Origin of the sequence: Bacillus sp. 007/AIA-02/001, from assembly GCF_004634455.1 — a bacterium.
In the GTDB taxonomy this organism is placed as follows: Bacteria; Bacillota; Bacilli; order Bacillales; family Bacillaceae_G; genus Bacillus_A; species Bacillus_A cereus.
Map to the genome: position 1 here is coordinate 1 of NZ_SEIY01000016.1, position 85,536 is coordinate 85,536.

Genomic DNA, 85,536 nt, shown 5'->3' on the forward strand with positions numbered 1-85,536 from the left:
AATGCTTAGTCATTCAAGAATCCCATCCATTACACCGTAAGGTGTAGGACTTGCGGCTTTAGCCGTGGGAGTGTCAAATGTTGGCATGCAGTATTATAAGTTAAAAGGCGATTCCGAATTCTGGTAATGAAAAATCGATCAGAAGCTTTCTTATATAATGTTCCAAAGTCCATTTCAATTGAAATGGACTTTATTATCTAAAGAAGTTTATTTGAATTCGGTTCTATTTGGTTAATAAAAACATTTTTATTGAACAAAAAACTCAACTAAAGATTGAATTTTCTTAATAATAAGTCTATATTTTATAAAAATGTTATATAATCCCATGGAATAAAATGTATGATACATTTGAATTGTAATATATAAAATTAAGAGGAGGAATTATAATGGATAAATTCAGAAAAATAATGGGTGTTGCGTTAGTAAGTGGGATGGTAATTAGTGGATTGGGAGGGATTGGTACAACTCAAGCCAATGCCGATGAAATGAGAGCGCATTCATATGTGAAGGCGCTTCAAGCGGAACCGATTAAAAAAGGAATTGGTGGCCGTTCAATCTTAAATAGTACAGGCTCAGTTTTAACTACAAAAGTAACATTACCAGAAATCAAAAATAATAATGGAACACTTAAAGCGAAAGGTGGTGAACTTTATATTTATTCTGGTTTTTCTGGTCCGGTGGAATCAGATATTGGATTTTTGTATAGTGAAACATATAATGTTTGGAAACCTTATATGAAAGTAGGCGGCAATAAAGAACCCATTTATATTGAGGGGAAAGATGAGTTTACGAACTTGAATGGCTTTAAACCAGGAACTGAAGTTCAACTTACAATTTATAAGAACTTAAATGGCAACACTAGGGCAACCTACTGGGGAACAAACGGAAAAGGCTATACAGGAAGAATAATTTCTGAAATCAAGAATACTAATATTAGTAAAGTTAATAATTGGAAAGCATTATCTACAATTGCAGTAAAAGATGACAGTCAAACGAAAAATATTAAAGTAAATACCCAATATAGAGCTACGTTTAGTGATATTCTAATAGATAATAAGCCTATTAATCCTATTAGTAATGCTACTGAATTTGCAAAGATCTATACAAATAATAATAAAGTATCAATTGATATTATTGAGAAAAAGTAGTTATTAAATTATTAATTAGACATTTATCTACTATATGTTGAATTTAATCTATTCATACAAATTACACAGTAGTAAGGGCAAAACGTACTATGTCACTGCTATTCAAGCATATGTATATGTGAGATAAGTACAATAAAAGCAGAATCCTCGCAAGGTTCTGCTTTTATTGATTGTAATTAAATCCTATTACCTCGTATAAACCCTCATATGATTTTTTCTTCAATTAATTCCAACATCTATTTAATTTATTTTCATATGAAATTCTCTACAAAATGATACAACCATTGATAATGCATTCCTAAATCGAGGGTTATTTATTCTAATTATGCAAAATAATATATTCTGAATAATCATTTTTTATTTAGGGATGTCAGAATGGAAGGCGTTTGAAATATATTTATGTACAATTTCATATCATTTTAGAACTATTGGGAAACCGCCTTATAGACATCAAGCAAACCATTACCATAAAAACTTTTATTAATAGGGTTATCATTTCTAACACCATTTTTATAAAGATATTTCACGGCCTTACCCGGATTGTTTTTAAAATTATTTTTATCAATAATTAATGCTAAAGCACCGGATACTTTTGGAGCGGCAAGTGAAACACCTACAGAGAGAGCATAACCACCACCAGGGGCGGTAGTTAATATTAGTTCTTTTAACATTAACTTATTTTTTACCCACTCTTCTAAACCATATTGCTGAAATAATCTATTATCTCCTCCAGGTGCGGCGATATCTATAAAACTTTCACCATAATTTGAAAATAAGGAGAGTAATTTAGATGGGCCAACAGATGAAACTGTTACTATATTAGGAAACTCAGCAGGAACATCTAATACTTCTCCAGTAAATGTTACCCCAGTATTTTTATTTTTTTTTCTGAAAAAATCATTCATTTCCTGCTTGTTAGTAACATCAAGAGCATCATTACCAGCCGCAGCAACTATAACACTTCCCTTTGATTTAGCATATTTAATGGCTTTTTTATAAGCTTTAATTTCGGATAATTCCTCACTAGATTCACCGTCTGAAGAAGATACTATACCATTGATGAGGTATTCGCCTAAACTTAAATTGATAACATCAACATTATCTTTTGCAGCTTCAACAATGGCTTTAATAACCCAAATAGCCTCACCTGCTCCATTACCAAACACTCTATACATTTTAATTCCAATACCAGGAGCAACTCCTTTCATAAAACCATTAGCTGCAACCTGTCCAGCAATAAAACTTCCATGCCCTCTTAGATCTATTAGACGATTTAATTCACCAGTTTCTTGAGATTCTTGCTCTCTAAACCCACCTTTAGGCACTAAATTTTTTGATCCAGGTGAAATGTTATCTTTTAAATCAGGATGATTTATATCAATGCCTGAATCAATGATACCAACGGTTACATTTTTAGTTCCTGGATATAGTCTATAGCTATCACCATTATGGGTTACTTGTTGCATATCCCATTGATTCTCCCATATTTCATTTAAGGGTAGGGGGGACGAGACATTGGTTGCTACTTCTCTTGAATTAAAAGATTGTAATGACTTATTATATGAATCTATATTAGAATCCGAATGAACAAGATTCATTGCTTTTTCGGTAGCTTTCACTTGTATAACACCAATCTCTGGTACACTATAGACTATTTGTATATCATATTTTTGAAACTTACTAGCTAGTTTTTGGGGATTTTGATAATTCTTCAACAGTATCGTGTAATACTGTGATTTATCTTCAGCATGAACTGTAATAATAGGTATGAAAGTTCCGAAAATCAAGTTAATTAACAAAAGGAATTTAATTATTTTTTTCATAAAATCACCCTCTTGATATATTATGTATAATCCTTAGTTTACTAAATCGTTAATGAAAAGAGATGTTAAGAGAATTAGTGATTTGAAAACTTTATTCACTTTGATATCGATATAATGTATTTTAGGAATAGATTCATTAGAGAAGAGAATTAAATAAAAGGGAATGAGTAATTAAATATATAAAGTATTTAATTACTCATTCCTATAATTTTAAATTTAAATTATAAATCTTTTTTGGCATATACTTTCAGAGATATTATCATTGATATAAAACCAATAATAATTGATATGAAACAAGGCATCCATGTTAGGACAGTTGGTGAGAATGGGAAAATACTTTTGAAATCAATATTATTTGATTGTAGTCCTTTTATAAGAGTAGGAGCAACAAAAGGTATTAAAAAAGCAGTTAAAAGTGATATGATTTTTGTTTTGTCATAACCAAATTTAAATTGAACAGGAAGTAGTACACCAAATAAAATACTTAGAGTTAAAAACGTTATTCCAAGAGCGCTAGCGCTCAGGCTTTCTATACCCGACGGTGCGACAACTGAAATAATTATACGGATAATAGCTGCACAAATAAAAATTACAAAAAGAAAAAGGTACTTCGCTTTTACAAATGCGCTTCGTGTGTACGGGGTAGCACAAAGTAAAGCCGCTCCCTTGTACTGATCCTCAAATTTTGATACCGTTCCGAACAAAATATATTCCATCAAAATAACGGTTAAAAGAAAGCTAACAAGACCGCCATCGTTTAATTGTAATTGTGAAGAAAGATAAATAGGAGCTATAGCAGCAAAAACGAGTAAGATTAGAAAATATTTTTTGACTAACAAAAAGTCTTTCATCACTAGGTTAATTAACATGGATGTTCCCCCCAATATATGAAAGCATAATCTCCTCGATAGTTGGTCTTTCTATTAATACATCAGGCATGAGTCGACGTACATCATCTTTTTTATTAGTAATCCCTTCAAATCCATAGTGAGTTTGATGTAAATTTAAAAAAAGAGGTCTTGTTTGTTCATTAATTAAGCGGTTGTCGCCCTTTACCAATGCATGTGTTTCTATTAAAACATCTTTTTCATCATTCACTAAAACTTTTCCATCATCAATTAAAATAATCATATCAGCAATTTTATCTAAATCAGATGTAATATGAGTGGAAAAAAATACGCTTTTCCCCGGCTCTTTCATGAAATCAAGGAGAATATCCATTAATTCACTCCGTACTAATGGATCCAAGCCACTTGTTGGTTCATCCATTATTAATAAATCTGCATGATGGGATAGGGCTAATGCAACTGCAAATTTCATTCGCATTCCTTTGGATAGAGTAGAGATTTTTTGTTCTAGATTTAAGTTAAAATTTTTAATGTAATTTTGGAAAACGGGTTCATCCCATTCAGTGTAGGATGGTGCAATAACATTTTTCATTTCCTTTACTGTTAATTCATCATAAAAATAGCCCTCGTCTAGCACGATACCAATTTTGTTTTTAGACTTTCTTTCATGCTTATCCATATCTTTTCCTAGAAAATTAATTTGCCCAGAATCTTTTAAAATGAGACCCAAAATCGCTTTAATTGTAGTGGTCTTTCCAGAACCATTTGTACCGATAAATCCTGTTATACAGTCTGTGTTAAGTGAAAAGGTAACATCTTTTAACGAAAAATTTCCGTAAGATTTATTTAAATTATTTACTTCTAACACAACATTCATTTTTCATTCTCCTCCTCTAAAATTAAATCTAAAATTGAATGGAGATCATCTGCATGAATACCTATACTACGAGCCATTTGACAAACTTCAGTAAGTTTAACTTCTACCATCCGGCGTTTTGACTCCATTAACAACTCTAAATTTGTAGGAGCTACATAGGTCCCTTTTCCAACCTTTGTAATAATAAAGCCTTCTGTTTCTAATTCTGCATAAACTCTTTTTGTAGTAAGTACACTTACATGCAAGTCGTTAGCAAGTGAGCGGATTGATGGTAATTGTTCACCCTCTTTTAATTCATTGTTAAATATAGATTCTTTAATTTGCTCCTTTATCTGTTGATATAAAGGCAGACTTGATACATTACTTAAGACTATTTTCATTAAACAACCTCTCTATCGATAAGTGTTATGGTATGTCATGCACACCATACACACCATACACAGTTAATATTATAAATTATAAAAAGCGGATTAACAAGATATACTGCGATTAAATCACTTGAAAGTTAACTTAAATAACTTTTCAGAAATAAAATTTTTAGTATCAGTTAATAAAGATATTTGTTATTTTAAATAAACCAAAAAGAAAGTTTTGTAAATATATGTCACAAAATGTTAAAGAAACACACACAAAATGTTAAAAATTTTTTGATTGTTTTTAGAAAACATAGGGAGTTATACTTTAGTCGCACCACACAATACAGAAAAGGAGGTAGGTCAAATGGAAACACCAGTAGTACAACCAAGGGATTGGACTTGTTGGAGTTGTTTAGTATGTGCAGCATGTTCTGTGGAATTATTAAATCTAGTTACTGCGGCAACAGGGGCTAGTACTGCAAGCTAATATCCTTTCATAAGTTTTTTGGTTAAAAGCACTAAGGGAATGAGCACTTTTGGTCAAATTAGATTTTCTAGAAGAAAAATAAATAACCAAAAAGGAGATGTTCTAAATGGAAACACCAGTAGTACAACCAAGGGATTGGACTTGTTGGAGTTGTTTAGTATGTGCAGCATGTTCTGTAGAGTTATTAAATCTAGTTACTGCGGCAACCGGAGCTAGTACAGCAAGTTAATATCCTTTCAGAAGTTACTTTGGTTAAAAACACTAAGGGATTCAGCGCTTTTGGTCAAATTAGATTTTCTAGAAAAGAAATAAATAACCAAAAAGGAGATGTTCTAAATGGAAACACCAGTAGTACAACCAAGGGATTGGACTTGTTGGAGTTGCTTAGTATGTGCAGCATGTTCTGTAGAGTTATTAAATCTAGTTACTGCGGCAACCGGAGCTAGTACTGCAAGTTAAAATTTTAAAATGTGAGAGTGTTTATGTTGAAATTAAATTAGGACTTATTCTATAGACAAACAGTTATGTTAAGAATAAGTCCTATAAGTTTATCGAAAATGAGTATGGGATTTTTGTAATACATAAACTAAATGCTACTTAAAATTTTATAGGAGATGATTAAAGTGAATGGTTATTTATTTTGGAAAGAGAAGCTAGAAATAAGAAAATTCACATCAAATTATGAATCTATGTTGGTAGTTCATAAAAATCCAAACGAAAGCGCTCCCACACTCAAAAACGAAAATACATTTACAATAAATAAAACCGCCACTGAAATTATTGAGTTAATTGATGGTACTAAAACATATGGACAAGTTGTATCTTTCTTATCTTTAAAATACAGTGAAGATCCAATAAGTATTGAAAAGAAATTAAATGCATTTTTGAATAATGTATCCAAAGTTTACAATATGAACATTGGTACGCAAGAAGAACCTATAAATGTACCAGTTAATTTAATTGAAGAACAGACTATATATCCAAAAGTGGCTTCAATTGAAATCACAAACAGATGTAATGTAAGATGTCGTCATTGCTATGGAGATTTTGGAGCAGTAAAGCCAAAAGTAATGAGCTTAGATCAAATAAAATCATTATTAGATGACTTAAATAATATAGGAGTGAAATTAATTGAACTTACGGGCGGTGATATAACAGTACATCCAAATTTAAAAGAGATATTGTTATATGCACTTAACTTGGATTTTTCTCAAATAACACTGTTGACCAATGGTATAGCTCTTTCTGATAAAGTCATGGACATAATAATAAAAAATAAGTCAAAAACATTTGTGCAGATTGATATGCATAGTTTAGATGATAATTATTTGACTTGGTTCTTTAAAGTTCCTAATACACTTCATAAAATTAAAAATAACATAATGAAATTAGCCGAAAATGATGTTCGTTTGCGGATCGCCACAATAGTTACACATTTGAATGTGCACGAGGTAGAAGATATAGCTGAATGGGTACATAATTTAGGAATTGATAGTATTGGGGTATCTCCAGTAATACCAATGGGAAGAGCCTTAGGATGTAGCGATCTTTATTTAAATGAAGAGGATGTTAAAACATATGGTGAAGCATTGTTGAAAATAAATAAAAAATATCCTAAATTTGTTTCATTATATGAAGGTGCGCGCGCTGAGATTAGGAATTGTGGTGCAATAACATCACATATTGTGATTGCACCTGATGGTGAAATTAAAATGTGTACTATGCATAGTTTAGATGATTTGAAAAATAGTATAGGTAATGTTTTTGAACAGAATATTAAAGATATTTATGATGAAAAATTCAAATACATTAATGCATTTTTTAACTTACAAGCACCTCAAATGGACTCTGAGGAATGTAAAGAGTGTGAAAACAAACGTTTTTGTAGTACATGCTTCTTAAGAAGCTTTATAAAAGCACAAGAAATTGGCGATAAATGTAAATGGTTTAAAAATCATGTTCCTGAAATAATTAAGGAGCCATTAATGGTAGGGCAAAATTAGTATGATTGGATGAGATGAATATTGTTAAGTTTCTGAGGATAAACCAATATAATTCCATAGATGATGCGTCTGGATAAGATCTCAAGAAATCTATGGAATTATATTAACCTCATTATATTGATTCGTAAATTAATATAATAAATAGACAAAGGAGGAGAAAGAGGGTGAATAAGAATATAAATAAACAAGATGAAATTCAAATTTCTTATAAAGAGTTATTATTTTTATATCCGTATTTGAAAAATACAAAATCTTTGTTAGCTTTTGGTTTACTTGGAATGGTTATAGCTTCTTTGATTATCGCGCCGATACCATATATTATTGGTTACATTATTGATAAAGTTATACTATTAAATAAAAGCTACGATCAATTATTAAAAACAACTCTTATACTCTTATTAATTTATTGTATTAACTATTTAATATCAATAGGTTATGAGTATTTATTTACTCGTGTACAACAAAATGTAGTTAATGAGATTCGATTATCTATGATAAGTAATATTATAGATGCGCCTCTTTCTTATATTAATCAGAAGGAGAAAGGTTACATTCTTAGCAGAATTGCTGAATCTGGTAATGTAAGTGCATTATTTTCTCCAAATTTATTAAGGGTTTTTTCAGGTATATTCGATTTTTTCTTTGCTTTATTTATAATGTTTAATTTAAGTGTTAAACTTACAGGCATCATAGTAATTATTATTCCGATATATTTTGTAATATCCAAGTATTCTTCTAAAATGATATCAAAAAGTACCACAAACGTATATGAGTCATCGGCAGTATTAAACGCAGAAATGTATGAAACCTTAAATGGAATAGAGGATATAAAATTATTAAACGGTAAAAATATACAAACTAATAAGATTAAGGCTAAATTAAATGATGTAATTAAAAGTGCTCTAAAACAAAGTTTACATTTTATTTTCTTTATGCAAAATTTAATAGTAACAAATAACTTTGTTACAGTAATAGTATTACTGGTATCAGGTATTTTAATTTTACAAAATCAGCTTACTATAGGGGTATATACTTCGTTTTCAATTTATATGGCTAAACTCCTTGCGACTACTCAAGCTTTAGGCAGCTTAGATATAACCCTAAAACCCGTGTGTATTAGTATTAAGAGAATTAAAGAGTTCTTCAATTTAGATGTTGAAAATACACTAGGTACAAATATAATAAAAGAACCAATTAATTCAATAGAATTTAAAGATGTTTGTTTTAAATATAATGAAAATAGTGATTTAATATTTGATCATTTCAACGTTCAAATTGAAAAAGGTGACAAGTTATTAATTGATGGTATAAATGGATCAGGAAAATCTACCTTTATAAAATTATTAACAGGCTTATATCAACCTAAAAGTGGAAAGATATTGATAAATAATATCGACTATAACTTAATACATAAAGAAAGTATTAGAGCTAGAATAGGTATAGTATCACAAAATATATTTTTGTTTAAAGGAACAATATTAGATAACATATTATATGGACAAACAAATAAAACGAAAGAAGATGTAGTTAAGTTAATAAAAAGATATCATTTAACATCACATCTCAACAGATTTGAGAATGGATTAGATACTATAATTGTACAAGATGGTTCCAGTGTTTCAGGAGGTCAAGCGCAATTTATAGCCTTTTTAAGGGCTATTCTCACACAAAGGGATATAATAATATTAGATGAAGCAGCTTCTAATTTACATATTGATACAAGAAATCTTATGTATGAGATACTTCAAAATTACAATCTTTGTAATATATTAATTATGATTTCACATCAGCAAGATGGCTTGTATTTTCTCAATAAAACATTAGAACTTACACATGGTAATAAAAGAAATGCTGTGAATGGTAGTATACTTTAATCATAGTGCTTTCATAGAAGGGAGCATCCTAATTATGCCAAAAATGAAACTTATTAATTTTGATACATATAGAAATTCAATAGTTTTATTTGAGAACACTGGCGAGATTATATCAGTGTCAGCTCATTTTCAATTTTTTGAAGGAAGTGAAAGCTATATTCAAGGTTTTATTGATAATGAACAAGTTATTCACTTTAAATCTAATAATCCTGGTCCAACTATTTCTATATATCAATTTACGCCTAAGAATATTACCAAATTAATTATATCAAGTGAAAATAGAACACATGGAATGGTCACATTGTATACTTCAGAAACATAGCTAACATCTAAATTTTATCATTTTAGCCAAGAAGACTCCTTCCTCAAGGAGCGTGAAGGGCCACAGCCCAGTGAGTAGATGGGAAAGGAGGTATCATCTAATATATGTTGGATGATACTTTTTTGATTTATGAACAAAAAGGCTATTGAAAGGGTCCTGATATAAATATCAAACCCTTTTCAATATGTATAATTATTTCACTGCCTCTTTTAATTCTTTTCCAGCTTTAAAAGCAGGTGCTTTTGAAGCTGCGATTTGCATTTCTTCACCTGTTTGTGGGTTACGTCCTGTACGTGCAGATCTTTCACGTACTTCAAATGTACCAAAACCAAGAATCTGTACTTTCTCTCCATTTGCTAGTGCATTTGTTATTGTATCTAATAAAGCTTGTGTTGCTGCTACAGCATCTTTTTGTGTAAGTTCAGCTTTTTCTGCTACTACTTTTGTTAATTCTGTTTTATTCATTTTCTGCACCTCATTTTATGTAATTAGGTGACTATTATAACGTGTGTGTATTCATGACGCAATTATACTGTACTTAGAAAAAGCCATAGCAAGAGCAAGAGGATAATGTTTGTGTAAAAGGCATAAGAAGGATATTAATTATCGCTTTAAACTCTGTTCATATTTCTTTACATCTTCCATGGTTTTAAATATTAACACATCAAAAATTCCTTTTTCATCCCCACATACGACAACAAAACCATCTGTTGCTTCCAGAACTCTACCGACGCCACCATCTGTAAGTGAAATATTGGTGAGATGTTTTACGTTCAGTTTTTCTTCTTTTTGGATGTAAGTAGTTATGGGTGTTCCTACAGGAAATGCGTCTGTGGTCTCTTTTGTTGTATATGTGCCATCATCTATTGATTGAGTTTTAGCTGTAATAGAATCAGTTTGAGTGGCACATCCTGTTGAACATATTAAAAGAATTCCAGTAATAATACTTACACAAGCTGTTTTTACCATTCACAAAATCCTCCTATAACTGTTCGTATTTTCAACCCATTTAGGGTAACAAATTATATATACGAAGTTTGTTGGTTTATATGAGTCGTAAATTAACAAAGATACAGGTATTTTGGCAGAATGTGTTTCAAACAAAAAAAAGACACCTAAAGGTGCCTTCCTGCGACTGGAACCATCGTAATATGGTATTGGGTGCCAACCTGATTATTTTTTACCACATTAAGTAATTTTGGTTGTTGAGAAATATAATTCAAATCTATATTTTGTTTATTTTTGCTTCGTTAGATTTTTTGTAGTGGATTCTTCAATCTGTTCAGATTTAATTTTAATTTAAGGGGTTATTTCTATCTTGCTACCCGAGTACACACAATAACAGTATTTGTTGCACCAGAACCAACATAATTAATTAAATGTAAAAAATAGTTAAATTCGAAACGTATATTATTATTATATTAAGAATTATAAATTAAAGGTGGCATCTGGAAGGGAATAGTTAAAAATGAAAACAATAAAGGGGAAGTTATCTTTTAGCATTGATATTATAGGTTGTATCCTTTGCATTATAATGCTTATTATAAGTCTTGGTAATTTTAGAACATGGGTGCACCCTTTTTTATTTCTTGTCTGCGGACTAATTTTCTTCAATAATATAGTAAATACCCGTAAGGGAAAAGGGCGTAATTCAAATTAAAATAAAATTGTATCTGTATAACCCAAAAACGCTATTCTTTTTGTAGAAATATACAGAGAGGATGGCATTTTTTATGAATTTTTTGTTCCAAGATAAACTTCAATGATTTGCTAAGGGATTATATCAATATTTTCCTCCTTCACTTTTAGAACAGCTTGCTAGAGGGGGAGATTTTGTTTAAAGAAAGGGAGATTTTGCGATGTTACCTGATTATATAAAGATAGCTTATGAGATAGCCAAAAAAGCCCATGCTGGGCAAGTAGATAAAGCAGGTATGGATTATATCAAACACCCTGAGGCAGTTGCTAGCTTTTTAAATACGACCGAAGAGAAGGCTACTGCTTATTTGCATGATGTTCTTGAAGATACTGAGATATCAGCTGCTGATTTATTAAATGCTGGTATACCTCATAACGTAGTTGAGGCAGTGCAGGTACTGACAAAAGAGAAATACACACCTTATTTTGAGTATCTGAGCAGAGTGAAAGAAAATTCTCTTGCCCGTACAGTTAAACTTGCAGACTTAAAACATAATTCTGATCGCTCAAGACTTGCTAGGATAACAGAGAGAGACCTAAAACGATTGGAGAAGTACCGCAAAGCGATTAAGTTTTTAGGGGAATAAAAGAAACAGCAACTTCTTTAGTTGCAATTTCCTAGAATATTAGTTGTTTGAAGAGACAACTTCTTGCGAATATTCAATGTTCCTCATATGGTATTTTTAATAAAATGTAAAAAATAGTACACAATATGTTAAAGATTATATGCAAAATGTTAAAAATAGGATAAAATGTTTATAGGAGGTGGAGGTAGTTGTTAAACAACCGGATAGTTGTTTGTCGTGCCGAAAAAGGTTGGACACAGCAAGATTTAGGAGAGAGAGTAGGTGCTAGTAGACAGACTATCGCTTCTATGGAAAGGAATAAATATAATCCCTCTTTAATTCTTGCATTTAAAATAGCCCAAGCTTTTGGAAAACCATTAGAGGAAGTTTTTGAATTTAAGGAGGAATAAACAAATGGAATTTATAAAGTATGCTGTAATTATTATTATAGTTTTATCATGCTTAAGTGAATTATATATGTTTAAATTTCAAAAAAGCCCAGAGGCAAGAGATGAGAGAGGTTTAGAAATTCAGTATAAAACTACTAATTTTTTATATAATACTCTTTATCTGGGAATAGTTATATTATTTCTCCTTAACATACTTCAATATATTACAGCAGGACAATTTGTGAATATCCTCTTATATTTCTTTATTTCTTTAGGGATAATAAAAGTTGCTTATTTATATTGGAGAAGGAGCTATTAAATATAAAAAGAAATACTAAAAATAAGGTTCATATTATTAATATACTTGCTCCTAAATTAATAATAGATTATTTTCTGCGGAGGTATTAATACTTAATATTAAGAGAAATTAGCCGCAGCTTACTAAATATAATTATAGATACACCTATGTACTTATAGAATAAATGCAGAGCCTTTATAAGCATGGAAAAATTGCAGTTTCAATTGAAACTGCAATTTTTAATTCATCCTTGCCATTATAGGGGAGGGGATTTGAAGTGTGCTAAGATAAAGTCATTTTAGTAAATTTGCTTCATTTTAAAATAAGTTTGAATGAAGGAGACAATTTGCTAAATACACTATGTTGTTCATTTCCTTCTTGGTTCATACCTGCTTGATAAGAAGAAAACCCTTTATACATTTTTCTTTTCCATTGCCATAAGCCATTAGTTTGATCGAATTCACCATAGTAATGATTGTAATCCAGTTTGTTCCCAGTGTTTTTATTAAAATTATTGCTAATAAAAATACGGCTATTACTTGCATAGATTTGGTTATTGGTAATTATATTGTTCCGAGTATCGTAATTTAATTCGATTTGGCCACTCTCTTGATCTTTTGTATCATTTTTATAAATTACATTGTTCGTAATTGTGTTGTTTTCAGCATATCCTTGCTGACTGTCATACCCACCAATTGCAATACCACTCATAATATTATTTGATATTGTATTGTCTCTAACAGTAATTTGGCTTGCGCTTTTTCCAGCATGTTCGCTAGCTACTTCAATACCGAGATCATTTTCATAGCTTTGATTTTGCTCAATGACAATTTCCTTCCCACCATCCACGTAAATACCATCAGCTGAATATTCATTATAACTAGTATTATTGATGGATGAATTGTGATGGACAATGTTATTACGAACAACCCCATTTCGTGCCTGATCTAAAGCAGCTACTGGAGATACGCCTTCATGTCCAATAAGAACAATTCCAATGTTGTTGTTATCATGTACTTTGTTATTGATAACTTCAAAGGAATCTACATTTCCATTCACAGCAATTGCTTCACTCAGTCCTAACTTCAAATTTGCTACTTCGTTATTATCGATGACAATATGATTTAAATTATTTTGAGCACTAGATGAAGTACCGTATACAGCAATACCGTGTGCATTTCCATCCTTAACATTTGCTTCAATGTGGTGAATATAATTATTTCTAATATCAATGTAACTTCCTGTTCCAGTGATATAAATACCAATAGGGGTTTCGTTAACTTTCGTTGACTTTAAGTTACAAAATTCTAATCCTTTTACTTGAATATAGTTTTTGTCTTCTATTGTAAATAACCCATCATCTTCTAACTTGACTTTAGAACCATCAAGAATGACTTTTTCATCTTGGTAATTTTGAAAAGTAATGGGTGCTCCTGAGGTACCAGAATGAGCGACACGAACTTTTTGGTTATAAACTCCGCCTCTTATGTAGATTTTACTTCCTTCTTTTGCGACATTAGCAGCTTTTTGAATGGTAGCGAAAGGTTGATCTAATGTACCAGGATTGAGGTCATTTCCTGTTAGAGATACATAGTAATTTGTAACAGGGTTTGCATTGCTATTGGATTGTGCAAAGGTAGAGGCAGGGAGTGTGAAAATTAACGTACTGAAAGAAAGGATAAAGATAAAAAGCGATTTTTTTAATGAGAGAAATATTGTTTGATATTTCATCATGATCCTCCTTCTTTATTAAGCATTCCTTCTCAACTATATAATTCAAACTGACGATTTATATCTTGTACTAATAAAAAAAGACCCAGTAATGTATTCTGGATTAAGAAACACCAACTCCTATGGTCTACGTATTCTATCTGAAACTAAATTTTTAATAATTCATGGTTTTTCGTATAAAATCAAATCAAATATACGTGCACTTAAAGAAATATGGATATTAAAATCGGTAGACAAGGGAATGAGGGATACTGATACTAATTTTAAGGAAAGTTATTCGAAATATATTTTCTATTCAATTAAAGCTTCCCTGTGTATCATGTTAACTGTTGTACTAATTAGATTGATAAGATTAACAGATAATTATTTAAAGTGGGGTATTTTCGAGGTAGATGGATTTCATATGTCATCAGTTTTTATTAAATCTGAAATTAACATTGTTTAATATAAGTATTCAAAAAAAGTTTATCAAGTTTTAATATTCAAAAAATCATTTATATAAACAAGTATGTTATGGTAACATTTAACAAAAGGGGGTAGCGTATATGAATGTTGAAATTATTTCTAAAGAAGAAATCACAAAATTATTAAACGACTGGTATCAAGCTATAATTTCACAACGTGTATTACAGTCTAATAAAATAAAAGAAGAGATTGCAGATAAAATCAATAATATTAAGGAAGACCAAACAATATTAGTCTATTATGCATTATTGAATGCACGGTATAATCTGCTAATTCGTGATATGGATAGTTCAAAAGATATTTTGGATAAAATTGAGCCATTACAAGAGCCTACAGAAACATTTTTAGAGTACTATCATCATTTATTTAAAGCAATTTATGCTACTAATACAGCAAACCATAGTGAAGCAAGAATGCAATTTGAAGAAGCTGAAAAGTATTTAGAGTACATGCATGATGAAATCGAAAAAGCTGAATTTAATTATTGGCTTGCAGTTCATTACTATCACATATTGAAACCAATCCTAGCAGTTCAATTTGCTACGAAGGCAAATGAAGTATTTTCAATTAGTCCAGGGTATGAATTAAAAACTGCTGCTTGTTTGAATACTTTAGGGATGGCACACACTCGCTTAAGTGATTTCGAAAGTGCAGAAGAATATTTACTTTCAGCATTGGGTACTTTCCAAAAATCTCATGACGAAAGTCTTACTAAACGTGTAAAGCACAATTTAGGACTTTTATATGCAAGTCAAAACATGTCAGAGTTAGCAATTAAGCATTTAGAGGAATCACTAGAAAACAACGCTAAAACGATGTTTCTTTTAGCAAGAGAACATTTTAAGTTAGGTCATAATCATAATGCTAATGAATATATTGAGAATGGCTATAAGATTAGTGACTTATGTTATCGTCATCATTTTCAAATTTTAAAAGCAGTACATAACTATGCATCACAAGAAGAATTAGAAAATGTGGTCATGGAAGGTATTTCGTATTTTGAAAAAGAAGAATTATATGATTGGGTAAAAGAATATGCTTATCTTTTAGGTAATATATTCTATGGTTCAGAAAATCACGAAAAAGCCAGCAAGTATTTACACATCGCTTTAGATGCAGACAAAAAGAGTATAGAAAGAAGGGCGCTAAAATGAAAAAAGCAATCTTATTAATGATGATGTTATCCGCTGTTTTTACTTTTGGTCTGACTAATGTAAAAGACGTATCACAAAATGAAACTATTGAAGTGTTTATGGATCATGGAGAGCATATTTAATCATCTAAAAAAAGAGGGAGCTGCGAGCACCCTCTTTTTTAATTATGACCATATTAATTTAGAAATAACATAAGTAGCAGTAGGAATGAAAAATATAAGAGATAATGTTCCATATTAGATGTCATAAAAAAACGCCTCCTATGTCGTTATTGAAAACAAGACAAAAGACGTATATGTAGCTTTATAAAAAAGATTGATAATTTGTAATTAAATTTGATGAAATTTTCGTTTAAGAACATGATATGAAGGAATTTTCATGCCAACTTCTCTTTTTATCCTATATAATAAAAGCAAGAATATTAAGATGTTCGCATAGTTAAGAAAAGTGTAGTTTTTAATGTTGTTGTAATAATTGAATATAGATTTGAAAGGATGTACATCATGATTTTAGTTAGTTCTTGCTTAGCTGGAAAACCAGTAAGATATAATGGTACTGCATGTTTAAATGATACAATTCAAAAACTAATTGATGAAAAGAAAGCGATACCTGTTTGCCCGGAGTTATTAGGTGGTTTTGTTACACCGAGAGAACCAGCTGAAATCTTGGGCGGAGATGGATATGATGTTTTAGAGGGCAAAGCAAAAGTAATGGAACGTTCCGGTAATGATGTGACGGAATTATATATAAATGGTGCTATGAAGACTTTAAATTTAGCACAAGAAATGCAAGCTAGCCATGTAGTTTTAAAAGAATATAGCCCTTCTTGTGGCAGTAAAGAAATTTATAGTGGTGAGTTTGTTGGAAAAAAGGTAACAGGAGTCGGCGTAACGACAGCTCTATTAGAAAGTAAGGGCATTAAAGTTATATCTGAATTAGAATTAGATAAATTAATTAATAAAATATAATATTAGAGGGGAAATTTTAACAATTCGCTTACCGAAATTATCAAACTTTATTATAAAAATAAATAGCTTGTAAAATTTCAACTCACGCATTTTAATCAAATTTTTTCAAAATGTGGGAGATTTTTTTGTGATGAAATCAATGGTTTCGCTTAAATTTTAATCAAACTTAATTTCAAACCAACAACAAGGATTTATACTTCTTGTATTATATATATTTAATATTAGGAAATGAGGTTTTATGAATGCAAAATAGTTTATTAATAGATACATTTGATATTATCAAAATGGGCAGAGAAGAGGCGAATCATTTTGATACTGAGCAGTTCATAGAAGGATTAGTTTTTTACGATAAAGTAATATTTTCAGTTAACCACATGACAATTGGAACTGTGGTTAAGCAATTAGTAAACATGATTGGAGTTGAAATATATTCTAAACTTCTTGATAAAAAAGTTATAGATTTTGTAATTGATGATATAGGTTATGGTTTAGGAGACAAGGGGAGTTCGGATAATATGCAAATAGGGCGTTTTGAAATGCGGCCTTTAAAAGAAGAAGAACGGGATATTGAAAAGAATATTAGAGAGAGAGTTAATAGTAGGAATATTACAAGACCCACTTTACAATATTTAAAAAAAGAAGGGCAACAAATTAGTTTACAACATATAAAGGGTCCTGCATACCAAGGTAATATAGCAGCAACATTACAAAATGTAGATCTTGTGAAAAATATTAATCAAGGTTATTTCCCTTTTAGCCAATTACTTTATCCAGATGATATTTTTCAAGACTATAAAATCAATTTTGAAGATGGTTTACTTAAAGTTGATACATATTTAGAAGAGGAATATAGAAGATATTTATTTGTATCTCTAGCTAATGTAGGATTTGGTGCATTAAGGGCTGAAACTTTTAAGTTTGTTGCTAATAATTCTAAATGTAACAATTTATCAGGTAGCTTAGCTACTTCAGAGGTGTTATCTAATCAATTTATTGAATTTAATAAAACTCATTCAAAGGTTATGGATATTTTTGAGATGGAAAATATACCGAATTTACATAGTTTGAATCTTCCTTTTGAAAAAATATTAAAAATTAGAAACGAAACTAAGCACATTCGTAATTTGCTTTCAAATTTTCATGAATTTGATAAAGAAAAGTTTAAAGCAGAATATCATAATTATTTCGAAAAGAAACATATATATTTAGATGGTAAGATTAGTAAGGTTTTGCGTTTTATTATTCCTACAGCTATAGGTATAGTAAATACTCCCGCAGGAATAGCTGTAGCAGCTTCAGAAAATATATTGTCAAGTATTTTAGAACAAAAAAAGTCTGCTAAACTTAGAACTATTTTCAAGAGAAATGATTTAATATAGTAATGTGATATATTAAAAAATTCTTTATAAACTCAGGTGCAGATGAGTTGTTGTATTCAGCTATTGCACTTTGCTACTTTTATAGTGAGAATCTTGATTGTAATGATACGTTGGAAGAATTACGTGGCAGTGTAGAGTAGTAACCATCTTTTTGTCTTAATAGAGCAATTAGGTTTGCATTGTTCTGTTGAAACCCTATTACTGAATCACAAAATCTATCCATATTATACTTTGTTCTAATAGAAGTAGCACTAGCAAGGAATTTTAAAAGATGTGCAATGTGATGGTCAGACTCTTTATACAAGTATACAAGGTTAGGAATTGAAGCTGGAAGCATTTATTGTAAAGGTTGTTTATATTGTTGTGCGGGTGTGCACAAATAGATACCAATAAATACAGGGAGCCTAACAGAGCATTATCGATATTAATCTGCTTTCTAAAAAATATCAAAATGAAAATATTAAAAAATATTAAGTGGATTAATTGAGAGTCATGGAACATAGGGAAAGAGCAGCTATATTTTAACAAAATAAATTTTTAAATCTTGAGACAGGGAAAGAAAAAACTAATCAAAGGCTAAGCCTTTAGTTAAAAAGTTAATTTAATGTATTTAGAAGAGGTGATAAAAAATGAGCATTAAAGATGTTGATAAATTTTTTAAAGATAAATTAACAATGTATCCTCATTTAAAAGTAATTAGAGATAATTTATGGTCTAAAGATGGTAAAAGTCGTGTTTCAGTAATGGTTGGCGCAGGATTTAGTTTGAATGCAACTAAAATAGAGGACAATTTTTCTGGTATGGCTTTATGGAATGATTTAAAGTACATGCTAACAAAAAATTTGAATCATCACCTAGATATAGAATACAAAGATGTTTTAGAAATTGGACAGTTATATGAAGAAGAATATGGAAGAGCAAGTTTAGATGAAATATTAAAAGAAGCTATACCGGATGAAAATTATGAATCTGATTTATTGCATCATAAATTATTAAATCTTCCTTGGGCGGATATATATACTACCAATTATGATACATTATTGGAACGAACTAAAAGAAATATATATGAACGTAATTATCAAGTCATTTACGATATCAATGATATACCTAATTCAACATCGCCTAGAATTATAAAATTACATGGTAGTTTCCCATCTAATAGACCATTTATATTTACTCAAAATGATTATGATAGATATCCAGAAAAGTTTAGTCCATTTGTCAATATGGTTCAACAATCTATTATGGAAACTACCTTTGTTTTATTAGGTTTCTCAGGAGATGATCCGAATTTTGAAAGGTGGACTACTTGGGTTAAAGAAAATTTAGGTGAACAGATGCCTAAGATATATATGATTGGTTATGGTCAAAAAAACAGACTAGGATATTTGAAATCTAAAGGGATTACATTAATTGATTTTGAAGAAATATATTCATCTAAAGAAAGACCTTATCAAGAAATGTTTACAGATCTATTTGAATTTCTTTCTTATAAAGATAGAGAAGAAAAGACGAAATGGCCTTTTAAAAAATATAAAAAATGGAATTTGAGCGTAGAAGATTTAAAGGATAATAGAGAAAGCTTTCCTGGTTGGATAATAATGCCTAATGATATAAGGCGTTCTAATGCTGAAAGTATTAGATTCTTTTTTAATAGAAAAATAAGTGATATTAAATCTTTAAAAAATAAAACTGATCTTGAATTCATAAATGAGATGTTATGGTGTTACGAACATTTTTACATTCCTTTAGATGTCCAAACGTATGTAAGGCTAAAAGCATTATTCGATGAAATAAGTGGTGATTTTAATAAAAATGCCAATGATATTTTGTTATTTTTATTAAAAGAAGCACGGTTAGATTGTAATAAAGAGGAATTCTATAAATATAAGGCTTTGCTAGAAAAAACAGATTTAAACAGAACACAATATCATAAAATAATTTTTGAAGAAGTAATGTTTGATCTAGCTTTTAATAATATTGACAAAGTTAAAAGTAAATTACATAAATGGCAGGTTGGAGAAAAGGAAATCGAATGGGGTATAAAAAAAGCTGCTATACTTATAAAAATAATAAGCAAAACAGAAGCAAAAGAAATTCTTAAAGGGTACTTGCAAACTATTAGAAGTTTATTAGCGATACAGAGTGATGAATATAGATTGCTTTCTTTAGAAAGTATCGCATTAAATCTTTTGCGAAAAATTAATAATGAGAGAGACTATGGGTATGATAGACTTAGAAATCTAAATTTGAAAAATTGTAACGCCAATAAAGAATTCGAAAATACGCTAATATCAGTAAAAAAATATGAATATGAATTGGGCACTAAAGAAAATCCTGGTTTTGACCCAGGAGAAGGTAAGGTTTCTTCGAAAATGGGAGATTATTTTAAGCAAGAACTCTTAGATTCATTTGCAGTTTTACAAATTGAAGAGTTATTTAATCTTACTATGAATGATAAATCACAATATGAGTTATCATTGAAAAATTTAGAAATTCAATATCCGTTATATTCTCAAATTAAGCGAATTCACTATTTATCTGTTAAAGAAATTGATGAGTTCTTTTCAAGAGAATTTGTGTATAAGTTAGATGATAACAATTTAGAAATTTTATTGGAAATGTTAAGCGACACTATGGAAAAAGAATCAATATCAATTATTAGCAGAGATGTAGCGATAGAAATAATCTCACGTATTTATTTTGCTTTACCTCAAGGAGTAAAACTAGAACTAGATTCAAAAATTATTTCTTTTATGAACAACATAGATAGTCTTAAAAATGATATAAAAAAAGTTTTAATAAATTTAATTAAAAGAATTGTATTTGATAAAAACAGGGATGAAAAAAGGGGATTTTGCGAAAAATTAATCGAATTAAATGTTTTTAGTCAATGGAAACAAGATGAAACTCTGTACAGACATGAATTTTTTGAGCCAATTCTAGTTGTTTTTTCTGAAATGGAGGATGTTGGTGTTTTGTCAGTTTCTGAAGATAAAATTTCAGAGATGTTTAGTTATTTAAAAGAAGATAGCGATCAAAGTTTAAAGGAATCTGCATTGATAAGATTGACTTTTCTTGCCCAAAAAAATAGCCTTTCTAAAGTAAATAAGGAGGAATTTATTAAGGCTCTAAAAAGGTTAGAAGGAACAAGAGAACAAGGGATAAGTGATTTTATATTTAGCGGTGTGTTTGATAAAATAATTAATTCAAGCCAGGAAATTAGCGGCGAAGGAATAGAACTATATTTAGGTAAGGATATTCCGGTATTTTACAAATATGATGAAATGCTTAAAAGTATGGCGTATTCTGATAATAGGGCAGTGTTTGATTATTTTAATGAAATGTACGGGATATTTCCTGATTATATTGGAAAGAAAACAAGAAAGTTACCTGGAAATGATTGTTATAAAACATGGCTCAACAAATTTTATAAGTGGTGGGATCATCAGGAAGACGGTTTATTACGTGATATCAAAGAGGAAAAGGGACTTTTACCATTGCCAGATTATTTACAATATGTTGTTGTTTGTTTAAAAAATAACATATTGTCAGTTGCTCCCTTAGAGGTTTTTGATGATAAGGATATTGAAAAGTTAAAGTTGATTTTTGAGAAGATAGATGATAAAAGACCAGATTTATCTTTATACTTAGTTCCAAGTTTTACACGTTTAAAAATATCTAATAAATACTCGTTTAGAACTATACTAGATAAATTAAAATCAAAAGAACATTCTAAAGTAACTATGGCACTTCATTGTATATATGACTATTTAGCTCTAATAGACGATAAAGAAATAGAACTAGATAGTAAGCTTTTGAAGCAAGAATTATTTAATATGTTATATTACTGTACGGATGACATTTTTAAAGGTACTGTGGATACTCTGAAATATTGTATGAAAAATGTTCCTAATATTTTTTATGAAGATGACCATACCTCTTTATTAGAATTCCTTATTGAATTTTTAAAACTTATTAATGATAAAATAATTAATATCTCATCGTTAAAAGATTTTGAACTGTTATCAGCTATTTCAGGATTAGTTGCTTATTTATATCAGAATGCAGAGCTGAAAATAAAGAGGGACTTAAGAGGGTGGGCTGATTATATTAAGGGGCATCGCTTACCAGAAGTGAGAAAATACAGTGATTTAATGAGATGAAATAAATTGGTTTTGTTCCAACTTTTTAATATACACCAGATAATAAAGATAAATTAACTAACGCATTTTTATCAAACTTTATGGTAAAGCTCTAGCTGAACAAATAGAAAAAGAAATTCGTTCAAATAGTAATATCAAATTAGAAATGGAACAAGAGTTGAAATATTTAAATGTATAATGCATCTAAGCCTCAGAAATATCAGTTTCTGAGGCTTTTTATTTTAAGAATCATTTTTTGAGAATTTCGGGTGTTGAACAGATAGTGAACTAATAATTGTGTAGTATGTTGTAGATTTGAAATAAAGTTGTACTGTTTATAAAAAAGTCGTATCGTTTTGATGAAAGTTTAACCGTTTATAAAAAAGAAAAACCGGAATTTCCTACCTCTATAAAGAGGGGATTTCGGTCTTTCTTTTGGGATAATAAAGTTATTCTATTAATGTAGCTTTGAAATAAATTTTGATAAAATGGAGTTTTTACCTTTGCTGTTAAATAAGGATTAAATAGTATTTTTTAATCCAACTTTATTCTAAATCAACATCAGCGGCATTGTCCATCGGTTGACATAAGGTCCTGTTCGCCTTCGTGAGGACGACAATCTTCCCCCCCACCGCTCATACCGCCTTCGCCAGGATTCTCCCCACCACTCATGCCGCCTTCGCCGGGATCCTCTTCACCGGATCCTGGATTATATTTATTACTTGGATCTACACTCATGCCACCTTGAGAGCCAGACATGCCGCCTTCGCCGGGATCCTCTTCACCGGATCCTGGATTATATTTATTACTTGGATCTACACTCATGCCACCTTGAGAGCCAGACATGCCGCCTTCGCCGGGATCCTCTTCACCGGATCCTGGATTATATTTATTACTTGGATCTACACTCATGCCACCTTGAGAGCCAGACATGCCGCCTTCGCCGGGATCCTCTTCACCGGATCCTGGATTATATTTATTACTTGGATCTACACTCATGCCACCTTGAGAGCCAGACATGCCACCTTCGCCGGGATCCTCTTCACTGGATCCTGGATTATATTTATTACTTGGATCTACACTCATGCCACCTTGAGAGCCAGACATCCCGCCTTCGCCGGGATCCCCCTCACCAGAGCCAGGATCGAGCTTATCTTGCTGGTCTAAATATTCAATTTCTATCTCTGCGAAATCGACGACTACCCCGACAGTCTTTCCGAAGGTTTCACCCAACGTACCGATAACCGTTTCTCCAGCCCATTGTAGTGCCTTCCCCTCGTCTTTAGTGATAAATTTTCCGACTTCCTGTCCGAGGGCCTTGCCGATTTCGGCATATTCACTCTCTCTATTACTTGGCATTTGCAAACACCTCTCCTTACTATAATAAAAGTTCAACATAAATATTACCTTGACTTGTCCGTAAAAAGTTTCGAATCTGACGCCATTATGGCTGTTCTGTGTTTGTGGGGCTTATTTACTTCAATCATGTCGAAGTTCCGTGCTTTCGTTGTTTTAATTGCCCATTAGCGTTTTTTATACTCTACGGGATGGAAACAAGGGTGAAAATTAATTAGGGGAGTGCAGAATAATTCTGCACTCCCCTTTTTTTGTTTCGAAAAGTATAAATTTACAGACGTACCATGGGTTCTCTATATCATTAAATGCCGAAAATCAAAACAGTTCGATGTTGATTTAAAATAAAATTTGATTATTTATCATAAAGATTGATAATTTGTAAAAAGATTGATATAAAGATCTATTTTGTAGAGTATTTCTTTATTCAAAAATCGAGCGCTTTAATTGAGCAAGGGTCACAAAAATTATCAAACTTTTTTATAAAAGGATGATTCAATTGAATATAGAAAAAGCGTGTCTTGATCAATCTTTTTTTCAAAACACGCTTTTTCTATTTGTTCTTTTATCAAGGTTTATTAAGTTAATTTAATCAAACTTTATTCAAAAGCTATAGTATAACTGCCCGTTGTAGCTGACCGCCACCCTGTGTCAAGTCACCGTTAAGTCAACGGAAAATAAAAACCCGCATCAAACGTTAATTTGACACGGTTTCTATCAGTATGACCCCGGAGAGGCTCGAACTCACGACCTCCACCCTGTCAAGGTGAAGGCCTTTTAGCTAATTTAGTCTTCCTTTTGTATTAAAAACTTCCAAAACTTCTTTAATTCCTCCTGCTTTTGAGGAGAGGCACTTTTAATAGCTTTAAACCACTGTTCTAATTCTGTATCAGTTACCTCAATATTATCTCTTGTAATGAATCCTATTTCTTCTAATAAGGATTTTGTGCTTATATTCATGGCATTTGATATCTTTTCTATTACTAAAAGTGTGGGTTCTACAGGTTTTCCAGTTCTTGAATCTACACCTTTTTCAAGTTTGTCTATATAAGTATGACTAACATCACATTTTTGAGCAAACTCGCGTAAGGATAGTTTATTTGTTAAACGATAATTTTTTATAATTTCACCAAGAGTTTTCTTCATATGTAATCCTCCTATTACAATTGTAAACAATAATTTACAAAAAGAAACTAAAATAGAGAAAAAATATGTAAAACATTGTTGATGATTAAGTAAACTATGGTTTACGATCGTTTTGTAATCATATAAATACATAAGCGGAGAGGAGTAGAGCAGTGAATAAGATAGCTGAATTAAGGAAAGAAAAACTAATATCACAAAAAAAATTAGCGGAACAAGTTGGTTTATCGCGCACTTATATTTCTGAGATAGAGAATAATAAAAAACAACCAAACGTTAAGTTAGCTATAAAAATAGCAAAGGTTTTAGGAACAAGCGTGGAATCTATTTTTGGCCCTTATTGTAAACTATAGTTTACAATAAGGGGGATAGAGAATTTGATTACCATATATAGCAGTTCCATCATAATTCAGATAGTCCAATTAATAGCAAAAAATAGAATAGAGGAAGTGTTCAATATGAATATGAAAACATTTGAAATGCGTGAAAAACGATTAGCAGAACTACTAGGTGCAAAAGTACTATGGGAATTTATCAGTGCCGTCACAGAGGAAATTGAAAAGCAGGAATTAGGGTCTACACCAGGTTTGTTAGAAGATCTATTCATACATGTGAAAGAAACCATCCAAATTCAAAATATGAATCAACACATAACAAAAGCCCCTGTAAAAACAGAGGCTGGTAGTATAGATAAAGAGACATTATATATAGAAGCATATGTAGAATTAATTAATCATAAGTTTGTTATTTCTGAATTAGCTGTAGAGCTTTCATCTGTTCTAAAAGAATTAAATTGTTTTGTTCAATCATCTTTGCCACAGCTTCAAAGTGAGCTTGATTCTCAAGAACCTCAATCTGCTTCTCTTTAGGGAGTGATTGAAGTATTTCTTTTATTTCTTTACACTCGTATATGTTATTCTCCGAGTCTTCGATTAATTTATTGCGACGATTGGTGTATTCAAGTGCGCCTAAAGTCGCTAATGCGCGAGGATCTAATCCTAGAATTTCCATGTATTCCTCTCCTTTCCTCTACAATAATTCGATAGAGGGAAGGAGATTCCTTTAATAATTTGGTAGAGTTTTTATAGTTATATAACATATTTTTTATTAGTGAGAATTTTATTTAGCAGGAATACAATAGAATTAGACTTAAAATGTTTACCTTCGTCTAAATACAAGTTATACACACATATATTGATCTTATAAAGGTATATATTACACATAATATTATGTTAAAGGTGGCGAATTGTATCATGAAAGATTTTGTTCTCGAAAAAGAAAACATTATTCGTAAATATGGTGAATGGACCGCTTATGATATTAAATTAACGGATACTCTATATACAAGAGATATTCGACAACCAAATCCTGCGTTAAAAAAAATTGTGACAATGATTCAAGATATCACACAATGTGATTTTAAAAATCTTCGAATCTTAGATTTAGCTTGTTTAGAGGGGCATTACGCTATTGAGTTTGCTATGCAAGGAGCAACTGTTGTAGGGATAGAAGGAAGAGAATCAAACGTACAAAAAGCTATATTCGCTAAAGATTTATTAAGTTTGGAAAACTTAACCTTTTATCAAGATGATGTAAGAAATTTAAGTGCTGAAAAATATGGTCAATTTGATATTGTTTTATGCTCTGGTATTTTATATCATTTAGATTGCTCAGATGTATTCCCTTTTTTAGAAAAAGTGTATGAAGTATGCAAAAGGTTTGTAATAATTGATACTCATATCACTCATACTCCCAATGTATCAGTACTCTATAAAAATTATGAATATAAGGGGCACACAATGCTAGAACACTCTGCTAACTCATCAGTAGAAGAACGTTTAAAATCAAAATGGGCATCATTAGATAACATAACTAGTTTTTGGATGACAAAATCCTCTCTATACAATTTTTTAACGCGAACAGGTTTCTCTTCTATAAATGAATCCAGAAGTTTAGTTCAAGAAGATAGGGTTACTGTTGTAGCTTTTAAGAAATATCCTATAGAAATTAAAAGCTCTCCTGAAACAGAAAAATACATTGAACCCGATTATTTAGAATGCTAAAAATAACACGTTTAAGTTTAATATCCTAATCCCTCTGTATGAGGTTGTACTATATGCCTCTCAAGCTAAAATCTTAAAGTATCCCTAAACAAAATTATCAATTTTCCAAAAGCTATTTATATAAATGCAACTTGTTGTTTCCGTTTTGAGGGCACTATAAAGTTTTAGCTTGATAGCACCGCATTGCTATCAAGCTAAAGAAATACTTCCGAAAACAAAAAATGAAAAGAATAATAAAAAAGCTTATCATAACGTGTTAAAGGATAAGCTTTTTTATTTAGAGTTCGATAGAACTCTTTACTTAGGAATTCCCCACTTCTAAACGAAGTGAAAGTGGGGGTAGTTCAATTGTAATTACAACAAATTAGTTAACAAAGACTTAAATACAAGTGGTTACTAAAACAGTGTTTTTCTTAAATTGTTCTCATTTAATGTACCTCATGTATCAGTCTTCTTATCTCATTTTTTCTAAGAGTCATCCCAGCTTCAGAAACTGTGTAACGGAAACCAAAGAAACATAAAGCAAATTAATACAGTAAAAGAATAATTTAAAAATATGTTTAGATTATAAAGTGATGCCAAGAAAGGATTGCTCATTTTATGCTTCTACAGTTCATACAATAAATTGATGAATTTCTAAAAGCGGAACCATATTCGGAAATTTAGGCTGATGGTAAGTGAAGTAAAGATGCTTGGTGTTGTGAAAAACTAGGTAGTTTAAAAGGGGATTTTTTATGAAGAATGAACGAGTAGTAACTTGTAATAAAAAAGGAAGTATTGCTGTCGTTACAATTCAAAATCCACCAGTCAACACTTTAAGTTTAGAAGTAGTTCAACAATTAGTAGATGTATTAGAGGAAATAGAAATTGATAATGATATTTCAGTCGTAATTATAACTGGAAGTGGAGAAAAGGCCTTTGTAGCAGGAGGGAATATAAAAGAATTTCCAGATTGGATGGGCAAAGGTGAAAAATATGCCGAGATGAAATCATTAGAATTACACCAACCTCTTAATCAACTAGAGAATCTGTCTAAACCGACTATAGCTGCTGTTAATGGGTTAGCACTAGGTGGTGGATGTGAATTAGCACTTGCTTGTGACCTGAGGATAATAGAAGAACAATCTTTAATTGGATTACCGGAAATTACGTTAGGTTTATTTCCTGGGGCTGGAGGAACCCAACGCTTACCTAGATTAATTGGAGAAGGGAAAGCAAAAGAGATGATGTTCACAGGGAAATCGATTACAGCTAAAGAAGCAAAAGAAATAGGCTTGGTTAACTACATTACCCCTCGAGGAGAGGCGTTAAATAAAGCAAAAGAGATTGCAAGGGATATAAGTAAATTTTCTCTTCCAGCTCTCGCCTATATGAAGTTGGCAATTCGCGAAGGGGCAGCAGTACCTTTACAAGAAGGGCTTGAGATTGAAGCGCGTTACTTTGGAAAAGTATTTCAAACAGAAGATGTGAAGGAGGGGGTAAAGGCATTTATTGAAAAAAGAATGCCGCATTTTACAAATAAATAGAATGGGACGAAAAAAGTTATCCAGGTTTATTCTACACTATGTCAACATAGATGCTGTTTTTAAAGCTATTTATTTGTTTTTTACAACACCTTTCAGATTTAGTTCGTCTAATAAGTACATTTGTAGTAGCATGTATATTTCAGAAGTGAAAATAAATAAAAAGGCGGAGGAATAGAATGGAAAATGGTACAAATGAAAAGGAAATAAATCAAACGCCTTTAGTAAGTGTATTAATTCCTACGTATAATCGTCCACACTACTTTGAAAAAGCTTTATGTAGTGTATTAGAACAAACGTATCCTAATATAGAAATTATAATAGGGGATGATAGTACAAACGACGAAACAGAGAAAGTGTTACAAAAGTACTTGTATGATCATTCAAATATTATTTATATAAAAAATAAGTCAACTCTTGGACAATTTGAGAACTCACGTATGTTATTTCATAAAGCGAAAGGTGAGTATATAAACTTCTTAATGGATGATGATTTATTTCATGTAAATAAAATTGAAAAAATGATGAAATACTTTTTAAATGACCTAGATAATGAAATTAAGCTTGTAACATCCCATCGCCAAGTAATGGATGCAGAAGGAAACCTATTGCCAGATGTTTATTCAACGATGCGTTTATTTTATACAGATACGATTATAGATGGGTCACAATTAGGAAAAATGATGATTATGAATCAAAAGAATTATATAGGAGAACCGACAACGGTTTTATTTCGTAAAAGTGATTTAACAGAACCGTATGGTGTATTTGATAAAAGGCGGTATCTTTGCAACGTAGATGTAGCTTCATGGTTATCCTTACTGAGTAAAGGGAAAGCAGTATATATAGCGGAGACACTCAGTTACTTTCGATTACATTCAAATCAGCAGTTAAATGAATCTAATAAAATGATGGATGGGTTAGAAGATTTTTCTCATAGTATTATTATAGCTGGAGAAAAATATGGTTTCTTATCCTCCGAAGAGGAGTTAGACAGAGCTATTACAAATTTTCTAGACTATGCAAGAAGAATTGTTCCATCATCCATATTATATTCATTGGACTACTATCAACAAATCAAGCTAAAGAAAATAAATATTGAAAAGAAAAAACAGCGTATGAATATCAACTCGCACCTCCCAAAAGTCAGTATACTAATTCCTGCCTACAATAGACCTCATTACTTAGAATTAGCCCTCAAAAGTGCTTTGAATCAAACCTATGAAAATATTGAAATTATAATTTCTGACGATAGTACAAATGATGAAGTAAAAACAATGATCCAGCCATACTTAAAAGAACATGAATGTATAACATATGTTAAAAATGAAAATCCATTGGTGGCTGAAAATTTTAATCAATGTATAGAGCTTGCTACTGGTGAATATATAAATTTTTTATTAGATGATGATTTATTTCATCTTGAAAAGATTGAGAGAATGATGAAATACTTTTTTGAATTAGAAAACATTGCATTTGTGACGTCGTACCGTGAACTGATTGATGAGAATGGAGAGGTATTACCCCCCTCAACATTGAATATGAAAATTGCCACAGAAACTACAATTTTTGAAGGGAAAATACTAGGGAATTATATGTTGAAAAACTTAAAAAACGTAGTTGGAGAACCAACAACGGTTTTGTTTAATCGTAATTTTTTTGGAGGGAAATTTGGTTATTTTAAGGGGAAAGCGTATTCTTCTATTAATGACATTGCAACTTGGTTAGATATGATGAGGAAAGGAAAAGTAGTTTATATAGAGGAACCTCTTAGCTACTTTAGACAACATAGTGGACAAAATCAAAAACAAATGTACTTTATATTAATGACAATTGAAGAATGGATTGAATTAATTACAGATGCACATAATAGTGGGTTTTTAAATACTGAACAAGATTATAAAGAGAGCTTATCTTATTGTTTGGAGAATGCGGGATTTATACTTAAGGATGCAGTAAGAAGTGGAGAACTAGATCAAATTTATAATGAAAAGATAAAAAACGGGTTAATTAAACTAGTTACTCATATATTTGAGAAAAATATTTGTTATTGCCAATATTGCAATCAAGAATTTAAAAGTTTTTCTCCTTGGCCAGCACATTATGATTTTTTAAAATATGAATTTGAGATGTGGAATAAAGATACGGGTATCTGTCCAGTTTGCTATTCGATGGATCGTGACAGGTTGTATCGTGCGTACATTGAAACAGAGACGGATTTGTTAAGTAGGAATTATACTATGCTTCATATTGCACCTGAAGAGAAGGTAAGAGGATGGCTTAACCAGTTTAAAAACATTACTTATATATGTGGGGATTTAGAACCAAAGGATTCTTTAATGGAGGAAATTGATATTACGAGAATTGCATACGAAAATAATACCTTTGATGTTATTTTATGTAGTCATGTATTAGAACACGTGCCTGACGATGAAAAAGCAATGCGAGAATTATATAGGGTACTAAAGCCAAATGGATGGGGAATTATTCAAGTGCCAATCGTAATGAATGTAGATTTTATTATAGAGGATAAATCTATTGTAACGCCATTATTGAGAAAATTAGCCTTTGGTCAAGAAGATCATGTTAGGATTTATAATCGATCGGGATTTATTCAACGATTAACAGATGCGGGCTTTAAGGTAGAATTGTATAACATAGCTGAGAAACAAGGAATAGAAATTGCTAGGAAATTCGGATTATCTGAAACGGATATGCTCTATATTGTCCGAAAATGATAGAAAGGAATAGATGCATATGGAGAATATTCCTTTTTTACGTGCGTCAATTGTACCTGCAAACGAGTACTTAGATAAATTAGAGCAAATTGATATATCCCACATATATACAAATTATGGACCTATAAATCAACGTTTTGAAGAAACAATTATGTCGGAATTTTTTCAGAACAGGGGAGCAGTTACAACAGTAGCAAACGCAACGCTAGGGTTAATGGCGGCAATTCAATGTAAGAAAAGAAAAAAAGGAAAGTATGCTCTTATGCCTAGTTTTACATTCCCTGCTACTCCATTGGCAGCTATTTGGTGTGGCTTGGAGCCTTATTTTATTGATATTTCATTAGATGATTGGTGTATGGATAAAACGGTACTTTTGGATAAGATTGATGAATTAAAAGAAGAGGTTGCAGTTGTTGTTCCATATGCAACATTCGGATCATGGATGGATTTGAAAGACTATGAAGAATTAGAGAAAAAGGGCGTTCCGGTTGTTGTAGATGCGGCACCAGGGTTTGGATTAATACATGAGGGTATACATTACGGTCAGAATTTTAGTGGTATGATTGTATATAGCTTTCATGCAACAAAGCCTTTCGGAATTGGTGAAGGTGGTATGATATATAGCCATAATGAGGAAGAAATAACTCAAATTAAAAGAATGGGTAATTTTGGATTTGATCATAATCGTGAATGTACGATGATGGGGTTTAACTGTAAAATGACTGAATATGCAGCAGCTATTGGGATTACAACGATAAATAAATGGAATCAAAAAATGCAAGAACGAACTCGTATCTCTGAATGGTATAAACAGTTATTACAAAGTACGGGATTAATCAAAAAAGGCTGGCAAGTTCAAAAGACAAAAGCAGTTGTTCATCAATTTATGCCTATTCTCTGTTCAGAAAAAATTAACAATATGCAGATAATAGAAGAGTTGAAAAAGCAAAAGATAGAAGCTAGATCATATTTTTCACCATCTTGTCATCAACAAGATTTCTTTAAAAAATATAAGTCTACAGATTTAACAAATACAAATAAAATAGAAAAACGAATCATTAGTCTACCTTTATGGGAAGGAATGACAAAAGAAATCGTAGAGAAAATTATAATGTGTTTAATGCAGAAGGGGGTTTCCACAAATGAATAGTTTTTATAGTCAAGAAGAGCTGAGCGAAATTGGCTTTCTATCTGTCGGGGAAAATGTATTAATAAGTAAAAAAACCAGCATATATAATCCAGGTGCTATATCTGTTGGGAATAATGTAAGAATCGATGACTTTTGCATTTTAAGTGGCAAAATTACAATTGGAAGTTATTCGCATATAGCGGCATATACAGCGTTATTTGGAGGAGAAATGGGGATTGAAATGCGTGATTTTGCAAATATTTCATCAAAAACAATTGTATATGCAGCAATTGATGATTTTAGCGGAAATACATTAATGGGACCGACTATTCCACATCAATATAAAAATGTGAAAGCTGGAAAAGTTATTTTAAAAAAGCATGCCATTGTCGGTGCGCATTCTATTATCTTTCCAAATGTAGTAATAGGAGAAGGAGCGGCTGTTGGTGCGATGAGTATGGTAAAAGAAAGCTTAGATGATTGGTATATGTATGCTGGGGTGCCTGTGAGAAAAATAAAAGCTCGTAAAAAAAAGATAGTAGAATTAGAAAATGAATTTTTAAAAAGCATTAATTCCTGAGTATTTAAAAGATTTTGTTGCAGCATTTCTCAAAAAAATAAAAATAGAAGAAATGACAAATGTATCAAAAGCTACTCTTTACAGAGCAATTAGAAAAAGAAAAAAGGATATTATTTAAGTACTCACTTAATACGTGAGTACTTTTTTGGTTTAAATAAAGCATTTAAAAAATATCTGAAACAAAAATGTAAAAGTAGATGATTTAGAAATATATATTAAACTGGTAATAGTTATGATGAAAAAATGTACTTAATCTATCGGTTATAGGTTAGTTGAAGAGTGGTTTTTATTTGTTGGGGGTCTGGAGAAGTCAAAAACGCTAATGGTGGATATCGAGTGTTATTTAAAAAAGAGGTTGGGTATCTAAAAGTTCCAACCCTTTTGTGAATGAGTAAATTCAGATAGAAAAATGTTCTATATTATAATTAATGCTGTGAATATAAAAAGTAATAATTTTTTTATAAAAAACCATGATATGAATATTCTTTTTTCTTATCCTATCTTGGTGGTTGTATTATAGATTTATAATCTCCTTGCTCCGCTGATGTTAAGCATATCAGTTGGCATTCTAAGAGATTTAATTGTACACATCCCATTATCTTTAAAAGAGAATATTGCTGTAACCATCTCATGACCTGCTTCATGGTCAATTCTGTGTACAAATAAACGTGTTCCAGCAGGAATTACAAATAGAAAAGATGTTTGACCAGTAGGGGGCATTTCTATTTTTAAATCTTTTTGTGTGTCATAAAAATGTCCAATCTCAAATGCATGAAATTCATTTGAGTTATTATAATAGTTATATGGATATAGATTCTAATACATAAATCTAACCTCTTTCTTTTTGTAAATTTATTTAATACATTAACCTATTAAAGAAAATATAAGAGTGATCTCGATAGGTTAGGCTTAGAAAGTGACTATTGAATTCGAAGAAGTTAAAATGTGAAAAGTTTCACTTATGTTAACCTGAATATCTATTACTTATTTACTCTATATAAAAAAGCAGCTGCACAAAAGTACAGCTAGTCTTCTTCACAAATTTATATGGCTTTAATGACGAATTGAGATTGAGGTATATATAGTAATTGAGCTGTTAAAGAAGTTGTTGTATTAGCAAATAGGTATGATTCCTTATAAAGAAAATTACTATACACTATTTCATTCATTTCATAGGTCGTACACAGTTTTTTTAGGATTTTTTGAGAAATTTTATTTGTACAAGCAGCAATAAAATCATAATCTCTTTTACTTATTTCTTGAATGGCATGTGAAAGAAGGGTAGTGACTATACCACTTCCCATCCAATCTGGATGACAAGCGCCCATATCTAGATAGACCAATTTTTCTTTATCTAAATGAGAAAACTCAATAGATTCTGTCTCTAATGTATCTAAAAGTTGAAAAATAGGTTCCATTTGCGGGCATAGTTCAATCGCTTTCTCTGTATCTATTAGTGGCTGAGTTACTTTTTTTGTTAAAAGAACTCCAACAATTTGAAAATTTTCTATTGCTACAAATGACATAGCTTGAGATACAGCTTGTTTCATCATTTCTTCGCACATTTTGTGAAAAGGAGCAAAAGGAATTTGTAAACTGCTTACAAGAGGTTCGTTATTCACAAAGGAATGTGCAAGTAAGTGTGCTGCATCTTTTACGTGGTGTGTATCTAGTAGCTCTATATTCATATGTTTTTCCTCTTTTCCTGATATAGTTAATAGTAATTAAAAGTATTACTTAATTTAGTTAAGTTTAGTTATTAAAGCGCTTACCAAAATGATTATTAAACATATGAATAAATCTGTTTAGTAGCAATCGAAATATGTTCATAAAGAAATGCTACAATCTCATCTATACATTCAACAGTTGTATATGGAGAGATAGAAAAGAATTTTAATGTGGAAATTGAATTTCTACCACAACTGTTTATTGCATCTACTACACAAGAACGAGTTGTATCACCAAAAAATACTTGATCGCGATTTTTTCCTAGGTAATTAAATAGTTCTATATTTAATCGGTTTGTATCCTCAATCTCTTCTTTTGTTGCAAGGCCTATTCGTTCTTTTTCCCAATTTTCTTGGCCATCTCCATTCATATAGAAACGGAAAGTTGTAATTGGCCCAAATGTAAAATCATTTGTGATTGCGGCTTGAGGCAGGGCCTTGCGCAACTTCTCTCTAAATAATAGATTTACACGAATATAATTTGCTAATAATTTTTGATATCCATCAATTCCAAAGGCTAATAGATTGATATACATTGGAATAGCACTACCAGCTCGTGAACATTCTAAAGTATAGCCTGTATGATAACTCCCATATGATCTATTACCAAGATAAGGTGTATCATCTTGGTCAATGTCCATCAGTTGTAAATCAGTATGACTTTTTACGATTAAAATACTTGAGGCATAAGGTGTTTGTCCTAATTTATGAAAATCAAAACATACACTATCTGCAAGAGACATATATTGCATTTTATCTTGTACGTATTGTAAGGCATTTTTTACATTAGGTTCAAATGAAAGTGGATTTTCTACAAAATTATAATTGTTAAAGAAGCTATAGAATCCGCCCATTGCAGAATCAGCATGGATATAAATAGGCTTTAATTTATATTTTTTCTGTATTGTTTCAGCGCTCTCTTTAATTTTTTTTATATCATCAATGGTAAATGTATCTGTGGACCCCATAGTAGCTAGAATATAGAGAGGGATACCGCCATTTTTAATAACCTGTATCATTTTATTCTCTAAATCTTCTATATCCATAGAATTTGTATAAGGATCAGTTTTTACTTTTATTAAGTGATTTGACCCGATGCCAGTTGCTTCAGCTGACTTTAATAAACTATAATGTGCATTTTCAGAAGCAAAGCAATATACATTTTGTGGAGCGCCATGTTCTTTTGCTGATGGGAATTGTTTAGAAATTGCTAAGCGCAAGCTCGAAAACACGCATCCTTGTCCACCCCATGTTGTATAGCCACCGCTATTATGCGGATTATAACCAATCAGTTTTGAAAGCATGGATACAACTTTTACTTCTGCTTCAGCTGCCCCTGGACCATATACATCCCAAACACCATTACCATTTAAAAGGGCCATGGTTATTACACCTAATAGTGAAGGTATACTTGGTAGTGGTACAGCGTTAGACAAGTAATATTTATTTGGATAAGGATGACCATTCATAAATTGGTTTAGCTCTTCTATAACCTCAGAAATAGTGATTCCAGCTAGTGGAATATGACTTTGGTGAATTAAGCCATTGTAGTATCCTTCAGATTTTTCCTCACATGTACCTAAAGTAGCTCGCTCTTCATTTTTTAATCGGTCAAGATTTTTAATTATTTTCTGCATAGATTCTAATAAAAGTTGTTGTTTTTCTTCATTTCCGTCAACGCTCGGAAATAGTTTTAAAATATCTTGCATGCAGTCACTTCTCCTTGTGAAAAACTGGATTTTTATTTTACTTGGTTAAACATAAGGGTATAATGATTTGTAATTGCCCTTTCGAACACTTAGAAATGAGGAGGTATTTAGAAAAAAATGTAATTCCATAGAAGATTATATGAACTATGGAATTTAAAGTAAAGAAAAATTTTTTGATTTATTTTAAAAAAGTAATTGTGAGATAATGAAGTTTCTAAAAATATTTCTGAATTAATTGTTTATTCGGTTTGGATGTTGCCCTAGCATGTATTCAACTAGTGTAATAGATATTTTTATATAATGTAGAACGTATTATAAGGTAGTTTAATAAAAGGGTTCAAATACCTTATAAACTGTAGATATTGTTGGGAAAAGATAAAAGAAATAGGTTTGAAGTGCTAAAGATATATTCTAGTGGAGAAGAAGTAGTAGTATGGATTTGGTAGAAAAATCAGCATAATTTTTTATAGAAGAATAATTACTTAATCAAAGTTGTTTAATGAATTTAATTTTATTATCTAATAATAATGGACGAATTAAATGTGAAGAGTTTTCTTTAACCTGATTAGAATTTTTTGCACCAGGAATAGCAACTGAAATGGCTGGGTGAAGGAGAAAAAGATGAGAATAGATCTACCAGATAAAGTAACAAAATATGATCATGTAGATTTATATGATGAGAATGGGAGTAAAGTGGATATTAAAAGTACAGATGCTCTTATTCTATATACAAAGTAAGAATTGAGGTCGAAAATGAACGTAAGGAGAATACAAGCAAAATTCGAAGAGTTACACTATTGTGATGCATGGGTTACTAAATTAGTATGCGACTATTTTGGTGATGAGGTACATCTAACTTATAAGAATGAAAATGGTGACGTAGATTTTCAATTTAGCGGTTGCTATAGAATAGATTTCAAACATAGCATGGGATATGTAAAAGAAAAACCAATAAAAACATTTACATATGAACAGTTACCATATTTTCTTCATGATATTGAAATCGGTGAAGTAGAAAAAGAGGGCTTGAAATTATATACCTGTAATATAATTATGCCTCCTATGGAATTAGAAATATGGTGTAAGGATATAAAAATTGATAGATAAGTATTATAATAAAAAACGCTCCAATTATTGCGAAAGAATTACAAGCATTGGATGTAAAAATACCAGGATTTTTCACAGATATCAATATGGGAATAAATCTTGCAAATGCATTTACGGACTAAGCTAATAGAATAGCAAGCCATAAGATTGATATTCTAGCTTCGAGAAATATTAATAACATTGATTTATGTAATGTGTTATATGATTTGGGTGTTCCACCGGAAAAAAACGCTGAGTTTATAGCGGGCTAAAAGTCTGCTAATCAATACATGACAACATCCATAGACTTTGTTTCTATACTGAGATGAAATAGAGAGGATATTTATTATAGAAACAATCCAATTAGATGACGGAAATTTACAAGTAAAGAGATAATGCATAAAATATTGAAAAATAAATTAGATCTACCGAATTATTATAGAGAGAATGCTGATTCGTTGTGGGATTGGTTAACAGCATGGGTTACTCTTCCTTTAACAATAGAATGGGAGTTTTTTAAAGATAGTAAGAATATGTTAGGCTCTGAAGCGGATTTGATTTTAGAAACATTTCAAGATGCTCAAGAAGAAATGACAGGTGAATTCTATATTGTTATAAAATAATGGAAAGAACCTTGAGTAAACATAAAACTGTGGAAATATTTAATTTCTGCGGTTTTTATTATATTAATTTCGATGATTTTAATTTGAAAAATAAATTTTTGGTTGATAGGAGCTTGTATGTGAAAGTAAAGTGTATAAAAAATTCAGGAGATACATTTTCAGAGGAGTTATTAAAACAAGGGTATAATCGAGATTCAATAATAAATCTAGAAATCTATAAGGAATATGTGGTTTATGGTATGAGTTTATTCAATGGAGAATTAGACTATCTAATCTTAGGGAAAAATGAAGACTTGCCTTCATGGTACCCAGGTGAATTGTTTGAAGTATCGAATCCTTTACAACCTTTAGAATGGTATTTTGCAGATCATAAACATAGTAAAGCGACAACAATAGAATATATATGGGGTTATAAAGAATTAGCTTTAAACGATAGACATGCTCTAGGTTTAATGGAAAGAGAGAATAAAGATATAGAAATATTTTTAAAGCGTAAAGCTGAAATGGATGAATTTGAGGAATTGTAATAGTATATGAATTAATTGATTAACCTATAAAAAGCGTAGAAATTAAATATTTCTACGTTTTTTTGTACATAACATTTAAATAAACAGCTTATTTTTGGAAAAGTTGAAAGATGTCATTTATGTTGGCGCAAATATCTATTACAATGTATTCTATATAAAAAAAGTAGCTGCAAGTGCAACTACTTTTTCATAAAAACATTATGATTCAAATAACACCTTTAGCGTAAACTTGCGCTTAATGGTACTTGAGAATAAACTGTGAAATTGTTACCATAAGTACCGTGTCTTGAAAATGAGGAAGAAATTGAACTGTTCCAACTTTTATAGGTAGCCCCAGATGTATCTGTTCTTAGAAGTACATTTGAAAAGCTAGCTTGGCTAAAGGAGTTACGTCCAGTATCTTCAACCCCCTGAACCATTTTTACTGGCTCATATTGAGAAAATGAGCCATATACAGGCTGATTTGCATATCTAGGGTTTCCATTTACATACATAGTAACCGTACCATTTCCGTTATTAACTATTTTAAGATTTACTCGATCACCATCTTTAATTGACGCATCAAACTGTGTGTTCCAATACTTACTGTTTTGACCTGATTCATTATATCCTGAATTTAGAAATACTTTATATCCACTTGGTGTTTTGGAAATACCACCCTCAACTTTAGATGCTCCAATACCTAAATACCAATTCACATACCCATCTTTAACAACAACTGATTTTGGTAGATTTATATCAGCTGCAATCCCAGTATAGGTACTATTTGTAACACTTTTTACAGCACCTTCTGTAGCTGCAAAACTAGTAGTTGAAAACATTGATAGAGAAATTAGAAGTGAACCAACTAGATACATCATTTTTTTCTTACTTTTTCTTAATACTTGATTCATTTTAGATCCCCCATATTTTAAATTATTAAATTGTATGGAAAGTTGGCCAACTAACTACAACTTACAAACTAAAGATATATCAGGTTTCATTTAATGTATATATTTTCCTGTTAGAAGTCATCGAAACGTCAAATAGATTTGTTTTTTCGTATTTATCAATATAGGTGGAGTTGACAGATTAAAGTAGTATGTCTATTTAAATGTAAGAAGATTTTGTTAAAAATCCTATAAAAACCTATAAATGTATTGAGGATAATATGTACTATGATTCATTTAGGAGAGAAAAATATGGAATGAATATAGTGGGATCTAAGGAAATAAATGAATCGTTTGTCTTAAGGAATTCATTGAAATAGTCCATAGATGAAGGGAAATATATGATTTATAAGACATGGATTTCCTATATAAAAGAAGAAAGGGGATCCAGCTATGGGAATTACAAATACAAAATCAAAGTTAGATAATGCAGCTATTGAAGGGGCTATAGAGGCATTAAAAGGTGAAAATGAATGTTTACGTATGGAAATAGATTATTTAAAAAAGTTAAAGGTTTTAGTTGAAAAAGAGAAGGAATTCCAGAACAAGACAAAGCAAAAGTAATTTATCTTATGAAATTTGAAAGTATGGAACATATTAAGATAGTATTAGATAATTATCTAGGTCATTACAATCGCAAAAGAATCAAAGTACAGTTAAAAGGAATGAGTCCAGTACAATACCGGACTCACATTCAGATGGTCGCTTAATTTTTGTTTAACTCTTTGGGACCAGTTCATCATAGGTGATTGAATAATGTTGGCTTGCTAAGATTAGTGATTGTTATTCTTTAACTGATCTTAAATTACGTTAGTTTAAGTATTGAGAGTAAAAGAATAGGAATAGGAAAATTAATGTTTTGCTAAATAATCTATTAAAGAAACTTAAAGGAATAACAAGTTCTCCTATTGTAAGGATTTTAAGTTTATCCTTATTTAGTCCTTTTATTAATTCTTTTAATGTTTGGAAGTTTATTTTATTAACGAAAGACCAACTTGGCACAGCTTTTGTATCTGAACCTATTTTGAAAACGATATGAATACTATGTGCATGAAAACCGCTTATTATTAAAATAAGCATAAACCCTAAAATAATGAACCAAGTCATTTTTCAACATCTCCTTTCAGTATTTAATATTAAGATATTAAAACTGTTGAGAAAGTGTGCTGTTGTCCATGAAAAATATTGTGAATTTGTTGAGGAAATATTGAGAATGTTGCAATGCGATTGATTGTAGGGGAGTTAGAGTTAATAATGCTTGTCAGATTATATGCGTGAAAAAAGGAAATAGGAAAGAGAACAGTTGCGTAGACTGTTCTCTTAAGGAGCGGAAGTGCTGAACATTTTCAATGACAATGATTCAACCATTCCCCTAATAGTATGTGCAAATATTTATAATTTATACAAGAAAGACGGCTATTAAAAATAGCCGCCTTGCCCAGGGAGATTTCAAGAAAATTAGAGATTCATTATGGATACAGATTGGCTGTTACCAATCTACTCTTAGTATTGGAAATAATTACATAAATTATTCGTAGGTTAAAATCTTAATTCATTGTAGGATGAGTGACATGCAAAGTAAAAAGAGCACTTTTTAAAAGTGCTCATTTTAAGATGTGCATTAGGACTTGAAAGAGGCATCAATGACAATTTAGAAGGAGATATTTCTATACAACATATGGAGGTACAATGGAAGGGTGACGATAAAAAATAAAAAGAGCAGTTAGAATGAACTAACTGCTCAGCTCTAGGGGAAATGAATAGTTTCAATTATCGAGACAATAAAAGGATAAGCAAAAAGGATTGAATTTGAAGAAAGTGTGTTGTTTTAATTGTATTAGGAGTTTTAATCATCGCATAACTATCTCCCCTATATGAATGGATAAATTGGAAAGAAGTCTTTGTATATTCTATAGGCTTAATTCTATGTATGATACTTGGACATTTTGAGTTACTAGAGTTTTATATATGAGTAGGGTTAGTATGTATTGTATGAGGTATCCTTAGGGCAATAGGAATTAGTGTTATATAGAAAAAATAAGTACAGAGGGCATCTAAATGGGATGCTTTTTTATTTTGCATAGAAAAAGGAACCCAGAAGGGTTCCTTTTCTTATTCCGATCTATCTTAAGCGCATATAAGATAATGTTATTTTACATCTTAATATTAGGAATTACAATAAAGAAGTAAAGATTACCGTGAGGTGGTGTAAATAGGAGAAAGAACCATAAGTATTACTGCATGCTCTGGTTGTAATGAGCCTTGCATGTGGATATTAAATGTCTATTAAGTAAATTGGTCAAATTTTTTCTACAGGTGTTTCATAAAGGTAGGTTAATTCGTAAATATGAAGCATTACGCTATAAGATAGAAATACTTACAAATTTTAAAAGAATTCCATTTGTGTACCAAGAAGCAAAATATATTTATGATAAAATATAGAAAAAGATGATTAAGAAGGGACAATTAAAGTGAAACCAACAATTTATGATGTTGCGGAAAAAGCAGGTGTATCAATAGCGACTGTATCTAAGGTAATCAATCAAACAGGGCGTATTAGTGAAAAAACAATAAACAAAGTAAATCAGGTAATGGACGAATTAGATTATCAGCCAAGTAGTGTAGCAGCAGCGTTAACAGGTAAAAAAACATATACGATTGGGGTACTTGTCCCAGATATCTCAAATCCATTTTTTGCTGAAGTAGCAAGAGCTTTTGAAAATAGTGCACGAGAATCAGGGTATACACTCATTTTATGTAGTACGGACCATCAAACAAAACGTGAGCACGAATACATTGATTTATTATTTAAAAAGCAAGTAGATGGCATTATTATTGCGACGGAACTAAATGATTATAAACTTGTTAAAAAAATCGTGAATCGAGATTTGCCACTTGTTTTATTCACTGTAGATCATCCTTCCATCACGACTCATGTTGTGACAACTGATGATATGAGGGGCGGCTATTTAGCTGGGAATTATCTAACGCAGAAGGGCCATACATCTTTAACGATTATGATGGAGAAGGATAGAAAAAGTAGCTTAGGAAGGCTGAATGGCTTTAAGCAGGCTCTTACAGATTCAGATATCTCATTAGATGATGATGCAATAATTAGCTGCTATTCGACTGTGGAAGATAGCAAACGTGCAAGTAAAGAATTACTTAGCTTGCCTAATAGGCCTACAGCGGTTTTTGCTTGTACAGATTTAATTGCGATATGCCTTATGAATGAAGCAAGAAAACAAGGACTTTCAATTCCGGAAGATTTATCAATAATCGGATTTGATAATACAATTTATGCTGAGATAGCAGATCCTGGGTTAACGACAATTGAACAGCCAATTACACAAATGGCAGCTTGTACGTTTGAACAACTCTTAAAAACGATGGAAATGAAGGAACATGCTAAGCAAAAAATTACTATTATTCCTCAATTAGTAGAGCGATCATCAGTAAAGGATATTACATGTTAGCGTTTTTGATATCCTACTTGAATGTAACAAAAAGAAGGTCATCTTAACCATATACAGTTATGATGACCTTCTATTATATAGAGGATTTATACAGAGAATTGCTCACTGCTTTTCGTATTTAAATCCTGCTCCATCCCATCTTCCTTTGGAATAGTAAGGAAATGAGTTAAAAATGCACCAAAGAAATACAAACCAGCAAAGATCCACATCACGCCGCCTACACCTAATGGACCGATGAAAGCAGTTACTACTAATGGTCCAACAAATGCTGATAATCCTGAACCTAAATTTAAGACAGACATTGCCGCTCCTTTATTTTCAGGAGATAAAGATGGAACTAATGCTGTAAGAGGTACATAACCGGCAAGTGTTGCTCCGTAGCAACATGCAACGAATAATATAGCCCAATAATTATGCCCTACCATTTGTGGTACATAATAGAGTGCAAGAGTTACAATTCCGCAACCGACTCCTCCGAACCATTTAATCGTATTTACCCAGCCAAACTTGTCTCCAACAATACCAAAAATAATATTAAACACCATATTTACAAAGAATAGAGTACCCCAAATTTGAAGCCATTCAGTCATCGTAAAATTATATTTCATCATATAAGTAGGCAGGAAAACAACAAATCCAAACTGAGCGGCCGAGTTTATAATTTTAACAATACCACCTATACCAACTTTAGGATTTTCAAATGCGATGGTAATGCCTTTTAGTAATTCGCTTGATTTGTTAGCGCTTACGGTTTGTGCTTTAAATCTGTCCTTATTTACAACAATTGAGAACAATCCCCCGACGACAACAAAAATTAAAGCACTCCATAAAGTAGCGATTTCCCCGATTTTAGGAACCATATAGCTAGAATAGAAGGCTCCGATAACACTAAGTCCAAGCTGGAATACGAACCAGAACCAGCCAACTGCTCTTGAAAGCATTTGTTGAGGTGTACTGTAAGATACCCAAACTAGGAAAGAATAAGCAAATAAGGGATAACCAAACCCTCGTAGGGCATAGCAAAGTAATATTACAGGATAATTCATATGTTGAATTCCTATACCGATGAAACCGATTGATCCTAAAATAAATGATACTAAACCAAATGTCATTACTTTTCTTGGTCCCCACATTTGTACAAATACCCCTGAAAACCAAGAAGAAGCAGATACAGTAATACCGTAAATAGTAAATAAAAATGCAGCATGTTCTAGCGTTAGGCCTCTCTCAACGAGATAAGGGGATAACCATCCTTGTTCTAAACCATCCCCAATCATAAAAACAATAATTCCTATGTATCCCCAAGTTAAATTAGAAGGGATACCAATCCTGTCCATAAATGTTTTGCTTGAACTAATAGCGTTCATTCTCCCACCACCGATAAGTTATTTTTGGTTAAGCGCTTAATTATTTTTGATAAAAAAAGTATACGCTTACATTATGAGACCGTCAATGAAATTTTTTGACAATTTACAACTTTCTTTTATAGGGGCATTCCATTTACTTATCGGACAATAAAGTAATAGTGAGTATGAAAAGAAAGGAATACCTTATAGATGGCAGTTTACTATTTAAAAGGCCTCGTTTTCTTTGTTATATCAGTATTTTAAAAGATTATTTTTGTAGTTGTTTAGATTATTTGTTTCTAATTATTAATTTGTATATGGACGTAGTACGTTTACTTACGAAATTTGAAATTCGGATGAAAAGAAGAGTATTCAAAAAAATAAAAACGTTTTCAATTTAGAATCAAGTGTGTATAATGAAGAAAAATAGGGAAAGCGCTTAACTTAATTTGATGTGCTAAACCTTATAGACTTTCATTTTTTTCTTAAATTTAAATAAAGAGGGAGAAATCATATGAATGTTTTAACGATTGGAATTATTGGTGCTGGACGAATAGGGAAACTGCATGTAGATAACTTGCAGCTGATGCCACAAGTAAAAATTAAAGCGGTTTCAGATGTTGTGATTAGTCATCTAGAAAAGTGGGCCGAAGATAAAGGGATTTCCACTCTGACTACAAACTATCAGGATTTATTAGCAGATCCAGAAATTGATGCTGTCTTTATTTGTTCACCAACAAATACACATGCGCAAATTATAAAAGAAGCGGCTCTTGCGAAAAAACATATTTTCTGCGAAAAGCCTGTTAGTTTCTCAGTAGAAGAAACATTAGATGCATTAGAAGTAGTAAAAGAACAAGGGGTATCTCTTCAAGTAGGTTTTAATCGTCGTTTCGATCCTAACTTCAGGAAAGTCTATGATCTAATTCAACAAGGAGAAGTGGGACACCCACATATTTTAAAAATTACGTCTAGAGATCCACAACCACCAAGTATAGAGTATGTTCGCTCTTCAGGTGGATTGTTTATGGATATGATGATTCATGATTTTGATATGGCTCGTTATGTGATGAATAGTGAAGTCGTTGAAGTATTTGCATATGGCACAACATTAATTGATCCATCCATTCAGGAAGTAAATGATGTTGATACAGCAATTGTCACATTAAAATTTGTGAATGGAGCTTTGGGGGTAATTGATAATAGCCGCCAAGCTGTTTATGGATATGACCAGCGTGTTGAAGTGTTTGGTGAAAAAGGCGCGGTTGCTGCGGATAATTGCTGCCCGACAACAGTTCAAGTGTCAAAAACAGAAGGTATTGTAAAAGATAAGCCGCTTTATTTCTTCTTAGAGCGCTACACGCAAGCTTACATTGAGGAAGTAACACAATTTACAAAGTCAATTATAGAAGGACAAGCTGTTATTTGCAGTGGTAATGATGGATTACAAGCAGAGCGAATTGCGAAGGCTGCGAAGGAATCCTTACTAACAGGAAAACCTGTACAAATTGAACATAAACAGCCTGCATTAAATCAATAAAGAGGGCGCTTACTTCTAGATAGATAAAGAGTAATGAATAGTAGGTTTTTGAACTACTCACCACTTAACGTCCTTACGGACTGTTTGAAGTGGAAGATTCCTGCGAACACCGATGTATCCAACAGTTATCTTAGCAGGCGCCGCCCGTAGTCCCTACGGTGAAAACATAAGCATCTTGTACGTTGACTCACCACGCTTCCTACTTTAGCTTGGTTTTCGCAACTTCAGCAAACGTGGTGCGAAAGAACGTTGAAGATTTTACGGTTGCAACGTTTTTCTGCAACCAACCTCATATCTTCAGTTTTCAAAGAGCAATCTGTACAAGTATATGGTAGCAGATATGTTGGCTTATGCCAACCGACATTCATCTCCCACCTAAAATTGGTGTTTTACACCTTCACATTTTTGAGGAAGGAGTCTTTTGTCGGAAAACGATAAAGCATGGGAGGTAGTAATAATGAATCCACTTATTTTTAAAGAAGATTGTCCATTAGACCTAATTGCAGTTGGACGTTTATGCGTTGATTTAAATGCCAATGAAACACAACGTCCTATGGAAGAAACAAGAACGTTTACTAAATATGTAGGAGGTTCTCCTGCGAATATTGCGATTGGTGCGGCGCGTCTCGGCTTACAGACAGGATTTATCGGTAAAGTGTCCGACGATCAAATGGGCCGCTTTATTACAGGGTATCTACAGGACAATAAGATTAATACAGATCAGATATGTATCGACCGTACAGGTGCAGTGACAGGTCTAGCATTTACAGAAATTAAAAGCCCTGAGGATTGCAGTATTTTAATGTACCGCGACAATGTCGCAGATTTAAACCTTGATCCAACAGAGGTATCTGAGGACTATATTAAACAATCAAAAGCACTCTTAATTTCAGGAACAGCTTTAGCGAAAAGTCCTTCTCGCGAGGCGGTATTTTTAGCGCTAGAATATGCGCGTAAGCATGATGTAGTCGTATATTTTGATGTGGATTACCGCCCTTATACATGGCAGTCAGAAGCTGAAACGGCTGTGTATTACAATCTAGCAGCTGAAAAATCTGATGTCATTATTGGAACGCGTGAAGAATTCGATATGATGGAAAAACTATTAAACTATGAAAAATCTAATGACCAAGTTACGGCTGAAAGATGGTTTTCTCATCATGCGAAAATTGTCGTAATTAAGCACGGCGGGGATGGGTCAATCGCTTATACAAGAGACGGGCAATCTCACCGCGGCGGTATCTTTAAAACAAAAGTGTTAAAGACGTTTGGCGCTGGCGACTCGTATGCTTCTGCATTTATTTATGGCCTAATGCAAGGGCTTGAGATTCCTCAAGCGATGCGATTAGGTGGGGCTTCTGCTTCGATTGTTATTTCTAAACATAGCTGTTCTGATGCAATGCCAACAAGGGCAGAAATTTCTGCATTCATGGAAACGGCTGAGGAAATTGTATAGAAACATCATAAACCATTAATTAAGCAAGGGCGTATCCTATTGGACGCTTCTACATTACATAAAAGGGAGAGAATGAATATGACAGTACAAACAGCACAAATTGTAAAAAACTATATTGGCGGCGAATGGGTAGAATCCATTTCAACTAAGATGGAAGCTGTATATAATCCTGCAACAGGAGAAGTAATTGCTCAAGTACCACTTTCAACAAAAGTAGATGTTGAACAAGCTGTATTAGCAGCAAATGAAGCATTCAAATCGTGGTCCAAAACAGCTGTGCCAAAACGTGCTCGTATTCTATTTAAATATCAACAATTATTAGTAGATAACTGGGAAGAGTTAGCGAAACTTATTACGATTGAAAACGGAAAAAGCTATAACGAAGCTTACGGTGAAGTTCTTCGTGGTATTGAGTGCGTGGAGTTTGCAGCGGGTGCTCCGACATTAATGATGGGAAAACAGCTTCCTGATATTGCAACAGGTATTGAGTCTGGCATGTATCGTTACCCAATTGGTGTTATAGGCGGGATTACACCTTTTAACTTCCCAATGATGGTTCCATGCTGGATGTTTCCACTTGCAATTGCTTGCGGTAATACATTTGTGTTAAAACCTTCAGAGCGTACACCACTTCTAGCAGCAAAATTAGCAAAATTAGCTGAAGAAGCTGGTTTACCTAAAGGTGTATTAAATATCGTAAATGGCGCACACGATGTAGTAAACGGTCTTCTTGAACATAAATTAGTGAAGGCAATTTCATTTGTAGGTTCTCAGCCTGTCGCAGAATATGTATACAAAAAAGGAACAGGAAATTTAAAACGAGTTCAAGCATTAGCAGGGGCGAAAAACCATTCCATTGTATTAAACGATGCAAATCTTGACCTAGCAACAAAGCAAATTATTAGTGCTGCATTTGGTTCAGCTGGTGAGCGTTGTATGGCTGCTTCTGTTGTTACAGTAGAAGAAGAAATTGCAAATCAATTAGTTGATAGATTGGTAGAAGAAGCTAATAAAATTGTCATCGGAAATGGTCTTGATGAAGATGTATTTTTAGGACCAGTTATTCGTGATAACCATAAAGAGCGCACAATTGGTTACATCGATTCCGGTGTAGAACAGGGTGCTACATTAGTTCGTGATGGACGCGAAGATACAGCTGTAAAAGGAGCTGGTTACTTTGTTGGCCCAACAATTTTTGACCATGTTACAAAAGAAATGAAAATCTGGCAAGATGAGATTTTTGCTCCTGTTTTATCTATTGTTCGTGTGAAATCATTGGATGAAGCGATTGAAATTGCCAATGAGTCTCGTTTTGCAAATGGAGCTTGCATTTATACCGATAGCGGGGCAAGTGTACGTCAATTCCGTGAAACAATTGAATCAGGTATGTTAGGTGTGAATGTTGGGGTTCCGGCGCCAATGGCATTCTTCCCGTTCTCTGGCTGGAAAGATTCTTTCTATGGTGATCTTCATGCGAATGGTACTGACGGCGTTGAGTTTTATACAAGAAAGAAAATGCTTACATCTCGTTGGGAAAAGTAATCATGAAGAGAGAAGTAGACTCTTTCTAGTTGTTTGTAAGCGAAAGTAACGCAAGTGGTAAAACATAAGAAGGAAGTATTAGGAGTCTTTCAAATTCCTAATACTCCTTTTTCATATGCAGAATGACTGTTAGAGATAGAAAGGAGCAAATCATATGCAAACTGTTAGAATGACGACGGCGCAAGCATTGGTAAAGTTTTTAAATCAGCAATATGTAGAGTTTGATGGAAAGCAACAAAAGTTTGTTAAGGGAATCTTTACGATTTTTGGTCATGGAAATGTAGTAGGCCTAGGTCAAGCTTTAGAAGAAGATGCAGGGGAATTAGAAGTATATCAAGGAAGAAATGAGCAAGGAATGGCAAATGCTGCGATGGCCTTTGCAAAACAAAAACACAGAAAACAAATTATGGTATGTACTTCTTCTGTTGGTCCTGGATCAGCAAATATGATTACCTCTGCTGCTACAGCTTCTGCAAATCATATTCCCGTTTTACTGCTTCCAGGTGATGTATTTGCAACGAGACAACCTGATCCTGTTCTTCAACAAATTGAACAAACGCATGACTTATCTATTTCTACGAATGATGCTTTCCGTGCGGTAAGTAAGTATTGGGACCGGGTGAATCGTCCTGAGCAATTGATGACAGCTATGATTCAAGCCATGCGTGTTTTAACGAATCCGGCAGATACAGGTGCTGTAACAATTTGTTTACCACAAGATGTCCAAGGGGAAGCTTGGGATTTTCCAAGTTACTTCTTCCAAAAGCGTGTTCATCGTATTGAACGTCGTCTACCTACAAAAGCCAGTTTAGCGGATGCGATAGAAATGATTAAGAAAAAGAAAAAGCCAATTATGATTTGCGGTGGTGGTGTAAGATACGCAGAAGCGGCAGAGGAATTCAAACAGTTTGCTGAAACATTCCGCATTCCATTTGGAGAAACGCAAGCTGGGAAAAGTGCGATTGAAAGTAGCCACCTATATAATCTTGGCGGCATTGGGGTAACTGGAAATTTAGCAGCTAATATAATTGCAAAGGAAGCCGATCTTGTTATTGGAATCGGGACAAGATTTACTGATTTTACAACGGCATCTAAGCAATTGTTCCAGAATAAAGAGGTTGAGTTTTTAAACATCAACATTTCAGAATTCCATGCGAACAAACTTGATGCATTAAAGGTTATAGCAGATGCAAAAGAAACACTTCTTGCTCTAATAGATGAACTGCAATCGATTGAGTATCAATCTAGTTACACAGTAGAAATCACTGATGCAAAAGAGGCTTGGGAAACAGAATTAGCACGTCTACATAATATTCGCTTTACAGGTCAAGGTTTCACGCCGGAAGTTGAAGGTCATTTCGATGAGAATTTAAATGAGTATGTAGACGCACTTGGTACAGAATTAACACAGACTACGGTCATTGGACAAATCAATACATTAATTGATGAAGATGCAATTATTGTTGGCGCGGCAGGAAGTCTTCCGGGTGATTTACAAAGAATGTGGGCATCAAGAAAACCAAATACATATCACATGGAGTATGGATACTCTTGCATGGGTTATGAGGTTGCGGGCGCACTAGGTGTAAAGATAGCTGAACCATCGAAGGAAGTATATGCAATGGTAGGGGATGGTAGTTACCAGATGCTTCATTCTGAGCTTGTCACAAGTCTCCAAGAAAACAAAAAAATTAACGTCTTATTGTTTGATAACTCCGGATTTGGTTGCATTAATAACTTACAAATGGGCAATGGAATGGGGAGCTTTGGAACAGAGTTTCGCTATCGAAACCAGGAAACTTGTAAATTAGACGGGGCAATTATGAAAATTGATTTTGCAGCTAGCGCAGCTGGATATGGTGTGAAAACGTATCGTGTTACATCGATAGAACAATTACAGGAAGCGCTTAAGGATGCGAAAAAACAAACAGTTTCTACATTAATTGATATTAAAGTATTACCAAAAACAATGACAAATGGATACGATTCATGGTGGCATGTAGGTGTTGCAGAAGTATCTAAAAGTCAAAGTGTACAAGCTGCGTACGAGAGTAAAGTAAGTAACTTGCAGCAGGCAAGGTCTTATTAGATTAGGGCACAAAGAGAGCTTTTTATCTACATACATATTGATTAGGAAGCTCTCTTTTTAATGACCAGTTAAGAGAATTTGGCGAAATTCTATCACATTTTGTAAAGAGGAGAGACAAGGGGATGTTCAAAGAAAATACAATTAAACTTGGAATTGCACCAATTGCTTGGACAAATGATGATATGCCGGAGCTAGGAGCAGAAAATACGTTTGAACAATGTATTAGTGAGATGGCACTAGCTGGATTTAATGGAAGTGAGGTAGGGAATAAATACCCGAGAAATACAGTTGTATTAAAAAAATCTTTGGAATTACGAAACCTAGAGATTGCTAGTGCATGGTTTAGTACGTTCTTGACAACGAAGCCACTTGAAGAGACAGTACAAGCATTTATTAAACATAGAGATTTCTTGCATGATCTGGGCGCAAAAGTCATTGTTGTATCAGAGCAAGGACATAGTATTCAAGGTTTAATGAATGTACCACTATTTCGCAATAAACCCGTTTTTACAGAAGAAGAGTGGGAAAAGCTAGCGGATGGGTTACATCACCTCGGTAAATTAGCTCAGGAAAAGGGGCTACATATTGTATACCATCACCATATGGGTACGGGTGTTCAAACAACAGCAGAAATTGAAAAGTTAATGGATATGACGGATCCAGAGTTTGTATCTCTGCTTTTTGATACAGGTCATCTTGTTTTTTCAGGAGAAGAGCCGCTTTATATTTTGAAAAAATATTTACCTCGCATTAAACATGTACATTTAAAAGATATTCGCCAGGAAGTAGTAAATGCTGTAAAGGAAAACAATTTAAGCTTCTTACAGGCAGTGAAGAATGGTGCGTTTACAGTTCCAGGAGATGGCGTAATTGTATTTGATGAAGTTTTTACTATTCTTGCAAACTCTGAATATAAGGGCTGGTTTGTGGTAGAAGCAGAGCAAGACCCAGCTTTAGCGAATCCTTTTGAATACGCATTAAAAGCTCGAAGATTTATACAAGAAAAAGCAGGTTTGTAATTTAAGCATTTTAAGATTATCCCTAAGTAAATGGTATGGTAATCAACATGTCTTCTTACAAAAGGGGTAAAAAGACGTGACGGTTGGTTTTGCATTTAATAAATAATATTGAAATAGGGGAGTATGTAATGCCATTAGTTCAAATGAAAGATATTTTAATTAAAGCAAATCAAGAGAATTATGGGGTTGGAGCTTTTAGTGTCGCTAATATGGAAATGGTAATGGGAGCTATTCAAGCAGCTGAAGAGTTACGTTCCCCGCTCATTCTACAAATTGCGGAAGTTCGTTTGAATCATTCGCCCATTCATATGATTGGTCCTTTGATGGTAGCTACAGCGAAAAAAGCAACTGTTCCAGTAGTAGTTCACTTTGATCACGGTATGACGTTTGAAAAAATTAAAGAGACATTAGAAATTGGTTTTAGTTCGGTTATGTTTGATGGCTCTCACTATCCGTTAGAAGAGAATATCCAAAGGACAAAAGAAGTTGTGGAGCTTGCGAAACAGTACGGAACGACAGTAGAGGCTGAGATTGGCAGAGTAGGTGGTAGTGAGGACGGATCAGAAGATATTGAAATGATGCTGACAAGTACTAAAGAAGCAAAAAGATTTGCAGAAGAAACAGATGTTGATGCGTTAGCTGTTGCGATTGGAAATGCGCACGGGATGTACAATGGAGACCCTGATTTACGATTAGACCGCTTGCAGGAGATTAATGGGATAGTCGATATTCCTTTAGTATTACATGGTGGGTCTGGCATTAGCCCAGAGGATTTCAAGCAATGTATTCAACATGGTGTTCGAAAAATTAATGTAGCAACAGCCACGTTTCAGAATGTAATTACTAGAGTTAACACTGCGGCCTTAAATACTCCTTATTTAGATTACTTTACGTACCATCAAGATGTAGTTGAGGCCGCATACGAAAACGTTAAAAATCATATACGCATATTCGGAAGTGAAAACAAAGCATAACCAGAAAGGCTTTCTTCATTAAATAATAGAAGGAACTCATAATTTAGTTAGTTGATAAAAGTAGAGAATGATAGAGTAGCCATAAAAAAAGGGGGAGAACATCATGTTAGGAAAATTAGGTGAATTAAATGAAGGCTATAATGTATTAACAGAAATGAACGGTCAATGCAGTGATATGTTAATGGATATAGGCATATATAAGATGTCTAATGGAAAAGAAGAGTTGCTATTTGATAATGAAAATGAAACGGCAGTACTTTTACTAGAAGGGACAATACGTCTAGAGTGGGAAGGAATGGAACAAGTTATTCAAAGACAGTCTGTTTTTGAAGAAAACCCTTGGTGTTTACATGTGGCTAAAAATGTGAAGGTTACAATTACTGCTCTTTCAGATAGTGAAGTGCTTGTTCAAAAAACAGATAATGATCAAGAATTTGCGTCCAAGTTGTATACTCCAAATGAGTGTCAAAGTGTTGTAGCTGGAGAAGGAGTATGGGAGGGAACAGCACAACGTGTTATTCGTACGATTTTTGACTATAACAATGCAGCGTATTCTAATATGGTAGTAGGAGAAGTTATTTCTTATCCAGGGAGATGGTCCAGTTATCCACCGCATCATCATAATCAACCGGAGGTATATTATTATCGCTTTAACAAGCCACAGGGATTTGGATGTGCGATGGTAGGTGAGGATGCTTATCGCGTTGTACATAATAGTTTTATTACAATTCCAGGTGAACTAGACCACCCACAAGCAACTGCGCCTGGATATGCAATGTATTTTTGTTGGATGATTCGACATCTTGAGAATAACCCATGGAATGATCGTATCATGGAGGAAGACCACAAGTGGTTATTAGAACCAAATGCGAAAATTTGGCCAGAAAAAGAATAGATGAAAATAAAGGTTCTGGACAAAAACGATGTCACTTGCAATTGTTTTTGCTAAGAACCACTAATTTTTTGTCAATGTAGGCAGGCTCTTATGTGAGGTAACGTAAGAGCTTGTTTGCATGTTCTACCTTTTTTTATGTACAATAGTAATAAGAGATGATATAGACAGGGAGAGGAAATCCATGTCCACTAAATTAGTAAATTTACGGATTGATTTTGCTTTTAAACAGCTTTTTGGAATAAAAGGAAATGAGGAAATTTTAACGGGTTTCCTAAATGCAATTTTAGAGGAATCTTTAGATGCACCTATTACTTCGCTACAATTAGATGATCCACATCTCCATAAATCTTATGAAGATGATAAGTTATCGATTTTAGACCTATTAGCAACACTGGATAATGGGACGCAAGTAAATATCGAAATCCAGCTTCGAAATACACATGATATGGTGAAGCGCTCCTTATATTACTGGAGTAAACTTTATACTTCACAAATGCAAGAAGGGATGCCATATCGTTCACTTCGGAAAACAATTACCATTAACTTACTAGACTTTATTTTATTTTCTCAGGATGATGAATTTCATACCATCGGACAATTATGGAATACAAAATTACAGCAACTCTTAAGTGACGACATTGAAATCCATTTTGTAGAGATACCGAAATTGGTAAAACAATGGCGTGAAGAAAAAGTAAACCCATGGGAAAATACATTTGTTCGTTGGATGTTATTATTACCAGCACATGAAGATGAACATTTAACTCAAACATTGGAGGAGATTGCGATGAATCAAGATCCAATTTTACAAAAGGCAATAAATAAATGGGAAAATATGAGCCATGATTCTTCTTTTAGAACAGCGTACGAAGCTCGAGAGAAATTGCTTTTAGATGAACAAGCTAAGTTAGCACATGCAGAACAAGAGGGCATGGAAAAAGGTATTGAGCAAGGTAAGATGCAGATGATTCGAGGAATGCATGAAATTGGTGTACCACTTGAAACTATTGCAAAAGCAAGTAAGTTGAGTGTGAAAGAAATAGAACGTATCTTAAATCTAAGATAAATATATGTGAGTATACAGAACTCATGAGTAGAAAAATTAGACGTTCATTATCATAGTACGTTTAATGGGAAAGCATTGTTGAAGATTTCAGCAGTGCTTTTTCTATATCATTTAAGGCAATTGATCTTTTGTAAAAAAAGTAAATTGCCTTTTTATGATTTAAAAATATTTTAACTTTGTAATAAAGGAACCTAAATCATAACCTGTTTTTATTATAGCTATAGCTGAAAGCACAGTTAATGGATATTTAATATATGGATTGTTGAGGCATTCCATTATGTTTTTCATGTTGCAAACCTCCATGGTATTATTTACATCATTATATTAATTATCTCAAATATAATGAATAATAGTCAATATAATGTAAAGAAAGATACTTAATTGAAGGAGAACTAAACAAAATAATGGATAACAAAACAATCGTACTTTTTATAAAAATTACATAGTAATTCACAAGGAAAGACTTCATTTTAATCAAACTTTATTTCAAAGCTACAACAACTATATTACTCTGTTTCAATAATGGCAAAATAAATATCATTGTACAGTTGATGTACGCAAATAATAAACCTGTTAAAAAGCAATAATATCATTTCAAAAAACTTTAGAAACCCATGGTAATAATTGGTGTAATTACTCTTTATCCTGTATGATAAAAATGGAAATATTCCAATATTTTTATAGTCAATAATTGACTTAATAGAAGTAGAAAAATTATTGATAGAAAAGAAAAGGATGACCAAAATGTGAAGAAAAAGGAACTGGTATGGCATAGACGGTGTTTTTGTTAAAGATTTAAAATATGAAATAGGATCGCTTGAATCTCATGCACTATCCATACATAAAACTAACTTTGAAGATTGGGAGTTAGAGTTAAGTGCCTATGAAGAAGAATTATATTATTTTGAAGAAGCAAAACAAAAACAGGAACCTATAGAATTTGCTGTTTATATCCAATATATGAATCGTTTAACAGGAAAAGCGATAGTGAAAAGTATTGAAGAAAATACAATTGTAGTAAAAGGAAGTGCTGTTTTATATGGTTATAGATATGTATCATCACTTTGAAAATATTTCGACCTTTAAACAGAATAAAATAAACAAATTAAGGGGTATGTAAGATGGGGAAATTTGTGAAAGACCAAAAGGTAGTTGCACTGACATTAGAAGGATTAGCACCATGTACAGTTGTAAGAGTAGGTTGGATTTTCATTATGGTAGAAGTAGAAGAAACGAAACATTTATATTCTGTTACAAAAAGTAAACTAACACCTATAGAGGAAGAGAGACACTACCTTTTAGAAGAGAGTATTGATGAAGACGGTGTATTCGATATAGGTAGATTGTTTGCTAAAATAGAAGCAGAAGACATGGACCTTGCAAAGAAATCATTTGAAGAAAATGAAGACTTCAAGAAATATGAAGATTTTCACAATCCATCAGAAGGGAAACTGTATGATGTAGAGTACTATACTACAATAAAAACAGGTAAAGAGTTACTAGAACAATACTTTAATCGAGAAGAGCTAGAGCGTAATGGTACTAATTAAATTAAATGTGAGAACAGTTAAAGGTCAAATCTTATTTATGTTAGGTATATAGAATAAAAAAATTTATAATTGCTTTATCCTTTGAAAATAAAAATAAGATTTCCGATATATACAAGAACAGGAAGTATGATTGAATATATATTTTTCTTTTCACTTATTGTAATTGACATAACTTTAATTGGAGGTTCTTTTAAAATTACATGAAACATAGGGAAGAAATACAGCACTCGAACAGCTATTTAATGTTCAAGTGCTTATTTTATGTAGAGTCTAGATTTTAATTAATGATGAGATAACTTTATATCTTATTTATACAAATTATGATATGGTACAATATGTTAATTAAATACAATTTTTTCTAAGGGGATGGGGCATAGTGAAAGCAAAGAAACTAGTAACGTTTGCGATACCGTTCATGCTATTGGCAGGTTGTGGTACCGATAAAACAGACGCAAAGCCAAAAGAAAAAGTAGAATCTAAATCAGAAACGAAAGAAAAGCTGTCAAAAGAGAAGTATCCAACTCGAATGACTGGTTTATCTTCTGAGTTAGTGCAGAAGATTACAGTAATAACTGAGATAGCTATGGATAAAACTAAAAAGGAAACAGACTTAAAGAAAGAAATTCTAAAGGAAGAGTCTGAGTTGCAAAAGATTATCGCTAAGTTTAAGAAGATAGACCCACCAAAAGAGTTTGAAGACGCTCATAAAGAGATTTTAAAAGCAGTAGACTGTTATAGTGAAGCCTATGCACTTCAAGTAGAAATTTTGAAGGGGAAAGGAAAAGTAACAGACGAAGATAGAGAAAAGTCTAAAAAGTCAATGGACTTGATTAATGAGGGTAACAAGTACTGGCATAAAGGATTCGACCCTATTGAATCCCATAATGAGAAGGAAGCAAAAGCCTTAGGTTTCGATGTAGATACGAAGACCAACTCTAAGTCGTCAACTACTTCTGATAATGGTAACGTACAAATATCCGCAGACGGTAACGAGTTAATCGGTTCTTGGGGGAGTTACAAAGGTTCTGAGTTTCGTAAGGGTTTAGACTTTAGACAAGATAAGTCATTCACGGCTTATGATGACACTGGTAACTCTTCTTATGAAGACAATCATATGACAGGAACATGGTTATACAATAAAGACAGTAATAAAGTAACTATGATTCCTACTGAATTTGTTAAAGACGGTAAGAAGATAGATGCTAGACAAATGAATGCAGTAGTAGATTATACTGTTGAGTTTTTCAGAGCAGGTTCTTTAAGAATGGTAGATAGTAATGGGAACAAATTAGAAGTAGAAAGGCAGAAGTAAAATTGAAATAAAGTCGAACTGTCTATAAAAAAGCTGAACCACTAGATTCCTTTGTATAAAGGGATCTCTTTTATGCTTATTTTTAATTACAATATTCTTATAGGGTAATAATTTTGTTACAAGTAATGAGGTAAAAGACGAAAGAGGTGTGGATTTGAAATAAAGTTTAATCGTTTTGAAAATTTATTTCAAACCAACAATATTACTAATATGTATCAGCGTAAAAATTACTTAAATAAATTCCAAACAAAAAACTCTTTAAAATTATTACAGAGTTTTTTGTCGACTTTTCATTTGCTATTTACTTGGTGATAAAGTCAAATCTCCAAATTTCTTTTTAATAGCTGAAGTCGTTGCCTTAAATTTATATTTATCACCATCTTTATTTACTCCAAATACAATTGGATCTTTCCCATCTTTTTCTAAACTAATTTCATCTTTGTTAATCTTATTGGCTTCGAACAAGGGATGGCAGGAAGCCATCTTAATTGTTGGACATACAGAAAGTGTAACTTCACTATCTATCGAGTGTGTGTTTGGTGCATAATAGTCATACACCGAAATGGATGTGAATTAACTGATGATTAATAAAGCCTATAAGTTTCGTATCTATCCAAATTAAGCACAAGCTATTCTAATCAATAAAACGATCGGTTGTTTTCGCTTTGTATTCAATCATTTCCTATCCCTATAGGCTCACGCATGCAAAGAAACGCAAAAAGGTTGACATATGATTGACGTTTAACAAATCACTTGATAATATATTAGGTATCTAACATGTTAGTGGGTGATTTTTTGTCTTTATATGAACAAGTTAAACGCATTAATGAAGCTGAATATACAATAAACCGTTTGATATATAAACATTACAAGCAATATTTAAATATTGGCATTACAACACAACAAGCAGTTGTATTAGATATTGTATATTTAGCGAAACGTATTACGGTCGGTGAAATTGCGATTGAAATGAATATAAGCTCCAGCGCAGTTAGCCAATTAATAGCGAAATTGGAAAAGAATCAATATATTAAAAGGGAAATTAATCTTCAAAATCGACGTGAAATATATATAACGTTAGATGAAAAAGGATTAGAGTATTTTTCGAAACAAGATTATGTAGAACAGCAAATTGCAGATAAAATTTACAGCAAACTTTCATCAAAAGAGCTAGACGAATTTGAAAGAATTGTTGATAAATTAAGGGGGATTGTGATGAAGGAATTATAAAAATCCCTTCATGCCTAATATTTTAGATATCTAATTTGTTTAGGGGGCTAAAGTATGAGGGGTTTACTTGAAACTATCGCTTTTAACGGTGCAGTTTATTATGAAAAAAACGGTCAAATCAATCAGTATTTTCATGGTTATCAAGAACTCGAAAAGAAGCACCTTATTAACAAAAATACACAATTTAATCTAGCATCATTAAGTAAAATGTTTACAGCGGTAATGACGTTTCAGCTAATCGAAAAAGGACAGCTACAGTTAGAAGATAAAATTACATGTTGGTTTAACGTACCATATTTTACAGAAGTAACAGTTGCAGAATTACTTACACACACATCTGGTATTCCAGAGTATATCACAGACGATTTAACAATAAGTGTTGAAACATTTATCGAAGGAGTGCTACCACAAAATACATCAAATGAGCATTGGTCTTATAGTAATACAAATTATGTTTTACTTGCCAAAATAATTGAAAAAGTGAGTGGTTTATCGTATGAAACGTATTTGCAACAATATATTGCAGAGCCATTAAATCTTACTCATATGACCACACAACCTATAAAGCAATCTGTAGCGCAAGGTCAAACGTTTAATTATGAGAAGCAACAATATAAAAATGTGCTTGATGACCCATATTTACACGAAATCGAAAAATATAATGATCAATATGGTGACGGTGGTATTTATGCAACAGTCGCAGAGGTAGCGAAGTTTTTAAAAGCATTTTGGCAAGGGCAGTACATTAGCAAAGAGATTGTTCAATTTATGTTAACACCGACAGAAGTCACTAATAATTATAGTTATGGCTTTATCATTCAAAATGAGTGGGTTGGTCATACAGGTGGATGGCTTGGTTGCTCAGCACAAGCTTTTATAAATATATCTACAGGGGAAGTAATTGTGTTAGCGACGAATCAAGAAGTGTTTCCTCAATATGAACAAGAAATTATGAATTACTTAATGGGAATACAATATGCTGTAGAAGCACCAAAATATGTGATGACTTTACCGCTCACTATTAAAGATGATATTACGGGTTGCTATGAATTAGCAGATGGACTTGGCACAAGATTTACAATTAAAAAGGATGTACAATTTATGATTTCATTTGAACATCAGTTGTCTGTCCCACTTTTTAAAATAGATGAGTCATATTATTGGATACGTAATACGATGAGTTATGTAGATGATGCGAAGCATTTATTTATCGATGAAGGTATTGAAATACCATATCAAAAAGTTAATTGATATGGTCAGGAAGGTTCTGTTGTGAACTACTCGCCACTTAGCAAAGCTTGAAGTGGGAGCTTCTCAGTTCTACAAAGAAATTAACCTTTCGATTCCCTGAGCGATACTTCGGGGTATTACACCTAGATTTCCAATGCATGGACGCTCTTGTGGTAAGGTTGATATTTTACAAAGGAACCACATGGCTTAGTTTTAGCACTCTATTTTCTTCCTATAACCTCTTATATCAAGTTATTAAAGAACTTTATATAGCTTGTTTATCAAAAGTTTTTGGCTTTGCCAAAACGAAATTCAGCTCCCATCTATCGTTGGGTTACGCCCTTCACACGCTTGAGGAAGGAGAGTTCTTTCGGGGAATAAGTAAAATATCACATGTATAATTCTCCTTTTGCCTTTTTCTAGAGTGTTGCCTCAGTTAGACAATTTTTCAACAGAATTTTCAAAGTTATCCATATGATCAAAAAAGAACAGATGGATTTGCAGGATTAGTCTATCCAAAAGTGGGAGGTGTTCATTCATTAAAAGTTTGAACTTACAGTATAGGTTTCGATACCATTAGGAATCTACTAGCATTTGTAATCTTTTTCATGTATTTGCACCAAAATCCATTATTATAAGTAAATATGGTACAAAAATGATAAAACTCTTTTAAGGGAAATAATAAAGATTGACGGTTTATAAGTCACCTGCTAACATATTAGTTATCTAACATATTAGTTGCTTAATATATTAGTTATCTAACGTATTAGCGGGTGATTTTTTGTCTTTATATGAACAAGTTAAGCGTATTAATGAAGCTACATATACAATAGACCGTCTGATATTTAAACATTATAAACAATATTTAAATATCGGTATTACAACACAACAGGCGGTTGTATTAGATATTGTGTACGTGGCTAAGCGCAGTACGGTCGGCGAAATTGCGATGGAAATGAATATAAGCTCTAGTGCAGTTAGCCAACTGATTGCAAAATTAGAAAAGAATCAATATATCAAACGAGAAATTAATCTACAAAATCGACGTGAAATATTTATAACGTTAGATGAAAAAGGAGTGGAGTATTTTTCAAAGCAAGATTATGTAAAACAGCAAGTCTCAGATAAAATTTACAGCAAACTTACATCAAAAGATGTAGATGAATTAGAGCGTATTGTTGAAAAATTAAAGGAGATCGCGATGAAGGAATTATAATGATCTTTTTATGTTTAATTTGTTAGATGTCTAATTCTTTTAGGTTATTAACAAGTGAAGGTTTACTTGAAAATATTACATTTACTTGTGCTATGTATCATGAAAGAAATAGATAAATCATGTTATTAAGAAATTACAAAGCAGCATCTTATTAAGGAAAATACACGATTTAATCTAGCATTATTAAATAAATATCTACAGCGGGGCATTCTAGCTAATCGAAAAAGGGCAGCTACGGTTAAAGATAAAATTATAAGTTGGTTTAACGTACAGCATTGTACAGAAGTGACAGTGGCAGAATTACTTATACATCCGGTATTTTAGAGTATATTGCGAAAGATTTCATAATAAGTGTTAAATAATTTAATAGTCTTGTAGTTTTCTATTATAAATGGGATACAAGATTGCTAACATTATTTAAATTACATCATAAAAAAGTTGTATAGTGTCATAAATCTAGCTTTGAAATAAAGTCATTATGTATATAAACAAATGTGATGTTTAGAAAAAGTTTCTCAATCTTCATTTCCAATTAATTCGTTTACAAAATTACCTACATATGCTAATTTAATGGAGCTGAAGTAATAATATGGAAAAATAGTGATGTAGTAACTCTGAATTGAAAAATGAAGTAAATTATTTGGGAACTATGTTAGAAACTATCGTTGGTGTCATGAATGGTGTATCTGTATAATCAAACGATACATTGAATAATACCCCGTATAAAAATGTATTGAGTCAAGGTATAAATTCTGAGTAGGATTTTCTACTATTGAAAGATGAATTATCAGAATTGATGAAATTCAAAATCTTAATTCTTAAAATGAAAATCTATAATTTAATAATTTCTCAAAGCAAAAAGAATTAGTATCAAAAATTACAAAAGTAGAAAATAGATAGAGCAAACTGTAGAAATTGAATTATTAAACGTTAGTATGTACGTTGGTTTTCAAAAAGGAGACTCTATTGAAGTAGAGGAAGGTGGTTCTATAGTTAGTTATAATAAAAATGAGATAACACAGATATTCTACCGTTGTTTCGCTTAACGGCATTTATAAAAAAGTTTAAAGAAATGCCATTTTTAAACTTTTTTATGAAGGGAATTCTATATCACGAAAAACTGACTATACATTTTGCATATTCAATTGGTGTGTGATTGCCAAATACTGAGTTGATTCTCTTTGAATTATAGAAGAATACAATATACTCAAAAAGTGATTTTTTACTTTACTCATTGTTTTATACTTCGTTTGATAAACAAGTTCTTGATTAAGAATGCGGTGAAGGTATGTGATACAAGCATTAATTGTAATAGTTTCTTTTGCGGTTCAAGTTGCCTATCAATTTATATTGTTTTAATAGTTTTGATAATCACTGGAAGCATACTGAATACTATACTCACTTGTTCTTTTTCAATTTTGATATTTCTATATATTTGGTTGAATTCTTGGGGGCTTGAAATGTTTTGCGCATAAGTTTTTGGTCGGTATAGCCATTTGGAATAACTACATTTAGAAATTCTCAGACTTTGCAGATCTTCTTCACTCAATATTGGGAGCGATGATGGTGAATAAATTCTAAATTAATCGAGTACTATGTCATAATTAGTGCATCGCCTTTTTTAGAATTCTATTTTCCTCTTTGAGATTATTTAATTACTTTTGTAATGCTCTTAGTTCAGTACCTGAGGTAGAAATTTACTTCAAGTTGTTCGCTATTCTTTTTAATTCAACTATATAAGGGATTCACAATTAATCCAGTTTCTCGAATTAATTGTGCCACGGGTTTATTGTTCTCTAGAATATACTTTACTGTTTCTTTTTTATGTTGCATTATGACATTTTCCATTTGCTTTTTCCATATAAACACCACATTATTGTTATATTTTTTAGTAAAACAATATAGGGCTGCCTTTTAGTCTAGTATCAAGCCTAAAAGCATGAATTTATTACTATTTAATGTCTGTATATTCTTATAAAATCTAACGAAGGGCAGGTATAAATACTTATGGATCATGTGTTTTTTGAAGAGCTGAGCTTTATTATATGTAACATGAAAAAGTATAAAGATGAATTAAGATCAATCCTTATGGAAGTCAGCACGATTGAAAGTGCTGAGTATGAAATTAGTTCTAGCATTAATGTTCTGGAGCAAGCAACAAAGGAACTGAAATATATGAAAAGAGATATAGTTGAAAAAGTAGCAATCTTCTATCCAACTAACTCTATTCTATATTCTTATATTTTATATGCAATTATTCCAAGCTATTACTGTAAAAATATTTTCTTAAGACCGTCCACATTATCTCATTCTACTACGTTAAAAATTCATAATTTTTTTAATAAATATTCTAATTTGAATGTAAAAATTGAACCTATTGGATATGCAGAATTTAAAAAGAAAACATCTGATGCAGAAGTGGTGGTATTTACAGGTAATTATCATAATAGCCTATCTGTTCAAAAGGACTATCCTGGCGCGCTCTTTCTATTTTTTGGTTCCGGCTTAAATCCTTTTTTCATAGGCGCTGAAGCTGATATCGAATATGCTGCTGGAAAAGCTGTAGAGGCTCGAGTGTTCAATTCTGGTCAGGATTGCATGTGTCCGGATTTATTTTTTATCCACAGAAGTCAAAAAAAAAGGTTCGTCAAATGCTTGTTGCAGCAGTTAAATGAGATGAAAATGTCTGGACGAATGAGTGACAAGGTCAAAAACAGTAATTATAAAGAGCTAGTGCTGCAGGCTGAGATATTTCTTACTGATTATCAAGAAAAAATTGTATATGGAGGCCAAGTGGATATAGATAAGAGTTGGATTGAACCTACTGTTTTGGTTTCCGATATGGATGATATGCCGCGATATGAGGAGCACTTTACCCCGATTTTTAATGTTGTTTCCTATCATGATGCGTCTGAGGTACTCAATTGGCTTATGGATGCAAAACGCTTGGAATCGTCATTTGGTGTATCTGTTTTTGGGAATACAGATTTAATCGGGCCATTAAAAAAACATTATACAGTTGCCCTTAACAAAACACTTTTTGATATGGAATGTGGCCATCAGCCTTTTGGTGGTTATGGTCCAAAGGCAAGTTATGTGAAATACAACGACTGCATGGAAAGCAGGCCAATTTTAATTTCTAAAGAAGTCAACCGAGTATTTAATCAATATATAATGCAGGTTAATTAAAAATTAGGGGGAGTTGTTTTTGTTCACTTCTATATGGGATTTTTATGCATATTTATTAAAAAATTCAAATATTAAAAAGGTCTTTGCTATGGTGGGAGAAGGCGAAGGTCTTCTAGAATCTGCACACTTAGCCAATATGGATGTGTATACATCGAAAGACCAAAGAATTGCAGCAAGTATGGCTATGGGGTATTCTCAAGCCTCAGGTGAACCGGTCGTTTATGCGACAAGCCCCGGTCCAGGACTTGTGAATGGATTAACGGCAGTGTTGGAGTCTTTTTCTGCGTGTGTTCCTCTGATTATCATTTCTGCAGGGACATCGAGAACATCCATTGGAACAGGAGCTTTTCAAGAACTCAACAGTATCGAATTGATGAAAGCTATCACAAAATGGCAGTATAGGGTTGAACACGAAGATCAAGCAGAGTGGGCGCTAAAAAGAGCGGTACATATGGCTATAAATGGAAGGCCTGGACCGGTTTATTTAGAAATACCAAATGATCTGGAGCAACAGCGGTATGAGCAGCCCTCTTCATTGATTCAAAAAGAGCCGATTGTCATGTGCCCAAATCCAAGACAGATAAGCTTGACTGCAGAGATTTTAACGAGATCAAAACGACCGGTGTTTATCGCAGGAGGAGGTTGTCAAAATAATTCTTTGTTAGGCCAATCTCTTTTGACCTTGGCTGAAAAATTTCAGGCCGCCGTGTTTACCACTGCTTCTGGTAGGGGGATTGTGAATGAGCAGCATCCACATGTATTTGGCAATATAGGTCTTTATGCTTTGCCAGAAGCAAAGGAATTATTGAGGGAAGGGGATGTCTTTCTGGCTTTTGGCACGCAACTTGAAGAAACAGCTTTAATGGGATGGAAAGATATTGCAGATGAAAATTTGTTTATACATATCGATTGTGATTACCAAAGTTTGAGAAAGTCCGTTGATGAAGATGTGAGCATCTTAGGTGACGTTTCCTTAACTGTGCAGCAGCTGCTGGAACATGAGGAGAATGAAGGATCAAAGCGACATTCATGGCTAGAGAGACAGAGGCGGGTCAAATATCAGCTCACTAGCGAATGGACTAAATCCGATTTTTCAAAGCACCCTGTCAGAGCTGCTTATCATATATTGTCACAGAATATGGAAGGAAATAACATTTTGGTTCAGGATAACGGACTTCATGATATATGGGGCTATTCCTATCCTATTTTTATTAATCAATTGGGAAGAACTCTTGTACCTGGCGAACAAACTGCCCTTGGTGTGCCAATGGGGGCAAGCATCGGAGCTAAATTAGCTCAGCCTGAATCCACCATTATTACGTTTATTGGAGATGGCTCATTTGAAATGGGAAAAGGGGCATTAGATGCAGCATACGAGCTGGGTTTGGGTATGATTTATATCGTTATTAATAATGGAGGCTATTCGTGGCCGCGATTTAATCAACAAAAAATGAATGTTTCTATTGGATGTGATTTTAGAGAGCATCAATGGGCTCATGCGATTCAATCTCTTCAAGGAGCTTTTTATTCTCCAACTAATGAAGAAGAATTCAAAAATGCTATTTGTGAAGCTAAAGAGCAATGTAAACAGGGGAAACTGTCCTTAATTGAAATATGCATAGACTGGAAAACGGATATTCCATATACAGTACAACAGGAGTATGGGGTGTAGGGCATGATAGGATTAAAAAACAAAGTGAGTGTCGGCCATCAAGATCAAACAGATAAAATTCAATATTTAACAAATAAATTCATCCTCTTAATGAAGGCTAACCATATAGAGTCGAAAGAGGCTGTCGCTCTTTCAATAAGAGATCCGCTGCTATTTTACGCAGCCTATAAAGGGTGTAGTGAACTGGGAATTATTCCAGTCGTGACAGGTGCGATGAAAAATCCTCAAAAAGAGCTTGCGCGGATTCAAGTGCCGCTTTTCTGCTATGAGGCGGATCATGGTTTTTGTGTTGAACGTTATGATGGCATTGAAAAGGCACTTCTTCCAGAAGGAATCGGGGCTATTATCAGAACGACAGGATCGGTTACTGGTATGCCTAAATTTGTCATCTGGTCTAAAAAGGGAATCAAATATCAAAGTGAACAAACAATCACAAGAATGGGCTTTACCGAAAGAGATATTATGTTTGCGGCTGTTCCTTTGTGGGGAGCTTATGGCTTGACTCTGATTAATATCATTGAAACATGCAAAATGAACCTGGTTATTCCAGAACATTTGCGGCCTCGGTATGTTTTGCAATTAATGAAAGAAAGTGGTGCTACTTTGTTTGAGGGAACACCTTCATTCTACAAAATCATGCTTGAGCATTTCAGTAAGGACATGGATGAACGAAAGGCAGTTTCCAACATGCGGAGCTGGGGATGTGGAGGAGAAATCTTACCTGAAACTGTCGCAGAAAAATGGTTTGAACTAATAAAACGTCCTATTCTCGACGGATATGGGCTTTCAGAAGCTGGACCCAATGTGGCGTTGAATGCATGGAATGATTTTTGTATAGGAACGGTGGGAAGGCCACTGGAAGGGACGGAATTAAAACTGAACGAAAAGGGAGAGCTACTTGTTAGGAGCCCTAGCAATATGATGGGCTATTTTGGTCCAAATTCACAGGAAAATCCACTCGATTCTGAAGGATGGCTTAATACTGGAGATTTAGCAGAGATCAATGAGGAAGGTTATGTAAAAATTATAGGCCGGACGAAAAATATTATTGTGATTAAAGAAAAAAATATTAGTCCTGAATATATCGAGAATAAGCTGCGCCACTTTCAAGAAATTCAAGACGTTGTCGTTATTGGTGTTCATAATGAAAACAACGGTGTGCGTCTCGCTGCCATATACATTAGCAAAAACAAAAGTGAAATCAACTCAAAAAATGTAAAATGCTATGCACAAAAGCATTTAGAAAAAGAACAAGTTCCTTTTTATTACAAACAACTGGATGAATTTCCGATGCTGGCAAATGGAAAAATTGACCGGAATGCTTTAAGGGAAATGTGTTTTACAAAACAAGCAAAGGGTGTGATTGAGTGAAGAATGAACCTTCAGTTGTTCTTATTGGCATTGAAGTCGACGTTATAAACGGGGTTCCGAGCTATCAATGGATCACAAAAAATGAGATACCAATTGAAAGAGAACCCTTTCAATATCAAAAAAGTAAATTTAACGATGAGACTGTAGAACCGTTATGTGAAGGACTGTATAAAATTATTACTGAATTATCACATCAAGGATTTGTCCATTCTAATGATGATATTGGCCTGTTTGTCAATGTTTCAAATGCGATTTGGCCTGATATTGAACGATACGTAAAAGCTTTGGAAAAAGGAAAAAAGGCTGTTAGGCCTCACATGACGATATCTTTTGAAAATAGTCTTCCAACTGCTCAAGCAGCCATACAACTTGGTCTCAATGGACCCTCTACAACGTTTGCAGATTACTGTGGCAAAATGTATGGAATTGGATTAGCGCATAACGCTTTAGTAGACCGACTGGCCGGTCTAATGTTAGTGGCAGAAATTTATCGAGCACCTGAAACTGACTATGAAAATTTCACCGGTCGGATTACAATTGCCGCTTTAACAAATGCATGCCGTCTTCAAAACTACCAACCTCTGTTTGAAATACGGAACTGGGAATGGGAAAACGAACATGATGAACACTTAAGTTTTAGTGAATGGATTCACCATTGCGTCGAGAGTAATAAAGGACAAGGTGTAAGTCGTTTAACATAAAGGCAGTGGAAGGAGCTGTAAATATGAATAGGATTGGCATTAGTGGAATGGGGCTTGTTTCTCCATTTGGGCTTGGAATGAATTCATTTGAAGAAGGGTTATATTCAGGGGAATGTGCTATGTCGCCTATTACCCGTTTTGATGCAAGTGGTTTTAGGAGTCAAATAGCTGGCCAGGTAAAGGGGAATGTTCTTCATTCTAAGGAAAGTATCGCTAAACAATTTTTATCATTTGCCATGAAAGAGGCTGTAGAAATCGCTGGTTTAAGTGAAAAAAAGATAGAACATCACAGGACGGGATTGATTCTTCCGGTTGTAACAGGGCCGGACAATGACACAATGGAAAATGAAGCTAATGAATGGATCATGGATCCTGAACATCATCTTCCAACTTCTTTATTTCAGACAAGAAACATCATTAGACCGACGTCTGCTTGTGCGTCAATTGGTACAGCACTTTCAATTGGCTACAGCATGATTCGACATGGCCAGTTGGATAGGGTCTTTATCGCACGTGCAGAAGTATTTAATAAGTATGACTTTGCTTCACTTGATATTGTCAGAGCCATAACAAAAACTGAAGCAAAGCCCTTTGATCTCAAGAGAAATGGCATTACGATCGGTGAGGGGGCAGGAGTCATTATATTAGAGTCGGCGGATAGTTTGAAAGAACGTAAACATAAGCCGTTGGCATGGCTTGACGGTGCCAGTTGTGTATTAGGTGGAGAAAAGCAAAATATGATTGAGCTAGATAAGGGAAAGGTAGTCAAATCTATTCAAACAGCGCTCCAACTGGCAGGGGTCAATAAGCCAGATTATATACATGCTCATGCAACTGGAACGCCGCAAGGAGATGTGATCGAATCAGAAGCATTGGTGGAAACCATTGAAGATGGAAGCAGTATACCGGTGAGTTCTCATAAAGGAGCATGTGGGCATTTGTTGCGTTGTTCAGGTTTTTTGGGAACAGCAGCTGCTTTATTGGCCTTGAAGCTGCAATGTATTCCGCCGACAACAGGTTTAGATCAGCTTGATCCGAAAATTACCGCAAATATTATGAAAGAAAAGGCATTTGCGAACATATCTAGCGTGCTTGTCAATAACTTTGGGTTTTGTGGGAATTATGCATCCTATTTGATTCAACACCCTACAATTGAATGGAATGGAAATATCAAGTGAACTATGAAAAATTGTTTATTTAATTAATATAGATAGAGAAAAATAATCTTGGAGTTTACTCGTTGTAAGGGATCTTGTATAGTTAAGCCCCATTTTGGAAATGAAAATTGCAGAAACAATCAAAATGCACTTGTTTTTTGCTTGCTACAATATATACAATTTCTCAAATTATCTAAGCAGGTAATCTTGTCATTTTGAATGGTGGAAGTGGTGAGAAAGCAAGGCGTGTTTGCATTAATAAAAGGAACCTTCATTGTATATGTAGAGAGAAATAAAGAGGAAATAAAATACAAAGAGTTAGAGTTTTTGAAGGGGGAATAACGTTGAATTTTAGCAGTGAGCAATCACTAGCAGATATTGGACGTGCCTTGACAGGGGCTTCGTTTGTCATCGGCGTGTTTATTTGCATCAATTTATTTATTTTATACAGAGTCATTGTACAGGCTCTGAGAAAAGAGCGTTCACTTGTTGTATCGGCAAAGAATAGATTGCTTTTGGGTGTGGCAGTTGTTATATATGGGGCCTTAATTTACGTTCTTCATGAATCTTATAAGTGGCTAAAATCTGAGTTTGTCGATTTACAAGCAGTTAGTACACAAATGTCAATTGTATATTGGTTATCGATTGGATTGATAGGTCTGTATATTCTCTACTATACGCTTACTTTATTTTATAAAAAAGAAGGGCAGGAACAGTTTCTGCTAATGATTATCAGTGGGGCTGTAAGTGGGTTGAGCAATACGTTTGTCATATACATCATTAATCAATCGTTAAATACGAAAGACAACTTTACGAATGGTTTATTCTATGCCTTTTTAATTGGGTTGGTTGTTCATATCATTGCAGAACGATACATTCGTACAAGGATTGCTGTAATTACCAATCGAGTAGTTTATGAAAAAAGGGTTAAGCTGATTGATAAAACGTTGCAAATTCCATTTGAACGAATGGAGCGTTTTGAGAAAGGAAAAATCAGTGCTTGTTTAAATAATGATACAGAAAAAATTAGTGAAGGCATGCATTTAGCAGTTACTGGTGCGACCAATTTAATTACTTTGTTTTTCTGTCTAATTTATTTGGGTATGTTGAGCTTTTGGGGCCTTGTTTTGTCTTTGGGCGTTGTTGTGGTCACTATTCTAATCAATCTATTTGTTGCAGGGGAAGCAACTAGACTGTATGAAGAGACAAGGGACATTCAAAATAAGTTTTTTGGTTTTATTAATGACATGTTGGCAGGATTCAAAGAGTTGAAGCTAAATAGAGCAAGAAAACTGGCATTCCAACAAAATTTTGAAGAAGCTTGCAGCGACTATCGTAAAAAGGGAACAAAGGTTGACCTAAAGTTCGCTAACGCTTTTATTATGGAAGACATGATTCTATTGTCGGTTGTTGGATTTGTGGCGTTTCTCTTTCCATTGATTTTCAAAATGCAAGGTGAATTGCTGTACAATTATGTTTTTATTTTCCTTTATATGATTGGCCCTGTCACCTATCTGCTGCATTCTTTTCCGCAAATTATGCAGATTCAAGTAAGCTGGAAACGTATTAATAGTTTAATGGAAGAGGTCGCTGAATTAGAAAAAGAAGACCGTATTTCTGTCGAACCGTCGCCTGAAAAGAAAGTGATTCTCACTTTAAAGGGAGTCCAATTCCAATATAAAGGTACAAGCGGAGAAGATTTTTCAGTTGGACCAATTGATTATGAATTTAAGGCTGGAGAAATTACCTTTATTACTGGAGGGAATGGAAGTGGGAAATCAACCTTTGCTAAGCTTGTTACCGGCCTTTATCCGGCTGATCGAGGAGAAACTCTCATTAACGGCGTTTCTAAAACACCAGAACAAATCCAAGAATACTATTCTGCAATTTTTAGCGACTTTTATCTTTTTGACCGTCTCTATGGTATAGATATTGATGGAAGAGAGCAGGAAATTCAAAGCTTGCTTGAGCTTCTTAGAATTCAGGATAAGGTCACAATCAAAGATGGTGAATTCAGCACGACTAAACTGTCGACAGGTCAAAAGAAGCGTTTGGCTTTGCTAGTTTCATATTTAGAGGATCGACCTATTTGTTTATTTGATGAATGGGCGGCAGATCAAGATCCAGAATATCGCAAATTCTTCTACTACAATTTGCTTCCTATGTTAAGAGATGAAGGGAAGTGTGTCATTGCAATTACACATGACGATCAATACTTCCATAAGGCTGATCATCTTATCAAAATGGAGCAAGGCCAGTTTGTAGAAAATAAGGATATATGAGGAGGTACATGTAGATGAGTCGTTATTTTCCATTAAGTAATGGACAGCTGGGCATTTGGTATGTTGAAAAAATGTATCCTAATACAAGTATTTCAAACAACGGGGCACTTATACAATTGGCTACAGAGCAGCCCCTTCTTTATAATCTAATTTCTATTGCTATAAATGAGTATATAAAACGAACAGACAATATCCGTTTACGTATGATTTCTAGAAAAGAAGGCGAACCAGTTCAGTACGTAGCTGAATATATTGAAAAAGAAATAGAAATTATCGAGTTAAAAGATGCAGGCACTGAAAGTGTAAAAGAGGCTGCACTTGCCCACTTTCAGCAACCTTTACCACTAGAGGACGAGGATCTTTTTGATTTTAAAGTGTTTAAAGAAAGCAGGCATCAGTGCTTTCTTTATGTGAATATTCATCATATTATTTCAGATGCTGTGTCTGTCATGAGTTGCATAGAGAGCATTATTTCCATTTACACTGATTTAGCAAGTGGTGCGGTCATCGATATGGTGAAAAGTCCATCGTTTATCGAGCAAATTGAAGCGGAGCAGACATACGAGAAAAGTCCGCGTTATGAAAAGGATCGTCTTTATTGGGAACAGATTTTCCAAAGTAGGCCAGAATTAACATCTCTTAAGCCTAGCAACGATTATTGCAGCAGTGCGAAAGCAATACGGCTGTCTAAAGCAGTTCCGAAATCTCTTGCGGAAAAGTTGAAAGAATATTCGACTAAGAATCATATTAGTTTATTTAATTTGTTCTTGTCAGGCGTTTTCTTGTATATGTCCAAAATGAGTCAGAAAAAGGATATTGTAATCGGTACAATGTTTTCCAATCGGACAACGCTTCGTGAAAAGGAATTGTTTGGCATGCTTGTTAGCACTGTTCCTTTTCGTGTAGAGGTTAATCCAGCTCTCACTTTTTCTTCATTCGTAAGAAATTTAAATCAGCAGCAGATTAGAACAATGAGGCATCAAAAATATCCATATAATCGTATTTTAAATGATTGGCGAAAAAAGCACAGCACGCATGATTATTTGTATACAACTTCCTTACAATATTTGGAGGTGGATTTCCCTAAGACAGATGGGATTAGATATAATGTTGATTTTTTATATAACGGTTATGAAATCAATGATCTCGCCTTTCATATTGTAAAAAATGGGGAAGACATTGCATTTGAAATCGACTATAGAGTTGATTTATTTGAAGAGACAGAGATCCGCGACATGTTTAATAGAATAATGCTTTTACTTTCTAAAGCATTATTGGCTCCGCAGCAGCAGATTGGAAATTTAGATTTATTAACAGTTACTGATCAATCCTTATATTTTAGGGAGCAAATGGAAATAGTCTGTCATGAACCGGAGGAATATTTCCAACAGATTTTTCAAAGAATTGCAAAAAAAATACCTGAAAAGATAGCGGTTGTTTGTGAGGAGCGCACACTGACGTATAAGGAACTGGATGAGCGGTCGAATCAGCTTGCACGACTCCTTCGACAAAAGGGGATAACACGAGAAAAAACAGTTGCTATTCTTACTAATCGTACAGAAGATATGATCGTTGGATCGATAGCGGTGATGAAAGCAGGTGGAGCTTATGTCCCAATCGATGCCGAATTTCCAGAGCAGAGAATCCAATTTATTCTAAAAGACAGCAGTTCTGTGATTTTGCTGACGGATCAAGTAAATAGAGTAGAACAAGATGCTTCTATTGAATGCATCCACTTTCAAGATGAAGCAATTCAGCAACAGCCGACATCTTCTATTGAAAACCTGACGAAGCCTGAAGATTTATGCTATATCATATATACGTCTGGAACAACAGGCACGCCAAAGGGGGTTATGATTGAACATCGGAATTATCTAAATATGTGGAAAGCCTATAACGAAGCATACGGTTTTCAAGAAATGAAGCCTTGTATCTTACAGATGGCCAGCTTTTCGTTTGATGTCTTTTCTGGGGATATGGCAAGAGCTTTATTGAATCAAGGAACCCTTGTCATTTGTTCGTCAGAAGCAAAGCGTGATTTAGTACGTATTCAAAATTTGATTGAGACACATCAGATTACAATGCTGGAATCAACACCAGCTTTAATTGTTCCTCTTTTAGATGACATGTATGAAAAAGGGATTAAGCATACTTCTCTTGAATTGGTTGTGCTGGGTGCTGATTCTTGTTTGAAAGAAGACTATGAACGTCTCTTAGAACGTTATGGTGAGAGTATACGAATTTTTAATACATATGGTGTCACTGAAGCGACAATTGAATCGAGCATTTATTGTTCTGAGCAGGCGTTTGCAGATTATGAGGGTATTACGCCAATCGGTAAACCGTTATCAAATATGTCAATGTACATTTTTAGTGAAAACATGGAGCTTCTTCCACCTCATTATATAGGGGAGTTGTACATTGGTGGAAAAGGCGTCGCCAGAGGCTATTTGAACAATGCAGAGCTGACAGAGGAAAAATTCATCTTAAACCCTTATGATCCCTCTGAAAGGCTGTATAAGACAGGGGATCAAGCGAAAATGCTGCCTGATGGAAATATTCAGTTTCTTGGGCGCAATGACTTTCAAGTCAAAATTAGAGGGCATCGAATTGAAATTGGAGAGATTGAGGCAAAAATGATTCAGCACTCTTTGGTGAGGAGAGCGGTTGTAAAGACTGTTAAACCTAACTCCCATCAAACCGTATTGGCTGCTTACTTTGAATCAGATGAAGTAGATATCACAAATCAAATAAAAGCATTTTTATTTAGAGAGCTGCCGGACTATATGGTCCCGACATATTTTATTCAATTAGACCGATTGCCTTTAACTGAAAACCACAAAGTCAATCGGAGAGAGCTGCCAGAGCCTGAAGTCTTTTTCAAGGAAAAGGAAGAGACAGGTTTGTTTCATAAAGCAGTTGAGGCGAAATTAGCCGAAGTTTGGAAGAAAACGCTAAAGGTAGACGATTTACATGCAACTTCTGATTTTATCCAGCTAGGTTTTCATTCATTGCAAGCATTAAAACTTTTGAATGAGATTGAGAATGAGTTCGGGATTCGACTGACGCTAGGGGATATTTTTTCTAATACACTTTTGTTTGCAATGGCAGATGTCATTGAAGAAAAAATGAAGATAAGCAATTTTGAACAGCTGCTACCTGCTAAGAAGAGTGATTCTTATCCTGTGACAGCTGCGCAAGAAGGGGTATACACAAGATCATTAATTACAGACGCTAATCTGTTTAACATACCTTGTGTATTCCAAATAGATGGGCCACTTGACGCGGGTGCGCTTATAGATGCAATGCAAAAGTTAGTCAATCGACATGAATCGCTTAGAACCGCTTTTATAAAAGAAGATGGCGTCATTAAGCAGAAAGTTCATACAAACGTTTCCTTGCATGTGGATTATGATGTATACAAGGAATCTGAAATAGAGGAGATTATTTGCGCTTCGCCTCATTCGTTTTCATTGGACAAGCCTCCCTTGATGCAGGCACGGTTGATTAAAATACAATCTCTTCAAAAACATGTTTTATTATTAGACTTTCATCATATTATTTTCGATGGTATGTCTCTCCAAGTATTTATGGAAGAATTGGCATTGATATATCAGGGGAGAACTTTGCCACAATTGGAACTTGGGTACAAAGATTACGCTGTATGGGAGAATCGCCAATTAGAAGCAGATCGGTTTTCTGCACACCGAGATTTTTGGAGGGACATTCTTGTTGACCATACAGAACAGCTCAATTTGCCTGCTGATTTCCCAAGGCCAGATGTGCAATCTTTTGATGGAAAAACATTTGAATTTGAATTAAATATAAATCTACTAAACAAACTAAAAGATTATTCTATGAAGCACGGCCTGACGCTTTATATGAGTCTCTTATCAGTATATTTTGTCTTGTTATCAAAATACACGGGTCAAGATGACTTGATCGTTGGTACGCCTATATCAGGACGCATTCATTCAAATATAGAAAGGATTACAGGATTATTTGTCAACACTCTTCCTATTAGGAAGGTAGTTGGCAGAACAGTTAGTTTCGCTCAATTTTGCCAAGAAGTCAAACGCGATATGCTTGGTATGCTGAATCATCAGCAATACCCTATTGATGAACTAGCCAAGCAACTGAAACTCAATCGTGATCCAAGCAGAAATCCTATTTATCAGACTGTATTTGCTCTACAAGATGTCAAAGAGAGTTATGAGCTGTCTGAAGGTGTCAAAATGTCTATTGTCGATACAGACTATAACACTTCTAAAGTTGATTTAACATTGGAGGCTGCAGTTCTTAATGATTGCCTTGGGTGCCGGTTTGAATATAGTACAAGTTTATTCAGAAAAGAAACTATCGAACAGATGGCAAAACATTTTGAACATCTTATCGAGACGATGGTGGCCGATCCACATCAAATAATCAGTGAAATCGGGTTGCTTTCCCAGGAGGAACAAGAGCTATTGGCCGGTATGAATGATACTTTTGTACCGATACCTTCCTACCAATCTATCTCGGCTCAATTTGAAAAGCAGGCTGAGATGCGTCCGGAGGAAACAGCGGCTGTCTTTAGAGGAAGCTCCATCTCCTACGGAGAATTGAACAGTCGTGCCAATCAGCTAGCACATGCTCTCATTCAACAAGGTGTTGGAACGGATATGTTGGTAGGCATCATGGTTCGCCCATCATTTGATCTACTCATCGGGATGCTGGGAATTTTAAAGGCGGGGGGAGCCTATGTACCAATTGACCCTCAATATCCAGATAGCCGTATTGAGTACATGCTGAAAGATAGCGCGGTCCCTCTTTTACTTACACAGTCGGTGCTGAAAGAAAGAACAGACTCATACTCAGGCAAAGTGATTTATTTGGATGAGGGGATGGAAGGAGAGCGTACAACGAATCCACCTTCAGTGGCAGAAGGGCATCATCTAGCCTATATGATTTATACGTCTGGATCAACTGGGGAGCCGAAAGGCGTCTTGATTGAACAGCACAGTGTACTGAATTTATGGCAATGGTTTGAAAGGACGTATCATGTGGCTCCTGGAGATGCTATTCTTCATATGACCAATTCTGCCTTTGATGTTAGTGTGGAGGAAACGTTGATTCCACTCATGTCGGGAGCTGTTGTTGTTATTGCGGAAAAACAAGTGGTGTTCCAAAAGGAAATGCTAATTGACTTCTTGAATGAGCACAAAGTCCGCATTGCTCAATTCGTTCCGGCAACCTTACGTGCACTTTTAGCTGGACAAACGAAAAAAGCTAAGAATTTAGAAGTGGTCATCTGTGGTGGAGAAAAGTTGGATCCTCAATTGGCTAACCAAATTACATCGCAAGGGTACCACTTATACAATCATTATGGTCCAACCGAAGCGACGGTCGATACACTCGTATGGTCCTGTCCACCGAACAGAGGGGTAATTAAATTGGGAGCGCCCATTGACAATACAAAAGTCTATGTGCTTGATGAAGAAGGAAATCCTGTACCATCAGGCATTCCTGGTGAACTGTATATTGGTGGTGCAGGTATTGCAAGGGGCTATTTGAACCGTCCAGATCAGACGGATTGTGCTTTTGTACCCGATCCATTCGAACAAAACGGGCGCCTTTATAAAACAGGTGACCTTGTCAAATGGCACAGCGATCAGACAATCGAATATCTTGGCAGACTGGACAAACAGGTCAAAATCCGGGGTATGAGGATTGAGCCTGGTGAAATTACAGCGAAGCTGTTGGAGTTGGATGAGATCGAGAATGGCTATGTGATGGCTCATCATGATGAGGAAGGACAAGTAAATCTATGTGCGTATATCGTGTGGAAGAAAGAGAGTGAGCCGCAGAAAATAAGAAGAAAGCTGGCGCAAGCTCTACCAGAATATATGATTCCTGTGCATTTCATGACAATAGATGAGTTGCCTTTAACGCCAAACGGAAAAGTGAGTGAACAGCTGCTTCCAATACCTGAAAAAGAAACAGAAACAGTAGAAGCATATGTGCCGCCTTGTACAGAGATTGAAAAATTGCTCACTGACATTTGGCAGGAGGTGCTTGGTATAGAACGTGTCAGCATAAAAGGAAGCTTTTTTGACTATGGAGGAGATTCGATCAAAGCCATTCAAATTTCTTCTCAATTAAGAAAGTATCGATTGAAACTTGAAACAAAGTATTTATTTACACATGCAACAATACAAGAAGTGGCTATCTATATCGAGCCTTTAAAGAAACAGATTGATCAACGGCAGATATCTGGGGAAATTCTACTTTCTCCTATACAAAATTGGTTTTTTTCAAAAAACTTTGTTAATCCACACCACTATAATCAGGCTGAGACACTCTACAAAGCAGAAGGATTTGACCCTGAAGCGGTTGAATTGGCGTTGGACAAACTCATAGAGCACCATGATGTACTAAGAGCTGTTTTTGTAAAGAATCCGCAACAGATGGTTCAAATCAACCGAAAAGCGTATACAGCTGATTTTTATACATTGGAAGTTATGAACCTTAGAAATAAAAATAACTGGCGAGAGCTTGCAGAAAACCATATTGATAGTATTCAAGGGGAGCTCGATATAGAAAATGGACCTCTTATCAAAGCGAGTATCTTTCAAACCAATAAAGGGGACCACCTTGTTATAGTTATACATCATCTCATCATAGACGGTGTTTCTTGGGGGATCTTGCTTGAGGATCTAGAAACAGCTTATGAACAAGCTGTTTCTGGAGAAAAAATAAAATTACCTGAGAAAACGACTTCTTATAAAGAATGGACAACAGAATTGTGGAATTACGCCAAAGAGGAAGTAGTAAATGAAAAAGCTTATTGGGAAGATGTTGAAAACAGGCTGGTAGTACCTTCTTCTTTAGCCGTACGTCAATCGATCAATCAAAAGAGATGGTACAGTAAACAGCTTGTTCGGCAACTTAACAAAGAAAAAACGGATTTGCTTTTAAAACAGGCGCATCGGGCATATAACACAGAAATAAACGAAATTCTGTTGGCGGCGTTTGCGTTAGCTATGAAGGAACAATTTGGAATAGAAGAACTACCACTTGATTTAGAAGGGCATGGAAGAGAGACATTTTCGGAAGATGTCGACGTTTCAAGAACGATTGGGTGGTTTACGTCTGTATTTCCAGTTGTACTAGAGGCGGGAAGAGAAGAAAAACTAGGAACCGCAATAAAATCGGTTAAAGACCAGCTTCGCCGTATTCCTCAAAAGGGAATGGGATATGGATTGCTTTATTGTAAGGAACTGCACACTATTGAAGAAAGACCGTCTCCTCCAGTGAGTTTTAACTATTTGGGTCAGTTTGAGTTGCATGAAAATGAGGGCCAATCTTTGCACTTAGGTAATTCAAACAGCTTGGAAAATGAAAGAACACACATGCTTGATTTGAATCTTGCAGTCATAAATGGCGTGTTAGAAATCAATTTGGAATATCATGAGCGTGAGTTTGATAGAAATGAAATCGAACAACTTTTGAATGTTTACACGGAAACACTTGAAAAAATGGTCGATCATTGTATAGATAAGGAAGATGACGGAGAAAAAACGTTAAGTGATTTTGATGATCAACGATTGACGGACGAAGAACTGGATCATATTTATGAGCTGCTTGAAGACATGTAGAGAGAGGCCTTCCTCTCTCTATGATAGAAAAAGGAGTGGAAAAATGAAAAATAAACAAAATTTCCAAAACATTTACCCGCTATCGCCTATGCAAGAAGGTATGTTGTTTCATCATTTAAGCGATAAAGATCAAGATTTTCAAGCGTACTGTGTCCAATCCGCTCTGAAAATTTCCGGTACGTTTAATTTTGATATTGCAGAAAATAGCCTGAATATTCTTGTAAGACGTCATGATTTGTTACGGACAGTTTTTATTCATTCTAAGTTAAGCCGTCCTCGACAAGTTGTATTCAAAAATAGAGAGATGTTCATCCAAATGCATGATTATACTCATTTACAAGGGATTCATAAAGAGCAAGCTATCGAAAAGTTCTTGGCATCGGATTTAAAGGAAGGGTTTGATTTGGTAACTGGCCCTCTATTTCGGGTACAGGTACTGAGATTAAGCGATTTTGAGCATATACTTGTTTTTACGAATCATCATATTATTTTGGATGGCTGGTGCTCTAGAGCTGTTTTAGAGGAATTCTTTGAGATATATGCTACGTTATTGCACCAGGAGCCGGTGAGAGAGAAGAAATCATTTTCTTTTAGTAAATATATTCAATGGATTGAAAATCAGGACAAAGATAAGGCTCATGCCTACTGGAGGGAATATTTAAAAGGACTTGAGACAAATACAGAAATGCCGAGATTCTACAAGAAAGCAACAAAAAAGGGCTTTCAAAAAGGGGAGTTTTATCAAAAAATAAATGATGACTTGCTTCAAAGTCTTGAACGACTATCAAAGCAATACAAAGTCACTGTCCATACTATATGTCAGACAGCTTGGGCTTTGTTGCTCAGTCATTACAACCAATCGAAAGATGTTGTATTTGGATCAGTTGTATCTGGAAGACCACCTGAATTAGAAGGCATTGAGCATGCTGTGGGATTGTTTATCAATACCATTCCAGTCAGAATAAAGATGGAGCCTGAAATGTCTTTTGCACAGCTCCTGCAGAATGTACAAGAATCAAACTTGGAGTCTGAGCGCTATTCATATTGCTCTCTGGCTGAACTTCAGAAAATGACAGAATTTAAGACAGATTTGTTCAGTCATTTGCTTGTTTTTCAGAATTATCCGTCTAATGATACTTCAACAGAAGAGGAAGAAGAACTTTTTGGTTTTCGCATAGAAGAATTTCATGATACCGAGCAAACAAATTATGATTTTCATTTAACTGTTGCTCCAAAGGAACAATACATCATTTTTCATTTTAATCAAAACGTATATGAAAATGATGAAATCCGTAACATAAGCAGACGATTTATCCGTATATTAGAACAGATTATTGAGGCACCTGATATGAGGATGTGTGAAATAGAGCTAATTGATGAGAAAGAAAAAAGGCTTATAACTGAAACATTTCAAACGTCTAATTACAATAGGGGTGAAGACAATCTCACCCTTCATGAACGCTTTGAACAGCAGGCCGCTTGCTTTCCTAATAAAACAGCTGTTTCATTCAATGGAGAATCTCTTACATATGAAATACTAAACAGTCGCGCTAACGAGCTTGCTAAAAAGCTTCGAGGGCTTGGAGTACAATCAAATGACTTAGTAGGTGTTATGCTGGAACGCTCTCACTCATTTATCATAGGCATTCTTGGTATTTTAAAAGCAGGAGCAGCATATGTTCCAATTGATCCAAATTATCCGCTGGAACGGATAAATTATATGATTCAAGATTCGAGAATATCCATTCTTATCACGGATCAAAAAAAGCATGCGGATATATTTCCTACTATTATATATACAGGAAAAGTACTGATTATAGATGACATGTATAACGGTGACTATTGTGAAAATCTTCCTTCTATTTCCTCTTTACAAGACCTTGCCTATGTCATTTATACATCAGGATCGACAGGAAAGCCAAAAGGAATTCTCACCAAACATGAAAATGTAATGAGAGTGGCTGTAAATACAAATTATGTAGATGTGAAACATGAGGATCGTATTCTACAATTATCTAACCCATCTTTTGATGGCTCGGTATTTGACATTTTCGCAGCATTACTGAACGGAGCAGAATTAATCCTTATTGACCCAAACATCATTCTGTCGCCAAGAGAACTTTCTACGTTCTTAGTAGAACAGAAGATTACAACCATGTTTTTGACTACTGCTTTATTCAATGCAATCATAGCTGAAAATCCAGCAGCTTTTAATGGACTTCATACCGTTTTGTTCGGCGGTGAAAAGGTAACGGTTTCTTTTGTCGAGCAAGCCTTAAAGGAATCTGGATCTAACAAATTCATTCATGTGTATGGGCCGACGGAAAGCACTGTTTTTGCCGCTTTTTATCAAATTCAATCTATTGATAAAAGATTAGGAACTATTCCAATTGGAAAGCCGCTGAATGATACAGAGCTCATAATTTTAAACCAATATGGGCAACTTCAAGCAATCGGCCTGCCTGGTGAACTATGCATAGCTGGGAAAGCTCTTGCCAAAGGATATCTGAATCGTCCTGATTTAACCGACGAGAAGTTTGTCACACATCCGTTTAAAGAACAGGAGAGAATGTATAAAACTGGTGATTTGGTAAGATGGCTTCCTGATGGAGCTATTGAATTTATGGGGCGAATTGATCGTCAGGTGAAAATCCGAGGTTTCCGTATTGAACCAGAAGAAGTAGCGGCCGAATTATTACTCGTCCATAACATAAAAAAATCGTATGTTATGGAAAGAAAAAACGAGCAAGATGAAACATATCTATGCGCTTATTATGTGTCTGATACCAAGAAAGAGTCAAAGGAGATAAGGAACGCTTTGGCTAAACGGCTACCTGATTACATGCTGCCTTCCTTTTTCATTCCATTAAACGACCTTCCAATCACACCGAATGGAAAAACCAATGAAAAAGAACTGCCAGCTCCTGAACTTATGTTAAATCAAGAGGAGGAGTATATTGCACCTAGAACAACGGTAGAAAAGAAACTAGCAGAATTGTGGGAGCAGATTTTAGGGGTAACTCCTGTTAGTATTGGTACCCATTTCTTTGAAGTGGGAGGTCATTCACTCAAAGCTGTTTCTCTGATAGCGGCCATTGAGAGGGAGTTATCGGTTAAATTGTCGATTAAAAAGATTTTTGAACATCCTTATTTAGAGGAAATGGCAATAATGATTGAACAGGAAAAAAATAGGGAAGTGCTTGGTATTCTCCCAGCTCCATCTCAGGACCATTATCCAGCTTCTGCAAATCAGCAACGGATATATGCAATCAGCCACTTACCGGGCGGGGAGCAGAGTTATAACATGCCGTTCCTTTTAAAGGCTCCGCATACTTTACACATTGAGCGTGTTCAGAACACACTTAATATGCTTGTTGAGCGCCACGAAAGTCTAAGAACTTCCTTTGATATTGTTGGGGATGAGCTGGTACAGCGAATCCACTCTTCTGCCAATGTAGAAGTGATGAGAGAAAGAGTATGTGAAGGCGGGCTAGACAAACTTATGTCTAAATTGGTAAAACCATTCGATCTTCATCAGGTTCCACTGTTAAGAGCGGGAGTTTTTGAGTATCAAGGAGATCATCTGCTGTTTATTGATATGCATCACATCATATCAGATGGTCAATCAATTGAGATTTTTATACGGGAATTCATTGAATTGTATAAACACAATCAGCCGCTACCTCCTCTTGCGCTCCAATATAAGGATTATGCTGTTTGGGAAAAGCAGCATGAGATGGATGCGGATGTTTCCTATTGGGAGCAGCAGTTTAAGGGTGATATTCCAGTTTTGACATTGCCTTTTGATGAGAAGCAGACAAGTGGAACACAGCCAGAGGGTGGCTTTTATATCAGAACGCTTAATCAGGAAATAACAAATCAATTGAAAAAGTATGCCCTGCAACAGAATCAAACTCTCTTTTCACTATTATTAGGGATGTATCAGCTTTTGCTCTCTAAATATACAGGGCAGAAAGATTTAGTAGTCGGTACTCCTTCTGCTGGGAGAAATCATGCGATTTTTGATAAAACTGTTGGGATGTTTGTTAAAACATTACCTATTAGGACTCATTTACCGTCTGCACAGCCAGTAAATGAATTTTTCTCAAAAGTACAGGAGCATTGTTTTGCAGCCTTCGAATGTGATGTGGATCCTGTAGAATGGATTATGAATCGAACTAGTATGACACGGAAGACAAATGGTACTCCTCTTATTCAAACCATGTTTTCGTTTCATCATGAGCAGGAAGAACTTGCTGCACAATGGGAGATACAAAACGTTTTCAATCCCAATGTACAATTTGATCTATCATTGGATGTGTTTGAACACAGTTCCCATTTAGACATCTATTTTGAATATAGTACAAGTTTATTCAGAAAAGAGACTATTGAACAAATGGCCCAAAATTTTGAATATCTTATCCAGACGGTGTTGGCCGATCCACATCAATTGATTGGCGAAATCGGGTTGCTTTCTCAGGAGGAACAAACGCTATTGGCCAGCATGAATGATACTTTTGTACCGATGCCTTCCTACCAATCTATCTCGGCTCAATTTGAAAAGCAGGCTAAGGTGCGTCCGGAGGAAACAGCGGCTGTTTTTAGAGGAAAATCCCTCTCCTACGGAGAATTGAACAGTCGTGCCAATCAGCTAGCACATGCTCTCATTCAACAAGGTGTTGGAACGGATATGTTGGTAGGCATCATGGTTCGCCCATCATTTGATCTACTCATCGGGATGCTGGGAATTTTAAAGGCGGGGGGAGCCTATGTACCAATTGACCCTCAATATCCAGATAGCCGTATTGAGTACATGCTGAAAGATAGCGCGGTCCCTCTTTTACTTACACAGTCGGTGCTGAAAGAAAGAACAGACTCATACTCAGGCAAAGTGATTTATTTGGATGAGGGGATGGAAGGAGAGCGTACAACGAATCCACCTTCAGTGGCAGAAGGGCATCATCTAGCCTATATGATTTATACGTCTGGATCAACTGGGGAGCCGAAAGGCGTCTTGATTGAACAGCACAGTGTACTGAATTTATGGCAATGGTTTGAAAGGACGTATCATGTGGCTCCTGGAGATGCTATTCTTCATATGACCAATTCTGCCTTTGATGTTAGTGTGGAGGAAACGTTGATTCCACTCATGTCGGGAGCTGTTGTTGTTATTGCGGAAAAACAAGTGGTGTTCCAAAAGGAAATGCTAATTGACTTCTTGAATGAGCACAAAGTCCGCATTGCTCAATTCGTTCCGGCAACCTTACGTGCACTTTTAGCTGGACAAACGAAAAAAGCTAAGAATTTAGAAGTGGTCATCTGTGGTGGAGAAAAGTTGGATCCTCAATTGGCTAACCAAATTACATCGCAAGGGTACCACTTATACAATCATTATGGTCCAACCGAAGCGACGGTCGATACACTCGTATGGTCCTGTCCACCGAACAGAGGGGTAATTAAATTGGGAGCGCCCATTGACAATACAAAAGTCTATGTGCTTGATGAAGAAGGAAATCCTGTACCATCAGGCATTCCTGGTGAACTGTATATTGGTGGTGCAGGTATTGCAAGGGGCTATTTGAACCGTCCAGATCAGACGGATTGTGCTTTTGTACCCGATCCATTCGAACAAAACGGGCGCCTTTATAAAACAGGTGACCTTGTCAAATGGCACAGCGATCAGACAATCGAATATCTTGGCAGACTGGACAAACAGGTCAAAATCCGGGGTATGAGGATTGAGCCTGGTGAAATTACAGCGAAGCTGTTGGAGTTGGATGAGATCGAGAATGGCTATGTGATGGCTCATCATGATGAGGAAGGACAAGTAAATCTATGTGCGTATATCGTGTGGAAGAAAGAGAGTGAGCCGCAGAAAATAAGAAGAAAGCTGGCGCAAGCTCTACCAGAATATATGATTCCTGT

Annotated in this window: 65 protein-coding genes and 5 pseudogenes; 52 read left to right on the plus strand and 18 right to left on the minus strand. The window is 33.9% G+C overall.

Annotation, left to right across the window (positions count from 1 at the left end; genetic code table 11):
• Positions 1–386 precede the first annotated feature (386 nt).
• Positions 387–1,148 carry a YrpD family protein gene (locus tag ES895_RS23280; RefSeq protein WP_097814474.1) on the plus strand — a complete coding sequence of 254 codons (762 nt, stop codon included), beginning with the start codon at positions 387–389 and terminating at the stop codon, positions 1,146–1,148.
• 425 nt (positions 1,149–1,573) lie between these two features.
• On the opposite strand, the gene ES895_RS23285 is transcribed toward ES895_RS23280, so the two are convergent.
• The 4 genes from ES895_RS23285 to ES895_RS23300 all read right to left on the minus strand — a co-directional run bounded on the left by ES895_RS23285 (position 1,574) and on the right by ES895_RS23300 (position 5,076).
• Positions 1,574–2,971 carry a S8 family peptidase gene (locus tag ES895_RS23285; protein ID WP_135238689.1) on the minus strand — a complete coding sequence of 466 codons (1,398 nt, stop codon included), beginning with the start codon at positions 2,969–2,971 and terminating at the stop codon, positions 1,574–1,576.
• A 221-nt stretch (positions 2,972–3,192) separates the two neighbouring features.
• The gene (locus ES895_RS23290) at positions 3,193–3,840 is read right to left on the minus strand and encodes an ABC-2 transporter permease (protein ID WP_097814476.1); all 648 of its coding nucleotides are present in this window, start codon (positions 3,838–3,840) and stop codon (positions 3,193–3,195) included.
• Positions 3,830–4,696 (minus strand): ABC transporter ATP-binding protein, encoded by an 867-nt coding sequence (locus ES895_RS23295; protein ID WP_001103610.1) that lies wholly within the window; start codon positions 4,694–4,696, stop codon positions 3,830–3,832. The genes ES895_RS23290 and ES895_RS23295 overlap by 11 nt, the downstream gene beginning before the upstream one ends.
• Complete coding sequence (locus ES895_RS23300) at positions 4,693–5,076, minus strand: GntR family transcriptional regulator (RefSeq protein WP_000706800.1); 384 nt, start codon at positions 5,074–5,076, stop codon at positions 4,693–4,695. Before ES895_RS23300 ends, ES895_RS23295 begins: the two co-directional genes overlap by 4 nt.
• A gap of 340 nt (positions 5,077–5,416) precedes the next feature.
• On the opposite strand from ES895_RS23300, the gene tucA (ES895_RS30020) reads away from it, so the two are divergent.
• From tucA (ES895_RS30020) to ES895_RS23315, 6 genes are all read left to right on the plus strand, one after another.
• Complete coding sequence (tucA, locus tag ES895_RS30020; protein WP_000449799.1) at positions 5,417–5,539, plus strand: subclass IId bacteriocin thuricin17; 123 nt, start codon at positions 5,417–5,419, stop codon at positions 5,537–5,539.
• Between the two features lie 106 nt (positions 5,540–5,645).
• Positions 5,646–5,768 (plus strand): subclass IId bacteriocin thuricin17, encoded by a 123-nt coding sequence (gene tucA / locus ES895_RS30025; protein ID WP_000449799.1) that lies wholly within the window; start codon positions 5,646–5,648, stop codon positions 5,766–5,768.
• Between the two features lie 107 nt (positions 5,769–5,875).
• A complete protein-coding gene (tucA, locus tag ES895_RS30030; protein WP_000449799.1) occupies positions 5,876–5,998 on the plus strand; it encodes a subclass IId bacteriocin thuricin17 in 123 nt (40 codons plus the stop codon).
• A 155-nt stretch (positions 5,999–6,153) separates the two neighbouring features.
• Positions 6,154–7,542, plus strand: coding sequence for a radical SAM/SPASM domain-containing protein (locus ES895_RS23305; RefSeq protein WP_002197114.1), 1,389 nt, complete (start codon positions 6,154–6,156; stop codon positions 7,540–7,542).
• A 164-nt stretch (positions 7,543–7,706) separates the two neighbouring features.
• Positions 7,707–9,416, plus strand: coding sequence for an ABC transporter ATP-binding protein (locus ES895_RS23310; RefSeq protein ID WP_001038823.1), 1,710 nt, complete (start codon positions 7,707–7,709; stop codon positions 9,414–9,416).
• A 34-nt stretch (positions 9,417–9,450) separates the two neighbouring features.
• Entirely contained in the window at positions 9,451–9,738 is a 288-nt protein-coding gene (locus tag ES895_RS23315) for a hypothetical protein (protein WP_097862630.1), read from the plus strand.
• Positions 9,739–9,930: 192 nt separating this feature from the next.
• Here ES895_RS23315 and ES895_RS23320 read toward each other — a convergent pair whose 3' ends face one another.
• Both ES895_RS23320 and ES895_RS23325 read right to left on the minus strand, forming a co-directional pair.
• Positions 9,931–10,203 (minus strand): HU family DNA-binding protein, encoded by a 273-nt coding sequence (locus tag ES895_RS23320; RefSeq protein ID WP_135238690.1) that lies wholly within the window; start codon positions 10,201–10,203, stop codon positions 9,931–9,933.
• Between the two features lie 138 nt (positions 10,204–10,341).
• Positions 10,342–10,707, minus strand: coding sequence for a hypothetical protein (locus ES895_RS23325; RefSeq protein ID WP_098432075.1), 366 nt, complete (start codon positions 10,705–10,707; stop codon positions 10,342–10,344).
• Between the two features lie 890 nt (positions 10,708–11,597).
• On the opposite strand from ES895_RS23325, the gene ES895_RS23335 reads away from it, so the two are divergent.
• The 3 genes from ES895_RS23335 (at position 11,598) to ES895_RS23345 (ending at position 12,710) form a co-directional block, all read left to right on the plus strand.
• The gene (locus tag ES895_RS23335) at positions 11,598–12,023 is read left to right on the plus strand and encodes an HD domain-containing protein (RefSeq protein ID WP_098432077.1); all 426 of its coding nucleotides are present in this window, start codon (positions 11,598–11,600) and stop codon (positions 12,021–12,023) included.
• Positions 12,024–12,211: 188 nt separating this feature from the next.
• Positions 12,212–12,412: a helix-turn-helix transcriptional regulator gene (locus ES895_RS23340; protein ID WP_000933886.1), complete on the plus strand. Its 201-nt coding sequence runs from the start codon at positions 12,212–12,214 to the stop codon at positions 12,410–12,412.
• A 4-nt stretch (positions 12,413–12,416) separates the two neighbouring features.
• Positions 12,417–12,710, plus strand: coding sequence for a hypothetical protein (locus ES895_RS23345; protein WP_061655538.1), 294 nt, complete (start codon positions 12,417–12,419; stop codon positions 12,708–12,710).
• A gap of 291 nt (positions 12,711–13,001) precedes the next feature.
• Here the strand turns inward: ES895_RS23345 and ES895_RS23350 are convergent, their stop codons facing one another.
• Positions 13,002–14,420 carry a right-handed parallel beta-helix repeat-containing protein gene (locus ES895_RS23350; RefSeq protein ID WP_098205064.1) on the minus strand — a complete coding sequence of 473 codons (1,419 nt, stop codon included), beginning with the start codon at positions 14,418–14,420 and terminating at the stop codon, positions 13,002–13,004.
• Between the two features lie 545 nt (positions 14,421–14,965).
• Here ES895_RS23350 and ES895_RS23360 point away from each other — a divergent pair.
• From ES895_RS23360 to ES895_RS23380, 5 genes are all read left to right on the plus strand, one after another.
• Positions 14,966–16,039 (plus strand): Rap family tetratricopeptide repeat protein, encoded by a 1,074-nt coding sequence (locus tag ES895_RS23360; protein WP_098432078.1) that lies wholly within the window; start codon positions 14,966–14,968, stop codon positions 16,037–16,039.
• Positions 16,036–16,161, plus strand: a complete 126-nt coding sequence (locus ES895_RS23365; RefSeq protein ID WP_000709205.1) for a hypothetical protein — start codon at positions 16,036–16,038, stop codon at positions 16,159–16,161. The genes ES895_RS23360 and ES895_RS23365 overlap by 4 nt, the downstream gene beginning before the upstream one ends.
• Positions 16,162–16,542: 381 nt before the next feature.
• Complete coding sequence (locus ES895_RS23370) at positions 16,543–17,007, plus strand: 2-thiouracil desulfurase family protein (protein WP_000604767.1); 465 nt, start codon at positions 16,543–16,545, stop codon at positions 17,005–17,007.
• 242 nt (positions 17,008–17,249) lie between these two features.
• A complete protein-coding gene (locus ES895_RS23375; protein WP_098205061.1) occupies positions 17,250–18,386 on the plus strand; it encodes a hypothetical protein in 1,137 nt (378 codons plus the stop codon).
• Positions 18,387–19,015: 629 nt separating this feature from the next.
• Positions 19,016–22,552, plus strand: a complete 3,537-nt coding sequence (locus ES895_RS23380) for an SIR2 family NAD-dependent protein deacylase (RefSeq protein WP_135238691.1) — start codon at positions 19,016–19,018, stop codon at positions 22,550–22,552.
• A gap of 540 nt (positions 22,553–23,092) precedes the next feature.
• Here the strand turns inward: ES895_RS23380 and ES895_RS23385 are convergent.
• On the minus strand, positions 23,093–23,638 hold the full coding sequence (locus tag ES895_RS23385) for a hypothetical protein (RefSeq protein ID WP_135238692.1): 546 nt from the start codon (positions 23,636–23,638) through the stop codon (positions 23,093–23,095).
• Positions 23,639–24,670: 1,032 nt separating this feature from the next.
• The gene (locus tag ES895_RS23390) at positions 24,671–25,030 is read right to left on the minus strand and encodes a helix-turn-helix domain-containing protein (protein WP_087965343.1); all 360 of its coding nucleotides are present in this window, start codon (positions 25,028–25,030) and stop codon (positions 24,671–24,673) included.
• A 152-nt stretch (positions 25,031–25,182) separates the two neighbouring features.
• Here ES895_RS23390 and ES895_RS23395 point away from each other — a divergent pair, with 152 nt between their 5' ends.
• The 7 genes from ES895_RS23395 to ES895_RS23430 all read left to right on the plus strand — a co-directional run bounded on the left by ES895_RS23395 (position 25,183) and on the right by ES895_RS23430 (position 33,060).
• Positions 25,183–25,380, plus strand: coding sequence for a helix-turn-helix transcriptional regulator (locus tag ES895_RS23395; RefSeq protein WP_098432094.1), 198 nt, complete (start codon positions 25,183–25,185; stop codon positions 25,378–25,380).
• 105 nt (positions 25,381–25,485) lie between these two features.
• The gene (locus ES895_RS23400; protein WP_098432093.1) at positions 25,486–25,896 is read left to right on the plus strand and encodes a hypothetical protein; all 411 of its coding nucleotides are present in this window, start codon (positions 25,486–25,488) and stop codon (positions 25,894–25,896) included.
• Between the two features lie 384 nt (positions 25,897–26,280).
• Positions 26,281–27,090, plus strand: a complete 810-nt coding sequence (locus tag ES895_RS23410) for a class I SAM-dependent methyltransferase (protein ID WP_135238693.1) — start codon at positions 26,281–26,283, stop codon at positions 27,088–27,090.
• A 734-nt stretch (positions 27,091–27,824) separates the two neighbouring features.
• Positions 27,825–28,616 carry an enoyl-CoA hydratase gene (locus tag ES895_RS23415; RefSeq protein ID WP_061655964.1) on the plus strand — a complete coding sequence of 264 codons (792 nt, stop codon included), beginning with the start codon at positions 27,825–27,827 and terminating at the stop codon, positions 28,614–28,616.
• Positions 28,617–28,792: 176 nt separating this feature from the next.
• Complete coding sequence (locus ES895_RS23420) at positions 28,793–31,351, plus strand: glycosyltransferase (protein ID WP_135238694.1); 2,559 nt, start codon at positions 28,793–28,795, stop codon at positions 31,349–31,351.
• A 19-nt stretch (positions 31,352–31,370) separates the two neighbouring features.
• Complete coding sequence (locus ES895_RS23425) at positions 31,371–32,501, plus strand: aminotransferase class I/II-fold pyridoxal phosphate-dependent enzyme (RefSeq protein ID WP_098205055.1); 1,131 nt, start codon at positions 31,371–31,373, stop codon at positions 32,499–32,501.
• Complete coding sequence (locus ES895_RS23430) at positions 32,494–33,060, plus strand: acyltransferase (RefSeq protein ID WP_098205054.1); 567 nt, start codon at positions 32,494–32,496, stop codon at positions 33,058–33,060. Before ES895_RS23425 ends, ES895_RS23430 begins: the two co-directional genes overlap by 8 nt.
• Before the next feature lie 1,043 nt (positions 33,061–34,103).
• Here ES895_RS23430 and ES895_RS23440 read toward each other — a convergent pair.
• The 3 genes and pseudogenes from ES895_RS23440 to ES895_RS30150 all read right to left on the minus strand — a co-directional run.
• Entirely contained in the window at positions 34,104–34,748 is a 645-nt protein-coding gene (locus tag ES895_RS23440; RefSeq protein ID WP_098205053.1) for a GNAT family N-acetyltransferase, read from the minus strand.
• Between the two features lie 95 nt (positions 34,749–34,843).
• On the minus strand, positions 34,844–36,496 hold the full coding sequence (locus tag ES895_RS23445; RefSeq protein ID WP_098205052.1) for a pyridoxal phosphate-dependent decarboxylase family protein: 1,653 nt from the start codon (positions 36,494–36,496) through the stop codon (positions 34,844–34,846).
• Between the two features lie 486 nt (positions 36,497–36,982).
• Positions 36,983–37,111: pseudogene (locus tag ES895_RS30150) on the minus strand (aldo/keto reductase); the annotation flags it as partial.
• A 138-nt stretch (positions 37,112–37,249) separates the two neighbouring features.
• Here ES895_RS30150 and ES895_RS23460 point away from each other — a divergent pair.
• The 4 genes and pseudogenes from ES895_RS23460 (at position 37,250) to ES895_RS23475 (ending at position 38,732) form a co-directional block, all read left to right on the plus strand.
• A complete protein-coding gene (locus ES895_RS23460; protein ID WP_098205051.1) occupies positions 37,250–37,603 on the plus strand; it encodes a hypothetical protein in 354 nt (117 codons plus the stop codon).
• Positions 37,604–37,614: 11 nt separating this feature from the next.
• Positions 37,615–37,830 (plus strand): annotated as a pseudogene (locus ES895_RS29890) (hypothetical protein); the annotation flags it as partial.
• 100 nt (positions 37,831–37,930) lie between these two features.
• Positions 37,931–38,205 (plus strand): annotated as a pseudogene (locus ES895_RS23470) (barstar family protein).
• Positions 38,206–38,324: 119 nt separating this feature from the next.
• Positions 38,325–38,732 carry a hypothetical protein gene (locus ES895_RS23475; protein ID WP_098205049.1) on the plus strand — a complete coding sequence of 136 codons (408 nt, stop codon included), beginning with the start codon at positions 38,325–38,327 and terminating at the stop codon, positions 38,730–38,732.
• A 218-nt stretch (positions 38,733–38,950) separates the two neighbouring features.
• On the opposite strand, the gene ES895_RS23480 is transcribed toward ES895_RS23475, so the two are convergent.
• Positions 38,951–39,625 (minus strand): hypothetical protein, encoded by a 675-nt coding sequence (locus ES895_RS23480; protein ID WP_064475141.1) that lies wholly within the window; start codon positions 39,623–39,625, stop codon positions 38,951–38,953.
• 429 nt (positions 39,626–40,054) lie between these two features.
• On the opposite strand from ES895_RS23480, the gene ES895_RS29465 reads away from it, so the two are divergent.
• Both ES895_RS29465 and ES895_RS23485 read left to right on the plus strand, forming a co-directional pair.
• Positions 40,055–40,225 (plus strand): hypothetical protein, encoded by a 171-nt coding sequence (locus tag ES895_RS29465; RefSeq protein ID WP_167754534.1) that lies wholly within the window; start codon positions 40,055–40,057, stop codon positions 40,223–40,225.
• Between the two features lie 23 nt (positions 40,226–40,248).
• Positions 40,249–40,371, plus strand: a complete 123-nt coding sequence (locus tag ES895_RS23485) for an IS3 family transposase (RefSeq protein WP_170966131.1) — start codon at positions 40,249–40,251, stop codon at positions 40,369–40,371.
• A 100-nt stretch (positions 40,372–40,471) separates the two neighbouring features.
• Here ES895_RS23485 and ES895_RS23490 read toward each other — a convergent pair whose 3' ends face one another.
• A complete protein-coding gene (locus tag ES895_RS23490; protein ID WP_050844914.1) occupies positions 40,472–40,768 on the minus strand; it encodes a hypothetical protein in 297 nt (98 codons plus the stop codon).
• Positions 40,769–42,132: 1,364 nt separating this feature from the next.
• Here ES895_RS23490 and ES895_RS23495 point away from each other — a divergent pair.
• A complete protein-coding gene (locus ES895_RS23495) occupies positions 42,133–43,137 on the plus strand; it encodes a LacI family DNA-binding transcriptional regulator (RefSeq protein ID WP_000805145.1) in 1,005 nt (334 codons plus the stop codon).
• 86 nt (positions 43,138–43,223) lie between these two features.
• Here the strand turns inward: ES895_RS23495 and ES895_RS23500 are convergent, their stop codons facing one another.
• Positions 43,224–44,504, minus strand: coding sequence for an MFS transporter (locus ES895_RS23500; protein WP_000991772.1), 1,281 nt, complete (start codon positions 44,502–44,504; stop codon positions 43,224–43,226).
• A gap of 493 nt (positions 44,505–44,997) precedes the next feature.
• On the opposite strand from ES895_RS23500, the gene iolG reads away from it, so the two are divergent.
• From iolG to ES895_RS23545, 8 genes are all read left to right on the plus strand, one after another.
• Positions 44,998–46,023 carry an inositol 2-dehydrogenase gene (iolG, locus tag ES895_RS23510; protein ID WP_001101872.1) on the plus strand — a complete coding sequence of 342 codons (1,026 nt, stop codon included), beginning with the start codon at positions 44,998–45,000 and terminating at the stop codon, positions 46,021–46,023.
• Positions 46,024–46,480: 457 nt separating this feature from the next.
• Positions 46,481–47,479, plus strand: a complete 999-nt coding sequence (iolC, locus tag ES895_RS23515) for a 5-dehydro-2-deoxygluconokinase (protein WP_001068610.1) — start codon at positions 46,481–46,483, stop codon at positions 47,477–47,479.
• A 78-nt stretch (positions 47,480–47,557) separates the two neighbouring features.
• Positions 47,558–49,021 carry a CoA-acylating methylmalonate-semialdehyde dehydrogenase gene (locus ES895_RS23520; RefSeq protein WP_135238695.1) on the plus strand — a complete coding sequence of 488 codons (1,464 nt, stop codon included), beginning with the start codon at positions 47,558–47,560 and terminating at the stop codon, positions 49,019–49,021.
• 154 nt (positions 49,022–49,175) lie between these two features.
• Entirely contained in the window at positions 49,176–51,110 is a 1,935-nt protein-coding gene (gene iolD, locus ES895_RS23525; RefSeq protein ID WP_097813725.1) for a 3D-(3,5/4)-trihydroxycyclohexane-1,2-dione acylhydrolase (decyclizing), read from the plus strand.
• A 122-nt stretch (positions 51,111–51,232) separates the two neighbouring features.
• Positions 51,233–52,129, plus strand: coding sequence for a myo-inosose-2 dehydratase (gene iolE, locus ES895_RS23530; RefSeq protein WP_000471989.1), 897 nt, complete (start codon positions 51,233–51,235; stop codon positions 52,127–52,129).
• 128 nt (positions 52,130–52,257) lie between these two features.
• Entirely contained in the window at positions 52,258–53,103 is an 846-nt protein-coding gene (locus ES895_RS23535; protein WP_135238696.1) for a class II fructose-bisphosphate aldolase, read from the plus strand.
• Between the two features lie 103 nt (positions 53,104–53,206).
• Positions 53,207–53,998: a 5-deoxy-glucuronate isomerase gene (locus ES895_RS23540; RefSeq protein ID WP_000900823.1), complete on the plus strand. Its 792-nt coding sequence runs from the start codon at positions 53,207–53,209 to the stop codon at positions 53,996–53,998.
• Between the two features lie 181 nt (positions 53,999–54,179).
• A complete protein-coding gene (locus ES895_RS23545) occupies positions 54,180–55,064 on the plus strand; it encodes an Rpn family recombination-promoting nuclease/putative transposase (protein WP_000104994.1) in 885 nt (294 codons plus the stop codon).
• Positions 55,065–55,223: 159 nt separating this feature from the next.
• Here ES895_RS23545 and ES895_RS30035 read toward each other — a convergent pair whose 3' ends face one another.
• A complete protein-coding gene (locus tag ES895_RS30035) occupies positions 55,224–55,352 on the minus strand; it encodes a hypothetical protein (protein WP_000789921.1) in 129 nt (42 codons plus the stop codon).
• Between the two features lie 483 nt (positions 55,353–55,835).
• Between ES895_RS30035 and ES895_RS29895 the strand changes: the two genes are divergently transcribed.
• From ES895_RS29895 to ES895_RS23560, 3 genes are all read left to right on the plus strand, one after another.
• Positions 55,836–56,132 (plus strand): hypothetical protein, encoded by a 297-nt coding sequence (locus ES895_RS29895; protein ID WP_033668101.1) that lies wholly within the window; start codon positions 55,836–55,838, stop codon positions 56,130–56,132.
• Between the two features lie 53 nt (positions 56,133–56,185).
• Positions 56,186–56,614 carry a hypothetical protein gene (locus ES895_RS23555; RefSeq protein WP_000514637.1) on the plus strand — a complete coding sequence of 143 codons (429 nt, stop codon included), beginning with the start codon at positions 56,186–56,188 and terminating at the stop codon, positions 56,612–56,614.
• 376 nt (positions 56,615–56,990) lie between these two features.
• Complete coding sequence (locus ES895_RS23560; protein ID WP_135238697.1) at positions 56,991–57,926, plus strand: DUF7018 domain-containing (lipo)protein; 936 nt, start codon at positions 56,991–56,993, stop codon at positions 57,924–57,926.
• Between the two features lie 297 nt (positions 57,927–58,223).
• On the opposite strand, the gene ES895_RS29470 is transcribed toward ES895_RS23560, so the two are convergent.
• The gene (locus ES895_RS29470) at positions 58,224–58,391 is read right to left on the minus strand and encodes a hypothetical protein (RefSeq protein ID WP_167754535.1); all 168 of its coding nucleotides are present in this window, start codon (positions 58,389–58,391) and stop codon (positions 58,224–58,226) included.
• Between the two features lie 115 nt (positions 58,392–58,506).
• Here ES895_RS29470 and ES895_RS23565 point away from each other — a divergent pair.
• The 4 genes and pseudogenes from ES895_RS23565 to ES895_RS23585 form a co-directional block, all read left to right on the plus strand.
• Positions 58,507–58,617 (plus strand): annotated as a pseudogene (locus ES895_RS23565) (helix-turn-helix domain-containing protein); the annotation flags it as partial.
• A 104-nt stretch (positions 58,618–58,721) separates the two neighbouring features.
• A complete protein-coding gene (locus ES895_RS23570) occupies positions 58,722–59,156 on the plus strand; it encodes a MarR family winged helix-turn-helix transcriptional regulator (RefSeq protein ID WP_000061082.1) in 435 nt (144 codons plus the stop codon).
• A gap of 54 nt (positions 59,157–59,210) precedes the next feature.
• Positions 59,211–60,407 (plus strand): serine hydrolase domain-containing protein, encoded by a 1,197-nt coding sequence (locus ES895_RS23575; RefSeq protein ID WP_135238698.1) that lies wholly within the window; start codon positions 59,211–59,213, stop codon positions 60,405–60,407.
• Positions 60,408–61,167: 760 nt separating this feature from the next.
• A complete protein-coding gene (locus ES895_RS23585) occupies positions 61,168–61,602 on the plus strand; it encodes a MarR family winged helix-turn-helix transcriptional regulator (RefSeq protein WP_000061084.1) in 435 nt (144 codons plus the stop codon).
• A 1,110-nt stretch (positions 61,603–62,712) separates the two neighbouring features.
• Here ES895_RS23585 and ES895_RS30275 read toward each other — a convergent pair.
• A pseudogene (locus tag ES895_RS30275) lies at positions 62,713–62,817 on the minus strand (hypothetical protein); the annotation flags it as partial.
• 792 nt (positions 62,818–63,609) lie between these two features.
• Between ES895_RS30275 and ES895_RS23595 the strand changes: the two are divergent.
• The 8 genes from ES895_RS23595 to ES895_RS23635 form a co-directional block, all read left to right on the plus strand.
• A complete protein-coding gene (locus ES895_RS23595) occupies positions 63,610–64,791 on the plus strand; it encodes an aldehyde dehydrogenase family protein (RefSeq protein WP_000350127.1) in 1,182 nt (393 codons plus the stop codon).
• A gap of 19 nt (positions 64,792–64,810) precedes the next feature.
• Positions 64,811–66,463: a thiamine pyrophosphate-binding protein gene (locus ES895_RS23600; RefSeq protein ID WP_000495213.1), complete on the plus strand. Its 1,653-nt coding sequence runs from the start codon at positions 64,811–64,813 to the stop codon at positions 66,461–66,463.
• Between the two features lie 3 nt (positions 66,464–66,466).
• The gene (locus ES895_RS23605) at positions 66,467–67,834 is read left to right on the plus strand and encodes a class I adenylate-forming enzyme family protein (RefSeq protein WP_000579675.1); all 1,368 of its coding nucleotides are present in this window, start codon (positions 66,467–66,469) and stop codon (positions 67,832–67,834) included.
• Positions 67,831–68,535, plus strand: a complete 705-nt coding sequence (locus ES895_RS23610; RefSeq protein WP_000787316.1) for a hypothetical protein — start codon at positions 67,831–67,833, stop codon at positions 68,533–68,535. Before ES895_RS23605 ends, ES895_RS23610 begins: the two co-directional genes overlap by 4 nt.
• 23 nt (positions 68,536–68,558) lie before the next feature.
• Entirely contained in the window at positions 68,559–69,713 is a 1,155-nt protein-coding gene (locus tag ES895_RS23615; protein WP_001079735.1) for a beta-ketoacyl-[acyl-carrier-protein] synthase family protein, read from the plus strand.
• Positions 69,714–70,036: 323 nt separating this feature from the next.
• Complete coding sequence (locus tag ES895_RS23625) at positions 70,037–71,974, plus strand: cyclic peptide export ABC transporter (RefSeq protein WP_047956812.1); 1,938 nt, start codon at positions 70,037–70,039, stop codon at positions 71,972–71,974.
• A gap of 14 nt (positions 71,975–71,988) precedes the next feature.
• Positions 71,989–79,611 (plus strand): non-ribosomal peptide synthetase, encoded by a 7,623-nt coding sequence (locus tag ES895_RS23630; protein ID WP_135238699.1) that lies wholly within the window; start codon positions 71,989–71,991, stop codon positions 79,609–79,611.
• A gap of 43 nt (positions 79,612–79,654) precedes the next feature.
• Positions 79,655–85,536: non-ribosomal peptide synthetase (locus ES895_RS23635; protein WP_135238701.1), on the plus strand; the 5,882-nt coding region annotated here is incomplete at its 3' end.

Excerpts from the sequence above, each read along its gene's own strand:
- ES895_RS23280 (WP_097814474.1), top strand. The coding sequence starts at position 387 with ATGGATAAATTCAGAAAAATAATGGGTGTTGCGTTAGTAAGTGGGATG.
- ES895_RS23285 (WP_135238689.1), bottom strand. The coding sequence starts at position 2,971 with ATGAAAAAAATAATTAAATTCCTTTTGTTAATTAACTTGATTTTCGGA.
- ES895_RS23290 (WP_097814476.1), bottom strand. The coding sequence starts at position 3,840 with ATGTTAATTAACCTAGTGATGAAAGACTTTTTGTTAGTCAAAAAATAT.
- ES895_RS23295 (WP_001103610.1), bottom strand. The coding sequence starts at position 4,696 with ATGAATGTTGTGTTAGAAGTAAATAATTTAAATAAATCTTACGGAAAT.
- ES895_RS23300 (WP_000706800.1), bottom strand. The coding sequence starts at position 5,076 with ATGAAAATAGTCTTAAGTAATGTATCAAGTCTGCCTTTATATCAACAG.
- tucA (WP_000449799.1), top strand. The coding sequence starts at position 5,417 with ATGGAAACACCAGTAGTACAACCAAGGGATTGGACTTGTTGGAGTTGT.
- tucA (WP_000449799.1), top strand. The coding sequence starts at position 5,646 with ATGGAAACACCAGTAGTACAACCAAGGGATTGGACTTGTTGGAGTTGT.
- tucA (WP_000449799.1), top strand. The coding sequence starts at position 5,876 with ATGGAAACACCAGTAGTACAACCAAGGGATTGGACTTGTTGGAGTTGC.
- ES895_RS23305 (WP_002197114.1), top strand. The coding sequence starts at position 6,154 with ATGATTAAAGTGAATGGTTATTTATTTTGGAAAGAGAAGCTAGAAATA.
- ES895_RS23315 (WP_097862630.1), top strand. The coding sequence starts at position 9,451 with ATGCCAAAAATGAAACTTATTAATTTTGATACATATAGAAATTCAATA.
- ES895_RS23320 (WP_135238690.1), bottom strand. The coding sequence starts at position 10,203 with ATGAATAAAACAGAATTAACAAAAGTAGTAGCAGAAAAAGCTGAACTT.
- ES895_RS23325 (WP_098432075.1), bottom strand. The coding sequence starts at position 10,707 with ATGGTAAAAACAGCTTGTGTAAGTATTATTACTGGAATTCTTTTAATA.
- ES895_RS23335 (WP_098432077.1), top strand. The coding sequence starts at position 11,598 with ATGTTACCTGATTATATAAAGATAGCTTATGAGATAGCCAAAAAAGCC.
- ES895_RS23345 (WP_061655538.1), top strand. The coding sequence starts at position 12,417 with ATGGAATTTATAAAGTATGCTGTAATTATTATTATAGTTTTATCATGC.
- ES895_RS23350 (WP_098205064.1), bottom strand. The coding sequence starts at position 14,420 with ATGAAATATCAAACAATATTTCTCTCATTAAAAAAATCGCTTTTTATC.
- ES895_RS23360 (WP_098432078.1), top strand. The coding sequence starts at position 14,966 with ATGAATGTTGAAATTATTTCTAAAGAAGAAATCACAAAATTATTAAAC.
- ES895_RS23365 (WP_000709205.1), top strand. The coding sequence starts at position 16,036 with ATGAAAAAAGCAATCTTATTAATGATGATGTTATCCGCTGTTTTTACT.
- ES895_RS23370 (WP_000604767.1), top strand. The coding sequence starts at position 16,543 with ATGATTTTAGTTAGTTCTTGCTTAGCTGGAAAACCAGTAAGATATAAT.
- ES895_RS23375 (WP_098205061.1), top strand. The coding sequence starts at position 17,250 with ATGCAAAATAGTTTATTAATAGATACATTTGATATTATCAAAATGGGC.
- ES895_RS23380 (WP_135238691.1), top strand. The coding sequence starts at position 19,016 with ATGAGCATTAAAGATGTTGATAAATTTTTTAAAGATAAATTAACAATG.
- ES895_RS23385 (WP_135238692.1), bottom strand. The coding sequence starts at position 23,638 with ATGTCTGGCTCTCAAGGTGGCATGAGTGTAGATCCAAGTAATAAATAT.
- ES895_RS23390 (WP_087965343.1), bottom strand. The coding sequence starts at position 25,030 with ATGAAGAAAACTCTTGGTGAAATTATAAAAAATTATCGTTTAACAAAT.
- ES895_RS23400 (WP_098432093.1), top strand. The coding sequence starts at position 25,486 with ATGAATATGAAAACATTTGAAATGCGTGAAAAACGATTAGCAGAACTA.
- ES895_RS23410 (WP_135238693.1), top strand. The coding sequence starts at position 26,281 with ATGAAAGATTTTGTTCTCGAAAAAGAAAACATTATTCGTAAATATGGT.
- ES895_RS23415 (WP_061655964.1), top strand. The coding sequence starts at position 27,825 with ATGAAGAATGAACGAGTAGTAACTTGTAATAAAAAAGGAAGTATTGCT.
- ES895_RS23420 (WP_135238694.1), top strand. The coding sequence starts at position 28,793 with ATGGAAAATGGTACAAATGAAAAGGAAATAAATCAAACGCCTTTAGTA.
- ES895_RS23425 (WP_098205055.1), top strand. The coding sequence starts at position 31,371 with ATGGAGAATATTCCTTTTTTACGTGCGTCAATTGTACCTGCAAACGAG.
- ES895_RS23430 (WP_098205054.1), top strand. The coding sequence starts at position 32,494 with ATGAATAGTTTTTATAGTCAAGAAGAGCTGAGCGAAATTGGCTTTCTA.
- ES895_RS23440 (WP_098205053.1), bottom strand. The coding sequence starts at position 34,748 with ATGAATATAGAGCTACTAGATACACACCACGTAAAAGATGCAGCACAC.
- ES895_RS23445 (WP_098205052.1), bottom strand. The coding sequence starts at position 36,496 with ATGCAAGATATTTTAAAACTATTTCCGAGCGTTGACGGAAATGAAGAA.
- ES895_RS23460 (WP_098205051.1), top strand. The coding sequence starts at position 37,250 with ATGAACGTAAGGAGAATACAAGCAAAATTCGAAGAGTTACACTATTGT.
- ES895_RS23480 (WP_064475141.1), bottom strand. The coding sequence starts at position 39,625 with ATGAATCAAGTATTAAGAAAAAGTAAGAAAAAAATGATGTATCTAGTT.
- ES895_RS29465 (WP_167754534.1), top strand. The coding sequence starts at position 40,055 with ATGGGAATTACAAATACAAAATCAAAGTTAGATAATGCAGCTATTGAA.
- ES895_RS23485 (WP_170966131.1), top strand. The coding sequence starts at position 40,249 with ATGGAACATATTAAGATAGTATTAGATAATTATCTAGGTCATTACAAT.
- ES895_RS23490 (WP_050844914.1), bottom strand. The coding sequence starts at position 40,768 with ATGACTTGGTTCATTATTTTAGGGTTTATGCTTATTTTAATAATAAGC.
- ES895_RS23500 (WP_000991772.1), bottom strand. The coding sequence starts at position 44,504 with ATGAACGCTATTAGTTCAAGCAAAACATTTATGGACAGGATTGGTATC.
- iolG (WP_001101872.1), top strand. The coding sequence starts at position 44,998 with ATGAATGTTTTAACGATTGGAATTATTGGTGCTGGACGAATAGGGAAA.
- iolC (WP_001068610.1), top strand. The coding sequence starts at position 46,481 with ATGAATCCACTTATTTTTAAAGAAGATTGTCCATTAGACCTAATTGCA.
- ES895_RS23520 (WP_135238695.1), top strand. The coding sequence starts at position 47,558 with ATGACAGTACAAACAGCACAAATTGTAAAAAACTATATTGGCGGCGAA.
- iolD (WP_097813725.1), top strand. The coding sequence starts at position 49,176 with ATGCAAACTGTTAGAATGACGACGGCGCAAGCATTGGTAAAGTTTTTA.
- iolE (WP_000471989.1), top strand. The coding sequence starts at position 51,233 with ATGTTCAAAGAAAATACAATTAAACTTGGAATTGCACCAATTGCTTGG.
- ES895_RS23535 (WP_135238696.1), top strand. The coding sequence starts at position 52,258 with ATGCCATTAGTTCAAATGAAAGATATTTTAATTAAAGCAAATCAAGAG.
- ES895_RS23540 (WP_000900823.1), top strand. The coding sequence starts at position 53,207 with ATGTTAGGAAAATTAGGTGAATTAAATGAAGGCTATAATGTATTAACA.
- ES895_RS23545 (WP_000104994.1), top strand. The coding sequence starts at position 54,180 with ATGTCCACTAAATTAGTAAATTTACGGATTGATTTTGCTTTTAAACAG.
- ES895_RS30035 (WP_000789921.1), bottom strand. The coding sequence starts at position 55,352 with ATGAAAAACATAATGGAATGCCTCAACAATCCATATATTAAATATCCA.
- ES895_RS23555 (WP_000514637.1), top strand. The coding sequence starts at position 56,186 with ATGGGGAAATTTGTGAAAGACCAAAAGGTAGTTGCACTGACATTAGAA.
- ES895_RS23575 (WP_135238698.1), top strand. The coding sequence starts at position 59,211 with ATGAGGGGTTTACTTGAAACTATCGCTTTTAACGGTGCAGTTTATTAT.
- ES895_RS23595 (WP_000350127.1), top strand. The coding sequence starts at position 63,610 with ATGGATCATGTGTTTTTTGAAGAGCTGAGCTTTATTATATGTAACATG.
- ES895_RS23605 (WP_000579675.1), top strand. The coding sequence starts at position 66,467 with ATGATAGGATTAAAAAACAAAGTGAGTGTCGGCCATCAAGATCAAACA.
- ES895_RS23615 (WP_001079735.1), top strand. The coding sequence starts at position 68,559 with ATGAATAGGATTGGCATTAGTGGAATGGGGCTTGTTTCTCCATTTGGG.
- ES895_RS23630 (WP_135238699.1), top strand. The coding sequence starts at position 71,989 with ATGAGTCGTTATTTTCCATTAAGTAATGGACAGCTGGGCATTTGGTAT.